General features: G+C 65.1%; 118 protein-coding genes and 2 tRNA genes (2 of these 120 cut by a window edge). 65 read left to right on the forward strand and 55 right to left on the reverse strand.

The genetic code is table 11. The features are described 5' to 3' along the window. On the forward strand, window positions 1–418 hold the 3' portion of the coding sequence (locus tag AC1RWL_RS15595) for an NAD(P)H-dependent oxidoreductase (RefSeq protein ID WP_439614819.1). 173 nt of this gene lie to the left of the window's left edge; the window shows 418 of its 591 coding nt (coding positions 174–591); its start codon lies beyond the left edge, outside the window; the stop codon is at window positions 416–418. On the opposite strand, the gene AC1RWL_RS15600 is transcribed toward AC1RWL_RS15595, so the two are convergent. After that, on the reverse strand, window positions 419–901 hold the full coding sequence (locus AC1RWL_RS15600) for a MarR family winged helix-turn-helix transcriptional regulator (protein WP_439614818.1): 483 nt from the start codon (window positions 899–901) through the stop codon (window positions 419–421). A gap of 71 nt (window positions 902–972) precedes the next feature. Between AC1RWL_RS15600 and AC1RWL_RS15605 the strand changes: the two genes are divergently transcribed. After that, window positions 973–1,893, forward strand: a complete 921-nt coding sequence (locus AC1RWL_RS15605; RefSeq protein WP_493095223.1) for an EamA family transporter — start codon at window positions 973–975, stop codon at window positions 1,891–1,893. Here the strand turns inward: AC1RWL_RS15605 and AC1RWL_RS15610 are convergent. The 6 genes from AC1RWL_RS15610 to AC1RWL_RS15635 all read right to left on the reverse strand — a co-directional run bounded on the left by AC1RWL_RS15610 (window position 1,844) and on the right by AC1RWL_RS15635 (window position 7,197). Further along, on the reverse strand, window positions 1,844–2,632 hold the full coding sequence (locus tag AC1RWL_RS15610; protein WP_439614817.1) for a pyrroline-5-carboxylate reductase family protein: 789 nt from the start codon (window positions 2,630–2,632) through the stop codon (window positions 1,844–1,846). The two genes, AC1RWL_RS15605 and AC1RWL_RS15610, sit on opposite strands and share 50 nt — an antisense overlap. After that, entirely contained in the window at window positions 2,629–3,882 is a 1,254-nt protein-coding gene (locus tag AC1RWL_RS15615; protein ID WP_493095224.1) for an aminopeptidase, read from the reverse strand. Before AC1RWL_RS15615 ends, AC1RWL_RS15610 begins: the two co-directional genes overlap by 4 nt. A gap of 70 nt (window positions 3,883–3,952) precedes the next feature. Continuing rightward, complete coding sequence (ybaK, locus tag AC1RWL_RS15620) at window positions 3,953–4,426, reverse strand: Cys-tRNA(Pro) deacylase (protein WP_439614815.1); 474 nt, start codon at window positions 4,424–4,426, stop codon at window positions 3,953–3,955. A 148-nt stretch (window positions 4,427–4,574) separates the two neighbouring features. Next, entirely contained in the window at window positions 4,575–5,780 is a 1,206-nt protein-coding gene (pcaF, locus tag AC1RWL_RS15625) for a 3-oxoadipyl-CoA thiolase (protein WP_493095225.1), read from the reverse strand. 23 nt (window positions 5,781–5,803) lie between these two features. Continuing rightward, window positions 5,804–6,493 (reverse strand): CoA transferase subunit B, encoded by a 690-nt coding sequence (locus AC1RWL_RS15630; RefSeq protein WP_493095226.1) that lies wholly within the window; start codon window positions 6,491–6,493, stop codon window positions 5,804–5,806. Further along, window positions 6,490–7,197: a 3-oxoacid CoA-transferase subunit A gene (locus AC1RWL_RS15635; protein WP_493095227.1), complete on the reverse strand. Its 708-nt coding sequence runs from the start codon at window positions 7,195–7,197 to the stop codon at window positions 6,490–6,492. Before AC1RWL_RS15635 ends, AC1RWL_RS15630 begins: the two co-directional genes overlap by 4 nt. Window positions 7,198–7,315: 118 nt before the next feature. Here AC1RWL_RS15635 and AC1RWL_RS15640 point away from each other — a divergent pair, with 118 nt between their 5' ends. Both AC1RWL_RS15640 and AC1RWL_RS15645 read left to right on the forward strand, forming a co-directional pair. Continuing rightward, window positions 7,316–8,071 carry an IclR family transcriptional regulator gene (locus AC1RWL_RS15640; RefSeq protein ID WP_493095228.1) on the forward strand — a complete coding sequence of 252 codons (756 nt, stop codon included), beginning with the start codon at window positions 7,316–7,318 and terminating at the stop codon, window positions 8,069–8,071. 60 nt (window positions 8,072–8,131) lie between these two features. After that, window positions 8,132–8,782: a sulfite oxidase-like oxidoreductase gene (locus AC1RWL_RS15645; RefSeq protein ID WP_493095229.1), complete on the forward strand. Its 651-nt coding sequence runs from the start codon at window positions 8,132–8,134 to the stop codon at window positions 8,780–8,782. Here the strand turns inward: AC1RWL_RS15645 and AC1RWL_RS15650 are convergent. Further along, window positions 8,767–9,645 carry a helix-turn-helix domain-containing protein gene (locus AC1RWL_RS15650; protein WP_493095230.1) on the reverse strand — a complete coding sequence of 293 codons (879 nt, stop codon included), beginning with the start codon at window positions 9,643–9,645 and terminating at the stop codon, window positions 8,767–8,769. The two genes, AC1RWL_RS15645 and AC1RWL_RS15650, sit on opposite strands and share 16 nt — an antisense overlap. 115 nt (window positions 9,646–9,760) lie before the next feature. Here AC1RWL_RS15650 and pobA point away from each other — a divergent pair, with 115 nt between their 5' ends. Then, on the forward strand, window positions 9,761–10,933 hold the full coding sequence (gene pobA / locus AC1RWL_RS15655) for a 4-hydroxybenzoate 3-monooxygenase (protein ID WP_493095231.1): 1,173 nt from the start codon (window positions 9,761–9,763) through the stop codon (window positions 10,931–10,933). Here pobA and AC1RWL_RS15660 read toward each other — a convergent pair. Next, window positions 10,927–11,793, reverse strand: a complete 867-nt coding sequence (locus AC1RWL_RS15660) for a phosphotransferase family protein (RefSeq protein ID WP_493095232.1) — start codon at window positions 11,791–11,793, stop codon at window positions 10,927–10,929. The two genes, pobA and AC1RWL_RS15660, sit on opposite strands and share 7 nt — an antisense overlap. Window positions 11,794–11,823: 30 nt before the next feature. Further along, complete coding sequence (gene pcaQ, locus AC1RWL_RS15665) at window positions 11,824–12,750, reverse strand: pca operon transcription factor PcaQ (RefSeq protein WP_493095318.1); 927 nt, start codon at window positions 12,748–12,750, stop codon at window positions 11,824–11,826. Between the two features lie 95 nt (window positions 12,751–12,845). On the opposite strand from pcaQ, the gene pcaD reads away from it, so the two are divergent. The 4 genes from pcaD to pcaG are packed head-to-tail and all read left to right on the forward strand — an operon-like array spanning window position 12,846 to window position 15,421. After that, window positions 12,846–13,658, forward strand: coding sequence for a 3-oxoadipate enol-lactonase (gene pcaD / locus AC1RWL_RS15670; RefSeq protein ID WP_493095233.1), 813 nt, complete (start codon window positions 12,846–12,848; stop codon window positions 13,656–13,658). After that, window positions 13,651–14,055 carry a 4-carboxymuconolactone decarboxylase gene (gene pcaC / locus AC1RWL_RS15675; RefSeq protein ID WP_435266817.1) on the forward strand — a complete coding sequence of 135 codons (405 nt, stop codon included), beginning with the start codon at window positions 13,651–13,653 and terminating at the stop codon, window positions 14,053–14,055. Before pcaD ends, pcaC begins: the two co-directional genes overlap by 8 nt. 2 nt (window positions 14,056–14,057) lie before the next feature. Next, entirely contained in the window at window positions 14,058–14,807 is a 750-nt protein-coding gene (pcaH, locus tag AC1RWL_RS15680; protein WP_493095234.1) for a protocatechuate 3,4-dioxygenase subunit beta, read from the forward strand. Beyond that, window positions 14,807–15,421, forward strand: a complete 615-nt coding sequence (pcaG, locus tag AC1RWL_RS15685) for a protocatechuate 3,4-dioxygenase subunit alpha (protein ID WP_493095235.1) — start codon at window positions 14,807–14,809, stop codon at window positions 15,419–15,421. Before pcaH ends, pcaG begins: the two co-directional genes overlap by 1 nt. 66 nt (window positions 15,422–15,487) lie before the next feature. Here the strand turns inward: pcaG and AC1RWL_RS15690 are convergent, their stop codons facing one another. The 9 genes from AC1RWL_RS15690 to AC1RWL_RS15730 all read right to left on the reverse strand — a co-directional run bounded on the left by AC1RWL_RS15690 (window position 15,488) and on the right by AC1RWL_RS15730 (window position 22,822). Continuing rightward, window positions 15,488–15,664 (reverse strand): hypothetical protein, encoded by a 177-nt coding sequence (locus tag AC1RWL_RS15690; protein WP_493095236.1) that lies wholly within the window; start codon window positions 15,662–15,664, stop codon window positions 15,488–15,490. Between the two features lie 106 nt (window positions 15,665–15,770). Next, window positions 15,771–16,487: an ABC transporter ATP-binding protein gene (locus AC1RWL_RS15695; protein ID WP_493095237.1), complete on the reverse strand. Its 717-nt coding sequence runs from the start codon at window positions 16,485–16,487 to the stop codon at window positions 15,771–15,773. Further along, window positions 16,468–17,232, reverse strand: a complete 765-nt coding sequence (locus AC1RWL_RS15700; protein ID WP_493095238.1) for an ABC transporter ATP-binding protein — start codon at window positions 17,230–17,232, stop codon at window positions 16,468–16,470. Before AC1RWL_RS15700 ends, AC1RWL_RS15695 begins: the two co-directional genes overlap by 20 nt. Next, window positions 17,229–18,230, reverse strand: coding sequence for a branched-chain amino acid ABC transporter permease (locus AC1RWL_RS15705; protein ID WP_493095239.1), 1,002 nt, complete (start codon window positions 18,228–18,230; stop codon window positions 17,229–17,231). Before AC1RWL_RS15705 ends, AC1RWL_RS15700 begins: the two co-directional genes overlap by 4 nt. After that, a complete protein-coding gene (locus AC1RWL_RS15710; protein WP_493095240.1) occupies window positions 18,230–19,093 on the reverse strand; it encodes a branched-chain amino acid ABC transporter permease in 864 nt (287 codons plus the stop codon). The genes AC1RWL_RS15705 and AC1RWL_RS15710 overlap by 1 nt, the downstream gene beginning before the upstream one ends. Window positions 19,094–19,283: 190 nt before the next feature. Then, window positions 19,284–20,456, reverse strand: a complete 1,173-nt coding sequence (locus AC1RWL_RS15715) for an ABC transporter substrate-binding protein (protein ID WP_493095241.1) — start codon at window positions 20,454–20,456, stop codon at window positions 19,284–19,286. A 140-nt stretch (window positions 20,457–20,596) separates the two neighbouring features. Next, complete coding sequence (locus AC1RWL_RS15720) at window positions 20,597–21,652, reverse strand: 3-carboxy-cis,cis-muconate cycloisomerase (protein WP_493095242.1); 1,056 nt, start codon at window positions 21,650–21,652, stop codon at window positions 20,597–20,599. 47 nt (window positions 21,653–21,699) lie between these two features. After that, window positions 21,700–22,227: a GNAT family N-acetyltransferase gene (locus AC1RWL_RS15725; protein WP_493095243.1), complete on the reverse strand. Its 528-nt coding sequence runs from the start codon at window positions 22,225–22,227 to the stop codon at window positions 21,700–21,702. A gap of 16 nt (window positions 22,228–22,243) precedes the next feature. Further along, complete coding sequence (locus AC1RWL_RS15730) at window positions 22,244–22,822, reverse strand: helix-turn-helix domain-containing protein (protein WP_493095244.1); 579 nt, start codon at window positions 22,820–22,822, stop codon at window positions 22,244–22,246. Window positions 22,823–22,963: 141 nt separating this feature from the next. On the opposite strand from AC1RWL_RS15730, the gene AC1RWL_RS15735 reads away from it, so the two are divergent. Next, the gene (locus AC1RWL_RS15735) at window positions 22,964–24,214 is read left to right on the forward strand and encodes an MFS transporter (protein WP_256118231.1); all 1,251 of its coding nucleotides are present in this window, start codon (window positions 22,964–22,966) and stop codon (window positions 24,212–24,214) included. Between the two features lie 61 nt (window positions 24,215–24,275). After that, the gene (gene lepA, locus AC1RWL_RS15740; protein WP_435266828.1) at window positions 24,276–26,108 is read left to right on the forward strand and encodes a translation elongation factor 4; all 1,833 of its coding nucleotides are present in this window, start codon (window positions 24,276–24,278) and stop codon (window positions 26,106–26,108) included. 34 nt (window positions 26,109–26,142) lie between these two features. Here lepA and AC1RWL_RS15745 read toward each other — a convergent pair whose 3' ends face one another. The 3 genes from AC1RWL_RS15745 to AC1RWL_RS15755 all read right to left on the reverse strand — a co-directional run bounded on the left by AC1RWL_RS15745 (window position 26,143) and on the right by AC1RWL_RS15755 (window position 28,250). Beyond that, complete coding sequence (locus tag AC1RWL_RS15745; protein WP_493095245.1) at window positions 26,143–26,361, reverse strand: hypothetical protein; 219 nt, start codon at window positions 26,359–26,361, stop codon at window positions 26,143–26,145. A 105-nt stretch (window positions 26,362–26,466) separates the two neighbouring features. After that, window positions 26,467–27,213: a F0F1 ATP synthase subunit A gene (locus AC1RWL_RS15750; RefSeq protein WP_493095246.1), complete on the reverse strand. Its 747-nt coding sequence runs from the start codon at window positions 27,211–27,213 to the stop codon at window positions 26,467–26,469. A 314-nt stretch (window positions 27,214–27,527) separates the two neighbouring features. Continuing rightward, on the reverse strand, window positions 27,528–28,250 hold the full coding sequence (locus AC1RWL_RS15755) for a pyridoxamine 5'-phosphate oxidase family protein (protein ID WP_493095247.1): 723 nt from the start codon (window positions 28,248–28,250) through the stop codon (window positions 27,528–27,530). 118 nt (window positions 28,251–28,368) lie between these two features. Between AC1RWL_RS15755 and pdxR the strand changes: the two genes are divergently transcribed. Then, the gene (gene pdxR, locus AC1RWL_RS15760; protein ID WP_493158397.1) at window positions 28,369–29,721 is read left to right on the forward strand and encodes a MocR-like pyridoxine biosynthesis transcription factor PdxR; all 1,353 of its coding nucleotides are present in this window, start codon (window positions 28,369–28,371) and stop codon (window positions 29,719–29,721) included. Here pdxR and AC1RWL_RS15765 read toward each other — a convergent pair. From AC1RWL_RS15765 to AC1RWL_RS15780, 4 genes are all read right to left on the reverse strand, one after another. Beyond that, window positions 29,718–30,443 carry a type 1 glutamine amidotransferase gene (locus AC1RWL_RS15765; RefSeq protein ID WP_493095249.1) on the reverse strand — a complete coding sequence of 242 codons (726 nt, stop codon included), beginning with the start codon at window positions 30,441–30,443 and terminating at the stop codon, window positions 29,718–29,720. The genes pdxR and AC1RWL_RS15765 overlap by 4 nt on opposite strands. A 128-nt stretch (window positions 30,444–30,571) precedes the next feature. After that, complete coding sequence (locus AC1RWL_RS15770) at window positions 30,572–30,748, reverse strand: hypothetical protein (RefSeq protein ID WP_319322159.1); 177 nt, start codon at window positions 30,746–30,748, stop codon at window positions 30,572–30,574. A gap of 98 nt (window positions 30,749–30,846) precedes the next feature. Further along, window positions 30,847–31,275, reverse strand: coding sequence for an RbsD/FucU family protein (locus AC1RWL_RS15775; RefSeq protein ID WP_435266836.1), 429 nt, complete (start codon window positions 31,273–31,275; stop codon window positions 30,847–30,849). Next, window positions 31,276–32,505, reverse strand: a complete 1,230-nt coding sequence (locus AC1RWL_RS15780) for an ROK family transcriptional regulator (RefSeq protein WP_256118239.1) — start codon at window positions 32,503–32,505, stop codon at window positions 31,276–31,278. 276 nt (window positions 32,506–32,781) lie between these two features. Between AC1RWL_RS15780 and AC1RWL_RS15785 the strand changes: the two genes are divergently transcribed. The 5 genes from AC1RWL_RS15785 (at window position 32,782) to pyrC (ending at window position 37,666) form a co-directional block, all read left to right on the forward strand. Then, window positions 32,782–33,807, forward strand: coding sequence for a sugar ABC transporter substrate-binding protein (locus tag AC1RWL_RS15785; RefSeq protein ID WP_439614787.1), 1,026 nt, complete (start codon window positions 32,782–32,784; stop codon window positions 33,805–33,807). Window positions 33,808–34,072: 265 nt separating this feature from the next. Beyond that, complete coding sequence (locus AC1RWL_RS15790) at window positions 34,073–35,173, forward strand: ABC transporter permease (protein ID WP_256118241.1); 1,101 nt, start codon at window positions 34,073–34,075, stop codon at window positions 35,171–35,173. Next, the gene (locus AC1RWL_RS15795; RefSeq protein WP_435266839.1) at window positions 35,173–35,946 is read left to right on the forward strand and encodes an ATP-binding cassette domain-containing protein; all 774 of its coding nucleotides are present in this window, start codon (window positions 35,173–35,175) and stop codon (window positions 35,944–35,946) included. The genes AC1RWL_RS15790 and AC1RWL_RS15795 overlap by 1 nt, the downstream gene beginning before the upstream one ends. After that, window positions 35,943–36,566: a nucleoside triphosphate hydrolase gene (locus tag AC1RWL_RS15800; protein WP_493095250.1), complete on the forward strand. Its 624-nt coding sequence runs from the start codon at window positions 35,943–35,945 to the stop codon at window positions 36,564–36,566. The genes AC1RWL_RS15795 and AC1RWL_RS15800 overlap by 4 nt, the downstream gene beginning before the upstream one ends. Window positions 36,567–36,625: 59 nt before the next feature. Further along, entirely contained in the window at window positions 36,626–37,666 is a 1,041-nt protein-coding gene (pyrC, locus tag AC1RWL_RS15805) for a dihydroorotase (protein ID WP_493095251.1), read from the forward strand. Between the two features lie 57 nt (window positions 37,667–37,723). On the opposite strand, the gene AC1RWL_RS15810 is transcribed toward pyrC, so the two are convergent. Then, on the reverse strand, window positions 37,724–38,485 hold the full coding sequence (locus AC1RWL_RS15810; protein WP_435266842.1) for a Crp/Fnr family transcriptional regulator: 762 nt from the start codon (window positions 38,483–38,485) through the stop codon (window positions 37,724–37,726). A gap of 189 nt (window positions 38,486–38,674) precedes the next feature. On the opposite strand from AC1RWL_RS15810, the gene AC1RWL_RS15815 reads away from it, so the two are divergent. Continuing rightward, window positions 38,675–39,073, forward strand: coding sequence for a response regulator (locus AC1RWL_RS15815; RefSeq protein ID WP_493095252.1), 399 nt, complete (start codon window positions 38,675–38,677; stop codon window positions 39,071–39,073). Here the strand turns inward: AC1RWL_RS15815 and AC1RWL_RS15820 are convergent. Next, complete coding sequence (locus tag AC1RWL_RS15820) at window positions 39,064–39,513, reverse strand: DoxX family protein (RefSeq protein ID WP_493095253.1); 450 nt, start codon at window positions 39,511–39,513, stop codon at window positions 39,064–39,066. The two genes, AC1RWL_RS15815 and AC1RWL_RS15820, sit on opposite strands and share 10 nt — an antisense overlap. A 170-nt stretch (window positions 39,514–39,683) precedes the next feature. Here AC1RWL_RS15820 and AC1RWL_RS15825 point away from each other — a divergent pair, with 170 nt between their 5' ends. Beyond that, window positions 39,684–39,986 carry an Rdx family protein gene (locus AC1RWL_RS15825; protein ID WP_256118247.1) on the forward strand — a complete coding sequence of 101 codons (303 nt, stop codon included), beginning with the start codon at window positions 39,684–39,686 and terminating at the stop codon, window positions 39,984–39,986. A gap of 59 nt (window positions 39,987–40,045) precedes the next feature. Here the strand turns inward: AC1RWL_RS15825 and AC1RWL_RS15830 are convergent, their stop codons facing one another. Continuing rightward, the gene (locus AC1RWL_RS15830; protein WP_439625850.1) at window positions 40,046–40,420 is read right to left on the reverse strand and encodes a BA14K family protein; all 375 of its coding nucleotides are present in this window, start codon (window positions 40,418–40,420) and stop codon (window positions 40,046–40,048) included. Between the two features lie 134 nt (window positions 40,421–40,554). Here AC1RWL_RS15830 and AC1RWL_RS15835 point away from each other — a divergent pair, with 134 nt between their 5' ends. From AC1RWL_RS15835 to AC1RWL_RS15845, 3 genes are all read left to right on the forward strand, one after another. Then, window positions 40,555–41,988: a phosphohexomutase domain-containing protein gene (locus tag AC1RWL_RS15835; protein WP_493095254.1), complete on the forward strand. Its 1,434-nt coding sequence runs from the start codon at window positions 40,555–40,557 to the stop codon at window positions 41,986–41,988. A 79-nt stretch (window positions 41,989–42,067) separates the two neighbouring features. After that, a tRNA-Leu gene (locus AC1RWL_RS15840) sits at window positions 42,068–42,154 on the forward strand. A 176-nt stretch (window positions 42,155–42,330) separates the two neighbouring features. Beyond that, window positions 42,331–43,482, forward strand: coding sequence for an HPP family protein (locus AC1RWL_RS15845; protein ID WP_493095319.1), 1,152 nt, complete (start codon window positions 42,331–42,333; stop codon window positions 43,480–43,482). Between the two features lie 44 nt (window positions 43,483–43,526). Here AC1RWL_RS15845 and AC1RWL_RS15850 read toward each other — a convergent pair whose 3' ends face one another. Both AC1RWL_RS15850 and rnk read right to left on the reverse strand, forming a co-directional pair. Further along, a complete protein-coding gene (locus AC1RWL_RS15850; protein ID WP_493158399.1) occupies window positions 43,527–44,039 on the reverse strand; it encodes a GreA/GreB family elongation factor in 513 nt (170 codons plus the stop codon). A 166-nt stretch (window positions 44,040–44,205) separates the two neighbouring features. Further along, the gene (rnk, locus tag AC1RWL_RS15855; protein WP_493095256.1) at window positions 44,206–44,625 is read right to left on the reverse strand and encodes a nucleoside diphosphate kinase regulator; all 420 of its coding nucleotides are present in this window, start codon (window positions 44,623–44,625) and stop codon (window positions 44,206–44,208) included. A gap of 340 nt (window positions 44,626–44,965) precedes the next feature. On the opposite strand from rnk, the gene AC1RWL_RS15860 reads away from it, so the two are divergent. Then, the gene (locus AC1RWL_RS15860; protein WP_493095257.1) at window positions 44,966–45,325 is read left to right on the forward strand and encodes a DUF488 domain-containing protein; all 360 of its coding nucleotides are present in this window, start codon (window positions 44,966–44,968) and stop codon (window positions 45,323–45,325) included. A gap of 49 nt (window positions 45,326–45,374) precedes the next feature. Next, a complete protein-coding gene (locus AC1RWL_RS15865; RefSeq protein WP_493095258.1) occupies window positions 45,375–46,064 on the forward strand; it encodes a 5-formyltetrahydrofolate cyclo-ligase in 690 nt (229 codons plus the stop codon). On the opposite strand, the gene AC1RWL_RS15870 is transcribed toward AC1RWL_RS15865, so the two are convergent. From AC1RWL_RS15870 to AC1RWL_RS15880, 3 genes are all read right to left on the reverse strand, one after another. Further along, entirely contained in the window at window positions 46,028–47,305 is a 1,278-nt protein-coding gene (locus tag AC1RWL_RS15870; RefSeq protein WP_493095259.1) for a CynX/NimT family MFS transporter, read from the reverse strand. The genes AC1RWL_RS15865 and AC1RWL_RS15870 overlap by 37 nt on opposite strands. Further along, window positions 47,302–47,979, reverse strand: coding sequence for a FadR/GntR family transcriptional regulator (locus AC1RWL_RS15875; protein WP_493095260.1), 678 nt, complete (start codon window positions 47,977–47,979; stop codon window positions 47,302–47,304). Before AC1RWL_RS15875 ends, AC1RWL_RS15870 begins: the two co-directional genes overlap by 4 nt. A gap of 105 nt (window positions 47,980–48,084) precedes the next feature. Further along, on the reverse strand, window positions 48,085–49,116 hold the full coding sequence (locus AC1RWL_RS15880; protein ID WP_493095261.1) for a trans-3-hydroxy-L-proline dehydratase: 1,032 nt from the start codon (window positions 49,114–49,116) through the stop codon (window positions 48,085–48,087). Between the two features lie 184 nt (window positions 49,117–49,300). On the opposite strand from AC1RWL_RS15880, the gene AC1RWL_RS15885 reads away from it, so the two are divergent. The 3 genes from AC1RWL_RS15885 to AC1RWL_RS15895 all read left to right on the forward strand — a co-directional run bounded on the left by AC1RWL_RS15885 (window position 49,301) and on the right by AC1RWL_RS15895 (window position 51,845). Continuing rightward, window positions 49,301–49,999 (forward strand): GntR family transcriptional regulator, encoded by a 699-nt coding sequence (locus AC1RWL_RS15885; RefSeq protein ID WP_493095262.1) that lies wholly within the window; start codon window positions 49,301–49,303, stop codon window positions 49,997–49,999. Between the two features lie 119 nt (window positions 50,000–50,118). Continuing rightward, entirely contained in the window at window positions 50,119–51,084 is a 966-nt protein-coding gene (locus AC1RWL_RS15890; protein ID WP_256118258.1) for a dihydrodipicolinate synthase family protein, read from the forward strand. A gap of 128 nt (window positions 51,085–51,212) precedes the next feature. Further along, on the forward strand, window positions 51,213–51,845 hold the full coding sequence (locus tag AC1RWL_RS15895) for a LysE family translocator (protein ID WP_493095263.1): 633 nt from the start codon (window positions 51,213–51,215) through the stop codon (window positions 51,843–51,845). Window positions 51,846–51,881: 36 nt separating this feature from the next. On the opposite strand, the gene AC1RWL_RS15900 is transcribed toward AC1RWL_RS15895, so the two are convergent. After that, window positions 51,882–52,919 (reverse strand): Ldh family oxidoreductase, encoded by a 1,038-nt coding sequence (locus tag AC1RWL_RS15900; RefSeq protein WP_493095264.1) that lies wholly within the window; start codon window positions 52,917–52,919, stop codon window positions 51,882–51,884. A gap of 146 nt (window positions 52,920–53,065) precedes the next feature. Here AC1RWL_RS15900 and AC1RWL_RS15905 point away from each other — a divergent pair, with 146 nt between their 5' ends. The 7 genes from AC1RWL_RS15905 to lhpI all read left to right on the forward strand — a co-directional run bounded on the left by AC1RWL_RS15905 (window position 53,066) and on the right by lhpI (window position 60,645). Beyond that, complete coding sequence (locus tag AC1RWL_RS15905) at window positions 53,066–54,583, forward strand: aldehyde dehydrogenase (NADP(+)) (RefSeq protein ID WP_493095265.1); 1,518 nt, start codon at window positions 53,066–53,068, stop codon at window positions 54,581–54,583. 166 nt (window positions 54,584–54,749) lie between these two features. Next, window positions 54,750–55,559, forward strand: coding sequence for an ABC transporter substrate-binding protein (locus tag AC1RWL_RS15910; protein ID WP_439614767.1), 810 nt, complete (start codon window positions 54,750–54,752; stop codon window positions 55,557–55,559). Window positions 55,560–55,628: 69 nt separating this feature from the next. Continuing rightward, a complete protein-coding gene (locus AC1RWL_RS15915; protein ID WP_493095266.1) occupies window positions 55,629–56,294 on the forward strand; it encodes an amino acid ABC transporter permease in 666 nt (221 codons plus the stop codon). An 11-nt stretch (window positions 56,295–56,305) separates the two neighbouring features. Continuing rightward, on the forward strand, window positions 56,306–56,959 hold the full coding sequence (locus tag AC1RWL_RS15920) for an amino acid ABC transporter permease (protein WP_493095267.1): 654 nt from the start codon (window positions 56,306–56,308) through the stop codon (window positions 56,957–56,959). Beyond that, a complete protein-coding gene (locus AC1RWL_RS15925) occupies window positions 56,952–57,674 on the forward strand; it encodes an amino acid ABC transporter ATP-binding protein (protein WP_493095268.1) in 723 nt (240 codons plus the stop codon). The genes AC1RWL_RS15920 and AC1RWL_RS15925 overlap by 8 nt, the downstream gene beginning before the upstream one ends. 7 nt (window positions 57,675–57,681) lie before the next feature. Next, window positions 57,682–58,929: an NAD(P)/FAD-dependent oxidoreductase gene (locus AC1RWL_RS15930; protein WP_493095269.1), complete on the forward strand. Its 1,248-nt coding sequence runs from the start codon at window positions 57,682–57,684 to the stop codon at window positions 58,927–58,929. A gap of 18 nt (window positions 58,930–58,947) precedes the next feature. Next, on the forward strand, window positions 58,948–60,645 hold the full coding sequence (gene lhpI, locus AC1RWL_RS15935; RefSeq protein ID WP_493095270.1) for a cis-3-hydroxy-L-proline dehydratase: 1,698 nt from the start codon (window positions 58,948–58,950) through the stop codon (window positions 60,643–60,645). 40 nt (window positions 60,646–60,685) lie between these two features. Here lhpI and AC1RWL_RS15940 read toward each other — a convergent pair whose 3' ends face one another. Both AC1RWL_RS15940 and AC1RWL_RS15945 read right to left on the reverse strand, forming a co-directional pair. Further along, complete coding sequence (locus tag AC1RWL_RS15940) at window positions 60,686–61,276, reverse strand: class I SAM-dependent methyltransferase (RefSeq protein ID WP_493095272.1); 591 nt, start codon at window positions 61,274–61,276, stop codon at window positions 60,686–60,688. An 84-nt stretch (window positions 61,277–61,360) separates the two neighbouring features. Continuing rightward, window positions 61,361–61,450: transfer RNA gene (locus AC1RWL_RS15945), tRNA-Ser, on the reverse strand. Between the two features lie 238 nt (window positions 61,451–61,688). On the opposite strand from AC1RWL_RS15945, the gene AC1RWL_RS15950 reads away from it, so the two are divergent. The 3 genes from AC1RWL_RS15950 (at window position 61,689) to AC1RWL_RS15960 (ending at window position 63,927) form a co-directional block, all read left to right on the forward strand. Further along, a complete protein-coding gene (locus tag AC1RWL_RS15950; RefSeq protein WP_439626008.1) occupies window positions 61,689–62,009 on the forward strand; it encodes a hypothetical protein in 321 nt (106 codons plus the stop codon). Window positions 62,010–62,053: 44 nt separating this feature from the next. Further along, window positions 62,054–62,704 carry a peptide-methionine (S)-S-oxide reductase MsrA gene (msrA, locus tag AC1RWL_RS15955; protein ID WP_493095273.1) on the forward strand — a complete coding sequence of 217 codons (651 nt, stop codon included), beginning with the start codon at window positions 62,054–62,056 and terminating at the stop codon, window positions 62,702–62,704. Between the two features lie 230 nt (window positions 62,705–62,934). Then, window positions 62,935–63,927: a BMP family lipoprotein gene (locus tag AC1RWL_RS15960; RefSeq protein WP_493095274.1), complete on the forward strand. Its 993-nt coding sequence runs from the start codon at window positions 62,935–62,937 to the stop codon at window positions 63,925–63,927. A gap of 60 nt (window positions 63,928–63,987) precedes the next feature. On the opposite strand, the gene AC1RWL_RS15965 is transcribed toward AC1RWL_RS15960, so the two are convergent. After that, window positions 63,988–64,209 carry a SlyX family protein gene (locus AC1RWL_RS15965; RefSeq protein WP_435266862.1) on the reverse strand — a complete coding sequence of 74 codons (222 nt, stop codon included), beginning with the start codon at window positions 64,207–64,209 and terminating at the stop codon, window positions 63,988–63,990. A 154-nt stretch (window positions 64,210–64,363) separates the two neighbouring features. Between AC1RWL_RS15965 and AC1RWL_RS15970 the strand changes: the two genes are divergently transcribed. From AC1RWL_RS15970 to deoA, 7 genes are read left to right on the forward strand one after another with little or no spacing between them, the layout of a single operon-like run. Further along, the gene (locus AC1RWL_RS15970; protein WP_493095275.1) at window positions 64,364–65,899 is read left to right on the forward strand and encodes an ABC transporter ATP-binding protein; all 1,536 of its coding nucleotides are present in this window, start codon (window positions 64,364–64,366) and stop codon (window positions 65,897–65,899) included. Further along, window positions 65,896–67,029, forward strand: a complete 1,134-nt coding sequence (locus tag AC1RWL_RS15975) for an ABC transporter permease (protein ID WP_435266864.1) — start codon at window positions 65,896–65,898, stop codon at window positions 67,027–67,029. The genes AC1RWL_RS15970 and AC1RWL_RS15975 overlap by 4 nt, the downstream gene beginning before the upstream one ends. A gap of 5 nt (window positions 67,030–67,034) precedes the next feature. After that, window positions 67,035–68,006: an ABC transporter permease gene (locus AC1RWL_RS15980; protein WP_256118299.1), complete on the forward strand. Its 972-nt coding sequence runs from the start codon at window positions 67,035–67,037 to the stop codon at window positions 68,004–68,006. Between the two features lie 3 nt (window positions 68,007–68,009). Then, entirely contained in the window at window positions 68,010–68,402 is a 393-nt protein-coding gene (locus tag AC1RWL_RS15985) for a cytidine deaminase (RefSeq protein ID WP_439614759.1), read from the forward strand. Then, window positions 68,399–69,211: a purine-nucleoside phosphorylase gene (locus tag AC1RWL_RS15990; protein WP_493095276.1), complete on the forward strand. Its 813-nt coding sequence runs from the start codon at window positions 68,399–68,401 to the stop codon at window positions 69,209–69,211. The genes AC1RWL_RS15985 and AC1RWL_RS15990 overlap by 4 nt, the downstream gene beginning before the upstream one ends. Beyond that, the gene (deoC, locus tag AC1RWL_RS15995) at window positions 69,204–69,977 is read left to right on the forward strand and encodes a deoxyribose-phosphate aldolase (RefSeq protein ID WP_493095277.1); all 774 of its coding nucleotides are present in this window, start codon (window positions 69,204–69,206) and stop codon (window positions 69,975–69,977) included. The genes AC1RWL_RS15990 and deoC overlap by 8 nt, the downstream gene beginning before the upstream one ends. A gap of 2 nt (window positions 69,978–69,979) precedes the next feature. After that, window positions 69,980–71,293, forward strand: coding sequence for a thymidine phosphorylase (deoA, locus tag AC1RWL_RS16000; protein WP_493095278.1), 1,314 nt, complete (start codon window positions 69,980–69,982; stop codon window positions 71,291–71,293). Here deoA and AC1RWL_RS16005 read toward each other — a convergent pair. From AC1RWL_RS16005 to AC1RWL_RS16035, 7 genes are all read right to left on the reverse strand, one after another. Beyond that, window positions 71,283–71,819, reverse strand: a complete 537-nt coding sequence (locus AC1RWL_RS16005; protein ID WP_493095279.1) for a TIGR02281 family clan AA aspartic protease — start codon at window positions 71,817–71,819, stop codon at window positions 71,283–71,285. The two genes, deoA and AC1RWL_RS16005, sit on opposite strands and share 11 nt — an antisense overlap. Before the next feature lie 260 nt (window positions 71,820–72,079). Beyond that, complete coding sequence (gene upp / locus AC1RWL_RS16010; protein ID WP_256118305.1) at window positions 72,080–72,709, reverse strand: uracil phosphoribosyltransferase; 630 nt, start codon at window positions 72,707–72,709, stop codon at window positions 72,080–72,082. A 105-nt stretch (window positions 72,710–72,814) separates the two neighbouring features. After that, the gene (locus AC1RWL_RS16015; RefSeq protein ID WP_493095320.1) at window positions 72,815–73,771 is read right to left on the reverse strand and encodes an adenosine deaminase; all 957 of its coding nucleotides are present in this window, start codon (window positions 73,769–73,771) and stop codon (window positions 72,815–72,817) included. 8 nt (window positions 73,772–73,779) lie between these two features. Continuing rightward, a complete protein-coding gene (locus AC1RWL_RS16020) occupies window positions 73,780–75,009 on the reverse strand; it encodes a phosphopentomutase (protein WP_493095280.1) in 1,230 nt (409 codons plus the stop codon). Window positions 75,010–75,144: 135 nt separating this feature from the next. Continuing rightward, the gene (locus tag AC1RWL_RS16025) at window positions 75,145–75,762 is read right to left on the reverse strand and encodes a TadE/TadG family type IV pilus assembly protein (protein WP_493095281.1); all 618 of its coding nucleotides are present in this window, start codon (window positions 75,760–75,762) and stop codon (window positions 75,145–75,147) included. Continuing rightward, complete coding sequence (locus AC1RWL_RS16030) at window positions 75,759–76,355, reverse strand: TadE/TadG family type IV pilus assembly protein (protein WP_493095282.1); 597 nt, start codon at window positions 76,353–76,355, stop codon at window positions 75,759–75,761. Before AC1RWL_RS16030 ends, AC1RWL_RS16025 begins: the two co-directional genes overlap by 4 nt. 123 nt (window positions 76,356–76,478) lie before the next feature. Beyond that, the gene (locus tag AC1RWL_RS16035; protein ID WP_439626030.1) at window positions 76,479–76,892 is read right to left on the reverse strand and encodes a pilus assembly protein N-terminal domain-containing protein; all 414 of its coding nucleotides are present in this window, start codon (window positions 76,890–76,892) and stop codon (window positions 76,479–76,481) included. A 322-nt stretch (window positions 76,893–77,214) separates the two neighbouring features. Between AC1RWL_RS16035 and AC1RWL_RS16040 the strand changes: the two genes are divergently transcribed. The 9 genes from AC1RWL_RS16040 to AC1RWL_RS16080 all read left to right on the forward strand — a co-directional run bounded on the left by AC1RWL_RS16040 (window position 77,215) and on the right by AC1RWL_RS16080 (window position 86,179). Then, complete coding sequence (locus AC1RWL_RS16040; protein ID WP_439626032.1) at window positions 77,215–77,394, forward strand: Flp family type IVb pilin; 180 nt, start codon at window positions 77,215–77,217, stop codon at window positions 77,392–77,394. Between the two features lie 115 nt (window positions 77,395–77,509). Beyond that, window positions 77,510–78,022 carry an A24 family peptidase gene (locus AC1RWL_RS16045; RefSeq protein ID WP_493095283.1) on the forward strand — a complete coding sequence of 171 codons (513 nt, stop codon included), beginning with the start codon at window positions 77,510–77,512 and terminating at the stop codon, window positions 78,020–78,022. A 182-nt stretch (window positions 78,023–78,204) separates the two neighbouring features. After that, window positions 78,205–79,011, forward strand: a complete 807-nt coding sequence (gene cpaB / locus AC1RWL_RS16050) for a Flp pilus assembly protein CpaB (protein ID WP_493095284.1) — start codon at window positions 78,205–78,207, stop codon at window positions 79,009–79,011. Continuing rightward, window positions 78,983–80,572, forward strand: coding sequence for a type II and III secretion system protein family protein (locus tag AC1RWL_RS16055; protein ID WP_439626038.1), 1,590 nt, complete (start codon window positions 78,983–78,985; stop codon window positions 80,570–80,572). The genes cpaB and AC1RWL_RS16055 overlap by 29 nt, the downstream gene beginning before the upstream one ends. A gap of 59 nt (window positions 80,573–80,631) precedes the next feature. Beyond that, window positions 80,632–81,291 carry a CpaD family pilus assembly protein gene (locus AC1RWL_RS16060; protein WP_493095285.1) on the forward strand — a complete coding sequence of 220 codons (660 nt, stop codon included), beginning with the start codon at window positions 80,632–80,634 and terminating at the stop codon, window positions 81,289–81,291. Window positions 81,292–81,360: 69 nt separating this feature from the next. Then, window positions 81,361–82,644 carry a CpaE/TadZ family protein gene (locus AC1RWL_RS16065; RefSeq protein ID WP_439626188.1) on the forward strand — a complete coding sequence of 428 codons (1,284 nt, stop codon included), beginning with the start codon at window positions 81,361–81,363 and terminating at the stop codon, window positions 82,642–82,644. Window positions 82,645–82,691: 47 nt separating this feature from the next. Further along, window positions 82,692–84,167: a TadA family conjugal transfer-associated ATPase gene (locus AC1RWL_RS16070; protein WP_435266874.1), complete on the forward strand. Its 1,476-nt coding sequence runs from the start codon at window positions 82,692–82,694 to the stop codon at window positions 84,165–84,167. Between the two features lie 9 nt (window positions 84,168–84,176). Continuing rightward, window positions 84,177–85,187 (forward strand): type II secretion system F family protein, encoded by a 1,011-nt coding sequence (locus AC1RWL_RS16075; protein ID WP_439626042.1) that lies wholly within the window; start codon window positions 84,177–84,179, stop codon window positions 85,185–85,187. A gap of 11 nt (window positions 85,188–85,198) precedes the next feature. Next, the gene (locus tag AC1RWL_RS16080) at window positions 85,199–86,179 is read left to right on the forward strand and encodes a type II secretion system F family protein (protein ID WP_439626044.1); all 981 of its coding nucleotides are present in this window, start codon (window positions 85,199–85,201) and stop codon (window positions 86,177–86,179) included. Window positions 86,180–86,259: 80 nt separating this feature from the next. Here AC1RWL_RS16080 and AC1RWL_RS16085 read toward each other — a convergent pair whose 3' ends face one another. After that, window positions 86,260–87,075: a tetratricopeptide repeat protein gene (locus tag AC1RWL_RS16085; protein WP_493095286.1), complete on the reverse strand. Its 816-nt coding sequence runs from the start codon at window positions 87,073–87,075 to the stop codon at window positions 86,260–86,262. A 137-nt stretch (window positions 87,076–87,212) separates the two neighbouring features. Between AC1RWL_RS16085 and AC1RWL_RS16090 the strand changes: the two genes are divergently transcribed. The 3 genes from AC1RWL_RS16090 (at window position 87,213) to AC1RWL_RS16100 (ending at window position 89,884) form a co-directional block, all read left to right on the forward strand. Beyond that, window positions 87,213–88,604: a leucyl aminopeptidase family protein gene (locus AC1RWL_RS16090; protein ID WP_492648572.1), complete on the forward strand. Its 1,392-nt coding sequence runs from the start codon at window positions 87,213–87,215 to the stop codon at window positions 88,602–88,604. A gap of 67 nt (window positions 88,605–88,671) precedes the next feature. Continuing rightward, on the forward strand, window positions 88,672–89,022 hold the full coding sequence (locus AC1RWL_RS16095; protein WP_319322882.1) for a MarR family transcriptional regulator: 351 nt from the start codon (window positions 88,672–88,674) through the stop codon (window positions 89,020–89,022). A 7-nt stretch (window positions 89,023–89,029) separates the two neighbouring features. Next, on the forward strand, window positions 89,030–89,884 hold the full coding sequence (locus AC1RWL_RS16100) for a C40 family peptidase (RefSeq protein ID WP_493095287.1): 855 nt from the start codon (window positions 89,030–89,032) through the stop codon (window positions 89,882–89,884). A 4-nt stretch (window positions 89,885–89,888) separates the two neighbouring features. Here the strand turns inward: AC1RWL_RS16100 and AC1RWL_RS16105 are convergent, their stop codons facing one another. The 5 genes from AC1RWL_RS16105 to AC1RWL_RS16125 form a co-directional block, all read right to left on the reverse strand. Further along, a complete protein-coding gene (locus AC1RWL_RS16105) occupies window positions 89,889–90,842 on the reverse strand; it encodes a 2-hydroxyacid dehydrogenase (protein ID WP_493095288.1) in 954 nt (317 codons plus the stop codon). A 17-nt stretch (window positions 90,843–90,859) separates the two neighbouring features. Then, window positions 90,860–92,494, reverse strand: coding sequence for an ABC transporter ATP-binding protein (locus AC1RWL_RS16110; protein ID WP_256118322.1), 1,635 nt, complete (start codon window positions 92,492–92,494; stop codon window positions 90,860–90,862). Continuing rightward, window positions 92,491–93,630, reverse strand: coding sequence for an ABC transporter permease (locus AC1RWL_RS16115; protein ID WP_493095289.1), 1,140 nt, complete (start codon window positions 93,628–93,630; stop codon window positions 92,491–92,493). Before AC1RWL_RS16115 ends, AC1RWL_RS16110 begins: the two co-directional genes overlap by 4 nt. Continuing rightward, window positions 93,630–94,706, reverse strand: a complete 1,077-nt coding sequence (locus tag AC1RWL_RS16120) for a microcin C ABC transporter permease YejB (RefSeq protein WP_256118324.1) — start codon at window positions 94,704–94,706, stop codon at window positions 93,630–93,632. Before AC1RWL_RS16120 ends, AC1RWL_RS16115 begins: the two co-directional genes overlap by 1 nt. Before the next feature lie 153 nt (window positions 94,707–94,859). Then, window positions 94,860–96,710, reverse strand: a complete 1,851-nt coding sequence (locus AC1RWL_RS16125) for an extracellular solute-binding protein (RefSeq protein WP_493095290.1) — start codon at window positions 96,708–96,710, stop codon at window positions 94,860–94,862. A gap of 181 nt (window positions 96,711–96,891) precedes the next feature. Here AC1RWL_RS16125 and mepA point away from each other — a divergent pair, with 181 nt between their 5' ends. From mepA to AC1RWL_RS16155, 6 genes are all read left to right on the forward strand, one after another. After that, window positions 96,892–97,959, forward strand: a complete 1,068-nt coding sequence (mepA, locus tag AC1RWL_RS16130) for a penicillin-insensitive murein endopeptidase (RefSeq protein ID WP_493095291.1) — start codon at window positions 96,892–96,894, stop codon at window positions 97,957–97,959. 83 nt (window positions 97,960–98,042) lie between these two features. Continuing rightward, window positions 98,043–98,423, forward strand: a complete 381-nt coding sequence (locus tag AC1RWL_RS16135; protein WP_435266884.1) for a methylglyoxal synthase — start codon at window positions 98,043–98,045, stop codon at window positions 98,421–98,423. A gap of 66 nt (window positions 98,424–98,489) precedes the next feature. Then, window positions 98,490–99,515, forward strand: coding sequence for a glucokinase (locus AC1RWL_RS16140; protein ID WP_493095292.1), 1,026 nt, complete (start codon window positions 98,490–98,492; stop codon window positions 99,513–99,515). A gap of 118 nt (window positions 99,516–99,633) precedes the next feature. Next, window positions 99,634–101,427, forward strand: coding sequence for an ABC transporter ATP-binding protein (locus AC1RWL_RS16145; RefSeq protein WP_435266886.1), 1,794 nt, complete (start codon window positions 99,634–99,636; stop codon window positions 101,425–101,427). A gap of 20 nt (window positions 101,428–101,447) precedes the next feature. After that, window positions 101,448–102,266, forward strand: coding sequence for a 4-hydroxy-tetrahydrodipicolinate reductase (gene dapB, locus AC1RWL_RS16150; protein ID WP_493095293.1), 819 nt, complete (start codon window positions 101,448–101,450; stop codon window positions 102,264–102,266). 25 nt (window positions 102,267–102,291) lie between these two features. Then, window positions 102,292–102,927 carry a 2,3-bisphosphoglycerate-dependent phosphoglycerate mutase gene (locus tag AC1RWL_RS16155; RefSeq protein WP_256118330.1) on the forward strand — a complete coding sequence of 212 codons (636 nt, stop codon included), beginning with the start codon at window positions 102,292–102,294 and terminating at the stop codon, window positions 102,925–102,927. Between the two features lie 171 nt (window positions 102,928–103,098). Here AC1RWL_RS16155 and AC1RWL_RS16160 read toward each other — a convergent pair whose 3' ends face one another. Both AC1RWL_RS16160 and AC1RWL_RS16165 read right to left on the reverse strand, forming a co-directional pair. Next, the gene (locus AC1RWL_RS16160; protein WP_493095294.1) at window positions 103,099–103,971 is read right to left on the reverse strand and encodes a methylated-DNA--[protein]-cysteine S-methyltransferase; all 873 of its coding nucleotides are present in this window, start codon (window positions 103,969–103,971) and stop codon (window positions 103,099–103,101) included. Between the two features lie 69 nt (window positions 103,972–104,040). Beyond that, window positions 104,041–104,541, reverse strand: coding sequence for a DUF2244 domain-containing protein (locus AC1RWL_RS16165; RefSeq protein WP_439626066.1), 501 nt, complete (start codon window positions 104,539–104,541; stop codon window positions 104,041–104,043). Here AC1RWL_RS16165 and nth point away from each other — a divergent pair. After that, window positions 104,540–105,328, forward strand: a complete 789-nt coding sequence (gene nth / locus AC1RWL_RS16170; RefSeq protein ID WP_493095295.1) for an endonuclease III — start codon at window positions 104,540–104,542, stop codon at window positions 105,326–105,328. The genes AC1RWL_RS16165 and nth overlap by 2 nt on opposite strands. Here nth and AC1RWL_RS16175 read toward each other — a convergent pair. Beyond that, entirely contained in the window at window positions 105,318–105,893 is a 576-nt protein-coding gene (locus tag AC1RWL_RS16175) for a TetR/AcrR family transcriptional regulator (protein ID WP_493095296.1), read from the reverse strand. The genes nth and AC1RWL_RS16175 overlap by 11 nt on opposite strands. Before the next feature lie 84 nt (window positions 105,894–105,977). On the opposite strand from AC1RWL_RS16175, the gene AC1RWL_RS16180 reads away from it, so the two are divergent. Further along, a complete protein-coding gene (locus AC1RWL_RS16180) occupies window positions 105,978–106,403 on the forward strand; it encodes a VOC family protein (protein ID WP_435266892.1) in 426 nt (141 codons plus the stop codon). Here AC1RWL_RS16180 and AC1RWL_RS16185 read toward each other — a convergent pair. Further along, window positions 106,386–107,111, reverse strand: coding sequence for a sulfate transporter family protein (locus tag AC1RWL_RS16185; RefSeq protein WP_493095297.1), 726 nt, complete (start codon window positions 107,109–107,111; stop codon window positions 106,386–106,388). The two genes, AC1RWL_RS16180 and AC1RWL_RS16185, sit on opposite strands and share 18 nt — an antisense overlap. A gap of 155 nt (window positions 107,112–107,266) precedes the next feature. Between AC1RWL_RS16185 and AC1RWL_RS16190 the strand changes: the two genes are divergently transcribed. Then, window positions 107,267–107,564: the 5' end (the start) of a HAMP domain-containing methyl-accepting chemotaxis protein gene (locus AC1RWL_RS16190; RefSeq protein ID WP_493095298.1), read on the forward strand. It continues 1,724 nt past the right edge of the window; only the first 298 of its 2,022 coding nucleotides appear in the window; its start codon is at window positions 107,267–107,269; its stop codon lies off the right edge, out of view.

A 107,564-nucleotide genomic window follows, 5' to 3' on the forward strand; every position in this document is an offset into this window, starting at 1 on the left:
GCCGGGTTACGACCCTTCGGAGGCGGAACCCTTCGTTTCGCGGCTGAAGGCGGCGGACGGGCTCGTGCTGGTCTTTCCGCAGTGGTGGTTCAATTTCCCGGCCATCCTGAAGGGCTTTTTCGACCGGGTGTTTGCCCCCGGCGTGGCCTATGAAAACGATCCGGCGGGCGGGCGCATCCAGCCGCGCCTCGACAATATCCACCTGTTCTGGGCCTTCACCACGACCGGTTCGCCTTGGTGGATCGTGCATCTCTACATGGGCAACCCGGTGAAACGGCTGCTGAAGCGCGCCATCGCCGCCTTCTGCGCCAAGGGCCTCGATTTCAAGCTGGTCAATCTCTACGACATCGATCGCAGTAGCGAGGCCAAGCGCAAGGCGCATATCGCGCGGGTCGAAAAGCTGGTCGACCACATCTGACTATTCGAATTCGGCGAGGAATTTCCGCAGCAAGCCATCCAGCGCCGCGCGTTCCCCGTCATCCAGGCCTTCCAGCAGCCGATGCTGGTTCTCTACATGGGCGGTCACCGTCGCATCCACCACGGAAAAACCCTTCGGCGTCAGCGCGATGATCACGCCGCGCCGGTCCTCCGGATTGTGCGAGCGTTCGATGAGCCCGGCTTTTTCCAGCTGATCCAGGCGATTTGTCATCGTGCCGGAGGTCACCATGGTGGCCGCCAGCAGGTCGCCCGGCGAGAGCCGGTAGGGCGGCCCGGACCGGCGGAGCGTCGCCAGCACGTCGAAACTCGCGGCGTTGAGCCCGTTTTCGGCAAGCGTCTTGTCGATCTCCCGGGCAAGATGGGTGCGCAGCCGCGCGATGCGGCCGAGCAGGCCCATCGGGCCGACATCGAGGTCCGGCCGTTCTCGGGTCCACTGGGCTAAAATTCTGTCGACGTGATCCATGGGCGGAATTAAAGGCGAATTTAACTTGACGTCAAGATAATCTCATTTATCTTGACGTCAAGATTCTTTATATGGAGATAATCATGTCTCGCAGCACCGATATCCTCCTCACCGCCGCCGCACCCGCCATCTGGGGCAGTACCTATATCGTCACCACCGAGCTGCTACCGGCCGGCTATCCGCTGACCCTCGCCATGCTGCGCGCGCTGCCGGCGGGCCTTCTCCTGCTCGCCGTCGTGCGGCAATTGCCGCAGGGCATCTGGTGGGGGCGGACGTTCCTGCTCGGCGCGCTGAACTTTTCGTTCTTCTGGGCAATGCTTTTCGTTTCGGCCTATCGCCTGCCGGGCGGCGTCGCCGCCACGGTCGGCGCCATCCAGCCGCTGATCGTGCTCGGCCTGTCACGCGCCGTAATGGGCACGGCGATCCGGCCGCTTTCGGTCGTCGCGGGTCTCGCCGGCATTGGCGGCGTGGCGCTGCTCGTGCTGACGCCGGCCGCCCATCTCGACCCGATCGGCATCGCCGCGGGCCTTGCCGGCGCCGTGTCCATGGCCTTCGGCACCGTGCTGTCGCGCCATTGGCAGCCGCCGGTGCCGCCGCTCACCTTCACCGCGTGGCAGCTGACGGCGGGCGGCTTGCTGCTCGTGCCCGTCGCGCTGTTCTTCGAGCCGGCGCTGCCGGTTCCGACAGCGGAAAACCTCGTCGGCTTCCTTTATCTCGGCGTCATCGGCGCAGCGCTCACCTATATCGTCTGGTTCCGCGGCCTCGCCCGGCTCGACCCGGCAACCATCTCGCCGCTCGGTTTCCTGAGCCCGCTCGTCGCCGTCGTGCTCGGCTGGGCGCTGCTCAGGCAGGATCTCAGCCTCCTGCAGATCGCCGGCATGGTCGTGGTGCTGGGAAGTGTGTGGCTCAGCCAGTGGGCGCAGGCGCAGGGTGCCGTGCGGATCAGTCCGCGCCCTGCATCGCCCGCCGCCGTGCGGCCGTCAGCCCCATGAAGACGGCGTGCGCCAGGTCGGCGTCGATCATCGCGGAAAGGCCGGCCGCCGTCGTGCCGCGATATTCCATGAAGAGTTCGACGATATCGGCCGGCGTATCGCTGATGCTCGCCATCTGCGTGGCGGCGCCGAGGAAAAGCTGGCGCACGGCAAGATCGGCCGTCTCGGGATCGATGCCCGCCTCGATCGCATGGCGGATCATTGCATCCGCCACCAGCGCCGGGAAGGCGGCGCCCGAGCCGGTGAGCGCGGTGAAATAATCGAGCTCGTGTTCGTTTGTGATAAAATGCGCGCGGCCCGAGGCGGAGAAGAAGCTTTGCGCGAATTCCGCCTCGGACTTGCGCACGTCATCCGTCGCAAACCACGGCGTGAAGGACTGCCGCTGCTCGGCGCAGGCATTCGGCATGGCGCGCACGATGCGCCTTGCACCAAACCGGTCGGTGATCTCGTCCACCGAGACGCTCGCCATGACGGAAATCACGAAACGGCCGCGAAGATCGAGGTCGATATCGTCGAGATCCGAAGGGCGGACGGAGAACACGATGACGTCGGACGCATCCACCAGAATGGAATTGTCCGTCGTCATATGCACGCCCGGCCAGGCTTCGAAGCCGGAAATATTGCCGGAGCGCGAGGACAGCACGAGATCGGCCGGCTTGACGATGCGGTCGGCAAGCACGGGCCGAAGCAGAGCCCCGGCCAGCCATCCGCCACCGCCGATCACGCCGATATGGGTCATGCCCACTCGCCGCGTCGCATGACGGGCATGCGGCTGCCGTCGGCACGGATGCCGTCGATATCCACCTTGTCGGAGCCGATCATCCAGTCGATGTGGATGAGGCTTTCATTGCCGCCCTGCGCGCGGATCTGCTCGGGCGAAAGGCTCGCGCCGTCGAGGAAGCACTTCGAATAGCACTGGCCGAGCGCGATATGGCAGGAGGCGTTTTCGTCGAACAGCGTGTTGTAGAACAGGATGCCGCTCGCCGAAATCGGCGAGGAATGCGGCACCAGCGCCACTTCGCCGAGCCGGCGCGCGCCCTCGTCGGTGTCCAGCACCTTGTTCAGCACCGCCTCGCCCTTCGAGGCCTTCGCCTCGACGATGCGGCCGCCCTCGAAGCGCACCTGGATATCGTCGATCAGCGTGCCCTGGTGGGAAAGCGGCTTGGTGGAGGAGACATGGCCCTCGACGCGCAGCGCATGCGGCGTGGTAAAAACCTCTTCCGTCGGGATGTTCGGGTTGCAGGTGATGCCGTTCTTCGCCGTCGCGGCACCGCCGTGCCATTCATGGCCATCGGCGAGGCCCACCGTCAGGTCCGTGCCCGGCCCCGTGAAATGCAGCGCGGAAAAGCGCTCGCCGTTGAGCCAGGCCGAGCGGCTGGCGAGATTGGCGTTGTGCGCCCGCCAGGCGCCGACCGGATCGGCGACATCGACGCGCGACGCTGCGAAGATGGCGTTGGCGAGCTTTTCGACCGCCACGTCCTCCGGGTCGTTCGGGAAGACCTGCTTGGCCCAGGAGGGGTTCGGATAGGAGACGATATTCCAGTTGATGTCGAAATTGGCGATCTTCTCCAGCGCCGGTTTGTAGGCGGTGGAGTTCGCCTTGTTGGCGCGGGCGACCTTGGCCGGGTCCTCGCCGGACAGAAGCATCGGGTTGTCGCCGGAAATCGCAAGGCGCGCCGCGCCATTGGCATAGGCCTTGGCCATGCCCTCGTAGAGCCAGTCGGTCGCGCGGTCGAAGCTCTCGTCCGGCGCATGATGATAGCGGGCGAGCGTCGTCTCTTCGTCGGAATAGAAGGTGCTGACGAGACCCGCGCCGGCCATATAGGCGTGTTTGGTGATGAGGCGGGCGAGCGGCAGGGCGGCGACCGGCGCCGTTACCACGAGATCCTGCCCCTTCTGGAGCTGAAGGCCGACGCGCACCGCGACTTCGGCGAGCTTGTCGAGCTTTTGCGGATCGATGGCAGGGGCGGAATTTTCGGGATAGGTCATGGCATGCCTGTCTGTTCTCAAAATGGATAGAGGAAACTTAGTGTGCTTGTCGCCGGAAGAGAAGGCGCAATCAGGCAATGACCGGCGCCGAAATCGCCTTCAGCGCCGCAAGCGCATCGCGCGGCGCCAGCCGCACCTGCAAACCGCGCTGCCCGCCGTTGATATAGACGGCCTCATGCACGAGTGCGGCTTCCTCGATTGCCGTCGGCACCTGCTTCTTCTGGCCGAAGGGACTGATGCCGCCGACCACGAAACCGGTGAGCCGCTCGGCATCCGCCGGCTTCATCATGTTCGCCGACTTGCCCTTGAAGGCGGCGGCCAGCTTCTTCATGCTGACCTCGCAATCTGACGGCACGATGACACAGACCGGCTTGCCATCCACCTCGGCCATCAGCGTCTTCAGCACGCGTGAAGGGTCCTCCCCCAGCGCCTCGGCGGCCTGGATGCCGACGCGGTCGGTAGTCGGGTCGTAGTCGTAGGTATGGACGGTGAAGGAAGTGCCGGACTTGGCGAGCGCCTGGGTGGCGCGGGTGGTTTTGGACATGGCGGGCCGTCATCGAAGCGGATTGGGTGGTCCGCATGGGTGCCGGAGCGGCGGGGCCGTGTCAATTGTCGTCGGCGAAGCAGCCCCTCATCCGGCTGCCGCAACCTTCTCCCCGCTAGCGGGGAGAAGGTTAGAATGAGGGGCTACCTCAAGCCCGCTCCAGCACCACCGCGATGCCCTGGCCGACGCCGATGCACATGGTGGAGAGCGAGCGCGTCTTGCCGGTCAGTTGCAGTTCCAGCGCCGCCGTGCCGGTGATGCGGGCGCCGGACATGCCGAGCGGGTGGCCGAGCGAGATGGCGCCGCCGTTCGGGTTGACGTGATCCGCATCATCGGCGATGCCGAGTTCGCGAAGCGTCGCCAGGCCCTGCGAGGCAAAGGCTTCGTTGAGTTCGACGACGTCGAAATCGGATGGTTTCAGGCCGAGGCGGGCGCAGAGACGCTGCGTCGCATAGACCGGGCCGATGCCCATGATGCGCGGCGGAACACCCGCCATGGCACCGCCGAGAATGCGGGCGATCGGGGTCAGGCCGTATTTCCTGACCGCCGCCTCCGACGCGATGATCAGCGCTGCCGCACCATCGTTGACGCCGGAGGCATTGCCCGCCGTCACCGTGCCGCCTTCCTTCTTGAAGGGTGTGCCGAGCTTGGCAAGCGCTTCCATCGTGGTCGCGCGCGGATGTTCGTCCTTCTCGACGACCACCGGATCGCCCTTGCGCTGCGGGATGGTGACGGGGGTGATTTCCTTCGCCAGCCGCCCGTTCGCCTGCGCTTCGGCGGCCTTCGCCTGCGAGCGCACGGCGAAGGCGTCCTGGTCCTCGCGCGACACCTTGAAATCCTCGGCGACGTTCTCACCGGTCTCCGGCATGGAATCGACGCCGTATTGCTTCTTCATCAGCGGATTGACGAAGCGCCAGCCGATGGTCGTGTCGTAAATTTCCGCATTGCGCGAGAACGCCGTCTCGGCCTTGGGCATGACGAAGGGCGCGCGGCTCATGCTTTCGACACCGCCAGCGACGATCAGTTCCGCCTCGCCCGCCTTGATGGCGCGGGCGGCGGCGATGACGGCATCCATGCCGGAGCCGCAGAGCCGGTTGATCGTCGTGCCCGACACCGAAACGGGCAGGCCGGCGAGCAGCGAGGACATGCGGGCGACGTTGCGATTGTCCTCGCCTGCCTGGTTGGCGCAGCCGAAGATGACGTCGTCGACCGCTTCCCAGTCGATGCCGGTATTCTTCGCCATCAGCGCCTTCAGCGGGATGGCGCCGAGATCGTCGGCGCGTACCGACGAGAGCGAGCCGCCGAAGCGGCCGATGGGCGTGCGGATATAGTCGCAGATATAGGCTTCGCTCATGGTCTTTCCTCAGATTTCCGGCCTCAGATTTCCGGCACGACGAGATCGGCTACGGGGCCTTCGACATGGAGTTTCGCGCCCGTCATAGCCTGCAACTCTTCGATCGTCATGCCCGCCAGCTTTTCGCGCAAAACGAAGCGGCCGCCGGTCACGTCGATCACGGCGTGGCTCGTATAGATGCGGGTGATGCAGCCGACGCCGGTGAGCGGGAAGGTGCATTTTTCGACGAGCTTCGGCTCGCCGTTCTTGGTAACATGCTCGGTGATGACGACGACCGATTTGGCGCCGTGCACCAGGTCCATCGCGCCGCCGACGGCCGGCACGCCCTTGGAGCCGACGCGCCAGTTGGCAAGGTCGCCGTTCTCCGCCACCTGGTAGGCGCCGAGGATCGCGACGTCGAGATGGCCGCCGCGCACCATGGCAAAACTGTCGGCATGGTGGAAGAAGGCGGAGCCGGGCTTCAGCGTGACGGCCTTCTTGCCGGCATTGATGAGGTCCCAGTCCTCCTCACCGGCCGGCGGCGCTTCACCGAAGTCCAAGAGGCCGTTTTCCGTATGAAAAATCGCCTCGCGGCCCGCCGGCTGATAGCGCGCCACCATTTCGGGAAAGCCGATGCCAAGGTTCACATAGGCGCCGTCGGCAATGTCCTGCGCCGCGCGCCAGGCGATCTGGGCGTTGGAAAGCTTGATGTCTTCGCGTGTATCGACAGTCATGCGTAGGCCACTCCTGCGCGGATGAGATCTTCTTCCTGCCGGGCATCCGTCACTTCCACGACGCCATCGACGAAGATGCCGGGGGTGACGACGTGTTCCGGCTCGATGCCGCCCGGCTTCACCAGTTGCCTGACCTGCACGAAGGTCTTTGCCGCCGCCATGCACATCAGCGGGCCGAAATTGCGGGCCGCCTTGTTGTAGGTGAGGTTGCCATGCGTATCGCCGACATGCGCCTTCACCAGCGCAAAATCCGCCTTGAGCCAGCGTTCCTGCACATACATGCGGCCATCGAATTCGGCGGTCGGCTTGCCCTTGGCGAGCTCGGTTCCGTAGCTCGTCGGCGTGTAGAAAGCGGGGATGCCGGCGCCGCCGGCGCGGATGCGCTCGGCGAGCGTGCCCTGCGGCACCAGCTCCAGCTCGATCTTGCCGGCCAGATAGCGATCGGTGAAGGCGCGGGGGTCGGTCGAGCGCGGGAAGGAGCAGATCATCTTGCGCACCAGCCCGGCATCGATCATCGCGGCGATGCCGATGCGGCCGTTGCCGGCATTGTTGTTGATGACGGTCAGGTCCTTGGCGCCCTTGTCGATGAGCGCGTGGATCAGCTCGATCGGCGCACCCGAGCCGCCGAAGCCGCCGATCATCACCGTGGCGCCATCGCCGATGCCGGCCACCGCCTCCGCCAGACTTTTGATGGTCTTGTCCATGCAAAATCTCCCGTTGTTGCAGCAGAGGTAAATCCGAAGGGGAAAAGCGGCAAGGCATTTTGTGCGTTATTTGACTTTTGTTCAATAATCGCACAAACTATAGAAAAGCGAGGTCACAATGCGCGAAACGGATTTCATCGGCGGGTTTGCCAAGGGGCTTCGGGTCATCGAGGCCTTCGGCGAGACAAAACCGCGGCTCACCATCACCGATGTCGCGAAGGAAACCGGCCTCGACCGGGCGACGGCAAGGCGTTGCCTGCTGACGCTCGCCGAACTCGGCTATGCCGCCTATGACGGAAAGTTCTTCGAGCTCACGCCAAAGATCCTGCGGCTCGGCCATGCCTATCTTTCCGCGACGCCGCTGCCGCGACTCGTACAGCCCTATCTCGACCAGCTCTCCGAAAAGGTCGGGCAGAGCGCATCGGCCTCGGTGCTCGATGGCACGGAGATCGTCTATGTGGCGCGCGCGGCGCAAAAACGCGTCATGTCGATCAACCTGATGCCGGGCTCGCGGCTGCCAGCCTATTGCGCCTCGATGGGCCGCGTACTGCTCGCGGCCCTGCCCGAGGCGGAGGCGCGGGCGATCGTGGAGGCCTCCGACCGGCCGGCGAACACGCCGTTCACAAAGACCGACCCGGACGACCTGATGGCGGAATTTTCCCGCGTGCGCCGGCAAGGCTATGCCGTCATCGACCAGGAGCTGGAAATCGGCCTCTGCTCCATCGCCGTTCCGCTGGAAAATGCCCGCGGCCGGGTCGTCGCGGCGCTCAATATCGGCGCGCCGGCAGCACTTGCGACCGCCGACGAGATGGTCGAGCGCTACCTGCCCGCGATGCGCGAGGTGCAGGCGGCGTTGCGGCAGGTGCTTGCCTGAGCCGGACTTGACAGAGGTCAGGGGCCGACCCCACCTGTTGCAGTGCAGCAGGAGACCGCCATGCGCGACGACGACAGCAAGCTCACCCGCACCAAACGCAAATGGGCGGACGAGGGGAAATTCCTGACCGGCCGCATCGCACGGCCCGAGACCGACCGCCTGCCGCCCGGCCAACATCTGGTGAAAGACTGGCCGGTACTCGATCTCGGCCAGCAGCCGGTGATCCGCCCGGAAAGCTGGCGGCTGGACGTGAAGGGCGGGGCGGAAAACCCGACATCCTTCGGCTGGATGGATTTTCTGGCGTTGCCGCAGAGCCAGAAACTTTCGGACATCCACTGCGTGACGACGTGGTCGCGCTACGACAACCGCTGGGAAGGCGTTTCCACCTGCGACCTGCTCGACCTCGTCATGCCGCGGCCGGAGGCGGATTTCGTGCTGCTGACGAGCTATGACGGCTATACGACCAACCTCCCGCTTGCCGATTTCGCGGCGGAAGACGCCATCCTCGCCACCCATTGGGAAGGCAAGCCGATTTCCACCAAACATGGCGGGCCGATGCGCCTCGTCGTGCCGCATCTCTATTTCTGGAAGAGCGCCAAGTGGCTGACGCGCATCGATTTCCTGCCCGGCGACCAGGCCGGCTTTTGGGAGCGCAACGGCTATCACATGCGCGGCGACCCATGGCGCGAGGAGCGTTATTCCGACGACTGAGCGGCGAGCCGCGCCCGTTCGTGCAGCCGCCAGGCACGCGGCGTCTCCCCGGTCTCACGCAGAAAGTAGCGCGAGAAATAGGCGGGGTCGGCAAAGCCAAGGCGCACGCCAATTTCCTGCGCCGGCATTTCGGTGAAGACCAGTTCGCGCTTCGCCTCGTCGATCATCTTGCGCCCGATATAGGCATGCGCCGAAAGGCCCGTCGCCGCCTTGACGATGCGGTTGAGGTGCGTCGGCGAAATACCGAGCTTTTCTGCGTAGAAACCGGCGGGTCTTTGCGCGCGAAAATGCTGCTGGATCAGGCCGTTCAGGTGCTCCATGCGCCGCGCCACAGCGCCCTCCGGCGCATCGTCACGGCCTGAAAGCCGCGCCGTCAGCGTCAGCACCGAGACAAGATAGGCCTCCATCAGGTCCGTGCGGCCGTTGCGCCGGGCCGCCCATTCGGCGGCGAGCCGTTCCAGCGTCGCGATGACGAAGGCGCCGTCCGGATCACCGGCATCGAGCGGCATCACACGCGGCTCTGCCGCGAAACGCCCTACCTCGCCGGCAAGGCGCAGATGCGAGGCGAGCATGGTGAAGACGTGGCCGTCCACATCGCGCGAGAAGCGGAAGCCGTGGTCGATGCCGGGCGGCACTGTGACGACGGCGGGCGGCGTCAGCGTCACCTTCCCGGTGCCGAACAACGCATCGCCCGATCCGGCGGAAATGTACAGGATCTGGAAAAAGCTGTCGTGCCGATGTAGGCCGATCTCATAGCGGTGCAGGCTGCTGCGCGACGGGATCGTTTCGCAGTGCAGCCAGAAGTCCGGCGCATTGTCGGTGCGTTCGCCGTAGAGATCATAGGTCGGGACGTGTCTGGTCATGCCGGCACCGTCGGTTCGCGATGTTCGATTTGTACAAGTTCGGGACCGATCCGTCCATTGCCAGCACCCACCCTCCTCCCTGACAATTTGCGCAATGCCAGGTCGGGAGGATGTCATGCGTGTTCAGGTCGCCATTATCGGCTCGGGTCCATCGGGCCTGCTGCTCGGGCAGCTGCTCGGCAATGCCGGCATCGAGACCGTCATCCTCGACCGCTCCAGCAAGGCGCATATCCTGAGCCGCGTGCGCGCCGGCGTGCTGGAGGAGGGCACGGTCGGGCTGATGGAAAAGGCGGGCGTCGGCGCCCGCATGCGGGCCGAGGGTCTGCCGCATGACGGGTTTTCGCTGGCGTTCGACGGCCGCGACCATCGCATCGACCTTTTCGATCTCACCGGCGGCAAGCGCGTGATGGTCTATGGCCAGACGGAGCTGACGCGCGACTTGATCGAACAGCGCGAAGCCGATAGCCGGCTTACGATCTACGAGGCGGCGAATGTCACGCCGCACGATTTCGATGATGCCGCACCCTATGTGACCTATGAGAAGGATGGCCTCACCCATAGTATCGACTGCGATTTCATCGCCGGCTGCGACGGGTTCCATGGCACGAGCCGCAAGGCGGTGCCGGAGACGGCGATCCGCACCTTCGAAAAGGTCTATCCGTTCGGCTGGCTCGGCATTCTTGCCGAAGTGCCGCCCGTCAGCGACGAACTGATCTACGCCAACCATCCCCGCGGCTTCGCGCTCTGTTCCATGCGCTCCGAGACCCGCAGCCGCTACTATATCCAGGCGGCGCTGGACGAGAAGATCGAGGCCTGGTCGGACACCCGCTTCTGGGACGAACTGCGCCGCCGGCTTCCCGCTCATCATGCGGAGGCGATGGTCACCGGTCCGAGCTTCGAGAAATCGATCGCGCCCTTGCGCTCCTTCGTCGCCGAACCGATGCGTTTCGGCCGCCTGTTCCTCGTCGGCGATGCCGCGCATATCGTGCCGCCCACCGGCGCCAAGGGGCTGAACCTTGCGGCAAGCGACGTGCACTACCTGTTTTCCGGCCTGATGGAGCACTATCAGGACCGCTCCAACGCCGGCATCGACGCCTATTCGGGGCGCGCGCTCGCCCGGGTCTGGAAGGCCGTTCGTTTCTCCTGGTGGATGACGACCATGCTGCACCGCTTTCCCGAAACCGGCGATTTCGACCAGAAAATCCAGGAAGCCGAGCTCGATTATCTCACGCATTCGCGCGCGGCGGAGACGGTGCTGGCGGAAAACTACGTCGGTCTGCCCTACTGACGCGCGGCCCAGGCGGTGACCGAGGCGATCATCGTCGCGTGATGTTCCGGCGCATCCGCAAGGGCTGCCAGTTCCCATAGGCGGTGCACGCCGGTGAGGAGATGGATGCGGGCGCGGTCGAGCGTGCGGCCGGTCAGGCGCTCATAGCCGTCGACGATGCGCGCGGTCAGGTCCGGGCTGATGAAATTCGAATAGATGAAATCCTGGTGCAGCGGGCCGAAGCCGGAATCGGCGAAGTCGTAAAGGCCGTTCAGCCGTCCCGCCGCGTGGTCGAATGCCATGTTCCAGCCGTGACCGTCGAAGAAGCCGTAGGTTTCGCCATGGGGGTCCGGCGGCAGGGTGCGCCAGCCGGCTATCGTTTTCTCGGCGAAGCCGTGCAGCGCCTCCGGCAGAAGCGGCAGGGCACCGGCGACGATTGCGTTCGCATCGAGCCAGCGCTCGACAGGCCGCGCACCGGCCGCCGCCATCACGTCGCGATCGAGGGAATGGAGCTCGGCATAGAAGCGGGCGAGCGTCTCGGCGAGTTGCTGCTGCGCGGAGTCCGGCAGTGCCTCATATTGCGCCGTCTCCAGATGCTCGCCGGGAATGATCGCGTGCTCGGAGAAGAGCGGTTCACCCTCATGCAGGCACAGATCCGGAACTCGCATCGTCACATGCGGGCGCACGGCGGTGAGGATCGAGGCCTCGCGGCGCAGCGCCTGCTCCGCTTCCGCACCTTGCGGGAATTTGAAGACCAGGCGCTCGTCCACCGCGACCGCGCGCGAATGCCAGCCGCCCGGCAGCAGCCGGAAGGAGGCCGTCGCGAGATCGGGATGACGCGCGACGATTGCCGCGCGAAACGGGTCGAGTTCGTATGTCATGGGCACTCCTAGCGGAGGCGCGACGGCGCCTCAACCCGCCGGCGACACCGTTCCCGCCACCTCGCGGACCGTCTGCATGAGGATGGCGAGCGGCAGGGAGGGCACGGCGTCGGTGCGCATGGTGAGGCCGACGGGGCCTTTCGTGCCGCTGGTATCGATCGGCAGGGCCGCAAGCGCGCCTTCCGCGATATCCGCCGCAACGACGCCTTCCGAAATGATCCAGATCGCATCGCTCTCCCGCACGAAGGCGCGGCCGAAGGCGTCGGAGACGGTTTCGATCTGGTTCGCCAAGCCGGCAATGCCATGGGTGATCAAAAAACTTTCGACGAAGGGGCGGATGATCGAGGCGCGTGTCGGCATCAGCACGGGATAGGCATCGAGCCCGGCAAAGACCGCGCTGCTCGCGGCAAGCAGCGGATGGCCGGCGCGCACGCAGAACACCACCTGTTCGGAATAGAGATGCTCGAAGGAAAAACCCGCCATCTTCTCCGGCGCTGCGAGCCGCCCGACGACAAGGTCGAGATCGCCGACGCGCAGCTGTTCGAGCAGCACGGCATTCTCCCCCGTGACGATCTTGATGCGCGCGCCGGTGCCTTCCTCCAGGAAAAGCCGCATTGCTTTCGGCATGATGCGCGTCGAGACGGTCGGCAGCGCGCCGATGCGGATCGGCGGGGCATCGCCGGAAAGCGCCTGCGAGACGGAATCGAAGCCCTGGCGCAGCGCCGTCAGCGCCGCGCCAGCATGCTTCAAAAAGACCTCGCCGTAGCGGGTGATCTTGATGCCGCGGCCGTCGCGCTCGAAGACGGCGACGCCCAGAACCTCCTCCAGCTCGCGGATCGTCTTGGTCACGGCGGGCTGGCTGACATGCAGGAGCTGGGCCGCCTTCATAACGCTCTTCTGGCGCGCCACCTCGACAAAGGTTTGCAGATGGCGGAACTTGATACGGCTATCGACCACTGTTTTCATAACCCCCAAGTTAACGAAACGGCGTGAAATATCATTTTACCTAACCAGATCAAGGGATCAATCTGGAAAGATCGGAGGAGAGAGCCTTGCAATTCGCGACCGTCAACGATGTCATCCTGCACCATCAGCTGATCGGCGGCCCCGCCGGACGGCCGGTCATCGTCTTTGCCAATTCGCTCGGCACCGATTTCCGCATCTGGCGCGACGTCGTGGTGCGGCTTGCGGGCGACTTCCCCATCATCACCTATGACAAGCGCGGCCATGGCCTCTCCGACCTCGGCCAGGTGCCCTATTCGATCGACGACCATGTGCTCGATCTCGCTGCTCTTCTCGACCGGCTTGCCGTAAAGGACGCGATCATCTGCGGCCTTTCCGTCGGCGGTATGATCGCGCAGGGCTTGCAGGCGAAGCGGCCGGATCTCGTCAAGGCGCTGATCCTCTGCGACACGGCGCACAAGATCGGCACCGCGGACATGTGGAACGCCCGCATCGAAAGCGTCGAGACGAAGGGCATCGAGAGCCTTGCCGACTCGATCATGGAGCGCTGGTTCACGCCCGCCTTCCGCCGCCCGGAGAACGCCGCCTATCACGGCTACCGCACCATGCTCACCCGCCAGTCGGCCGTTGGCTACGCTGCCACCTGCGCTTCAGTGCGCGATGCCGATCTTACCGAGACCACCAAGCGCATCTCTGTCCCAACACTCTGTGTCGTCGGCGACCAGGATGGCTCGACGCCGCCGGATCTCGTGCTGTCCATGGCAAAGCTCATCCCCGGCGCCCGCTACGAAGTCATCAAGGATGCCGGGCACATTCCCTGCGTCGAGCAGCCGGAAATGCTCACCGAGATGATCCGCGCCTTCATCGCCACCCTACCTGCCGGAGACGAGCCAAATGGCTGATGCCCACACCTTTTCCGATCGCTACCGCCAGGGCATGGTGACCCGCCGCGCGGTGCTCGGCGACCATCACGTCGACCGCGCCTCGTCTGCGGCAACCGCCTTCGACCAGCCTTTCCAGGAGCTGATCACCGAAGGCGCCTGGGGCACGGTCTGGTCGCGGCCGGGCTGGTCGAAGCGTGAGCGCTCCATGGTGACGATCGCGCTGCTCGCGGCGCTGGGCCATGACGAGGAGGTGGCGATGCATGTGCGGGCGACCGTGAACACCGGGGCGAGCCGCGAGGATATTGCCGAGGCGCTGCTGCATGTGGCGATCTATGCCGGCGTGCCGGCGGCGAACCGGGCGATCAAGATCGCCAAGCATGTCTTCGAGGAACTGGACGCGGAAAAGGCGGCCTGACAATGACGGACCTTTCCAACAGAAAGCCCGAAACGGGCGCCTTCTTCTCCCGCGATCGCCAATGGCATCCGCCGGGGCTGACGCCGGGCTACAAGACCTCCGTGCTGCGCTCACCCCAAAAGGCGCTGCTGTCGCTCGACGGCACGGTCTCGGAAATCACCGGCCCGGTCTTCGGGCACTCGATCCTCGGCGAGCTCGACAACGACCTGATCCACAATTTCGCCAAAGCCGGCGAAAGCGCCATCGGCGAGCGCATCATCGTGCATGGCCGCGTGCTCGACGAGCGTGGGCGACCGGTGCCGGGCGCGCTGCTCGAATTCTGGCAGGCGAATGCCGGCGGGCGCTATCGTCACAAGAAGGAAAGCTATCTCGCGCCGCTCGATCCGAATTTCGGCGGCTGCGGGCGCACCATCACCGATGAAGACGGCCATTATGCCTTCCGCACCATCAAGCCCGGCCCCTATCCGTGGCCGAACGGTGTCAACGACTGGCGCCCGGCGCATATCCATTTCTCCGTCTTCGGCCATGGTTTCGCGCAGCGGCTGATCACGCAGATGTATTTCGAGGGCGACCCGATGATCTGGAAGTGTCCCATCGTGCAGACCATTCCGGACAAGGCGGCGATCGAGCAGCTGGTCGCAGCGCTCGACTGGGGCAACACGATCCCGATGGATGCGCGCGCCTACAAGTTCGACATCGTGCTGCGCGGCCGCCGCTCGACGCTCTTCGAAAACCGGATGGAGGGCAACTGATGGTGCAGTCCCTCGGCACGCTCAAGGAAAGCGCTTCCCAGACGGCGGGGCCTTATGTGCATATCGGCCTGACGCCCAATTTCGCCGGCATCGGCGGCGTCTACGAGAGTGATCTCGGCACCACGATGGTGAACGACAAGACGCTCGGGCGGCGCATCACCATTACCGGCCGCGTCTTCGACGGCACCGGCATACCGCTGCGCGACGCGCTGATCGAGATCTGGCAGGCGGATGCCGCCGGCCTCTACAACAGCCCCTCGGAACTGCGCGGCAGCGCCGACGCCAATTTTTCCGGCTGGGGACGCTGCGCGACCCATGGCGAGACCGGCGAATACCGCTTCGAGACGATCAAGCCCGGCCGCGTGCCCTTCAGGGACGGCCGCCCGATGGCGCCGCATATCTCGCTCTGGATCGTCGCCCGCGGCATCAATCTCGGCCTCAACACGCGCCTGTATTTCGGCGATGAAGAAGCGGCCAATGCCGAGGACCCAGTCCTTGCCCGCATCGAACACCGCGTGCGCGTGCCGACGCTCATTGCCGCCGCCGACGGCGACAGCTACCGGTTCGACATCCATCTGCAAGGCGAGAAGGAAACGGTGTTCTTCGATATCTGACCTCGACGGCAAAAGACCCGGATGCAGGGGAACATCCGGGCCTTCGAGGAGGTCAGTGGGGGGCACTTACTTGCAGATCTTGATCTTCTTGACGATCAGGTTGCCGTAGTAGTCGTAGGAATGGATCTTCTTGACGAAGCAATGCGGCTTGTAGCCGTAGCTGTAGTAGCCGGCCTGTGACGGGGCGGCGAAGGAAACGACGGCGACGAGGGCGATGGTGGCGGAAACGATGATCTTGCGCATGGGGGTCTCTCCTGATCTCTGAGGGATGAGCCTCTCTCATCCAGTGATCAGACTTTCCCACATCGCCTGCTCGTCCGCTGTTCCGCGCGGAACAGGCGCCTGCGGCTCAGTGCAGGCCGCCGACGCCGAGCAGGGTTTCGACCGTGTGCTGGTCTGCGGCGAGGGCCGCCGGCGTGCCGCTCCAGGCGATGCGGCCGCGTTCGAGGATGATGACCGCGTCGGCGAAATCGAGCGCGCTCTGGATGCGCTGTTCGACCAGCAGGATGGTCATCTCGCCCGAAGCCGCGAGCGTGCCGAAGGCCGCCATCAGCTCCTCACAGATGACGGGGGCGAGGCCTTCCAGCGGCTCGTCGAGTAGCAGTACGGAGGGCTGGCCGAGGATGGTGCGCGCGGTCGTCAGCATCTGCTGTTCGCCGCCGGAAAGCTGCGAGCCGAGGTTTTTGCGCCGCTCCTTGAGCCGCGGGAACATGGCATAGGCCTCCTCGATCGCCGAACGCGGCCGTGCCTTCAGGCCGACGAAAAGGTTTTCCTCGACCGTCAGCGTCGGGAAGACGTCGCGCGATTGCGGCACGTAGCCGAGGCCTTTCAAGGCGCGCGATGCGCTGTCGATACCCTCGATCGCCTGGCCGTCGAGACGAATCTCGCCGCCATAACGTTTCGTCTGGCCGGCGAGCGTGGCGAAGAGAGTGGATTTGCCCATGCCGTTGCGGCCGAGCACGGCGAGTTTTCCGCCGGCGCCGGCGGAAAACGAAATGTCCTCCAGCACGCGCGTCGGGCCGTAGCCGGCGGAAAGGCCGGCGATTTCAAGCGACGCTGCGGGCATCGGCATAACTCCCGAGATAGGCCTGACGGACGCGGGCATCCTTCGTCACCGCATCCGGCGATCCGTCGAAGATGATCTCGCCTGCCGCCAGCACGATGACGCGCTTGGCGAAGCGGAAGACGAGGTCCATGTCGTGTTCGATCATGAGCACGGCGAGGTCGGCCGGCAGGTCGGCGATCGCCTGTTCGATGCGCGCCGTATCGCTCTGCGGCACGCCGGCGGCGGGCTCGTCGAGCAGTAACACCTTGGGCTTCAGCGCCAGCGCCAAGGCGAGTTCCAGCAGGCGCTGCTGGCCATAGGCGATCTCGCTGACGCGATAGCTGGCAAGGTGGGCGATGCCGAGCTTGGCAAGCAGGGCGTGGGCCTCGTCCGTGACGTCCGGCATGGCGCGGTGGCTGGCAAACATTTTTCCCGAACGGCCTTCGCGCTGGAGGATGGCCAGCGACACATGCTCCTCCGGCGTCATCTCGGAAAAGAGGCGCGTGACCTGGAAGGAGCGCACGAGGCCTCGGCGCACCCGCTGCGTCGGCCCGAGACGCGTGACGTCCTCGCCGCCAAGCGTCACGGTGCCGGAATTCGGCAGGATATTGCCGGTGACGAGATTGACGAAGGTCGTCTTGCCGGCGCCGTTCGGGCCGATCAGCGCGACCCGGTCGCCCGGCGCCATCGAAAGCGAGACGTCGTTGGTGACGGCGAGGCCGCCGAACATCTTCTTGAGGTTTCGGACGTCGAAGATCGCGCTCATCGGCCCTTCCTCCCGCGGCGTTCGAAATAGGCGGCGACGGAGCCGTAAAGACCCTTCGGCGCGAAGAGCACGACGGCGATCAGCAGCGCGCCGACGATGGTGAGCCAGTGGAACGGGTTTGCCGCGGAGACGACGTCCTCGAACCACATGAAGGTGATCGTGCCGATCAGCGCGCCGTAGAGCGAGCCGGTGCCGCCGAGCACGAGCATGACGAGGGCCTCGGCCGAGAGCGTGAAGGACAGGCTGTCGAGGCCGACGACCTGCGTGGAGATGGCATTGAGCGCGCCGCCGGCACCGGCGACGGCGCCGGAAATGGCGTACATTTTGATCAGCGTGCCGTGCACCGAGGCGCCCATGGCGCGAACGCGCACCGGGTCCTGCCGGATGCCGCGGCAGAGCATGCCGAAGGGCGAGCGCACGATCTGGCGCAGGATGACGAAGGCGGCGATGAGTAGCACGATGCCGAAGACATAGGCCGTGCGGCCCCAGAGATCGAATTGCCACAGGCCGAAGACAGCATCCGGCATGATGCCGGCAAGGCCATCGCTGCCGCCGGTCCAGCCGGAGGCCTTGTTGGCGGCCTCATGCGCGAGGTGGATGATGGCGATGGAGAGCACGAGCTGCGGAAGGCCATGCGCCCGGAGCACGACGACGCCGGAGATGAGCCCCGCAAGCGCGCCGGCGACGATGCCGACGGCGAGCATGGCGACCGGGTCGGTGATGCCGAAATGCGCGGCTGCGATGCCCGCGCCATAGGCGCCAGCGCCGAAGAGCGCGGCATGGCCGAGGGTCGCGACGCCGCAATAGCCCGTGACGAGATCGAGCGAGAGGACCAGCAGGGCGATCGCGGTGATGCGGGTCAGCAGCGCCAGATTGTTCGGGAAGAGGAAATAGCCGAGGAGGGCGAAGGCGGCGATGACGAGAACGCCGATCGCATCGCGCGTCAGCCGGGCGCGGCGGTCGCCGGTTGTGGAGAGCGAGGTCGTCAGCAGCGCCATCACTTCGCCCTCCCCGCAAGGCCGCGCGGAAAGATCCAGACGATGGCGATGACCGCGAGATAGAAGAAGAATTCGCCGAATTCCGGCATCAGGTAACGCCCCGTCGTGTCGATGGCGCCGAGCAGCAGGCAGGCGGCGAGCGCGCCGGGAATGGAGCCCGCACCGCCGACCGAGACGACGACGAGGAAGGTCACCATGTAGCGCAGCGCATAATAGGGCTCGATCGGCAGCAGTTCCGCGCCGACCACGCCGCCGAAGGCGGCCAGGCCGACGGCGACGGCGAAGCTGACGGCATAGACGACCTGCGTCTTGACGCCCAGCGCCGCGGCCATCGCCGCATTGTCGACAGCGGCGCGCAGTTTCACGCCGAAGGCCGTACGCTCGATGAAGTACCAGAGGCCAAGTGCCACCGCGAGGCCGCAGGCGATGACGAAGAGGCGGTGCGCCGAGACGGTGCGGAAGCCGAGGCTGACGGACTGGCGGAGCGTCTCCGGCGTCGGGATGGTTTTCAGCGTCGGGCCGAAGACATAGTTGGCGATCCCGATGATGCAGAAGGTTATGCCGATGGTCATCAGCACCTGCGTCAACTCCGGCTGGCCATAGATGCGGCGGTAGAGCAATCGCTCGATGGGGATGGCGATGAGGATGGTACCGACAACGGCGATGAGGACGGCGAAGGCATAAGCGAGGCCGAGGTCGCGCGCGGCATAGGAAGCGATGTAGCCGCCGATCATCGCGAAGGCGCCATGCGCCAGGTTGACGACGCGCATCAGGCCCATGGTGACCGAAAGCCCGATGGAGATGACGAAGAGCACCATGCCATAGGCAAGGGCATCGACACCGATGCTGAAGACCGTTTGCATGTTTCCGTCCTGGTGTTGCGTACAAGGCTCCGTGGTGCCGGCCCCTCATCCGGCCTGCCGGCCACCTTCTCCCCGCAAGCGGGGCGAAGGGATATGCCGCTCAGTCTCCCCAAGCCACTACCGTCTCGCAGGGCACGTCCCCTCTCCCCGCTTGCGGGGAGAGGGTTAGGGTGAGGGGCAAACCCCCAGGCTACTTCGCAGCCGCCAACCCGGGGTCGCCCTGCTTTTCAAACGTCTGAATTTCCTTGTTATAGTAGGTCCCATCCTCCGTCTTGGCCACTTCGCGCAGATAGATGTTCTGCGTGATGTGCCGGCTTTCCGGATCGATCGTCACCGGCCCGCGCGGGCTTTCCCAGGAGAGGCCCTTCACGGCCTCGACGGCCTTGGCCGCGTCCTGCTCGCCGCCGGTCGCCTCGATCATCTTGTAGATGACGTGCATGCCGTCATAGGCGCCGACCGCGGGGAAGGAGAGTTCGGCGGGGTTGCCGATCGCCTTTGCGGCGGCTTCGACGAACTTATTGTTTTCCGCAGAATCGTGCGAGACGGCGTAGTGGAAGGTCGTCTGCAGGCCGAGAGCCGCCTCGCCCAGCGCCGGCAAGTCGGATTCCTGCGTCAGGTCGCCGGGCGCGAAGAATTTGATACCGGCATCCTTGAGGCCGTTTTCGTTGAAGGCCTTGACGAAACCGAGCGTCGTCGGGCCGGAGGGCAGGAAGGCGAAGACGCCCTCGGCGCCCGAATCCTTGATGCGCTGCATGATCGGCGAAAAGTCGTTGGTCTGGAGCGGCATGCGGATCGCCTCGACGACCGCGCCACCCGCCTTCTCGAACCCGGCCTTGAAGGCGGCTTCGGCGTCGACGCCCGGACCGTAATCGCTGACGACCGAGATGACCTTCTTCGTGCCGCCATCGAAGGCGACCTTGGCGATCGGCGTGGAGGTCTGCCAGGTGGTGAACGAGGTGCGCACCACGAAGGGGCTCTTGGTGACGATGGCCGAGGTCGCGGCGTTCATCACCACCATCGGCACGTTCGCCTGTTCGAGCAGCGGCGTGGCGGCCATGGCATCCGGGGTGAAATAGAAGCCGGCTAAATATTGCACGCCTTCCTTGACGACGAGTTCCTGCGACAGCGCCTTGGACTGGGCCGGATCGGCGGTCGGGATATCGCGATAGATGATCTCGATCGTATCATCGCCGACCGTGCTGCCGTTCAACGCCATATAGGCGTCGATGCCGGCTTTGAAATTCTTGCCCTGGAGCGCGAAGGGGCCGGAAAACGGCCCGACGACGCCGACCTTGATCGTATCGGCCTGGGCGACGCCGCCCATGAGTGCCGCCGCCAGTGCGGCGATCGCAAATTTCTTCATGTTTTCCTCCCTGAGGGGCAGGCCTCCCAGCCGTTGCCCGGTCCAGTCGCAAAAGAGCATTTTGCCAGCTTGCCAGATGAAACGGTGATGTAAAATGAAAATATCCGTCAAATTCATAACTTATAAATTATGAATTTGACCTATACCGCACCCAGCCGCTTGACGGAGGCGATGAGATCGCCGGCCAAGCGAAGGGATACGCCCGTGGCAGCGACCATCTGCGGCAGGATCAGCCATTCGAGCGTCCAGGCCGCCCCCGAGCGCTCCTGCTCGTGCACTGCGGCCTGGGCGAGCCCGCCGAGCTGGGCGGCATTGAAGCGGGCGAGCGTGACGAGCACTTCGGCGCCGACCGGGTTCTGCTTGTGGGGCATGGCGGAGGACCCGCCGCCGCCGGCAAGCGCAATCTCGTCGCCGCGATCGGCCATCAGCGCCATGTCCTGGCCGAGCTTGCCGAGGCTGCCGGTCATGGCCGCGAGGAAGCCGGCGAGATCGCCGATCCGGTCGCGCTGGCTGTGCCATTGGAGGGCATCGGCGAGGCCGAGTTCGCGGGCGAGCGCCGCGCGCACCGCCGGCCCCTTGGCGCCCAGCTTTTCCAGTGTGCCGGCCGCGCCGCCGAACTGCACCGCAAGGCCGTCCTTGGCGAAGTCTTCCAGCCGGCCGGCATGGCGCGCGAGCGGTGACCGCCACGATTCGATGCGGTCCGTGACCGTAATTTCGATTGCCGCCTGCATGCGGGTGCGGCCCATCAGCGGCCGGTCGCCAAACGCGGCGGCGAGGCCATCAAGGCTGGCGGCGAGTGCCTCCAGCCGGCTTTCGAGGATCGGCAGCACGCGCGCGAGCCGCAGCATCAGCCCGCTGTCGATGACGTCCTGGCTGGTAGCGCCGACATGGACGTGTTTGCCGTGCGGCTCGCCGACGGCGGCGCGCAACTGGCGCACCAGATCCGGAATGACGACGCCGTCGCGGGCGGTTGCCGTCCGCAGGCTCGCAATGTCGGGGGAGAAGCGGTGCGCAGTGTCCGAAATCGCCAGGGCGGCGTCCTGCGGGATCACGCCTTCTGCCGCCTCCGCCTTTGCGAGCGCCACCTCGAAGGCGAGCATGGCTTCCAGTTCGGCAGCAGCCGAAAACAGCGCGGCGATCTCGCCGTCACCCAGGAGACCGGAAAGATAAGGGTGGTCGAAGGGAGAAAAGGTCATGGGTCCCGTGTCCATAAAAGAGGTGGAACGGGGTTTGGCACTGAAGCCTACGCGCCCTCCCCGATCCGCTTGTAGAAAAACGTCGTCGCACAATAGCGGCCATCGGGGTAGAGCGCATAGTCCGGAATGACGCCGGCGCGTTTCCAGCCGAGCTTCTCGTAGAGGGTTTCGGCGGGGCTGCCGGTGGCAGTGTCGAGCACGAGCACGGTCTTGCCACGCCGAGCGGCTTCGGTTTCAGCGGCTGCCATGAGGGCGCGGGCGAGGCCGCGGCCGCGCTCGCTCTCCATTACCAGCAGTTTCTTCAGATCCGCCCGGTGCGGCTGGTTCGGCATCTGGCGAATGCCGACCTGCACGGTGCCGACGATACGGCCGGCCCGCTCGGCGGCAAAAAGCAGGGTCGCATCCTCGCCGACCGCGGCCGCGACACCCTCCCAGAAGGGCAGCGCATCGGCCGGCCCATAGGGTGCCATGAAGCCGACGGAGGCGCCGCCGGTGACGCAATCCGACAGCACTTCGGCAAGTTCGCTCAGCCGGGCGCGGGTTTCCTCATGATCGAGCAGCCTTATGTCGCTCATCGTTTCCTCGACTATCTCAGTTGCGGCCGCGGTCCAGCACCACGGCATAATGGGCCGGCTCGGTGCCGGGATTTTCGAAGACATGGCCCTCGGTGATGCTCATGTAGAGGCAATCGCCGGGGGCGAGGTCGTGTACCGTTCCGGCGATCGTCATGCGGAGCGTGCCGGAAAACAGCCAGACATGCTGCGTCATGCCCGCCTTCGCCGTCTCCGGCGGATAGGCGATGCGGGCACCCGCAGGAAATTCCACGTCGATCACCTCGACGCGCGACGCGGTGTTCGGCGGCGAGACGGCGCGGCGCTGGTAACCCGTCTCCGGATCGCGCCAGACGGTCTGTTTCTCGCGCCGCGACAGCGGTTCGCCGTCGCCCTGCGAAAAGGCGAAGAAGGCGGAGAGCGTCAGGTCCAGCGCGGCGCAGAGCCGTGACAGCAGCTGTGCCGTCGGGCTCGCCTCGCCGCGCTCGATGCGCGAGATCATCGCCCGGCTGACGCCCGAGGCACTGGCGAGGTCGTCCAGCGTCTGGTTGCGCGCGGTGCGCAGCAGCCGCAGCCGCTCGCCGATGGCGCTTTCCAAGGGGTCGGTGTCGTTTTCCATTATTATGGAATAATTATCTCTTATAATGGAGTCAACCGGCATGACCCGATCTGAAAATAAATTCCGGCCATGCCGCTCCGGCGACAATGCGACACCGGGCGGGCGGATAAGGTGGCGCGGCAGAATCGGGAGGACGGACGGATGACAGGTGAGACGCAACGGGCATCGTCGCTCTTCTCCATCACCGCCATCGTCGTTTCGATGACCTTCGTGGCGATCGGCAACGGCATCATGCTCGCCTATGTGCCCTATGTGCTGTCGCGCGCCGTCGCACCCTCCTGGGCGCCGGGTGCCGCTGTCACGGCCATTGCCTTCGGCGGGCTCGTCGGCTGCGTCATCGCCGGCCCGGTCATCCGGCGCGTCGGCCATGCCCGCGCCTTTTCCTGCTCGCTCGCCCTCGTCATCATCGCCGCCTTCCTCGTGGCGCTCGGGGTCAACCCGCTCCTCTGGGTGCTCGCGCGCTGCATCTATGGCATGGCGGGCAATTCCAACTTCATCATCACGCAGAGCTGGCTGAACCATGCGGCCGACAACCGCTGGCGCGGCAAGGCCATGTCGTTCTTCTACATGGCCTATGTACTGGGCCTTGGCGTCGGCGCATGGCTGTTCGGGCAGATGCCGGCGGATGGCAACCTCGCGCCGCTCGTCACCATCTTCGTCACCACCATCGCGCTGCTGCCGATCGGCCTGACGCGCCTGCCGACGCCGCCGGCACCCGCCCGCGTCAGCGTCGATTTCGCCATGACGTGGCGCAATTCGCCGGTGGCGCTGATCGGCGTTCTTGCCGCCGGCGGGCTTTCCATGGTCGTGCAGGGCTTTACGCCGATCTATGCCGCCACCAACAATGTCGGCCAGACGGACGTGGCGCTCCTGATGTTCGTCATGCAGTTCGGCCTGATCTTCGTGCAATATCCGCTCGGCACGCTGTCCGACCGCATCGACCGGCGCATCGTGCTGATCTTCACCTGCCTTTTGATCGCCGGCACGGCGGTCGTGGCGCTTTTCGTCTCCTTCCAGGCGTTCTTCATCCTGATGCTGGTCTTCGCGCTGTGGGCCGGTGCGGTCGAAAGCGTCTATTCGATCGCCAATGCGCATGCCAACGACCGCACGGATCCGGAGGATTTCGTGCCGCTCGCCTCGACCCTGCTCGTCGCCTGGTCGGCGTCTGCGACGCTGGTTCCGCTGGCGGTCACGGCGCTCACCCCCATCTACGGGCCCAAGACCTTCATCTATGCCGCGATGGCCGTGGCGCTGCTCTACGCCGCCTTCGTCGCCCATCGCCTGCGTCGTCGCGAGACCGTGCCGGTGGCGGCGCGGGAAAGCTTCGAAATCAGAAGTGCGCAGGTGCCGAATGCCGGCGCGCTCGTCGAGGGCGAAAACGCCCGGGAATAGCGGACATTCCGGCCATACAACGGTTCATTTACCGCTTTGCGGGAATCTCGGCCGCTGCTATATGGCGCGCATGAGCACCAATTCTTCGACGCCCCTCGACCATATCCGCAATTTCTCGATCGTGGCCCATATCGACCACGGCAAATCGACGCTCGCCGACCGTCTGATCCAGACGACCGGCGGCCTTGCCGCGCGCGAAATGTCGGAACAGGTTCTCGATAACATGGATATCGAGAAGGAACGCGGCATCACCATCAAGGCGCAGACGGTGCGCCTGCACTATGTCGCCAACAATGGCGAGACCTACGTCCTCAACCTCATCGACACGCCCGGCCATGTCGACTTCGCCTATGAAGTGTCGCGCTCGCTGTCGGCCTGCGAAGGTTCGCTTCTCGTGGTGGATGCCTCGCAGGGCGTCGAGGCGCAGACGCTCGCCAATGTCTACCAGGCGATCGACAACAACCATGAGATCGTCACCGTCCTCAACAAGATCGACCTGCCGGCCGCCGAGCCCGACCGCATCCGCGAGCAGATCGAGGAAGTCATCGGCATTGACGCATCGCAGGCCGTGCTGATTTCGGCCAAGACCGGCCTTGGCATTCCCGATGTACTGGAAGCCATCGTCCACCAGCTGCCCGCGCCGAAGAGCGAGGGCGGCGAGACCGCGCCGCTGAAGGCGCTCTTGGTCGATAGCTGGTACGACACCTATCTCGGCGTTATCGTGCTCGTGCGCATTCTCGATGGCGTGCTGAAAAAGGGCCAGACCATCCGCATGATGGGCACGGACGCGAAGTACCAAGTGGAACGCGTCGGCGTCATCACGCCGAAGATGGTCACCGTCGAGGCGCTCGGCCCCGGCGAGATCGGCTTCATCACCGCCTCCATCAAGGAAGTGGCCGATACCCGCGTCGGCGACACGATCACCGAGGACAAGCGCCCGACCGCCCACATGCTGCCGGGCTTCAAGCCGGCGCAGCCGGTGGTGTTCTGCGGCCTGTTCCCGGTCGATGCCGCCGATTTCGAGGACCTGCGCGCCGCCATGGGGAAGCTCCGTCTCAACGATGCGTCCTTCTCCTTCGAAATGGAATCCTCGGCCGCGCTCGGCTTCGGTTTCCGCTGCGGCTTCCTCGGGCTGCTGCATCTCGAAATCGTTCAGGAACGCCTCGAGCGCGAATTCGACCTCGACCTGATCGCGACCGCACCGTCGGTCGTCTACAAGCTGTTCATGACGGATGGCAGCGAGCGTGAGCTGCACAACCCGGCCGACATGCCGGATGTCGTGAAAATCTCGGAAATCCACGAGCCGTGGATCCGCGCCACCATCCTGACGCCGGACGATTATCTCGGCGGCATCCTGAAGCTGTGCCAGGATCGCCGCGGCATCCAGGTGGAACTCACCTACGTCGGCACCCGCGCGATGCTGACCTACGACCTGCCGCTCAACGAAGTTGTCTTCGATTTCTACGACCGGCTGAAGTCGATTTCCAAGGGCTATGCCTCGTTCGACTACGCCATCACCAACCATCAGGAAGGCCATCTGGTGAAGATGTCGATCCTGGTGAACGGCGAGCCGGTGGATGCGCTGTCGATGATGGTGCACCGCATGGCCGCCGAAAAGCGCGGCCGCGACATGTGCGAGAAGCTCAAGGAGCTGATCCCGAAGCACATGTTCAAGATCCCGATCCAGGCCGCCATCGGCGGCAACGTGATTGCCCGCGAGACCATCTCGGCGCTTCGCAAGGACGTGACCGCCAAGTGCTATGGCGGCGACGCCACCCGCAAGCGCAAGCTGCTCGACAAGCAGAAGGCGGGCAAGAAGCGCATGCGCCAGTTCGGCAAGGTGGAAATCCCGCAGGAAGCGTTCATCGCGGCGCTCAAGATGGGCGACGAATAACAAAGGGAGGCTCTGGCCTCCCTTTTTCTTTGCGCTAGTCCCGCTTGATGGTCGCGAGGACTTCCCAGAGGTCCGCGCCCGTCTCGAAGACGGCGGCGTTGGCGCGGAAGCCGATTTCGGCTGAGACCAGATCGAGCATATCCATTGCCGGATCGCCGGTGCCGCTCGCGATGTTGCGGGCGGCCGTGCCGACCCGCGCGGTTTCCGTCGCCATGCCCTGGCGGGCCGTGTTCATGATGCCGGTGATCTGCATTGCGGAGGCCTCGTTGATGCAATGCCTTTTTACGGCGTGGGCCTTTCCATCGCGTGAACGGGAAAATCCCGACCCTGTGCCGTTTCGGCACGGGCCGGATCTGTCTTAGTGGCCGGGATGCAGCGCGTCGTTCAGGTACATGCAGGTGAGCATGGTGAAGACGTAGGCCTGGATGATCGCCATCAGCAGTTCCAGCGCCGTCAGCGCCACGGTCATGGCGAGCGGCAGCACTGCGCCCAGCATGCCGAGCGTGCCGAGGCCGCCCATAGAGACGACGAAGCCTGCGAAGACTTTCAGCGTGATATGGCCGGCCAGCATGACGGCGAAGAGGCGCACGGAATGGCTGACGGGGCGGGAGAGATAGGAAATCACTTCGATCGGCACGATGATCGGCGTCAGGATCAGCGGCACGCCCTCCGGCACGAACAGTTTCAGGAACCCGGCACCGTGCCTGAACAAGCCGTAGAGGGTGACCGTGGCAAAGACCAGCATGGCGAGTGCGAAGGTGACGATGAGGTGGCTCGTCACCGTGAAGGCATAGGGGAACATGCCGACGAGGTTGGCGACGAGGATGAACAGGAAGAGCGAGAAGACCAGCGGGAAGAAGCGCATGCCCCGCTCGCCCGCATTAGCCCGAAGCGTCGCCGCGACGAATTCGTAGAGCATCTCGGCGCTCGCCTGTAAGCGACCGGGCACCAGCCCGCGCCGGCGCGTGGCCAAGAGCAGGAAGGCGCTCGCCACCGCCACAGTCAGCACCATGTAGGCGGCGGAATTGGTGAAGCTCAGGTCGAGCCCGCCGATCTGGAAGGGCACAAGCGGCTTGATCTCGAATTGCTCAATGGGTCCGGCCATCGGATTTCCTTGGAAAGGCAGCAGGACGCAAGGAAAATGCGCGCGCCGTGATCGCGGCGCGGCGATGTACGGCACGCGACAGGCGTGCGGCTGATTTTGGAACGGTAGGGAGTGAAGGGTTCACGCGGGGCCATCCTATCTCGACTGCGAGATAAGGGGCCGTCCCCGGAACGAACAAGGCTCTGGTCGTCCAGCGCGCGGGTTCTCTAGCGGTTGCGCGCGCCGGTGGCAAGCCATCCTGCCACCGGCCGCGATCACGCCTGCGTCATCTCAGCTGGAACGATGTCGGTCCCGCCGTCGTATTTAGTAGCCGGCTAAGCCTCTTCGTAGGCGTCCTGGCCGGCGAGGAGCGACGTATCAAGCCGCCCGCCCGGCGGGAAAAGGCCGAGCATTTCTGGCGGTTCGACGCCTTCTACCAGCCGGGGACAGGTTTCGACGGCACCGAGCACGGTCGTCACGGGGATGACGCCGGCCCAGATCGGCAGGGCAAAATCCACCTCGTCGTCTCCCACGCCCTTGGCGCGCACTTTTGCGGCGGCCTCGTCGATCGGCATGGCGATGATCGTCGTCGCCTTGGCCTCCTGCGGCGTGATGGGCCGCAGCAGGGCGCTGCGGCCGGGATAGAAACGGTCGACGACGTCGCGCATCGCCTCGATCTTTTCGTCAGAATCCTCGACGAGGCGCGCGGTGCCGAAACACATGGCGGAGCGGTAGTTGGCCGAATGGTTGAAGCCGGAGCGCGCCAGCACCAGCCCGTCGAGATGGGCGACGGTGAGGCAGGCGGGCGTGCCGGCCTTGAGGTGGCGCAGCATGCGGCTGGCCGACGAGCCGTGCCAGTAGAGCGTATCGCCCTTGCGCCAGAACAGCGTCGGCGTCGCATAGGGCTGGCCGTCGATGACATAGGCGACGTTGCAGAGCATGGCCGCATCGAGGATGGCGTGCACCGCCTGCCGGTCGTAGCTGCCGCGTTCATGCATGCGCTTGACGCGGTTGCGGGGGGTGATGGGATAGGCGGCGGTTTCGGTGTCTGCACGCATGCGGTCTTGCCTTTCAAACAGGGTGCCGCCATGGTGCGCCATGCCATTGGATCGAAAAAGCACCAATCCTGATCAAAAAATCAGGACCAATCTGCCGGACTGGTCATCGCTTATTCCCGTGCTGCCGGCGGCGGGCAAACGCACGCCGGCGCTTTACAGGGAACTGCGCCGGCTGATCGAGGCGGGGACCATTCCGGCGGGCAGCAAGCTGCCGCCGTCGCGTGACCTTGCGGGACGGCTGAAGATCGCACGCGGCAGCGTGGTCGCGGCCTTCGAAACGCTGATCGCCGAAGGTTATGCCGTGGCGCGCACGGGCGCCGGCACCTTCGTCGCCGACCGGGTGCCCGTCGTGAAATCCGCTCTGCCGGTGGAGACGGAAAACATCGAGGCGAAAATGCCGCTGCCCGGCACGCTTGGCGTGGCGATGGCCGATGCGCGCACGCTCAACCTGTTTCGCACGCTGCTGGCGCGCCATCTCGCCCGCCCCGGCCCGGAACATTTCTATTATGGCGATCCGCGCGGCGGGGCGGCGCTGCGCCAGGCGGTCGCCGCCTATCTGCGGCAGGCACGCGGCGTGCGCTGCGAGGCGCAGTCGATCGTCATCACGACCGGCACGCAGCAGGGCATCGACCTCGTCATCCGCAGCGCGCTTCGGCCGGGCGACCGGGTGATGGTCGAGGACCCCTGTTATCCGAGCGCGCGGGCCGCCTTTGCCGGCGCGGGCCTCGACCTTTCCGGCCTCGCGGTGGATGCCGAGGGCGCCGACATATCGCTCGCGACGGCGGGGGCGCGGGCGGTCTATGTGACGCCGTCGCACCAGTTCCCGCTCGGCGTGACCATGAGCATGCGCCGCCGGCTCGCCCTGATCGACTGGGCGCGCGAGACCGGCGGCTGGATCATCGAGGACGACTATGACAGCGAGTTCCGCTTTGCCGGCCCGCCGCTCGCCGCCATGCAGGGCATGGACGACAGCGGCCGCGTCATCTATCTCGGCACCTTCTCCAAGGTGCTGTTTCCGGGGCTGCGTCTCGGCTATGCCGTCATCCCGGACCCGCTGCTCGAAGAGGTCATGGCGCTGCGCAGCCGCACCGACCGCAGCCCGCCGACGCTTGCCGAAGCGGCGCTGACCGATCTCCTGCGCGAGGGCCATTTCGCCGCCCATCTGCGCCGCGCCCGACGGCACGCGCAGGCGGCGCGCGATGCGCTGGTCGCGGGGCTTTCGGCGGCGAAAAACCTCTCGGTCGGCGTGCCCGACCAGGGCCTGCACCTGGTCGCCGGCCTGCCCGATTCGCTTGCCGATACGGCGGCGGTGGAGATTGCGCGCAAGGCCGGGCTCGGTGTGCGGGCGCTGTCGTCCATGGCGGTCACCAACCCGCCGCGGCAGGGTCTGGTCATCGGCTTTTCCGGCTTTGCGCCGGAGGTGCTGCATGCCGCGGCGACGCGCTTCGCCGCGGCAATCTCAGGCAACTAGGCGACGCGGCGGGACTCGGCGGCGGCGATGGTGGCGACCCAGGCGCGGGCGATGGCAAGGCCGGTGGCATCGGCGCTGGGGCCGTTTTCGGCGGCGAGCGTCTCGCGCTGTTCGAGCCAGCCGGGCGCAAGCGTCGGAATGAGGGCGCCGAACGTGCTCACCCATTCATCGACGACGGTGCGGCTGGCTTCGAAATGAAACTGCGTGCCGTAGACGGCGCGGCCGATGCGAAAGGCCTGGTTTTCCGCGGCGCCGTTGGTGGCGAGCCGCATGGCGCCTTCCGGCAGCGCAAAGGTGTCGCTGTGCCACTGGAAGATCGGGAAGTCGGCATTAGCGGCCGAGAGAACCGGATCGCCGGCACCGTCCTTCGTCAGCGCGACCGTGCACCAGCCGAATTCCGGCGCCGTGCCGATGAGGTTTTCCGCGCCATAGGCGCGCGCCAGGAGCTGGCTGCCGAGACAGACGCCGAGCACCGATTTCTCCGCATCGCCGAAGCGGCGCATCAGCCCGGCCAGCGCCGGCAGATAGGCGTGGCGTTCGTCGTCGCGGGCGTTCTGCGGGCCGCCCATCACGACGATGGCGTCATGGTTCGTCTCGTCGGCGGGGATGGCGTCCCCGGCATGCGGCCGGCAGATCTCGATCTCGGCGCCCGCCTCTTCCAGCGCGACACCGATCTGACCGAGAAGGGTCACCTTGTCGTTTTCCACCACCAGCACCCGCATGTGAAACTCCTGCTTTTCGATAGGACGCGACACAATCACGCCCTTTCGCTTCGTTCAAGGGTTTCGAACAGAAAGAACCCGGCTCTTTCGAGCCGGGCAAGGCGGGGAGGATCGACGGAAGGAAGAAATCAACGGCAAACCTTGATCTTCTTGATGATAACATTGCCGTAGTAGTCGTAGGACTTCACCTTCTTGATGAAGCAATAGGGTTCATAGCCGTAGCTGTAGTAGCCGGCCTGCGAGGGAGCGGCGAAGGAAACGGCTGCAACGAGGGCAACGGTGGCGGAAACGATGAACTTGCGCATGGGGTCTCTCCTGATCTCTGTGAGGGATGAGCCTCTCTCATCCAGTGATCAGACTTTCCCACATCGCCCCGCCGCCCGCTGTTCCGGATGGAACAGGGTCAGGGATAGATGACGCCCTTGCGCAGGATCACATTTGCATAGAGCCGCGGTTCGCTCGTCTGCACCAGCGTATGGGCGGCGCGCACTCGGTTGTAGAAATCGGCGCCGACCAGCGGCACGACGGTGCGTGTCGGCTCGCGGCGGGCGCAGCAATCGATGATCTCGTGGTGCACGGGCTGAAGCGTGTCGCGCTCCTGGCGGAAGGTGGAGCGGAAGATCGCCTCGTCGACGAAATCGTCGATCGGCAGCACCGAGAGCACGGCGTTGAGCACGGGTAGAAGCGGCACGCCGTCGAGGCGGATGAGGCGACGGGCATGTTCGACGCCCGGATAATTGCCGTCGACGATGGCGATCTCGTCGCCATGGCCCATGGCGCGCAGCGTCGACAGCAGCTCCGGGCTCAGGATGGGGTCGATACCTTTCAGCATTCAGGCAAGCTCCTTGAAGAGGACGTTCTGGTCGGGAAGATAGCGGGAGAACAGCGGCAGGCTGGCACCGCCGATCGAGCGGGCGTGGCTGCCGACGGCGCCTTCGAGGATTTCGGGCAGGGTGACGCCTTGCAGGTCGAGGCGGGCGACGGCGGCGCGTGTTGCGGCAACCACGCGTTCACGCACCCAGGCCGGGAAGCCGCCGTCGATGATAACGGCGGAAAAGTCGATGACGGAGGCCGACGCGACAACTGCTTGAGCGAGTGCTGCCGCCATGTCGTCGATCCAGATTTCGAGCGGCGCGCCGAATTCGATCCAGTCGTCGGGCGAATACCAGAGCGGCTTCGGATCGATGCCGTGCTCGCGCAGAAGATTCTCCAGCCGGTAGATCGAGGCGATCTTCAGGAGCTGCACGGTCTCGCCGTCGCGGCCCTGCACGGGCAGCGGGCCGATGGCGCCGGCCGTGCCGGTGCGACCGGTGAAGAGCGCGGAATTCAGCACCACGCCGCCGCCGATGAAGGAGCCGATGAACAGATAGAGGAAATCCGGATATTGCGGGCCGAGGCCGAAGACGAGCTCGGCGGCGCAGGCACTGGTGGCGTCGTTCTGCAAGACGACCGGATAGGGCACGCGCCGGGCGATCTCCGCCTCCAGGTCGACGCCGCGCCATTGGTCCATGTCGGCCTGGGGCGCGCCCACCTCGCTTGCCCAGCTCCACAGCTCGAAGGGGGCGGCGACGCCGAAACCGGCGATGCGGGCGCGCTCCTGCGGGGTGATCGCGGCTTCCAGCTCGGCAAGCCCCTCTTGCACGAAGGCGAGCAGCGGGCCGGGCATGGGATAGGCGAAGGTACGGCGGACCTGCCGGCGGATGCCGCCAACGAAATCCATCATGACGAGATCGGCGCTGCGGCGGCCGATCTTCAGGCCGAAGGAATAGACGGCATCGGGATTGAGCCGCATGGGCACGGAGGGCTGGCCGACCTTGCCGCGCATCGGCGCGCCGCGCATCAGCAGGCCTTCGGCCTCCAGCGCGCGCATGATGACCGTCACGGTCTGGGCAGAAAGGCCGCTGCGCCGCGCGATCTCGGCCTTCGAGAGGCTGCCGTGCCGGCGCACCAGCGACATGACCAGGCGCTCGTTATAGGCCCGCACGCGCACCTGATTGGCGCCCCCGCTCGGGTCGAGGATTTCGGCCGGCGCGGCGGGTGCCGTCGCGGCATTCTTTCTCATCGTCTCCTCCCGTGCCGGTCGCGGCGTCCTGCGCCTCTCCCGTCCTCTTATCGGCTGCCGTTCCGCTCTTCCACCGGAAACGACACGCCCTTGTTTTGCTGGAGCATGACACATTGGATTAATAATTCAATTCGATTTATTTATTGACAGCGATTTCTTTTGGTGCTCTTTTCACGGTCGGAAGCGAGGTCTGCCGGCGGAGGAGCTGCTGGCCACCCTGCGACCGGATGGCCCCAGGAGAGGGGCGCATCCCGTTCTGTCCTTGGGAGGATTACCATGAAGAAAACCATCATTTCCGCCGCTCTCGGCGCGCTCGCGCTCGGCGTCGCCTTCTCCTCGCCGGCTCTCGCCGCCGACACCACCGCCTGCCTGATCACCAAGACCGACACCAACCCCTTCTTCGTCAAGATGAAGGAAGGCGCCGAAGCCAAGGCCAAGGAAATCGGCGTGACGCTGAAGGCCTATGCCGGCAAGATCGACGGCGATTCGGAAAGCCAGGTCGCGGCAATCGAGACCTGCATCGCGGACGGCGCGAAGGGCATCCTGATCGCCGCGTCCGACACCAAGGGCATCGTTCCCTCCGTGCAGAAGGCGCGTGACGCCGGCCTGCTGGTCATCGCGCTCGACACACCGCTGGAGCCAGTCGACAGCGCCGACATGACCTTTGCCACCGACAACCTGCTCGCTGGCGAACTGATCGGCAAGTGGGCTGCCGCCACCCTCGGCGACGCCGCCAAGGACGCCAAGATCGCCTTCCTCAACCTGACGCCCTCACAGCCTTCGGTCGACGTGCTGCGCAACCAGGGCTTCATGAAGGGTTTTGGCATCGACGTTAAGGACATCGGCAAGATCGGCGACGAGGACGATGCCCGCATCGTCGGCCATGACGTGACCAACGGCAACGAGGAAGGCGGCCGCACCGCCATGGAAAACCTTCTCCAGAAGGATCCGTCCATCAATGTCGTGCACACCATCAACGAACCGGCAGCAGCCGGCGCCTATGAAGCGCTGAAGGCCGTCGGCAAGGAAGGCGACGTGCTGATCGTATCGGTCGACGGCGGTTGCCCGGGCGTGCAGAACGTCGCGGACGGCGTTATCGGCGCGACCTCGCAGCAGTACCCGCTGATGATGGCGGCGCTCGGCATCGAGGCGATCAAGAAGTTCGCCGACACCGGCGAGAAGCCGAAGGCCACCGAAGGCAAGGACTTCTTCGACACGGGCGTGACGCTCGTGACCGACAAGCCGGCAGCCGGCGTCGAATCCATCGACACCAAGGCCGGCAAGGACAAGTGCTGGGGCTGATGCTCCACCACGCCGGCCCGGGCTGACCGGGCCGGCATTCCGCTACGGACGGATGGGGTCCGCGTGAAACGCACCCTGCTTTGACATTCGCACAAGACATGGGCACCCTTCTTCGGCAGGCGACGGCGACAGCCGGGACCGCTTGGGGAGGAGACCGCCCAAAAATGGCGGCAGGTGCGCGAAAAGCGCCCGATCGGTGCGTCCGTACACCATTTCATCCGGCAAAGCCGCGACGGTCGGCACCCGGAAGGGGAGGAACTGGATCATGACTGAGACAACGACGGCCTCGCAGGGTTCGCAACCCTCGCAGCCATCGCAGGAATTCGAGAAGGTGCTGTCCGGCAGCGCGACGCAGGTCGCATCCTTCGACACGCACGACAAGACGCCCATCCAGAAATTCCAGCATTTCCTGCATTCGAGCCCGGCGGCCGTGCCGCTCATCGTGCTCGTTCTGTCGGTGGCCATCTTCGGCGTCATTCTCGGCGGAAAGTTCTTCTCCGCCTTCACGCTGACGCTGATCCTCCAGCAGGTGGCGATCGTCGGCATCGTCGGCGCCGCGCAGACGCTGGTCATCCTGACGGCCGGCATCGACCTTTCGGTCGGCGCCATCATGGTGCTGTCCTCGGTCGTGATGGGCCAGTTCACCTTCCGCTACGGCCTGCCGCCGACGGTCGCCGTCCTCTGCGGGCTCGCCTGCGGCGCGCTCTGCGGCTACATCAACGGCCTGCTCGTCGCCCGCATGAAGCTGCCGCCCTTCATCGTCACGCTCGGCATGTGGCAGATCATCCTCGCCTCGAACTTCCTCTATTCGGCCAACGAGACGATCCGCTCGCAGGACATTTCCTCGCAGGCGCCGCTCCTCCAGTTCTTCGGCAACAACCTCAAGCTCGGCAGCGCGGTCTTCACCTATGGCGTCATCGCCATGGTGCTGCTCGTGGCGCTGCTCTGGTACGTGCTCAACCACACCGCCTGGGGCCGCCACGTCTATGCGGTCGGCGACGACCCGGATGCGGCGGAACTCGCCGGCGTCAACGTCAAGCGCATGCTGGTCTCGATCTACACGCTCTCCGGTCTCATCTGCGCGCTCGCCGGCTGGGCGCTCATCGGCCGCATCGGTTCGGTCTCGCCGACGGCCGGCCAGTTCGCCAATATCGAATCGATCACGGCCGTGGTGATCGGTGGCATCTCGCTCTTCGGCGGGCGCGGCTCCATCCTCGGCATGATCTTCGGGGCGCTGATCGTCGGCGTCTTCTCGCTCGGCCTTCGCCTCATCGGCACGGACCCGCAATGGACCTATCTCCTGATCGGCGTCCTCATCATCTCGGCAGTCGCAATCGACCAGTGGATCAGAAAGGTAGCAGGCTGATGGAACCCATTCTCACCGCGCGCGGTCTCGTCAAGCGCTACGGCCGCGTCACCGCCCTCGACCATGCCGACTTCGACCTCTATCCCGGCGAAATCCTCGCCGTGATCGGCGACAACGGGGCCGGCAAGTCCTCGATGATCAAGGCGATCTCCGGCGCCATCACGCCGGACGAGGGCGAAATCCGCCTGCAGGGCCAGGTGATCAACTTCCGCTCGCCGATCGAGGCGCGCAAGGCCGGCATCGAGACCGTCTACCAGAACCTCGCACTGTCGCCGGCATTGTCGATCGCCGACAACATGTTCCTCGGCCGCGAATTGCGCAAACCGGGCGTCATGGGCCAGTGGTTCCGCAAGCTCGACCGCTCGGCGATGGAGAAGTTCGCCCGCGACAAGCTTTCGGAACTCGGGCTGATGACGATCCAGAACATCAACCAGGCGGTGGAGACGCTGTCGGGCGGCCAGCGCCAGGGTGTGGCGGTGGCGCGCGCCGCCGCCTTCGGCTCGAAGGTCATCATTCTCGATGAACCGACGGCCGCACTTGGCGTCAAGGAGAGCCGGCGCGTGCTGGAACTCATCCTCGACGTGCGCCGGCGTGGCATTCCGATCGTGCTGATCTCGCACAACATGCCGCATGTCTTCGAGGTCGCGGACCGCATCCACATCCACCGGCTCGGCCGGCGGCTGACGGTCATCAACCCCAAGGACTACACCATGTCCGACGCCGTCGCCTTCATGACCGGCGCCAAGCTGCCGGCGGAGGCGATTGCCGCATGATCTCGCCCGCCACCATCGTGGATGCACTCCAGCGGCGCGCGGGGGACGCGCGCCGCTTCCTCGTCGGCCTCGCCGGCCCGCCGGCCGCTGGAAAATCGACGCTCGCCGAGGCCTTGCGCGACGGCCTTGTCGCCCGCGGCGAGAGCGCCGAAATCCTGCCGATGGACGGGTTTCACATGGACAACGGCATTCTCGCCGAGCGCGGCCTGCTGCCGCGCAAGGGCGCCCCGGAATCCTTCGACGGCCGCGGCTTCATCGATATCGTCACCGCGCTGAAACGGGCCGAGGGCGAAGTGCTGGTGCCGGTTTTCGACCGATCGCGCGAGATCGCCATCAATGCCGCCCGCGCCATCCCGCGCGAAACCCGCTTCATCCTCGCCGAGGGCAATTACCTGCTCTTCAAGGACGCGCCCTGGGACGGGCTCGACGGCAAGTTCGACTTTACCATCTTCGTCGGCCCGCCCTACCCCGTGCTGGAGGAACGGCTGCGCCGGCGCTGGATGGGCTATGCGCTGCCGGAGGACCAGATCGGCTGGAAGCTCTACGGCAACGACCTGCCGAACGGGAAGCGCATCCTGGAGAACTCTCGCCCCGCCGATCTCACCATCGACACCTTCTGAGGCGATTGTCGTTGCCGCCCGCGGATGCTATCGCAGCCGCAACACGCGGGAGATGACCGATGACCACTGAACTGACCATCCGCCGGCCGGACGACTGGCACCTGCACCTGCGCGACGGCGTCATGCTGGAAGGCGTGATCGGCGACACGAGCCGCCATTTCGCCCGCGCGATCATCATGCCGAACCTGGTGCCGCCGGTCGTCACCACTGCGGATGCAACCGCCTATCGCGACCGCATCCTCGCCGCCCTTCCCGAGGGCGACCGGTTCGAGCCGCTGATGACGCTCTATCTCACCGAGCACACCGACCCCGACGACGTGGAAGCCGGCTACGAAAGCGGCCTGATCCGCGCCGTAAAACTCTATCCGGCTGGCGCGACCACCAATTCGCATGGCGGCGTGCGGGATATGGACAAGGCCATGCCGGTGCTGGAACGCATGGCGAAGATCGGCCTGACGCTCTGCGTGCACGGCGAGGTCACGACGCCGGAGGTCGATATCTTCGACCGCGAGGCCGTGTTCATCGAGACGGTGCTGGACCCGCTGCGCAACCGCCTGCCGGAATTGCGCGTGACGATGGAGCACGTCACGACGAAAAACGGCGTCGACTATATCAAGGCCGAGAAGGCGAACCTCGCCGGCTCGATCACCACGCATCACCTGATCATCAACCGCAACGCCATCCTGGTCGGCGGCATCCGCCCGCATTATTACTGCCTGCCCGTCGCCAAGCGCGAGGAGCACCGGCTGGCGCTGCGCGCAGCCGCGACCTCCGGCGACAAGCGCTTCTTCCTCGGCACCGATTCGGCGCCGCATGTCGATCCGTTGAAGGAATGCGCCTGCGGCTGCGCCGGCATCTACACCTCGATCAACACGATGAGCTGCCTCGCCCATGTGTTCGAACAGGACGGCGCACTCGACACGCTGGAAGCCTTCGCCTCGCTGAACGGCCCGGCTTGGTACGGCCTGCCGGTCAACGAAGAGACGATCCGCCTGGTGAAACGGGCCGAACCTGTCGCCTTCCCGGCGAAGATCGAGACGGGGGCGGGGCCGGTGACGGTGTTCGACCCGATGTTCCCGCTGCACTGGGACGTGGCCTGAGCAATTCCAGCAAAAGTGTGAAGCAGTTTTGCGTCCGGAATTGCGCCTATAAAAGCGCTAGATAAAGGGGCGCGCACCTTCTTTCAGCCCTTCCCAGCCGGCGAGAGCCTGAAGGCCGTCCCCATCGAGGATTTCGCAGCCCTTGTCCTGCCAGCGCATCAGCTTGCGGTCGGAGAGCTTGCGCAGCGTCTTGTTGGTATGAACGAGCGACAGGCCGAGCGTGTCGGCGACATGCTGCTGGGTGATCGGAATGACACGCCGGCCGCCATTGACGCCAGCCGAATGCGCCCGCTGGTGGATGAAGGACAGGAGATAGGCCGTACGCTCCAGCGCCGTGCGCCGGCCGACGCTGAGCAGGTGCTCGTCGAGGATGCGCTCCTCATGCGCGGCGATCCAGGTCAGGTCGTAGCCGAGCGACGCATGACGCTCGAACAGGCGCTCCAGCTTGGAGCGTTCAAAGACACAGAGCGTGACCGGCGTCAGCGCCTCGACGGAATGATCCATCTCCCCCATCAGGCTGCCTTGCAGGCCAAGCAGGTCGCCGGGCAGCACATAGTTCATGATCTGCCGGCGGCCATCCGGTAAAAGCTTGTAGCGAAACGCCCAGCCGGACAGCACCGTAAAAAGGTGCGCGCTGTGCATGCCCTCGACGAGGATGGTGGCGCCGCGCTCGCTCGACAATTCGCCGCTTTTGAACTGCGAGACGAAGTCGAGTTCCTTGGCGGAAAAATCGCGGAAGCCCGACAGGTCTCGCAAGGGACACTGATGGCAGGGCGTGCGCCATTTCGAGGGATGGTTGCCCGCCGTGCTGCTCGCCATATTGTCTTGCCCCTTCCGTTCACAGCCCTGAGCGCCGGGCTGGCTTGCTGAACGTGAAGGATGCGCACTTGTTCCGCGCGACCAAACACTATGTCTTTTTTAAATGACAGTACACCGTCCTCAGCCCACATTCCGCCTCCAAAACCGCCGGTGATTCCGGCTGTTCGCATGGATGAGGAGTGCGGCGCCATGGAACCATCTCTTCCGCACATCTTGATCGCCGAACGCGAATTCCTGATTGCGCTCGACGCGGAATATCTGATCAAGGCGGCGCTCGATTGCCGCATTTCACTGCTGCGGCCTGAGCAGCTCGACCAGTGGGATGCGGCGGCGCTGGCGGATATCGACCTGTGCCTGCTCGACGTGCCGCTCGATGCGACGCGGATCACGGCGCGCATCGAACGCCTGATCGAGGCGCGCGTGCCGCTGCTGTTCACCACCGTGGGCGAGATCCACCGCGAGGGCGTCGCGGGCTTCGAGGTCATTCCCGTCGCCCGCAAGCCCTATGACGGCGAGACACTGGTCGCGCTCGTCAAGGCGCGGCTGCGTGAAAAGCCACAGCCGCGCGAAGAGACGGATCAGAACTGACGGCCGAGCTTGGCGTCGACCGAGTGGCTGTTTGCGCCGTGGATGACGAAATAGAACATGATCAGCGCCCAGAGGATGGACTTTTCCGCGCCCATCAGGCCTTCGGCCTGCACGATGCCGTGGAAATAGACGGTGACGGCCAGCACGATCATCGCCGCGAAGGCGGCGGGGCGCGTGAAGAGGCCAATGGCGATCAGGATGCCGCCGAAGAATTCGGTGGCGGACAAGAGCGGCGACCAGAAGGCACCGGGGTAGAAGCCAAGGCTTTCGACCATGCCGCTTGCGCCGAAGGGGTTCAGGATCTTGCCGTAGCCATGCGTGACGAGAAGCAGGCCGGCCGCCACGCGCAGGATCGTTTCCGCGCTTTCGCCAAGCGCCGAATAGATGCTGCCGAGCGAGGGAATGATGAGGCGCGGGCGGGAGGTGGAAAAGTCCGTCATGGGATGTCCTGTCTGTATGTTGCAGTGCAACACCTCTCCGACAGGACCGTGGCTGCGACAAGATGTCCGGCGGTAAAACCTGATAAATTGAGTTGACATTGTTGTGAACGGATCGCGTGCTAAGCGGCCCGCCCTGCTATATGTTTTTCTCATATCGACAGGAGGTGACCATGACCGGGGAAAAGCCGCGCGTTTCCATTCTCTACTGTACCCAGTGCAACTGGCTGCTTCGCGCCGGCTGGATGGCGCAGGAGCTTTTGTCGACCTTTTCCGGTTCGCTCGGCGAGGTGGCGCTCATTCCCGGAACCGGCGGCAATTTCGAGATCCGCGTCGGCGATGCGCTCGTCTGGGAGCGCAAGCGCGACGGCGGTTTTCCGGGGCCGAAGGAGCTGAAGCAGCGCGTGCGTGACGTCATCGAACCCGACCGCGATCTCGGCCATACCGACCGTGTGGCCGACAGCACGCCCGGCTGAAACGCAAACGGCGGGCAAGAAGCCCGCCGTTCGTTCGATGAACCGAGGTCGCCTGTCGCTTACCGATAAGGCGAATAGCACAGGCGATAGACGCCGCCGCCGGCATGGTAGCGGTTGGTATAGGGGTCGTAGGTGCGATAGCGGTTCGAGCACCATTCCGTATGCGCCCCGCGTCCGCCGTAATAGCGCGGCCGCTCGTAGCGCGGACGATAGTAGCGTCGCTCGTAACCGCCGTAATACGGCCGGTAGTGGCGACGATTGTAACGACGTTCGCAGCCGTAGCCGTAGCAGAACTGCACCTGCGCCTGCGTGACGTCGCTTTTCGTCTCAACCTTCGGTACGGCAAGAGGAACGGCCTGAGCCGCCCCCATGGGCGCGATCGCGGAGGCAATCCCCATCGCGCAACCGAAAACGAGATTTCGAATCTTCAACATGTTGATCCTCACTGTTCCTGGCGGGATACTTCCCTGTCACGTCCCTGCTTTGCATTACGTTCACGCATTTTGTTTTATTCATGGTCGCGCCGCGCCGTAAGAAGACCGGCCCGCAAGAGACACGAGGTGACCGCATGAGCCTGAAATTCGGAACCAGCGGCCTGCGCGGCCTGTCGGTCGATCTCGAAGGGCCTGCCACCGCGCTCTATGCCACCGCCTTTGCCCGCCACCTGCTGGCCGCTGGCCTCGCGCGGGAGGGTGACGAGATCCTCATCGGTCGCGATTTTCGCGCCTCCAGCCCGGGGATTTCGGCAATCGCCATCGCGGCCCTTCGCAAGGCCGGTTTTCGCCCGCGCGACTGCGGCGCGCTGCCGACGCCAGCGCTCGCCCTCACTGGTCTTGCCCGAAAAGCCGCCTGCCTGATGGTGACGGGTTCGCACATCCCCGCCGACCGAAACGGCATCAAATTCTACCGGCCGGACGGCGAGATCGACAAGGCGGACGAAGCCGCCATCACCGCCGCCGCCGAGGCGATCCGCGCGGAAAACACGGTTTTCGACGCCGTTCAGGAGGCCGCGGACGACCTGCACGCCGAGGCCACGGCGCTCTACGACGCACGCAACCGCGCGCTGCTGCCGGAAGGCAGCCTCGCCGGCCTCCGGGTCGGCGTCTACCAGCATTCGACGGTGGCGCGCGACCTCTTCGCCGCGGTGCTCATCCACTACGGCGCCGATGTCGTGGCGCTGGGCCGGTCGGAGACCTTCATCCCGGTCGATACGGAGGCGGTTTCCGCCGAGACCGTGGCACTTATGCAAGGCTGGGCCGTGCAGCACGGCCTGCACGCCATCATCTCGGCCGACGGCGACGGCGACCGGCCGCTCGTCACCGACGAGACCGGCACGCCGATCCGCGGCGATCTCGTCGGCCTCGTCGCCAGCCGCTTCCTCGGCGCGACCACTGTGGCCACGCCGGTCACCTCGAATTCCGGCATCGAGGCGGCCGTCGCCGGCAAGGTGCTGCGCACCAGGGTCGGCTCGCCCTTCGTCATCGCCACGATGAACGAGGCGGTCGCCGGCGGAGAAACCGCCGTCGTCGGCTTCGAGGCGAATGGCGGCACGCTGACCGCCACCCCCTTCACCGTGAACGGCCACGCACTCGCCCCCCTTCCGACCCGCGACAGCCTGATGCCGGTGCTCGCGGTGCTCTCGGTCGCCGCTGCGGAAGACCGGCCCCTCTCGCAGATCGCCGCCGGCTTCGCGCTGCCCGCGGCCGCCAGCGACCGGCTGGAGCACTTTCCCGTCGAAACCAGCGCCGCCCTGATGGCGGAGCTGCGATCGAGCGCCGGCGCGCTGTCCGCCTTCCTCGCCCCCATCGGCGTGCCGATGAAGACAAGCGATATCGACGGGCTGCGCGTGACGCTGGACGATGCCAGCGTCATCCACTTCCGCCCCTCCGGCAATGCGCCGGAAATGCGCTGCTATGTGGAGGCCAGGGATGAGGCCGCCGCTGCCCGGTTGCTCGCGGCCGGGCTGGCGCGCATTCGCGAATGGGCACTCGGCCGCGAATGACGGTTTTCGCCAAGCTGTTGCAAAAACTTCAAAAAGCCTGTTGACACAAGAGTGCGGGCCTTCTACATGGCTCTCCGTCGCCCAGATGGCGGAATTGGTAGACGCGCCAGCTTCAGGTGCTGGTACTCGAAAGGGTGTGGAGGTTCGAGTCCTCTTCTGGGCACCAAATTCCCAATCCGGATTTTTCCGGATGTTGCAAAAAGCCCGGCCTTGCCGGGCTTTTTTGTTTCCTGCGATTTGCCGCTCTCGCCCTCCTCCAGGGCGAAGCAAAATCTCCCTTGCGTCCTCGGCGTGATCGGCACATAAGCCTAGAAAATAGTCATCTGCCTTTTCAAGATCAGGATCATCGTGGCCCCTCCCCAGCACGATGCCCAGAAACCGGGCATTCTGTCCAAGTTCCGGCTCTTCTTTCCCATTCTCGCCGGCGCCACGCTCAAGGAACGCCTGATCGGCTGCCTCGGCGCCCTGATCGGCATCTGCCTGACCGGCCTCGTCTGCGGCCTCTTCATGGGCCAGGGGCCGCATCTTCCGCTGATCGTCGCGCCCATCGGCGCCTCCGCCGTGCTGCTCTTCGCGGTGCCTGCAAGCCCGCTTGCCCAGCCGTGGTCGATCGTCGGCGGCAACACGATCTCCGCCTTTGTCGGTGTCACCGTCACCATGCTCGTGACCGACCCGACCATCGCCATCGGCCTTGCCGTGGCGCTCGCCATCCTGGTCATGTCGCTGACCCGCTGCCTGCATCCGCCGGGCGGGGCCGCGGCCCTGACGGCCGTCATTGGGGGTGCTGCCGTCACGCGCGCCGGCTTCTGGTTCCCGCTCGTGCCGATCGCGATCAACTCGCTGATCCTCGTGGCGCTTGGCATGATGTTCCACCGGCTGGCGGGGCGACAGTACCCGCACCGCCAGGCGATCGCCCCCGTCAACACGCACAAGACCGCCGATCCGCCAGCCGCCTTGCGCGTTGGGTTCAACAGCGAGGACATCGACACCGCCATTGCCAACCTGAACGAGACGCTCGACATCAGCCGGGCCGACCTCGACACGCTGCTCCGGCAGGTCGAACTGCAAGCGCTGCTGCGCCAGCGCGGCGAACTCACCGCGGCCGACATCATGTCGCGCGACGTGGTGACGGTCGCCGCCGACGCGACCACGGAAGAGGCGCGCGCCCTGCTGCTCGACCACGACATCCGCACCCTGCCCGTGCTCGATGGCGACCGGCGCCTGCTCGGCACCGTGGGCCTGCGCGAACTCGCCGCCATGGCGCCTGCGGCCCATCTTCCCATCTCCGAGGCTGCGACCGCGAGTGCTTCCGACCCGGCGATCGGCCTGTTGCCGCGCCTGACGGACGGCAGCATCCACGCCGTCGTCATCGTCGATAACGAGCGCCGTGTCGCAGGCATCATCTCCCAGACCGACCTTCTGGCCACGCTCGCCAAAAGCCTCTCCCAGACCGGTCCGAACGGCCTGATGGGCGGCCACGGGCAGGGCATCTGACAAAAGCCCCGCGTGGCGTGATCTGACGGGCCATTTGTCCGCCTTCAGGCAGCAGACGGCCCCGGACCTCTTCCGGGGCCGTTTTCGTTGGCCGCCCTGAAGGCGCGCTCGACGAGGTCGCCGGCGATCAGCTTGAAAGGGTGCTTGGGCGCCAAGGGCGCAGCGTCCACGCCAACCGGCTGGAAGAGCACCTTCTCCAGCACGATCCAGTCGCGGCGTCCCTCCGGCCGGTCGAAGGCCATCGACTGGCCCTCGCGCAGGCCGAGAAGCGCGAGGCCGTAGAAGGTGGTGATCGGCAGGAAGGCGCTGCCCGGCGCATAGGTGCCGGGAAGGCATAGGCTGCGCGTGTCCGTAAGCCCGCTGGCGCAGCGGAACGACACGCGCGCATCGATCATCGCCAGATCGACGGGTGCGCGCACCTCCAGGGGCAACCGGGCGGCCGTCACCTTGCGCTTCAGGAGTGCCAGCCATTCCGGCGTGAGCGACGGCCATTCCCGAAGCATCCTGTCCAATACATATCCGTCTCTCGCCGTGAGCATCGCGGGATCCTGTCCCATCGCCATTCTCCATCCTGCCCGCACTTTGGGCGGGGCATCCAAAATCCATGGTGGAGAAGCCCCCCTGGCCGCGGGTGCGGCGCAGGGGGTCACGATCCTGCGACGAGGCAACCTCCGATGCGCCCAACGTCAGAGAAGGAGAGGAATTTCATGGTCGGCAAAACCCTCAGGAGGCGCGCGCTTCGTCCGCCGCATGAACGGCGATGACGCTGAGGCGTCGCACCCGGCCGTCACGCGCCGCCCACTGGATCGACTGGCCGGCGGAAAGACCGAGAAGGGCGGCGCCGACCGGCGTCAGCACGGAGATGCGCTGGCGGGAAATATCGGCATCCTTCGGGAACACCAGTTCGGCACTCTGCGGCGCCTCCTCGTCGATCTGGAATTCCGCGACGGAGCCCATGCGCATCACGCCGGGCGCCAAACGCGCGTCGTCGATGATCTTCGCGCGGTCGAGTTCGGCGGCGAGCTGCTCTGCGGCATGGGGATCGCGCTCCGCCAGCATGTCGGCGAGGTTCGACAGGCGGGCGTGTTCGGAACGGGCAATGGTGATGGCAGGCAGGCGCCTGTCCTTGGTCTTGGCGATCATAAAAACCTCACGACACGGTTTCGCGGCGCCCAGCAGGCGCGCGTAAAGGGAAAACGGGGAAATGTGTCGCGCTCTTCTGGCGCGGTTGTCGTCACGCGACGAAACCGCTATCGCCCCACGGCCGGGGCGCGACGCGTCCAAGCCGAGGGGCTAGTGTCCTGCGAGCGGAAACAACCGCTTCAGAAACCGGGCTATGGAGTGCGTCATCGTCATGGGGCCATGATGGCGTGAGCCCGCCGGCAAAGTCAAGCCGCCGCGGCCGAACGCCGCCCCCGCGGCCCGGCTTGAAGCACGGGCCGCTTTCTGCTCTCCAATAGGGGACATGACAGGAGGCAGGCCGATGCCCGTGCAGATCAAGCGCATCTACGACGCGCCCGACCCGACGGATGGCGCGCGCATCCTCGTCGACCGCCTTTGGCCGCGCGGCCTGTCGAAGGAGAAGGCCGCGTTCGACGACTGGCTGAAGGATGTCGCACCGACGTCCGAGCTGCGCAAATGGTTCGACCACAGGCCGGAGCGCTGGGCGGAATTCCAGCAGCTTTATCGCGCGGAGATGCGGGAAAACCCGGTGGTGGACCTTTTGCGCACGCGTAGCGCGGCGGGCATGGTCACGCTGCTCTATGGCTCGCGCAACCGGGAATTCAATCATGCGGCGGTGCTGGCCGAGGTGCTGCGCGAGGCGAATTCGTTTGCCAGATAAGGAGACGAGGGGCATTCTGACGGCAAGCCACCCGACGGAGGCCGACTTCATGGATGACGACGACGTTCCCGCCACCTTCGCCTCGCCGGCCTGCTTCATGCACGAGGTCGATCCGGCCTATCTGGGCCTGCCCGACCGGCAGACCTGGACCGATGTCAATCGCTGGCGCAAACACGAACGCGAGCGGCTGATCGCGGCGCGGCGCGCGGTGCCTGCGGAGTCGCGGGCCTCCCAAGGCGAGGCGATCGCCGCCGGCGTGCTGGCGGAAATCGGTGATGTCAGCGGCCGCATCCTCAGCGCTTACTGGCCTTTTCGCGGCGAGCCGGACCTTCGGCCGCTGCTTGACGAAGTGGTGAGGCGCGGCGGCAGGACGGCGCTGCCGGTGGTCATCGAGAAGGGGCGGCCGCTGGAATTCCACCTCTGGCAATCGGGCGAGGCGCTGTCGCGCGGCGTCTGGAACATTCCCATCCCGGCGGAAGCGCGCCCCTGCCTGCCGGATATCGTGCTCGCGCCAGTCGTCGGCTACGATGCCGCCTGCTACCGGCTCGGTTATGGCGGCGGTTTCTTCGATCGCACGCTGGCGGCCATGCCGGCACGGCCGCGGGTCATCGGTGTCGGCTACAGCGCCGCGCGGCTGGCGACGATCTATCCGCAGCCGCACGACATTGCGATGGACATCATCGTGACCGAGGCGGGCACCGTTCAGCCCGCGGTTTCCACCGTGTGCGCATTTACATAAAGCGCCCTCCCGGCAAACCAGCCGTTCACCGCGGCGCCGAGGCCGAGCGCCACGAAAAGCACCGCGCTCCAGGCAAAACTGCCGGTCCAGCCGCGAATGAGGCCGACGACGAGCGGCCCGATGGCGGCGAGCAGGTAGCCGATGCATTGCGCCATGCCGGAAAGATGCGCCGCGACATGCGGATCGCGGGTGCGCAGCACGATGACGGTCATCGCCACCGCGATCAGCCCGCCCTGCCCGATGCCCTGCAGCACCGCCCAGAACCAAACCGTCCACAGCGGCGCGAAGAGCAGCCCGAGAAGGGCGACGACGGCGATGCCGCAGAGCGCGACATTGATCAGCCGCTGATCCTTGCCGCGCACCGCCAGGTGTGGCGCGACGAGGCAGGCGCCGGCCTGCACCATCACCGACATGGAGACGATGGCGCCGGCCGTCACGCCATCGAGCCCGCGTTCGCGCAGGATCGGCACCAGCCAGCCGAAGACGCAATAGGCGAGTGCCGATTGCAGGCCCATGAAAAGCGTGACCTGCCAGGCAACCCGGTCGCGCCACAGGCCTTCGACGTGGAAGCCGGCGCGCTTGGCCTGCATGCGCGTGGACAGCACCTGCGGCAACCAGAGCAGGCCGACGATGACGGCCGGCACCGCCCAGACCGCCAGCGCGCCATCGAGCGAGCCGCCAAGCGCATGCTCGATCGGCAGCGTCAGGCCGGCGGCACCCGCGGCACCGGCGCAGAGCGCCATCGTGTAGCAACCCGTCATCAGCGCCGCCTTGTCCGGAAAATCGCGTTTGACGAGGCCGGGCAGCAGGACATTGCCGACCGCGATGCAGGCGCCGGCAAGCGCCGTGCCGACGAACAGCAACGGCAGGGAGGACAAACCACGCAGCGCCGTACCGAGCGCCAGCAGGAAGACCACGACGAGCAGCGTGCGCTCCGTGCCGATGCGCTGGGCAAGCCGCGGCGCCAGCGGCGAAAACAGGCCGAGGCAGACGACAGGCAGCGTCGTCAGCAGGCTGGCGCCAGTGGCGGAGAGGTCGAGATGGTCCCGGATTTCCGGCAGCAGCGCCGAGGCGCTGGAGAAGACGGGCCGCAGGTTGAAGGCGATGAGCACGAGGCTGGCGCCGAGCAGGAAGCGGGCAACCGGCGTCGGCGGCCGGTGCGGTGCGGGCGCCGGCACGCTGTCGGCTTCGGCGTCGATCAGGTCGATGGCGCCGGGATCGTTCGGGTCGGGATTTCTCATGACATCAGCAACCGGTCGAGGGCGGAAAGCACGGGCGCCATGAAGCGGCGCACCGCCGCATCCGCCGCATCCGGATCGCCGCCTTCGATGGCGTCGACGATCGCGGCATGGGCCGCCATGTCCGGCTCCGGCAGGTCCTCGCCGAGCGTCGCTTCGATGGTCTCCGTGATCAGCGCCGAGAAGAAATCGAACATGCCGACCAGCACACTGTTACCCGATGCGGCGATCACCGCCTGGTGGAAGGCGAGATCGCGGGCGATGAAGGCCGTCTTGTCACCGCCCTCGTAATTGCCGCGCTCGGCGAGCAGGGCGCGAAGCCCGGCGATCGCTGCCGGCGTCTGGCGCAGCGCCGCAAGCCGCGCGGCCTGCGCATCGAGCGCCAGGCGCGCCTCGAACTGGTCGCGCAGGCCGGCGCGGCGCGCCATGGTGAGCGGGCGGCTCGTATCGGCGGTGGAGAGTACATAGGTGCCGGAGCCCTGCCGCGTCTCCAGATAGCCCTGCGAGACGAGAACGCGCACGGCCTCGCGCACCGTGCCGCGGCTCACCGACAGCATGGCCGACAGTGCTGCCTCGTTCGGCAGCTTTTCGCCGATCGCCCAGCGCTGGCGAAGGATTTCCGTGCGGATCGCCTCGACGGCGGTATCGGCAAGGTTGGTTTTGCTGAGAGAGCGCATAAAATCACCAAGTCATCATATGACTTGGTGATTATCGCGATTTCTGAAAAAGATCAAAGCAATTCCGGCGGCACATGCTTTCGCCGTGCCGCCGGGAGAGAAGGGTTACTGCTTGCGCGGCCAGGTATCGGCCAAGCGGTAGCCCGCCGGCCACGGATCGTCCGGATCGAGCATGACCTGGCTGGTGCCGGTGATCCAGGCGCGGCCGGAGATTTCCGGCACGATGGCGGGGCGCCCGCCGACCGTCGTTTCGCCGACGATGCGGCAATCGAAGCGCGAATCGAGGATCGAATAGCCGGAGAAGGACTGGCCGACCTTGATCTGGCCGCGGGCATGCAGCACCGCCATGCGCGCCGAGCAGCCCGTGCCGGTCGGCGAGCGGTCGAGTTTTGCCGGCTGGATGACGACGGTGTTGCGGCCGTGCAGCGCGCCGTCGCGCTCCTCGACCGGCAGCGTGAGCTGGCAGAAGGAGATGTGATTCCATTCCGGATTTTCCGGATGGGTGAAGCCGAGCTGTTCGTTGGCGGCCTTGGTGATGCGGATGCCGGTTTCGGCGAGTTCGCGGGCCTCGTCCGGCGTGATCGCAAAACCGAGCGCGCGGGCGTCGGCGAACACAAAACTGTCGCCGCCATAGGCCGTGTCAACGGTGAGCGTGCCGAGGCCTTCGACCTCCAGCTTGGCATCCAGCCTGTCGGCGAAGGAGGGCACGTTGGTGACGGTGATGCGCTCGGCCTTGCCGTTGCGGCAGGTGGCGACGACGTTGACCAGCCCGCCCGGCGCCTCAAGGATCATATGGGTTTCCGGCTCGACCATCGGCACGATGCCGCTGTCGAGCAGCACGGTGGAGACGCAGATCGAGTTCGAGCCGGACATCGGCGGCGTGTCCTCCGGCTCCATGATGATGAAGCCCATGGTGGCGCGCGGGTCCTTCGGCGGCACCAGCAGGTTGATGTGGCGGAAGACGCCGCCGCGCGGTTCATTCAGCACGAAATTGCGCAACGTCTTGTCCTCGGCGATGAAGTTGCGCTGCTCCCAGAGCGTGGCGCCGGGCGGCGGCGCGACGCCGCCGACGATGACATCGCCCACCTCGCCCTCGGCGTGGCAGGAGACGATATGGATGACCTTGCTGCTGCGCATGGCACTTTCTCCGATTTTCGAACGTTTTCACCCTGCGAGCCGACTTGCGGCCCGAACCTCGGCGACAAAGCGCCGAACTATTCCTTCTGACGGCTTGACGGCGCTTTCGCCAAAGGGCTCCCTTAAAACGATTGATAGAGCCGACAGAGAATTGTATTTCTTATGTCGACAAGAGGATTTTTCGATGAGTGATACCGATTCCCTGCCCGAACGCAAGCGAGGCTCCGGCGTAAAGATGGTCTACGACCTTCTGCGCGACGAGATCCTCGACCTGAAGATCACGCCCGGCAGCCCGGTCGACGAGGTGCAGCTTGCCGAGCGGTTCAAGATGTCGCGCACGCCGATCCGCGAGGCGCTGGTGCGGCTTGCCGGCGAAGGATTGATCGAGACCCTGCCGAACCGTTCCACCATGGTGTCGAACATCGACTTCCTCAACCTCAACACGCTCTTCGACGCTCTGGTGCTGATGTACCGGGTGACGACGCGGCTGGCAGCGCAGAGCCACCGGCCGGAGGACCTGCCGATCATTCGCGGTTTTCACGAGGATTATGCGGCGGCGGTCAAGGCGCGCGACACGCTGGCGATGATCGCCACCAACGTCGCCTTCCATGCCGCGATCGCCGAGGCGGGCCGCAACCCCTATTTCACCGGATTGTTTCGCCGGCTTCTCGACGAGGCGCGGCGGATCTTGCGGCTCTACTACCAGTCCTATGAGGAGCAGTTTCCACAGCGCTTCGTCGATGAACATGCGGAGATCATCGCCGCGATCGAGGCGCGTGACGTCGAGGCGGCCGACCGGCTGGGCAAGGCCCATGCCGAGCAGATCGTGGCGCAGGTGCAGAAGCTGTTCAGCCGCAACGACAGGCTCGACATTGCCTTGTGACGCAACTGTATTTTTCTTGTCGACAAATAAAATACAAGATGCTATAACCCCTATCATGAAACGGGGGAGGCCTTGCGCCGGCCCGCCAGACCGACCGAACAGCCCGAGAGGAGACCGACATGAAGGCCAAGATTTTTTCCGGCGTGATCCCCGCCCTGATGACGCCCTGCAAGGATGACCGCAGCCCGGACTTCGACGCGCTGGTGCGCAAGGGTAAGGAACTCATCGAAAAGGGCATGTCCGCCGTCGTCTATTGCGGCTCGATGGGTGACTGGCCGCTGCTCACGGACGCGCAGCGCATGGAAGGCGTCGAGCGCCTGGTGAAGGCCGGCATTCCGGTCATCGTCGGCACCGGCGCGGTCAACACCGCCTCCGCCGTGGCGCATGCCGCGCATGCCCAGAAGGTCGGCGCGCATGGCCTGATGGTCATTCCGCGCGTGCTGTCGCGCGGCACCGTCGTCGCCGCCCAGAAGAACCACTTCAAGGCGATCCTGTCGGCCGCTCCCGACCTGCCGGCCGTCATCTACAACAGCCCCTATTACGGCTTCGCCACCCGCGCCGACCTGTTCTTCGCGCTGCGCCAGGACCACAAGAACCTCGTCGGCTTCAAGGAATTCGGCGGCGCTGCCGACATGCGTTATGCGGCGGAAAACATCACCAGCCGCGATGACGACGTCTCGCTGATGATCGGCGTCGATACCTGCGTGTTCCACGGCTTCGTCAATTGCGGCGCCGTCGGCGCGATCACCGGCATCGGCTGCGTGCTGCCGAAGGAAGTGCTCCATATGTGCAACCTCGCACAGGCCGCCGCCAAGGGCGACGCGGATGCCCGCAGCCGCGCGCTGGAACTGGAATCGGCACTCGGCGTGCTCTCCTCCTTCGACGAAGGGCCGGACCTCGTGCTCTACTTCAAGCATATGATGGTGCTGAAGGGCGACGCGGAATACACGCTGCACTTCAATGAGGACGATGCGCTCTCCGACAGCCAGCGCGGCTATGTCGAAACCCAGCTGAAGCTGTTCGACACCTGGTATGCCGAATGGAGCAAGCTGCCGGGCGCCGTCCAGACCTACAAGGCCGCCTGATCCAGGCTGTTCCTTCTTTGAACATGCTCACCGCCCGCAGCCGACGCTGCGGGCGGTGTTCGTTTGGGATTGCCGCAGCGAACCTCTTCTGCGACGGTCACGGCCGAACCGAACGAGAGGAAACCGAAATGCCTTCCCTGGACGTGCTGCTTGCCTTTGCCGTCACCACGGCGATCTTTGCCTTCATTCCTGGCCCCGCGATGCTCTATGCCGCCGCCCGGACGATGGCGGGCGGGCGCAAGGCCGGGCTGATGGCGGTGTTCGGCATTCATCTCGGCGCCTACGCCCATATTATTGCTGCCGCGGCCGGGCTTTCCGCGTTGTTTCATGCGGTTCCCGTCGCCTATACCGGCGTCAAGCTTGCGGGTGCGGCCTATCTGATCTGGCTCGGTATTTCGCTATTCCGCTCGAAGGACGTACAAGAGGAAAGTGGGTCGGAAACCGTTCCGAAAAACGCGCGGCGGGCCTTCGTCCAAAGCGTCACGGTCGAGATCCTCAATCCGAAGACGGCGATCTTCTTCCTCGCCTTCCTGCCGCAGTTCGTCGACAGCACCGCGGGGCTGCCGATCTGGGCGCAGCTCACCATTCTCGGGACGGTGGTCAACCTGATCTTCACCTTCGCCGACGTGGTCAGCGTGCTGCTGGCGGATGTGATCCTCGCGCGGCTGAAGCGGTCGAGCGGGGTGCAGGCGCTGGTACGCAAGGCGGGCGGGACCGTGCTCATCGGTCTCGGCGCCCATCTCGCCCTGCAAAAGGGCTGAGAACCGCGGCAGCGACGACGCCGCGGTCCAAGGCCATCATGACACGGCGTCGAGGCCCTTTTCCTGAAGGCGATCCAGCTGCTCGATCTCGGCGGCCGTCAACGTGACGCCGTCCGCCTCGGATTTTTTGCGGGCGACGAAGCGGCGCTGCGAGGGCAGGCGCGCGCCCTGCCCGACGATCGCCTCGAACAGCACTTCGGCACGGGCGAAGGGATCGCCGGGCCGGCCGGCGGAGAAAGCTTCCGGCGACATGGCGATAATCAGCTCGCCATGGGCGGGTGCGAGCGTCGTCGTGCCGAGCTGGGCGAGCGCTTCGGGGCTTGTGAGGTCGCCGATCATGACGCCGGCGAGAAGCTCGATCATCGTGCTGATGGCAGACCCCTTGTGGCCGCCGAAGGGCAGCATGGCACCGGCAAGGGCCGCTTCCGGGTCCGTCGTCGGGTTGCCTTCGGCGTCGATCGCCCAGCCTTCCGGCAATTTTTTGCCGGCACGGCGATGCAGCTCGATCTCGCCGCGGGCGGCGACCGAGGTGGCGAAGTCGAAGACGTAGGGCGACTGGTTCGGGCGCGGCCAGCCGAAGGCGAAGGGATTGGTGCCGAACAGCGGCTTGTTGCCGCCGGTCGGCGCCACGGTCGCGTAGCTCGGGCACATGACGAGCCCGGCCAGGCCTTCGTTGGTCACGGCTTCGACTTCCGGCCAAAGCGCGGAGAAGTGCGTGCAGTCGTTGATGACGAGGGAGGCGAGGCCGAGCTTGCGGGCACGCTCGGCAAGCGCCGGCACGCCAAGCTCGAAGGCCGGGTTGGCAAAGCCGCCATTCGCATTGACCTTCACGATGGCCGTGCCCTCGTTCAACTCCAGCTCCGGCACCGCCTGCGGATTGACCTTGCCTGCCTTCACCGTGCGCAGCGCGCCCTCGATGCGATAGATGCCGTGCGATTTGCAGGCATCGCGCTCGCCGGCGACGATCACCCGGGCGAGCGCGCCGGCCTGCACGTCGTTCAATCCGGCCTTGCGGAAGATCGCTTCGACGCGCGTGTAGAGGTCGGCAATCGTCAAGGTGGAGGTTTGCGTCATCGTTCGTCTCTCAAGGCTGATGCCGGCTGCGGCAGTTGGTGATTGAGTATTTGCATACATAGAGTATACAAGATTTCGACAAGTGCAATTCGCCCACCCGAAGTCTCGTGAGGGCGAATCCCTATTCCGCGAGAAAGGTACGTCAAATGGCTTTCACTCCCAACGGTAAACACCTCGTCGCCGGCGAATGGCTGGATGGCGACGGCACCTTCACGTCCTCGCCTGCCCATGGGCCGGCGCACAGCTTCGCGACCGGCACCGTGGCGCTGGTCGATCGTGCCGCGCAAGCGGCCGAAGAAGCCTTCCTCAGCTACGGTTATGCGTCGCGCGCGACACGCGCCGGTTTTCTTCGCGCCATTGCCGACGAGATCGAGGCGCGCGCCGAAGCGATCACCGAGATCGGCAGTCAGGAAACCGGCCTGCCGGAAGCCCGCCTGCAGGGTGAACGCGGCCGCACGACCGGCCAGCTCCGCCTCTTCGCCGACCACATCGAGAAGGGCGACTATCTCGACCGCCGCTTCGACGCAGCCCTTCCCAACCGCGAGCCGATGCCGCGCACCGAAATCCGCCTGATCCAGCGGCCGATCGGTTCGGTCGCCGTGTTCGGCGCCTCGAACTTCCCGCTCGCCTTCTCGACCGCCGGCGGTGATACCGCCGCAGCGCTTGCCGCCGGTTGCCCCGTCGTGGTGAAGGGTCACTCCGCCCATCCGGGCACCGGCGAGATCGTCGCCGAGGCAATCGAGGCCGCGATCCGCAAGACCGGCGTGCATCCGGGGGTCTTCTCGCTCATCCAGGGCGGCAATCGCCAGGTCGGCGAGGCTGTGGTGCAGCATCCGCTGATCAAGGCCGTCGGCTTCACCGGGTCGCTCGCCGGCGGTCGCGCATTGTTCAACCTCTGCGCCGCGCGTCCCGAGCCGATCCCGTTCTTCGGCGAACTCGGCTCGGTCAACCCGATGTTCCTGCTGCCGGAAGCGCTGAAGGCACGGGCCGAAGGGCTCGGCCAGGGCTGGGCGGGCTCGCTCACCATGGGTGCGGGCCAGTTCTGCACCAATCCGGGCATCGCCATCGTGACGGATAGCCCCGACGCCGACCGTTTCACCGCCGCCGCCGTGGAAGCGCTCGGCAACGTCGGCCCGCAGACCATGCTGACCGACGGCATCGCCAAGGCCTATCACGACGGCCAGGCGCGTTTCGAAAGCCGCAACACGGTGAAGCCGCTGTTTTCGAGCGAGTCCACCGGCCGCACCGCGCTGCCGAACCTCTTCGAGATCTCCGGCGACCAGTTCCTCGCCGACCACGCACTTTCGGAAGAAGTCTTTGGCCCGCTCGGCCTCGTCGTGCGCGTCGGCTCGCTCGACGAGATGGAAGCGCTGGCCCGCACGTTCGAGGGCCAGCTGACGGCGACCATCCACATGGATGCGGGCGACCTCGACGCCGCCAAGCGCCTGCGCCCGGTCCTGGAGCGCAAGGCCGGCCGCGTGCTGGTCAACGGCTTCCCGACCGGCGTGGAAGTGGTGGATTCCATGGTGCATGGCGGCCCCTACCCGGCCTCGACGAATTTCGGCGCGACGAGCGTCGGCACGATGTCGATCCGCCGTTTCCTGCGCCCTGTCTCCTATCAGAACATGCCGGAAGGCCTGTTGCCGGAAGATTTCCTCAACTGATTCAGCGCTTTGGCCGGGCTGTCCGAAAGGGCGACCCGGCCTGCATATTTTCTGCGTCCCCGGTATATACTTTTTGTATATTAGTTGTATTTTAAGGCCGGTTACCGTTTTGGCGAAGGAGGAACCTGCGCCGACGGAATCGACTGACCAATCCAGGGAGAGAGTAATGAAGAAGACCTCGGTCCTCGCCTTCGGCCTCGTGGCCGCCACCGCTCTGACCAGCCCGGCCCAGGCCGACAAGCTGGACGACATCATCGCGTCCGGCACGCTGCGCTGCGCCGTCGTGCTCGACTTCCCGCCGATGGGCGCGCGCGACGAGAGCAACAACCCGATCGGTTTCGACGTCGATTATTGCAACGACCTCGCCAAGGCGCTCGGCGTCACCGCCGAGATTGTCGAAACGCCCTTCCCGGAGCGCATCCCGGCCCTGATGTCCGGCCGCGTCGATGTCGGCGTCGCCTCGACCTCCGATACGCTGGAGCGTGCCAAGACCGTCGGCATGACGATCCCCTACTTCGCCTTCGAAATGGCCGTCACCGCCAATGACAAGTCGGGCGTCAAGTCTTTTGAGGACATGAAGGGCAAGACGGTCGGCGCCACTGCCGGCACCTTCGAGGCCATCGCGCTGGAAAACTCGGTCAAGGCATGGGGCGCCGGCGAGTTCCGCCCGTACCAGACACAGGCCGACGTGTTCCTGGCGCTGAGCCAGGGCCAGATCGACGCCACGGTCTCCACCTCGACGGTCGCCCAGGCCAATGTCAAGACCGGCAAGTTCCCCGGCATCTCCGTCGTCGGCAAGGCGCCCTATGACATCGACTATGTCGCGCTCTTCACCAACCGCGAAGAATACGGCCTGATCAACTACCTGAACCTCTTCATCAACCAGCAGGTTCGCACCGGCCGCTACAAGGAACTCTACGAGAAGTGGGTCGGCGGTGACGTGCCGGACCTCTCGGTCGGCGGCGTCTACCGCTAAGAGAGCCGTTTCCAAGGCGGCGCGGGTTCTTCTCCCGCGCCGTTCCTCATTTCCAAAAGGTGAGACGGCATGTTCAACTACACCTTCCACTGGAATCAGGCGCTGAAGGCACTGCCGCAGCTCCTCGACGGGGCGCTGGTCACGCTGCAGATCGCGCTTCTCTCCATGGTCATCGGCCTTGCCGTTGCCATGGCGCTGACGCTGTTCCGGCTCTCCGGCAACCGCATCCTCTCCGGCTTCACCGCGGCCTGGGTCGAGATCGCGCGCAACACGCCCGCCCTCTTCCAGATCTACATGGCGCATTTCGGCCTCGGCAGCTTCGGCATCCACCTCAGCCCCTACACGGCGCTGCTCGTCGGCATCGCCTTCAACAATGCCGGCTATCTCGCGGAGAATTTTCGCGGCGCGCTGAAGGCGATCCCCGAGACACAGACCCGTGCCGGCCGTTCGCTCGGCATGACGCCGCTCATGGCCTTCCGCTACATCGTCATGCCGCAGATGCTGCGCATCGCCTTCCTGCCGGCCACCAACCAGGCGGTCTGGGCGATCCTGATGACCTCGCTCGGCGTTACCGTCGGCATGAACACGGATCTTGCAGGCGTCACGCAGGCGCTGAACGCGGTCTCCTTCCGGACCTTCGAATTCTTCGCGCTCGCGGCGGTCATCTACTACCTGATCGCCAAGGCCGTGACGCTGGCAGCGCGCATCGCCGCCACGCGCATGTTCCGCTACTGAGAGGGTAAACCATGTTCGATACCGCTCTCACGCTGGCCGATCTCGGCTTCCTCGCCAAGGGCGCGGCCATGACGCTCGCCGTCACCGCCGTCTCCGTGCTGGCCGGCACCGTGCTCGGCGTCATCTTCGGCGTCGTCCGCAACCAGGCCGGCCCCTACTGGTCGATGCCGCTCACCTTCCTGCTCGATGTCTTCCGCTCCGTGCCGCTGCTCATCCAGCTCGTGCTCGGCAATGCGGCGCAATCGATCATGAAGCTCGGCTGGGCGCCCTTCACCACCTCCTGCGTGGTGCTGTCGCTCTACACCGCCGCCTATTGCACCGAGATCGTGCGCGGCGGCATCTCCTCCGTGCCGCTGACCACACGCCGCGCGGCCCGCTCGCTCGGCATGACCTGGTGGCAGGACATGCGCTACATCGTGGCGCCGCTCGCCACCCGCGTCTCGCTGCCCTCCTGGATCGGGCTCACGCTCGGCGTCATGAAGGATTCGGCGCTCGTGCTCTGGCTCGGCCTGATCGAGCTGCTCCGCGCCTCGCAGATCCTCGTCACGCGCCTGCAGGAACCGCTGTTCATCCTGCTCATCTGCGGCGCCATCTACTTCATCATCAGCTTCCCCATAGCCCGGCTTGGCGGCTATCTCGAAAAACGGTGGTCCCCCAATGATTGAGATCGAAAACGTCCGCAAATCCTTTGGCTCGCTGGAAGTGCTGAAGGGGATCAACCTCACCGTCCGGAAGGGCGAGGTGCTGACCATCATCGGCGGCTCGGGCTCCGGCAAGTCGACGCTGCTCACCTGCATCAACGGGCTGGAGACCATCGATGCCGGCCGCATCGTGGTGGATGGCACCGACGTGCATGCCAAGGCGACGGACCTCAACAAGCTGCGCCGCAAGCTCGGCATCGTCTTCCAGCAGTTCAACGCCTTCCCGCACCTCACGGTGCTGGAAAACGTCATGCTCGCGCCCCGCAAGGTGCTCGGCCAGTCGAAGGCCGAGGCGGAGGCGATGGCCGTCAAGCAGCTCACCCATGTCGGCCTCGGCGACAAGCTGAAGGTCTATCCGAACCGCATGTCCGGCGGCCAGCAGCAGCGCATGGCGATTGCCCGCGCACTCGCCATGTCGCCGGCCTACATGCTGTTCGACGAAGTGACCTCGGCGCTCGATCCGCAGCTCGTCGGCGAAGTGCTCGATACGCTTCGCATGCTCGCCTCCGAGGGCATGACGATGATCTGCGTCACGCATGAAATGAAGTTCGCCCGCGAAGTCTCCGACCGCGTCGCCTTCTTCCACAAGGGCGTGATGGCCGAGATCGCACCGCCGGAAACGCTTTTTGGCGCGCCAAAAGATCCCGAGCTGCAAAACTTCCTCTCCGCCACCCATTGAGGCCATGATGAAGACTGAAACCATGCCCGATGTCGTGGTGATCGGCGCCGGCGTCGTCGGGCTTTCGGCGGCCATCGCCGTGCAGGCGCGTGGCCTCTCCGTCACCGTGCTGGAACGCGAGGCGCCGGCCGCCGGCGCTTCCGCCGGCAATGCGGGCGCCTTCGCCTTCACCGACATCCTGCCGCTCGCCTCGCCCGGTATTTTGAAGAAGGCGCCGAAATGGCTGCTCGACCCGCTCGGGCCGCTCAGCATCCCGCCGTCCTATGCCGTGCAGATCGCGCCGTGGATGTTCCGCTTTTGGCGCGCCTGCGCGGCCAGCCGCGTCGCCCATTCCACCGCTGCGCAAACCGCGCTGATGGACCTCTCCAGGACGGAACTGGAGCCTCTCCTCAGCGAGACTGGCACGGCCGCAATGCTGCGCAAGGAGGGCAACCTCCAGGTCTATGAAAGCCAGGCTGAACTGAACGCCTCGCTGCCCGGCTGGAAAGTGCGCGAAAAACACGGCATCGAATTCCACCACATGGACGCGAGCGCCATGGCGGCGGTCCAGCCCGGCCTCGCCCCGCGCTTCACGCACGGCACGTTCACGCCCGGCTGGTATTCGATCGCCGATCCGAAACTCTATACGCTGGCGCTCGCCGATCATTTCCAAGCCAAAGGCGGCGTCATCGAACGGACGGAGGTTCTTGGCCTGCGCCCCGTTGACGACGGCGTCGAGATCACCACCAGGAGCGGCATGCGGCGCGCGAAAAAGGTGGTGCTCGCCGCCGGCGCCTTTTCCCATCAGGTCGCGCGCAGCCTGGGCGAGACCATCCCGCTCGAAACCGAGCGCGGCTACAACACGACGCTGCCGCTCGACGCCTTCGACCTGCGCACCCAGGTCACCTTCGGCGGCCATGGCTTCGTCGTGACCCGGCTTTCGACCGGCATCCGCGTCGGCGGCGCGGTGGAGCTCGGTGGGCTGAAGCTGCCGCCGAACTTTCGCCGGTCGGAAGCCATGCTGGAAAAGGCCCGCGCCTTCCTGCCCGGCCTCAGGCCGGAAGGCGGCGTGCAATGGATGGGTTTCCGTCCCTCGCTACCCGACAGCCTGCCGGCGATCGGCCGCGCCCGCGCCACGCCAAATGTCGTCTACGCCTTCGGCCACGGCCATCTGGGCCTCACCCAGTCCGCCGGCACCGCGCGGCTCGTCGCGGACCTGTTGACAGATCGCCCGACGACGATCGACATCACATCCTTCTCGCCGCAACGCTTCTAGCCGCACAGGACCCGCCCCATGGCCGAGCTTTTCGCCCGCAGCATTCTTCCCGGCATCGCCGCCGGCCCGGTCATCGCGGCGGGGGAGGCGCTGAGCTTCTGGGGCGGCGTCGATCCCGCCACCGGCAAGGTCATCGACGTGCATCACCCGCTGCACGGCGTCACGATCACCGGCGGCATCCTCATGATGCCGTCGAGCCGCGGCTCCTGCACCGGCTCCGGCGTGCTGCTCGATCTCGCGCTGACGGGCCGTGCGCCGGCCGCCCTGGTTTTCAGCGAGGCCGAGGATGTGCTGACGCTCGGCGCACTGATCGCAGCCGAAATGTTCGGCAAATCGCTGCCCGTGCTGCGCGTCTCGCGCGATGCCTTCGCCGCCCTCTGTCGCGAAAAAACCGCCCGGGTCAGCGAGACGGCGATCGAGACCGACGCCTTGACGATCCCGGTCACGCCACCGGCGACCGCTACGCTCGATCTCACCGAAGACGACCGCGCCATGCTGGATGGTCGCGACGGCATTGCCGTGCAGCTCGCCATGCGCATCACGACGGCCATGGCCGCGCAGCAGGGGGCGCAAAAGCTCGTCGACGTCGTGCAGGGCCATATCGACGGCTGCATCTATGCCAGCCCCGCCAACCTGACATTTGCCGAAAAGATGGCCGAGATGGGCGCCAAGGTGCGCATCCCCACCACGATGAACGCCATCTCCGTCGATCGCGCCAACTGGCAGGCCCAGGGCGTGCCGGCGGATTTCGGCGATCCCGCCGCCCGCCTCGCCGACGCCTATGTGCGCATGGGCTGTCGCCCGACATTCACCTGTTCGCCCTACCTGCTCGACAGCGCGCCCAAAACCGGCGAGGCCATCGCCTGGGCCGAATCCAACGCCGTGATCTTCGCCAACACCGTGCTTGGCGCCCGCACGGCGAAACATCCGGATTTCCTTGACCTCTGCATCGCGCTGACCGGCCGCGCGCCCCTCTCCGGCGTCTATCTCGACGAACACCGCAAGGCCACTCGCATCATCGATGTCGACCTGCCGCCAAATATCGACGACGCCTTCTGGCCGCTCGTCGGCTATCTCGCCGGCCGCGCCGCGCCCGACCGCATCCCCCTGCTGCGCGGCCTCGCCGCTGCAAAACCGACGCAGGACGACCTGAAGGCGCTCTGCGCCGCCTTCGGCACCACCTCCGCCGCCCCTATGCTCCACATCGAGGGCGTCACGCCCGAAGCGAAAGACGCAGCCGCCGCCGATGCCGACCACACCACCATTACACGCGCCGACATGATCGACGTCTGGACGATGTTCAACGACGGCCCGGCCGAAGTCGAACTCGTCGCCATCGGCAGCCCGCACGCCTCGCTTTCCGAATGCCGCGCCCTGGCGGATGCGCTGGGAGACCGCAAGCGGCACAAGGACGTCACCGTCATCGTCACCGCCGGTCGCGACATCATGGCCGAAGCCGGCGATATCCTTACCCGACTAAGGGAGTGCGGCGTCCAGGTCATTCCTGACCTCTGCTGGTGCTCGATCTCCGAACCGGTCTTCCCGCCGAAGACCCGCACCCTCATCACCAATTCCGGCAAATACGCCCATTACGGCCCCGGCCTCTCCGGCCGCACCGTCCGCTTCGGCAACCTCGCCGACTGCATCGAAGCCGCAATTACCGGCCAAGTTCCGCCACGCGTGCCGGCCTGGCTTTTTGAGTATAATGGAGCTTGACTGTCAGCAGTCTAGATAACTCCTGAGACAATCCGTTTCGTTATCCTTTGATGCCCAAGAGTGCGCGCTGCTCCTGGTTTGGCATCTTCTTGAAGGCGCGCACGGCTAGTTCCCGATTCCGGCCGGTCGTAAATACATGATACGGAAAGTTCGCCCGGGTAAGGGCCGCAGCAAGTGACTTGCGCGTGAAGCCGGTCTTGTGGGCATAAAAATCAACACCGGAGTCTTCAATCTCCCGACCGAAACCATAGATCACATCACGAACCAGAATGGGACCCCTTCCGGACGTATAGAGGACATCATCGATATCCAATTTGCGCTCGATGACTTCATTGAATAGGCCCCCCATATCCGGAACCCGGATCTCAGCGAAGCCATCATCCTTCAAGACGTGATGGAAGCCACCCAGCACACGTTTTACGTCGTGCGCAAAGTAATGCTCCAAGTTATGAGAGCAGTAAATCGCATCGAATTGCCCCGCCTCCAGCGTCGCTAAGTCCCTTGCATCGAGGCAAATTTCGGGCTCGCCCTTCGGATCGATGTCTAGAAGCAAATGCTCCCAGCCCTCGTAAACAGGCGGGACCGGCGTCAATTTTGAACCGCCACCGACATTCAAGAAACGACGCTGCATAGAAACCTCCGTTATTTGAGGCACCCTCTATCAGGTCGTTTGCAACTTCTCAATAAAGCTAAATAGAAGGGAAAAGCCAAAAAATGGCGGACAGAGCGGGATTCGAACCCGCGATAGAGTCTCCCCTATACACACTTTCCAGGCGTGCGCCTTCAACCACTCGGCCACCTGTCCATCCGCTCGCAGCCGTCGGTCAATCCGGCGCGGACCGCTTTCCTGTTTCCATTCCGGCGAGACGGCGCGATATATACCGAGGTTTCACGCGGGATCAACCGCTTTCTGACAGATTCTTGAAGGTTCTTTCACGCACAGGTGCGAAGGATTGCAGAAGGTTGGCCGTCTTCCTATTTATAGGCAGGAATGAAGCGGAGCGAAATCGAGGCTCCCGCAGGCGGCACCAGGAGGGTGCGCGATGATACGATTCGTCTTGAGGGCCATCAGTCTTGTTGCCCTGGTCATCGCCGTCATGGCGGGGACGATCGACGCGATCCAGTCGGTTTCGGCCTCCGAGCCGGTGCTGACGCCCCTAGCGGTTGCCTGGAGCACGGCAAGCCCGGATACGATCGCGCTCGTCGCCGACGGCATCATGCGCAATCTCCACCCCTATGCATGGGATCCGGCGGCGATGTGGGTGCTCTCCCAGCCGGCCTTTGCCGTGCTGCTCGCCGTCTCGCTGTTCTTCTGGGTGATCGCCTACAAGCGCCCATCCCCCGCAGGCCGCTTCACCGCCTGACACCAACCCGCCGCCTTCCGCGCGGCCCGGCCAGGAGGCCAGATATGTTCCTGATCGACATGTTCAACAAGAAGACCACCATGCCCGCGCCCGACGCAGCCCTGCCCGGCCGCGACCAGCCCATCCCGACATCCGCCATCCATTTCGTCAACGGGCGCCCGCTGCAAGGCCCCTATCCCGAGGGTTTCAAGACCGTGCTGCTCGGCATGGGCTGCTTCTGGGGTGCCGAACGCGCGCTTTGGAAGATCCCGGGCGTATGGGTGACGGCGGTCGGCTATTCCGGCGGTTTCACGCCCAACCCGACCTATCACGAGACGACGACGGGGCTGACCGGCCATACCGAAGTCGTGCTCGTCGTCTACGACCCGGCCACGGTCTCGCTGGAAACGCTGCTGAAGACCTTCTTCGAGGCGCACGACCCGACCCAGGGCATGCGCCAGGGCAACGATATCGGCACGACCTACCGCTCGGCGATCTATCTCGACGACGAGGCGGACCTTGCCACGGCGCGCCACGCCCGCGACGTCTACCAGGCGGCGCTGACGGCCGCCGGGCGCACGGACCGCATCACCACGGAGATCGCCAAGGCGGGGCCGCTCTACTTCGCCGAGGACGTGCACCAGCAATATCTCGCCAAGAACCCGGGCGGCTATTGCAGCATGCGCGGCACGGGCGTCGCCTGCGCCATCGGCTGATTTCCCAGATTTTTCATCGGGCTACCAGCCGCCGGGAATGGGGTTTTCCACCTTCATTCCCGGCGGCTCATATTTTTTACCAACTGAAAAATTTCTGGTGAATTTTTCCCGGAGCCGTGCAAGGATGCCGCCAGCCTGACCCAAGGGAAAGGGTCGGTGGCTCCGTCGCGCGCCTTTTCGGGCGGTGCGCGGAAGGTCCCTATAAAACCAATAGCGAACAGGGCTGCACAATGAAAAAAACCCTTCTCACCCTTCTTGCCACCGCCGCCATGTCGGCCGGCGCCTTTGCCGCGGACATCAAGCCGGCGATCATCTACGACCTCGGCGGCAAGTTCGACAAGTCGTTCAACGAAGCAGCCTATAATGGCGCGGAAAAGTTCAAGGCCGAGACCGGCATCGAATACCGCGACTTCGAAATCGCCAATGACGCGCAGCGCGAGCAGGCGCTCCGCCGCTTCGCCAGCGACGGCAACAACCCGATCGTGATGGCCGGCTTCTCCTGGGCTGCCCAGCTCGAGAAGGTCGCAGCCGAATATCCGGACACCAAGTTCGCCATCATCGACATGGTCGTCGACAAGCCGAACGTCCGCTCGGTCGTCTTCAAGGAAGAAGAGGGCTCGTGGCTCGCCGGCATCATGGCGGGCATGGCATCCAAGTCGAAGACCGTCAGCTTCGTCGGCGGTATGGATATTCCGCTGATCCACAAATTCGCCTGCGGCTATATCGGAGGCGCCAAGTCGCTCGGCGCGGACTACAACGTCCTCGAAGCGTATACGGGCACGACGCCGGATGCCTGGAACGACCCAGTCAAGGGCGGTGAAATCGCCAAGTCGCAGTTCGACCAGGGGTCTGACGTCGTCTACCATGCGGCAGGCGGCACGGGCGTCGGCGTTCTCCAGGCTGCGGCCGACGCCGGCAAGCTCGGCCTCGGCGTCGATTCCAACCAGAACGCCCTTCACCCCGGCAAGGTTCTGACCTCGATGCTCAAACGCGTCGATGTCGCTGTCTACGACGCCTTCATCTCGGCCAAGGACGATACGTTCAAGCCCGGCATCAACGTGCTCGGCCTCAAGGAGAACGGCGTGGATGTCGCCATGGACGACAACAACGCCGCACTCGTCACCCCGGAAATGAAAGCTGCAGTCGACAAGGCGCGCGCCGATATCATCGCCGGTACGGTGAAGGTGCACGACTACATGTCGGATGAAACCTGCCCCTACTAAGCGGCATTGACGGCCCGTTTGCGTGAAAGCAGACGGGCCGATTCCGTTTTCCCTTACGCCTTAATAGTGCGGCGGGCGGGTAATGGCCGGGGCTTCCAAGGACCCCTCTTCCAGCGTGAGGAAACGTTCCGTCAACCGGTCGAGCTTCGAGCGGACCTGTTCGATGACGCGCCATTGCTCGGCGAGCTGGTCCGACATTTCCTCGATCGTCTTTGCCTGGTGGGCGATGTGCTCCTCCAGGCGGGCGATGCGGTCGTCTTCGGGAAGATCGGGCGTGGTCATGTCTAGTCCTCATCGCTCGCTGCCGGCGGCCCGAGCTATAGCGAGCGCCGCATCAACCCGCAATCAGGCTGGACAAGCACGGCGGAAGCAACAAGACTAAGACCGATCGGCCGGGAGGCCTGTCGGCCCTAAATCCCCGTAAGAGTGGATCGTCATGAGCGAATTGGCAATCGAACTGAAGGGCATCGACAAGAGCTTCGGCCTCGTCCACGCCAACCGGAACATCAACCTGAAGGTCCGCAAAGGCACCATTCACGGTATCATCGGCGAAAACGGCGCCGGCAAATCCACCCTCATGTCGATCCTCTACGGCTTCTACCAGGCCGACCACGGCGACATCGTGATCGACGGCAAGACGGTCAATATCCGCGATCCGAACGCCGCCATCGCCGCCGGCATCGGCATGGTGCACCAGCACTTCATGCTGGTCGAGAATTTCACCGTGCTGGAAAACATCATGCTCGGCGCGGAAGAGAGCCAGATCCTCAATGCCGGCATCACCAAGGCGCGCGCCGAGCTGAAGCGGCTCGAAGAGGAATATGCGCTGGAGGTCGATCCGGACGCTGTGATCGAGGAACTGCCGGTCGGCATCCAGCAGCGCGTGGAAATCCTGAAGGCGCTCTACCGCCGGGCCGATATCCTCATTCTCGACGAGCCGACGGGCGTGCTGACGCCGCCCGAAGCCGACCACCTGTTCCGCATCCTCGGCCAGTTGAAGGACGAGGGCAAAACGGTCCTGCTCATCACCCACAAGCTGCGCGAGATCATGGCGATCACCGACGAGGTCTCCGTCATGCGCCGCGGCGAGATGGTGGCGACGCGCACGACGAAGGACACCTCCGTCGAGGAACTGGCGGAGCTTATGGTCGGCCGTCGCGTGCTGCTGCGCGTCGAAAAGGGCGAGGCGAAGCCGGCGGACGTCAAATTCTCCGTCAAGAACCTGACGGTGCGCGACAGCCGCGGCGTGACCATGGTCGACGACGTCTCCTTCGATATCCGCGCCGGCGAGATCGTCGGCATTGCAGGCGTTGCCGGCAACGGCCAATCGGAACTGCTGGAGGCGATCTCCGGCATCCGCCGCGCCAAATCCGGCACGGTGCTGCTCAACGGCAGCCCGATCGACGTCACCGGCAATGCCGACCCGGCAGAGCTGCGCAAGCGCGGCCTGGCGCATGTGCCGGAGGATCGCCACCATGTCGGCCTCGTCCTGAAATTCGAGGAAAGCGAAAACGCCATCCTCGGCTATCACGACGACCCGAAATACCGCAAAGGCCTGCTGCTCGATGTGGACGCGATCCGCGCCGATGCCGAGGAGAAGATCGCTGCCTATGACATCCGCCCACCGAACCCGCGGCTGAAGACCGCCAATTTCTCCGGCGGCAACCAGCAGAAGATCGTGCTGGCGCGCGAGATGGAGCGCAATCCCGACGTGCTGATCATCGGTCAGCCGACCCGCGGCGTCGATGTCGGCGCCATCGAATTCATTCACAAGCGCATCATTGAGATGCGCGACCAGGGCAAGGCCGTGCTGCTCGTCTCGGTCGAGCTGGACGAGATCCGCGCGCTTTCCGACCGTATCCTGGTGATGTTCGCCGGCCGCGTCGTCGGCGAGCGCCTGCCGGATGCCACGGAAGGAGAGCTCGGCCTGTTGATGGCTGGTGTGGAAGGCCGGAAGGAGGCCGCGGAATGAGTGTTCCTTACGCGAAACTGCCGGCCTGGGCCGAATATGGCCTGATCCCGCTCGTCAACCTCGCCGTCGCCTTCCTGATTTCCGGCCTCGTCGTGCTCATCGTCGGCGAAAGCCCGCTGGAAGCCGCCTATCACATGATCAACGGCGCCTTCGGCCGCGGCGAATATATCGGCTTCACGCTCTATTACACGACCACCTTCATCTTCACCGGCCTTGCCGTCGCGGTCGCCTTCCATTGCGGCCTGTTCAACATCGGCGGCGAAGGCCAGGCCTATATCGGCGGCATCGGCGTGGCGCTTGCCTGCCTCTCCTTCGACCGCGTGCTGCCCTGGTATCTCCTCTTCCCGATCGCCATTCTCGGCGCCGCGCTGTTCGGCGCGCTCTGGGCGATGATCCCCGGCTGGCTGCAGGCCAAGCGCGGCAGCCATATCGTCATCACGACGATCATGTTCAACTTCATCGCCGCTAGCCTGATGAACTACCTGCTCAATCGGGTGTTCAAGCCGCTCGGCTCCATGTCGCTCGAAACCCGCACCTTCGAGGCGGGCGGCCAGTTGCCGAAACTCGACTGGCTGATGTCTATCTTCGGCCTTTCCGTCGGTTCGGCGCCGTTCAACATTTCCTTCCTGCTGGCACTGGTTGCCGCCTTCGGCGTCTGGGTGCTGATCTGGCGAACAAGGCTCGGCTACGAGATGCGCACGATGGGCCACAGCCCCGCGGCCGCGCGTTACGCCGGCATCAAGGAAGCCAGGATCATCGTCATCGCCATGATGATCTCCGGCGGGCTTGCCGGCATGATGGCGCTGAACCCGATCATGGGCGAGCAGTTCCGCATGCAGCTCGATTTCGTGCAGGGTGCCGGCTTCGTCGGCATCGCGGTGGCGCTGATGGGGCGCTCGCATCCCGCGGGCATCATTCCGGCCGCACTGCTCTTCGGCATGCTCTACCAGGGCGGGGCGGAAATCTCCTTCGAGATGCCCTCCATCTCGCGCGACATGATCGTCATCATCCAGGGTCTCGTCATCCTGTTTGCCGGCGCGCTGGAGCACATGTTCCGACCGGCCATCACGCGGGTCGTGCTTGCGCTTTCGCCGAAAACCCGCGACGTCGCCGCCACCAAGGGAGCCTGAGCGCCATGGAATTCTTCCAGACCTTCATCGAGCTCGCCCAGTCGACGGTGCGCGTCTCGACGCCGCTGATCCTCGCCGCCCTTGCCGGCCTCTTCACCGAACGCGCCGGCGTCTTCGACATCGGGCTTGAGGGCAAGATGCTCGGCGCCGCCTTCGCCGCCGGCACCGTCGCCTATCTCACGCAATCGGTGACCATGGGCCTGCTCGCCGCCGTGCTCGTCTCCGTGCTGCTCTCGCTGGTGCATGGCTATGCCTCGATCACCCAGCGCGGCAGCCAGATCGTCTCCGGCGTCGCGATCAACTTCGTCGTCGCTGGCTCCACCGTCATCCTCGGCGAGGCCTGGTTCCGCCAGGGCGGGCGCACCCCGGCGCTCACCGAAGACGGCCGCTTCGGCCGGATCACGCTACCCTTCGCCGATGCCGTGCGCGAAGTGCCGATCCTCGGCCCGCTTTATTCCGGCCTGCTCTCCGGCCATTCCCCGCTGACCTACCTCGCCTTCCTGATGGTGCCGGCGAGCTGGTGGATTCTCTACCGCACGCGCTTCGGCCTGCGCCTGCGTGCCGTCGGCGAGAACCCCGGCGCGGTCGATACCGCAGGCATTTCGGTGATCTGGCTGCGCTACCGCGCCGTCATCTGCTGCGGCATCCTCTGCGGCATTGCCGGCGCATACCTGTCGCTCTCGGCCAATGCCGGCTTCACCAAGGGCATGACGGCGGGCAAGGGCTATATCGCGCTCGCTGCGCTGATCTTCGCCAAGTGGCGGCCGAAGAACATCCTCTTCGCCTGCCTGCTCTTCGGCTTCCTCGATGCCTTCGCCATCCGCTACCAGGGTTATGCCTTCCCGCTGATCGGCAAGGTGCCGGTACAGTTCATGCAGGCGCTGCCCTATATCCTGACCGTGATCCTGCTTGCAGGTTTCATCGGCAAGGCCATTCCGCCGAAGGCCGGCGGCGTGCCCTACGTCAAGGAGCGATAAAACATGTCCCACGACCTCTTCGAGGCGGCGCGCGCGGCGATGGCCTTCGCGCATGCGCCCTATTCCAAATTCCCCGTCGGCGCGGCCATCCGCGCCGAGGACGGCAAGATCTATGCCGGCGCCAATATCGAGAACCTCTCGTTTCCCCAGGGCTGGTGCGCCGAGCCGACCGCGATCAGCCACATGATCATGGCCGGCAACAAGAAGATCGTCGAGATGGCCGTCATTGCGGAAAAGCTGCCGCTCTGCCCGCCTTGCGGCGGCTGCCGCCAGAAGATCGCGGAATTCGCGACGGCGAAAACGCCGATCTATCTCTGCGACGAGACCGGCGTGAAGAAGACCATGACCATGGAAGAGCTTCTGCCGCATGGTTTTGCCACGGACGTGATCGGATGAGCCCGCACACGACAGAACTGCTGCGCGCCCGCCTCGGCGGCGTGCTGCCGCGTTATGGCATCGTGCTCGGCTCAGGGCTCGGCTCACTGGTGGAGGCGGTGGCAAACCCGCTGCACATTCCCTATTCGGACCTGCCGAGTTTTCCGGTCAGCTCCGTCTCGGGCCATGCCGGCGAGATGGTCATCGGCTATCTCGGCGAGGTGCCGGTCATCATGCTGTCCGGCCGCGTGCACTATTATGAACGCGGCGATGCCAATGCCATGCGCACGCCCATCGAAGTGCTGAAGGGTTTGGGCGTCACCTCGCTGATCCTCACCAATTCGGCGGGCTCGCTGCGTGAGGACATGCCGCCCGGCTCGGTGATGCGGATTTCGGACCACATCAATTTTTCGGGCGCGAACCCGCTGATCGGCATCGAGAGCGACGACCGTTTCGTCGGCATGACCAATGCCTATGATGCCGGGCTTGCCGCCCGCATGGAAGCGGCGGCGCAGAAACTCGGCATCCCGCTGTCGAGCGGCGTCTACATGTGGTTCTCCGGCCCGAATTTCGAAACGCCGGCAGAAATCCGCATGGCGCGGGTTTTCGGCGCCGACGCCGTCGGCATGTCGACCGTGCCGGAAGTGCTGATCGCGCGCCATCTCGGCCTCGATGTCGCCGCCGCTTCGGTCATCACCAATTTCGGCGCCGGCATGACGGGCGGCGAGCTCAGCCATCACGAAACCAAGGACATGGCCCCGATCGGCGGAAAGCGGCTTGCCGCTATCCTTGCGGAAATGATCGCGGGCGGAGGCAATGAAAATGCATGAGGACGACACCAAGGCGATCGCGCAAAAGGCGCTCTCCCTGCTCGACCTGACGGACCTCAACGACGACAGCAATGCGGCGGCCATCGAGAAGCTCTGCGCCCAGGCGCAGACACCCTTCGGCAACACGGCCGCCATCTGCATCTGGCCGCGCTTCGTCGCGCAGGCGCGGGGCATTCTCGGCAAAGGCCATGCGGTGAAGATCGCGACCGTGGTCAACTTCCCCGCCGGAGACCTGACGGTTGCCGAGGTGATTGCCGAGACGAAGCAGGCGATTGCCGACGGCGCCGACGAGATCGATCTCGTCATCCCCTACCGCGACTTCATCATCGGCGACGAAGCGGCAGTAGTGGAGATGGTGGAGGCCGTAAAGGCGGTCTGCACGCCGCCGATCGTTCTCAAGACAATCCTGGAGACCGGCGCGCTGAAAGACCCGGCGCTGATCCGCGAGGCCTCCGATCTTGCGATTGCCGCAGGCGCGGATTTCATCAAGACCTCGACCGGAAAGTTTGCCGTCAACGCCACCCTGCAAGCTGCCGAGATCATGCTGAATGCCATCAAGGCCAGTGGCAAGCCGGTCGGTTTCAAGCCGGCGGGCGGGGTTCGCACCGTCGCCGATGCCGGCGACTATCTGGTACTTGCCGCCGCGATCCTCGGCGAAGGGTGGGCGACGCCCAAGACCTTCCGCTTCGGAGCGTCCGGCCTGCTCGGCGATATCCTGGCCACGCTCGGCGGCCAGCCCGCGCCGGCCGCGCCCGCGAGCTACTGAAGATGCTCCCGCAGGAGACGATCCGCCGAAAGCGCAACGGCGAGCCCCTCGCCCCGGAAGACATCGCCCGCTTCATGGCCGGCGTGACGGATGGCAGCGTCTCCGAGGGGCAGGTGGCGGCCTTCGCCATGGCGATCTGGTTCAACGGCATGGCGCGCGAGGAGACCGTGGCGCTGACGCTCGCCATGCGCGATTCGGGCGACGTGCTGGACTGGTCGGACATCGACCGACCGATCGCCGACAAACATTCGACCGGCGGTGTCGGCGACAATGTCTCGCTGATGCTGGCCCCGATCGCGGCCGCCTGCGGGCTCGCCGTGCCGATGATTTCCGGCCGCGGCCTCGGCCATACCGGCGGAACGCTCGACAAGCTGGAATCGATCCCCGGCTATACGATCATGCCCTCCGCGGACCTCTTCCGCCGTACGGTGAAGGACGTCGGTTGCGCGATCATCGGCCAGACCGCCGACCTTGCCCCCGCCGACAAACGCATCTACGCCATCCGCGACGTCACGGCGACGGTCGATTCCGTGCCGCTGATCACCGCCTCCATTCTCTCGAAAAAGCTTGCGGCTGGCCTGCAATCGCTGGTGCTCGACGTGAAGGTCGGCAACGGCGCCTTCATGGCGGATGCGGCCGAGGCCGAAACGCTCGCCCGCTCGCTGGTCGCGGTGGCGAACGGCGCGGGCGTCAAGACCTCTGCCCTCATCACCGACATGAACCAGCCGCTGGCGGACGCCGCCGGCAACGCCGTCGAGATCGCCAATTGCATCGCCTTCCAGAAAGGCGAGAAGGCCGGCACGCGGCTGGAACGCAACGTGCTCGCTTTCGCCGCGGAAATGCTGGTGCTTTCCGGGGTGGAACGGGACTTGGCCGCGGCGGAAAGCAAAGCGGCCAAGGCGCTCGCCAGCGGCGCGGCCGCAGAGATTTTCGGGCGCATGGTGCATGCGCTCGGCGGCCCCGCCGACCTGCTGGAAAAGCCCGAGACTTACCTTTCGGCGGCCCCGGTCATCCGCTCAGTCACAGCATCGGAAGCCGGCTATCTGGTTTCCTGCGATACGCGCGGCGTGGGAATGGCGGTCATCGAGCTTGGTGGCGGTCGCAGCCGGCCAAACGACACGATCGACCACCGCGTCGGCTTCGACCGGCTGTTGCCGCTCGGTACGAGGGTGGAAAAGGGCGACGAGATCGGCCGTGTGCACGCCGTAAACGACACGGATGCCGCGCGCGGCGCCGAGCGGCTTGCCGGGCTTTACCGGATCGCGCCACAGGCGCCTGCGGCGTCTCCCGATATCCTGACGCGCATCAGCGCGTAAGATGCAGCCTGCCGTCTTCGACGCGGTAGGAGGAGAGGCCCTTCAGGAAGCTCATGCCGATCAGCGTGCCGGAGAGCGCCTTGTCCTCCAGCACCATGGCGCCAATGTTTTCCATGCGCACCGGGCCGATCTCGATCCGGTCGAGGCGGATATAGGCGGCGCGCGCCTTGCCGTTGGCGGTGTCGACGGCATAGCGGAAATCGAGGTCGGCCCTGTCGATGCCGATGCGCTGGGCCGTCGAGACGTTGATGGCGACCATGCTGGCGCCGGTATCGACCATGCCCTCTTCCTTGCGGCCGTTGAGGGCGAAGAGGCCGGTGAAATGGCCGTTCGGGTCCGCATCGATCACCGCGCTGCGATTGCCGGTATAACGCGCCGCGCCCTGCCCCGTCTGCACGGCCGCCGTCTCGACCTTTGCGGCGGGTTTGTCGCCGGTCGATTCGAGATAGCGGGTCGCGACGTCGGGCACGAAGGCCGCGGTGACAATCACGGCACCGGTGACAAAGGCGAGGCTGCGGACGGACATGGACGGGTCTCCGGAAGATCTGTCCCGAAATAACACGCATCCGGCTAACGGACGGCAAAAGGGGCGCCCGACGGCGCCCCTCTCCACGATCTTCGTTCGGCTTGGTAAACGGCAGGTTAAAAGCTTTTACACCGCCCTCGCCACCCCTCAAGTCACCCTCGGGCTTGACCCGAGGGTCCACGCGGCGGGCGTACCATGGATGGTCGGGTCAAGCCCGACCATGACGGAGGAGAGGGCAGAGGCTCTGTCCGGTTAACGGCTCACTTCGTGCCGTACATGCGGTCGCCCGCGTCGCCCAGGCCCGGCACGATATAACCCTTCTCGTTGAGTTGGCGGTCGATGGAAGCGGTGTAGACCGGCACGTCCGGATGGTGCGCGCGAAAACTCTTGATGCCTTCGGGGGCGGCCAGCAGGCAGAGGAAGCGGATGTTCGTTGCGCCGCGGCTCTTCAGCGTGTCGATGGCGGCGATGGCCGAATTGCCGGTCGCCAGCATCGGATCGACCACGATGACGAGGCGTTCGTCGATGCTGTCGGGTGCCTTGAAGAAATATTCGACCGCTTCCAGCGTCTCATGGTCGCGGTAGACGCCGATGTGGGAGACGCGGGCCGAGGGTACCAGCTCCAGCATGCCTTCCAGCAGGCCGTTGCCGGCGCGCAGGATGGAGGCGAAGACCAGCTTCTTGCCTTCCAGCACCGGCGCGTCGATCACCTCCAGCGGTGTCTCGATGCGCTGGGTGGTCAGTTCCAGGTCGCGCGTGACTTCGTAGCAGAGCAGCGTGGAGATCTCGCGCAGCAGGCGGCGGAAGCTGCCGGTCGAGGTTTCCTTCTTGCGCATGATGGTCAGCTTGTGCTGCACGAGCGGGTGATCGATGACTGTAACGCCGTCCATGGCCAACCTTCCCAAATTGAGTAAACGCCTCTTTTTCCACGGAACGGCGGAGGGCCGCAAGAGAAGACAGCCGGCCGCGGGCAACATCCCCAGCCGGAACACGCCTCAAAGCTTTGCCAACAGCCCATGCCGCGTCGGCTCGTCCACAAAGGCCGCCTCGATGGCAGTGCGCGTCATGCCGAGGATTTCCGCCTCGCTGAAGCCCATGATCGTCGCGGCAACCTCGTATTCGCGGGCGAGCGAGGTGTGGAAGAACGGCGGATCGTCGGAATTGAGCGTGACGCGAACGCCGGCCTCATGAAGTGCCCGCAGTGGGTGGCTCTCGAAATCCGGAAAGACGTTCAGCGCGACATTCGAGCCGGGGCAGACTTCCAGCACGACGCCCTCGTCCGCCAACCGCTTGACCAGATCCGCATCCTCGATGGCGCGCACGCCGTGGCTGATGCGCGCGGGGCGAATGTGATCGAGCGCGTCGCGCACGCTGAAGGCGCCGGAGAGTTCGCCGGCATGGATGGTGATGCCGAGGCCGGCGTCGCGAGCGATATCGAAGGCGCGGGTGAAATCGGCGACGCGGTGCATGCGCTCCTCGCCGGCGAGATTGAAGCCGGTGATCAACGGATGCGGCCGGCGCGCGGCATATTCCGCCGCCTTCACCACCCGTTCCGGCCCGAAATGGCGGATACCGACGATCAGGAGACGCGTTTCGATGCCGGTCTTCGCCTTGGCGCGCTCGGCGCCCTCGGCAAGGCCGCGTACATAGGCGTCCGCACCGATGCCGACAGCGTCGCCCTGGTCGGGCGAGACGATCAGCTCGCTGTAGATGGCGCCTGCTTCGGCGATCTCGGTGAGGTAGGTTTCGGCGAGAAGCGCATAATCCTCCTCGTCACGAAACAGGTTGGCGGTCGCATCATAACTCTGCACGAAGCTGGTGAAATCCTGCCAGGCATATTCGCCATTGCGGATGAAGGCGGAGGTGTCGACGCCGTAGCGTTCGGCCTGGGCAAGCGCCAGGGCCGGCGGGGTGGCGCCTTCGATATGGCAGTGCAGCTCCGCCTTGGGCATGGGTATCGTCACAAAAAGCTCCTTCCGTGCGGACCCGGCGCAATGCCGAGGTGACGGGCAATACTCTCGCCGATATCGGCGAAGGTCGTGCGGGTTTCAAGCAGGCGCGAGCGGATACCCGGGCCAAAACTCATGATCGGCACGCGCTCGCGCGTGTGGTCCGTGCCGCGCCAGGTGGGGTCGCAGCCGTGGTCGGCGGTGAGGATGACGATATCGCCGGGCTTCAGCTTGCGATCCACTTCCGGCAGGCGCCGATCGAAGGCTTCCAGCGCCGCCGCATAACCGGCGACGTCGCGACGGTGGCCATAGAGCATGTCGAAATCGACGAAATTGGTGAAGACGAGGTCGCCGTCCTCCGCCTCGTCCATCACGCCGAGCGTGGCATCGAGCAACGCCATGTTGCCGTTCGCCTTGGTGAGCTTGCCGATGCCCTGGTGGGCGAAGATATCGCCGATCTTGCCGACGGCGCGCACGGTGCGGCCGGCCTCGCTGAGCCGGTCAAGCAGGGTCGGCTCCGGCGGCAGCACGGAATAGTCGCGGCGGTTGCCGGTGCGCTCGAAGGTCTCCGGCGTCTCGCCGACGAAGGGCCGAGCGATGACCCGGCCGATACGCCCGCCCGGCCGCTCGTCGAGGATTTTTCGCACGGCCTCGCAGAAAGCCAGCAGACGGTCGAGGCCGAAATAGCGCTCGTGGGCTGCGACCTGGAAGACGGAATCCGAAGACGTGTAGCAGATCGGCCGGCCGGTGCTGGCGTGCTCCCAGCCGTGGCGGGCGATGATATCCGTGCCCGAGGCGTGGCAGTTGCCGAGAATGCCCGGCACATCGCCTGCCGCACAGATCGCTTTCACGAGCTCGGGCTCGAAGGCATCGCCTTCGGCCGGAAAGTAGCCCCAGTCGAAGGTGACGGGCGTGCCGGCGATCTCCCAATGGCCCGACGGCGTGTCCTTGCCGTTCGAGACCTCGCTTGCCGCGCCATGGAGGCCGAAGACGCGCGGCGGCACGTCCATGCCGGGCGGGAAGCGGCCGGTTGCGGCACGGGCGGCATGCAGGAGGCCGAGCGCCGACATGTTGGGAAGTTTCAGCGGCCCCTGCCGCAGCCCGGGCCGGTCTGCGACGCCCGCCGCGCAGAATTCGGCGATATGGCCGAGCGTATCGGCGCCGAGATCGCCAAAGGCCGCCGCATCCGGGCCGCCGCCGATACCGAAGGAATCGAGAACGAAGAGGAAGGCTCGCGCCATGGAATCACCTGTCGTCTGTCCGTGTCCGCCTTCTGAAGAGCGGATCAACCGCCTTCTAAAGAGCGGATGAACTGACTGACATGACACGGGCGTCATGAAGGGTTCAAGCGAAATCGGCAGGGCAGGCCGCCACGCTCAGCAGTCGGCGCAAGCGATCGCAGAGCCCTGGCGCAGGCCGAAATAACTCGTCTTGCTGAGCGTTATCTCGTTGAGATGCGAGGAGAGGTTGGGTGCCACGAGGAGGATCTTGTGCGGCACGGCCAGTTCCGTGCGCACGAAGAACAGGCTCTTGGCGCCCTCGATGCTGCTCGGCAGGACCACGGCGGTTCCCTTGACATAGGGTTTCCCCTTGTTCTGGTCCCGCGACCAGGCAACCGTCGCCTTGCCATCCGCATCGATGGCGACGCCGGTGATCTTCAGCGTATATCCTTCGGCCTGCGGGAAGGGGGCGATGACGCTTTTCGTGACGTCCTTCATCGTGTCCAGGACCGCAGCGTTGGTCGAACCGTTCTGCGTCAGCAGATCGGAAACGGTGCTGGCCGCACGGCTGACCTTGCGCGAGAAGGTGAAGCCGATGGTGATTTCGAAGGCGCTGATATAGGCCATCATCAGCAAGGGGGCGACGATCGCGAATTCGATGGCACCGACGCCGCGCCGATCCTCGATGAAACGACGCAGCCTGAGGAGAACGCCGCTCTTCGTGCCCTGCCGGTCTTGCCCGGCATATCTTGCTCCAGGGACGCCGCGTATCATGGAAAGTCCTCGTTCTGGACAACGGCTGTCGCGACCATGAGGTAGTTCTGGCGGGAGCCGTCGGACGCGCGGACGTTGGAGACATAGGGGCGGACAACATCCGTCACGATGTCCCAGCGATAATAGGCGCGTATGATGTTGATCGACCGCTTGCCGCCGGGCGCGAACGCGAAGGCGGAGGCGTCGAGATCGGTGCCGATCATCGGAATGGCTTGCGGAATGTCCGCGTAGGTCGCGAAACTCCGCACGTCGAGATAGAGCTTGTCCGGCTTTGCGAGCTCTTCCCGCGAGCAGGGCATGAGGATGGCGATTTCGTCGCAGAACGCCTTGCGGAAGGTTGCTTCCGCGTCCTTCGTCGTCAAGCGGATATCACCCATCCTGATCTTGCGTGCCATCGTGTCGGTGGCATTGGCCAGCATCTGCTCGGCCGAAAAGGCGACGAAGGTCTCGAGCGAGGCGAAGACGATCATGAAAAAGGGCAGGCTGAGAAGGGCGAATTCCATTGCCGTCGCACCGTCGCGACGGGCGAAGAGGCGGCCGAGCAGGCCCTTCATCGGCCTCCGGCGGGTAGGTGCATCATGATCGAGCGACATCGCGATCCGTTCCCAGATAGTGGACACGGCGAGAGTAGGCGACAGACCGTTTATATTTCGTGTGCGGGGAGCCGAAGAATTGAACGGTTTCCCGCATTCGGACGCCCGAAGCGGGACGCGCCGTCAGCCGCCCGAATTGGTTCTGGCGACATGCTCTTCGCAATTCGGCGTGCAGGAGAGCACCGAGCGGTCGGTCTGGCGGAAGACGCGCACTGTATTGCCTTCGTCGATCGAGACGAGGATGCGCTCGTCGACGATGGCATTGCCATCCGCATCGAGCAGCACGAGGTTGGTCGTTCCGAAGTTGCGGCCGGTGAGCACGATCGTCTGCGCATCCGCCACCGTGGCGTCGGCGACGTCGGCGTTACCGATGATCACCTTGCTGACGGGCCGGTCGAGCTTGAGCACGCGGGCATGATCCATGTAAACGCGCATCAACGGCTCTTCGGCAAGCGCGGGCGCGGCCGTCGACACGATAACAATGGCGGCTGTCGCAAGCTTTGCGGCTGCTACGGCGAAGGTCCAGTCGCGTCCCATAAACAATCATCCCGGTAAGAAATCAGGGACAGCATCGCGCTGAATGGTGAACGAAGGTTTAAACCGGTCGCTAGGCTTGTCGATTTATGCGTTTGCCCCGTGAAACGCCCCATGCCTGCAAGCGGCGGAACGGACTAGGGAATCCGCGCGCGTAAGGGAATTAACCGATTTCTAACCCTACATCCTGCAAGCCCGCGCTAACCTCCTGTTAACCCATTTCTTTAAGCCGATGGAAATGGCCGGCCTGTAGGTTGCAAGCATCCGAACAACGGAAACAGTTGGCGGACGTGCTGAACCAACATCGTGGAGCTAGGAGAATACCATGACCAAGATTTTCGCTCGCCTTATGAAGGACGAATCGGGCGCTACCGCCATCGAATACGGCCTTATCGCCGCTCTGATTTCCGTTGCACTCATCACCGGCGCCACCGCGCTCGGCGACTCGCTGAACAACACGTTCACCGCGCTGGGTGGCAAGCTGGAAAACGCCGTCGGCGAATAATCGATACGAGCAAGTGCTCCTATCTGGAAAGCCGCCCTCACCGGCGGCTTTCTGTTTTCAGACGTTATCCTTTCCGAAACGGATCAGGCGCATCATTCGCCAAAAGGAGAGCAGCGTGACCCAGGCCATCATCTTCGTTGTCTTTCCGCTTTGCCTGGCGGTTGCGGCCTGTTCCGATTTCCTGACGATGCTGATTCCAAACAGGGTTTCGGCGATCCTGCTTGTCTCCTTCGTCATCGTCGCGCCGCTTGCAGGCCTCGGCATGACGGATATCGCCATGCATTTAGCCGCCGGCCTCATCGTCTTTTCCGTCTGCTTCGCGCTCTTCGCCCTCAATGTCATGGGCGGCGGCGATGCCAAGCTCCTGACGGCAAGCGCCGTCTGGTTCGGGCTGAACTTCTCGCTTGTCGAATTCCTGATCTACGTTTCCTTCTTCGGCGGCCTGCTGACCCTCCTGATCCTGTCGCTGCGCTCGAAAACGAGCCTGATCCTGGCCGCCGGCCTGCCGGTTCCCGACCATCTCCTGAAGGCGAAGAAGGTGCCCTACGGCATCGCGATCGGGATTGGCGCCTTTGCCGCCTATCCGACCTCCCCTTTGATGCTTGCAGCCCTCGGCAGCGCCGGCTGATAGTAACCTTCCTACAAGGAACACGCGCCACCCCGGGTTGAAACGCCCGGGGCAAAGCCGCGCCGGCGAAAGGCAGCGTCAATCGCTCGTTAACCATAGCCGTAAGGCGACTATTAACCATAATTACACCATTGCCGGTCAATGTGGGCGGATAGAACTGTCCGCAGCCCCAGGGAAACCACATGAGACCGGCGCGAATCATCATTCTGGCAGTGGCCGTCGTTTCGGCGGGCGTCGCAGGCCTTCTGGCGTTGCGGCTCGCCGGCGGCGGTGGCCCCGCCCTGCCCGAGGCCGTCGTCGAGCGCGAGCCGACGATCAATGTGCTTGTGGCCAAGGAAAGCCTGCCGGTCGGCGCGCGTCTCAACCCGGAAACACTCGCCTGGACGGCCTGGCCGGAAGGCTCGGTGGTCGAAGGCTTCATCACCGACCAGAACCGGCCCGATGCGATGGAGACCCTCAACGGCGCGGTCGTGCGCCTGCCGGTCTTCAATGGCGAGCCGATCCGCCAGGAGAAGATCGCCGATTCGAGCAATCGCATCATGTCGTCGCTGCTTCCCTCCGGTAAGCGCGCCGTCGCGACGGAAATCTCGGTGGCGACGGGTGCCGGCGGCTTCATCCTGCCGAACGACCGTGTCGACGTGATCATGGTGCGCAAGAGCGCCGAGGGCTTGTACATTACCGAGACCGTGCTGGCGAACGTGCGCGTGCTCGCCATCGACCAGCAGATCCAGGAAAACGAGGACGGCTCGAAGGCCGCCGTCGGCACCACCGCCACGCTCGAACTCACCCCCGACCAGACCAAGGTGATCGCCGTCGCCCAGCAGATGGCCGAGCGCCTGTCGCTGGCGCTGCGCAGCGTGGCGGATGCCCAGGAGCCTGATACGGGCGCGGCCGACTACCTGCTCAGCGGCGGCGACGGCATGCCGATCATCCAGGTGATCAAGACCGGTGAAATCGTCAATGGCGGTTCGTCCGCAACACAGAAGTGACCAGGAGCTGACCGTGTTTGGAATCGCAAGGACTTTTCGGGCTTCTGTCGCCGGCGGGCTGAGCGTCTGCCTGGCGCTTTCCGGCCTGCCGGGCGTCGTTCTCGAGGGCGCGGCCGTCGCGACCGCCGAAGCGGCAACCGCGTCGGTCATCCGCATCAATGACAGCGGCCCGGGCGCCCGCAAGGCGGTCAAGCTCGGCCTCAACAAGGCGATTGTCGTCGACCTGCCGACCGACGCGCACGACATCCTCGTCGCCGATCCGGTCAAGGCGGATGCCGTCACCCGCACGTCGCGGCGCATCTATCTCTTCGGCAAGGAAGTCGGCCAGACCAACATCTTCATCTTCGGGCCGGGCGGCGAGGAGATTGTCAGCATCGATCTGACCGTCGAACGCGACATCGACGGCCTGCAGGCGAACCTGCGCCGCTTCATCCCCGACTCCGACATCGAAGTCGAGATCATCTCGGACAACATCGTGCTGAACGGCACGGTGCGCACGCCGCAGGACGCCGCCCAGGCGACGCGTCTTGCGGAAATCTTCCTCAGAGGCGGCGAGGCCACGACCCGCACGGTCGTCTCCCAGGGCAATAACGGCGATTCGGCGATCTTCGGCGAATCCCGCCAGCGCTCGCAGGTCGTCAACATGCTGAAGATCGATGGCGAGGACCAGGTCACGCTGAAGATCACCGTGGCCGAAGTCAGCCGCCAGGTCCTCAAGCAGCTCGGCTTCAACGGTTCCATCGGCGGATCGAACGGCGGTATCTCGTTCCGCAATCCGACCAATCTCGGCGGCGCGGCCGACTGGGTCTCCAATGGCTTCGCCAGCGGCAGTATCGGTGGCCTGTCGCTTGCCAGCAGCATGAGCGCCATGGAACAGGCCGGCGTCATGCGCACGCTCGCCGAACCGAGCCTCACGGCCATTTCCGGCGAAGAAGCAAGATTCTATGTCGGCGGCGAATTCCGCCTGCCGACCGAACAATCGATCTCCGAAGGTGAAGAGGGCAAAGGCCCGACGATCGGCCGCACGATCACGGAAGTCGAATACGGCATCCGGCTGAACTTCCGCCCCGTCGTGCTGTCCCCCGGCCGCATCAGCCTCAGGATCCAGACCGAGGTGTCGGAACCGACCTTCGAAGGGTCCGCGACATCCCTCGCCAACAACAGCATTCCCGGCCTGACCGTGCTCGGCATCCGCCGCCGCGAGGCCTCCACCAGCGTCGAACTGCCGTCGGGCGGTTCCATCGTCATCGCCGGCCTCGTCAAGGACGATATCCGCCAGGCGGTTTCGGGTCTGCCGGGCCTCTCGAAGATCCCGATCTTCGGCACGCTGTTCCGCTCCAAGGATTTCGTGCGCAACGAGACGGAAATGGTCATCATCGCGACGCCCTATCTCGTGCGGCCTGTCGCGCGCACCGCACTCCAGCGTCCGGATGACAATTTCAACGCGACCAACGACGCGGCAAGCTTCTTCCTCGGCAAGGTGAACAAGATCTACGGCCGCAAGGAAGAGGCGATGCCCTCGGGCAATTACCACGGCTCCATCGGCTTCATCTACAAGTGACGGGACGGAAGATGCGCGACAACAATAGCCAGATCCGACTTCCCGCAAGGAACCGCACCATGCACAAGCCCCTGCCGATGCGCGCTGCGCTCGCAGCGACCCTCATTCTCTCGGCCGCGGCCCTTTCGAGCTGCGGTGCGCGCCAGGACCGGTCCACGACGGGGTCGATCCCGGACGATTACCGCACGCGCCATCCGATCGTGCTGTCCGAGAGCGCGCAGACCATGGACATTCCGATCGCCACCGGCGACCGGGCGCTGACGCTTGCCATGCGCGACAACATCCGCGGTTTCGCCGCCGACCATGCCGCCAAGTCGCGCAGTGCCGTGCAGATCATGCTGCCGGCCGGATCGGCCAATGCCGCGACGGCCGATCACCTGCGCAAGGACATCCGCGCAACCCTCGTCGGGGCGGGGCTGAAACGCGACCAGCTGATCGAGACGCGTTACGACGCAAGCGGCTACGGCTCGTCCGCGCCGATCCGCCTCGCCTTCTTCGCCATCACGGCCAAGGCAGGCCCATGCGGTGAATGGCCGGAGGATCTCGTCGTCAACACGATGGAAAACCGCAACTACCAGAATTTCGGCTGTGCCTCGCAAGCCAACCTTGCTGCCCAGATCGCGAACCCGATGGATCTCCTCCAGCCGCGCGGCATGACCCCGATCGACGCCGAGCAGCGCTACGTGGTCATCCAGGACTATCGTGGCGTGGAAGAGTGACGGTGCAACGGCCACTGACAAGAGACAACCATTCATCCGGTCAACCGGACACCAGGAACGGGCATGACGATGAACCCAGCAGATTACACCATTGAGCACGCCGCAGGCGCCGAGGCAGAAGAGACGGTCCGGCCCTCCGAACTCGAGGCCGTGCGCTCGCTGCCGCGCATCTCGGTGCACGCCTTCTGCGAAAGCGAGGCGATGCTGCGCACCATGGAGCGTTGCGCCCAGGACCGGCGCCTCTCCAAGGTGAGCCTGCGCGTCTCCAGCGCCAGCATCGCGGCCGCCGCCAACATGTTCGCCTCCGCGCCGACGCCGAACCTGCTGATCCTCGAAACATCGACCGAGCCGCGCGGCATCATGGACGAGCTTGCGCCGCTCGCCGAGGTCTGCGACCCGAGCACCAAGGTCATCATCGTCGGCAATTACAACGACATCCCGCTCTATCGCGACCTCATCCGCAACGGCATTTCCGAATATATGGTCGGCCCCGTCGGCATGGCCGATATCCTCAACGCCATGTCGGCGATCTTCGTCGATCCCGATTCCGAGCCGCTCGGCCGCACGATCGCCTTCATCGGCGCCAAGGGCGGCTCCGGCTCCTCGACGATCGCCCACAATTGCGCCTTCGACATTTCCAGCCTGTTCCAGACGGAAGTCATCCTCGCCGACCTCGACCTGCCCTACGGCACCGCCAATATCGACTTCGACCAGGATCCGCCGCAGGGCATTTCCGAGGCGATCTACGCGCCGGACCGGCTCGACGAGGTGTTCCTCGACCGCCTGCTGACCAAGTGCTCGGAGCGCCTGTCGCTGCTCGCGGCCCCCTCCATGCTCGACCGCGCCTACGATCTCGAACGCGGCTCCTTCCAGCCGATCATCGAAGTGTTGCAGCGCAGCGCCCCGGTGACCATCCTCGACGTGCCGCATGCCTGGTCGGAATGGACCCGTGCGCTGCTGTCGGAGGTCGACGAGCTGATCATCACCGCCGTGCCGGACCTTGCGAACCTGCGCAACGCGAAGAACATGCTCGACGCATTGAAGAAGCTCAGGCCGAACGACAAGCCGCCCCACCTGATCCTCAACCAGGTCGGCCTGCCGAAGCGCCCGGAAATCGCCCCGGCCGATTTTTGCGAGCCGCTCGGCATGCAGCCGATCGCGATCATCCCCTTCGACGCGCAGCTCTTCGGCACGGCCTCCAACAGCGGCCGCATGATCGCCGAGATGGATCGCAAATCGCCGACGGCGGAAACCTTCTCGCAGATCGCCCATATCGTGACGGGACGCGCGACGATCAAGAAACCCAAGAAGGCCGGCCTCGGCAAGATGCTCGGCCTGCTCGGCCGCAAGTAAGCCAAGGTAGGCCCTAAGGGGCGGCACAACAGACTGGATGAAGTGGCATGTTCGGCAGACGCGGCAATGAAGGCACAGGCAAGAGCGGCACGGCGGCCCAGACGACCCATGCCGTCCCGGCTTCCGCCACGACCATGACGGCGGAGCGTCCTGTCACGGCCGCTCCCCAGCCCGTCTTCGAACCGGCCCCGCCGCCGGTCATGGCGCCCGCGCAGGCCGCAACGGGACGCCGCCGCACGCCGCGCACGGAAGATTATTACGACACGAAGAGCCAGGTCTTCTCCGCGCTCATCGACACGATCGACCTGTCGCAGCTCGCCAAGCTCGATACCGAGAGCGCGCGCGAGGAAATCCGCGATATCGTCAACGACATCATCACGATCAAGAACTTCGCGATGTCGATTTCCGAGCAGGAAGAACTGCTCGACGACATCTGCAACGACGTGCTCGGCTATGGCCCGCTGGAGCCGCTGCTCGCACGCGACGACATCGCCGACATCATGGTGAACGGTGCGGGCAAGACCTATATCGAAGTGGGCGGCAAGGTGCAGGAATCGGAGATCCGCTTCCGTGACAATGCCCAGCTTCTGTCGATCTGCCAGCGCATCGTCAGCCAGGTCGGCCGCCGCGTCGACGAATCGAGCCCGATCTGCGACGCGCGCCTGCCGGACGGCTCGCGCGTCAACGTCATCGCCCCGCCGCTCGCCATCGACGGCACCGCGCTCACCATTCGTAAGTTCAAGAAGGACAAGCTGACGCTCGACCAGCTGGTCAAGTTCGGCTCGATCACGCCCGAAGGCGCAGCTCTTCTCCAGATCATCGGCCGGGTGCGCTGCAACCTCGTCATCTCCGGCGGCACGGGCTCGGGCAAGACGACGCTGCTCAACTGCCTGACGAACTATATCGACCGGGACGAGCGCGTCATCACCTGCGAAGACTCGGCCGAACTCCAGCTGCAGCAGCCGCATGTCGTGCGCCTCGAAACGCGCCCGCCGAACATCGAAGGCGAAGGCGAGATCACCATGCGCGATCTCATCAAGAACTGCCTGCGTATGCGGCCCGAACGCATCATCGTCGGCGAAGTGCGCGGACCGGAGGTGTTCGACCTTTTGCAGGCGATGAACACCGGCCACGACGGCTCGATGGGCACGATCCACGCCAACACGCCGCGCGAATGCCTCAGCCGTATGGAATCGATGATCGCCATGGGCGGCTACACGCTGCCCGCCAAGACGGTACGCGAAATCATCGCCGGCTCGATCGACGTCATCATCCAGGCCTCGCGCCTGCGCGACGGCTCGCGCCGCATCACCCACATCACCGAGGTGGTGGGCATGGAAGGCGACGTCATCGTCACGCAGGACCTGATGCGATTCGAAATGCAGGGCGAGGATGCCAACGGCCGCATCATCGGCAAACATACGGGCACCGGCATCGGCAAGCCGCATTTCTGGGACCGCGCCCGCTACTTCAACGAAGACAAGCGCCTGGCGGCAACGCTCGACGCGATGGAAAAGCCGTAAGGGGCGCCGATGTTCGGACTGGATATCACCATCGTGGCGATCTTCGCGCTGGCGGCGCTCTCCACCGCCGGCCTCGCCTATGGCCTGCTCTTCTCGCGCATCGAAACCGAGCGGAAGACGGAAAGCCGCGTGCGCCGGGTACAGGCGGCCGAGACCGACCAGTCCCGGGCCAAGGCCTCGCGCGACCGCTTGCAGGAACTCTCGAAGCGCCGCAAGTCGGTGCAGGATTCGCTGAAGGACCTTGAAAAGAAACAGCAGGAACAGACCAAGCGTGTCGCGGCCACGCTGAAGGCCAAGCTGGGCCAGGCCGGGCTTTCGATCACCGTTTCGCAATTCTACATCATGAGCGCCGTCTTCGGCCTCTTCGTTTTCGTGGTCGTGCTCCTCGCCGGCTCCGGCCTGCTCGTCAGCCTCGGTGCCGCCTTCATAGCCGGCGCCGGCCTGCCGCGCTGGGTCGTCGGCTTCCTCGTCAAGCGGCGGCTGAACAAGTTCCTCGAGGAGTTCCCGAACTCGCTCGACGTGATGACGCGCTCGATCAAATCCGGCCTGCCGCTGACCGATGCGCTGCGCCTGATCGCCTCCGAGGGCCAGGAGCCGGTGCGCACGGAATTCCGCCGGCTCGTCGAGGCCCAGCAGGTCGGCCTCAACGTGCCGGAAGCCTGCGCGCGCATGTTCACCAACATCCCGCTGCAGGAAGTGAACTTCTTCGCCATCGTCATCGCGATCCAGAGCCAGGCCGGCGGCAACCTCTCCGAAGCGCTCGGCAACCTGTCGCGCGTCCTGCGCGAGCGGCGCAAGATGAAGGCCAAGGTCAATGCGCTGTCGATGGAAGCCAAGGCATCGGCCGCCATCATCGGCGCCCTGCCCTTCATCGTCGCCTTCCTCGTCTACCTGACCTCGCCCGACTACATCATGATCCTGTTCCAGGATTCGCGCGGCCACCTGATCATGGGCATTTCCGGCGTGTGGATGTCGATCGGCATCTTCGTAATGCGCAACATGATCAACTTCGACATCTAGGAGCCAGGGTCATGTCCATCGTCGACACTCTTACCGATCCGGCCATCCTGCTGCCGGCCTTCGTGATGATCGCGGTGCTGGCGACCTTCTATACGCTCGCCGTGCCCTATCTCGACCGCGGCGACCTCGACAAGCGCATGAAATCGGTGGCGCTGGAGCGCGAGCAGATGCGGGCGCGCGAACGTGCCCGCCTGAACGCGGACACCGCGCAGAACAAGGCGTCGCTGCGCGCCCAGCACAATACCTCCGTGCGCAACGTGGTCGACCGGCTGAACCTTCGCGAGGCGCTGGTCGACGCCAACACGATGAACCGGCTGCGCCAGGCCGGCTACCGCTCGCAGAACGCGCTCAACATCTTCCTCTTCGCCCGGTTCGTGCTGCCGTTCGTCTTCGGCGCGCTCGGCGCTTTCTACATCTTCTACCTCGGTTATCTCGGCGAAAAACCGCTGCCGATGCGCATTCTGGCAACGATCGTCATCGCCTATATCGGCTTCTACATGCCGAATATCTTCATCTCCAACAAGGTGACGAAACGGCAGAAATCGATCCGCCGCGCCTGGCCGGATGCGCTCGACCTCATGCTGATCTGCGTCGAATCCGGCATTTCCATCGAAGTCGCCTTCAAGCGCGTGGCCGACGAAATCGCCATGGCCTCGCCGGAACTGGCCGAGGAACTGGTGCTGACCACGGCGGAACTCTCCTTCCTCCAGGAACGCCGCGCGGCCTATGAAAACCTCGGCATCCGCGTCGGCCTCGACACCGTGAAATCGGTGACGCAGGCGCTCATCCAGGCCGAGCGCTACGGCACGCCGCTGGCCCAGGCGCTGCGCGTTCTCGCCCAGGAATGCCGCGACCAGCGCATGAACGAGGCGGAAAAGAAGGCCGCCGCCCTGCCGCCGAAGCTGACCGTGCCGATGATCCTGTTCTTCCTGCCGGTGCTGATCGCCGTCATCCTCGGCCCCGCCGGCATCCAGGTCGCCGACCGCTTCTAAGCACAAACCCGACACGATAAAAAACGCCCCGATCGAAAAGTTCGGCCGGGGCGGAGTCGTCCTTGGGAGGGAGGCTCTGGTTAGTTGGTATTGCCGCTGTCGTCGGAGGCAAGTTTCTTCCAGGCGTTCTGCTGGGTCAGCATGGAGCGGAGATAGGCGACGTTTGCCTCGGCCTGCTCGGAGGTCAGCTCGCGCCGCGCAATGTTTTCCGCCTCCTGGAAGCGGCCCTGGAGGCCGACGGCGAGGGCCAGGTTCTGGCGCACGCTGCTGTCGGCGCCGGGCTGCGAGGCCGCGGAGTGCAGATAGGTCTCGGCGGTCTTCAGGTCCTTTGCCAGGAGGTAGGACATGCCGAGATTAGACAGCACCGAGGGCTCGTTCGGATTGAGATCGAGCGCCTCGCGATAACGCTGGCGGGCGTCGCCCGCGCGGCCGAGCTGGTCGAGGATCGCGCCTTCCGCCGATTTCAGTTTCCAGTCCGGCCGGTCCGGTGTCTGGGCACGCATGATGGTGTTCAGCGCCTGCTCGAGCTGGCCGGCCGCGGCCTGCGCCTTGCCATACGCGGCGAGCACCTCGCGGTCGTTGGGATTGCTGATGGCGACCTGCTGCATGACGGCGAGCGCCTGGTCGTTGCGCCCGTTCATGCGCAGCACATTGGCATAGTTCATGCCGACGGTGCGGTCCTTCGGGTTCTTCTCATAGGCCCGGCCGAAGCTGTCGGCGGCGCCGCGCAGTTCCGTCGTGTTCATCTCGGACACCGGCTTCGACATTTTCGGAATGGAGCCGGTGGTGAGGTTGCTCTTGCCGGCGCAGCCGGCCACCGCGACGGCGATGGTCAGAAGTGCTGCACCCTTGAGGAGCCCCGAATAGAAGGATGAACGCGTGAGGCAAGCGGCCATGATAAAGTCCCCGAAGCGATTTCCGCATGTCGCGGCGGTTAAGGAATCACGCCGCAATCTTCGCTCCAGCAATAATCTGTTAACCCTAACAGAGTGTTAATTGGCCGATTCTCTCGGCTCTCTTCAAAGGTTTCGCCATGGCCCCCTTCCAGTTCATCGACCGGCCCTCTCCCTTCAACACGAAGAACGGAAAGACCCTGCCGATCTTTGCGATCACCCCGGCCCATATCGAGACCGGAACGATCGACCCGATCGCGCTCGACTGGGCGAAGAAGGCCGGCTTCAAGGCGGAATCCGGCGCGCTCCTGATGGTGCCGACCGCCGACGGCCATCTCGGCGGCGCCCTGTTCGGCCTCGGCCGCAACCCTTCCGACGCGCCGTTCCTGACGGGCAAGCTCGCCCGCGCGCTTCCCGCCGGCGACTGGCATATCGAGACCGCGCCGCTGACGGCCAATCGCCTGGCGCTCGGCTACGGCCTCGGCAGCTACCGCTTCGAGCGCTACAAGGCCTCCGCCTCGGAAGCGCCGACGCTGCTCATCCCGAGCGACGCCGACGCCACCGACATCAAGCGCCAGCTCGCCGGTGTCTTCCTCGCCCGCGACCTCATCAACACCCCCACCAACGACATGGGGCCGGACGCGATGGAGGACGTCTTCCGGGCGCTCGGCGCGCATTACAAGGCGAAGGTCTCGGTCATCACGGGCGAGGACCTGCTGAAGGAGAACTTCCCGCTCATCCACACCGTCGGCCGCGCCTCCGCGCAGGCGCCGCGTCTCTTGGAACTGCGCTGGGGCAAGAAGGGCCACAAGCGCGTGACGCTGGTCGGCAAGGGCGTGTGCTTCGATACCGGCGGCCTCGACATCAAGCCCGCCTCCTCCATGCTGCTGATGAAGAAGGATATGGGCGGCGCGGCCAATGTCATGGGCCTCGCGCTGATGATCATGGACGCCAAGCTGAAGGTGGACCTGCGCGTGCTGCTGCCGGTCGTCGAAAACTCGATCTCGGCCAATGCCTTCCGCCCCGGTGACATCTACAGGAGCCGCAAGGGCCTGACCGTGCAGATCGACAATACCGACGCCGAAGGCCGCCTCATCCTTGCCGACGCGCTTGCCTATGCGGACGAGGAGGAGGCCGATCTCGTCATCGACATGGCGACGCTGACGGGAGCTGCCCGCGTGGCGCTGGGCCCGGACCTGCCGCCCTTCTTCACCGACGACGGCGACCTTGCCCACGACCTCACCGAGGCGAGCCTGACGGTCGACGATCCGATGTGGCGCATGCCGCTCTACATGGGCTACGACAAGGACGTTTCCGCCCGCATCGCCGACCTCACCAATGCCCCTTCGGGCGGCATGGCGGGCTCGATCACCGCGGCGTTGTTCCTGAAACGCTTCGTCACCCGCAACAAGCGCTGGGCGCATTTCGACATCTACGGCTGGGCGCAGGCCGAGCGGCCGCATTCGCCGGTCGGCGGCGAGGCGCAGGCGATCCGCGCGCTCTACCACCATTTGCGCAAAGCGACCGCCTGAGAGGGAGCTTTCCTTCGGGGGAACGATACGGTAGCGTAACGAAAATCCGCTCGCATCCGGAGGAGCCGTGCCGGTAGATCTGACCCCAACGCAGGCGCTCGGCCTCTGGCACGAGGTGACGCTGCAGCAGGTGCATCAGGACGGGCGCGACCTGACGCTGCGCCAGCTCGCGATCCTGCTGGAGATCTACCTCGTGCCACCGCCGCATACGGTGCGGGGACTGGCGGCCAAACTCGGCGTGACCAAGCCGGTGATCACCCGCGCGCTCGACACGATGGGCGAGCTCGGCCTCGTCACCCGCATGCGCGACGACCGCGACCGCCGCAACGTCGTCATCAAGCGCACCGTCGACGGTGCGCTCTATCTCGAACGCCTGGGTGACCTGATCATCGCCCGGGGCCGTGCACAAACCCTGTGAGACGACCATGACCACCCTTCCCGACCGCCGCCTCAATGCCTACCGCCCCGACCTCGCCGAGGAGGCGCTGCGCGGCATCGTCGCGGCGGAGCGTTACGTGGCGGGCACGCCGGCGCGGATCGCCGATCCGGTCGCCGCACTCCGGCCCCGGCCGGACCTCGCCGCCGGCATCGATACGCAACTGCTGTTCGGCGAGGACGTTCGCGTGCTCGACCGGGCGGATGGCTGGGCCTGGGTGAAGTCGGATTTCGACGGTTATGTTGGCTATCTGCCGGAAACGGCGCTTGCCGAGGATGAACAGGTCGCGACCCATATCGTCGCCGTGCCGCGCAGCTTCGCCTATTCCGGCCCCGACCTGAAGACGCCTGCAGCCTTTGCGCTGTCGATCGGAAGCCGGCTAACGGTTGTCGGCGAAAGCGAGACGCGCGGCACGCGCTACCTGACGCTGGCGGGCGGTCAGTCCGTCGTGGCCGGCCATTGCCTGGTCCTCGGCGAGAAGGCGGGGGACGACTACGTCTCCGTTGCCGCCCGTTTCCTTGAAACGCCCTATCTCTGGGGCGGCCGTTCCAGCTTCGGCCTCGACTGCTCTGCCCTCGTGCAGCTCGCGATGATGATGACCGGCCGCACGGCGCCGCGCGATTCCGATATGCAGGCTGCCGGCCTCGGCACGCCGATCGAGCGCGCGGGCCTTACGCGCGGCGACCTGGTCTTCTGGAAAGGCCATGTGGCGATCATGGAAGACGACAAGACCATCCTGCACGCCAACGGCCACACGATGACCGTGGCGCGCGAGGGGCTGGACGCGGCAATCGAGCGCATCGGCTGGCTCTACCAGCAGCCGACGGGCTATCGCCGGCCCTGAAGCTTCAGTACCCCGCGCTACGATCGACGAGATGCTCCAGCGGCTTGCCGCTTTCGAGCCGTTCGATCTGCCCGGCCACATGGCGAAAGAGCGCGGCGACGTCCGATGCCGCCGCGGCATGCGGCGTGATGACCACCTTGTCCATCGCCCAGAGCGGGCTTTCGAGCGGCAGCGGCTCGGTCTCGAACACATCGAGCGAGGCGCCGCGCAGCGTGCCGTCATTGATGCTGGCGACGATATCGGCCTCCACCTGGCTGCCGCCGCGGCCGGCATTGATGAAGACCGGCGCGCCGAGCGGCCCCTTGCGGCTGAGGCGGGTGAAGAGGCCGGTGTTGAAGATGCCCTTGGTGTCCGGCGTCAGCGGCAGCAGGCCGACGAGAATATCGGTCTTGGCGAGGAAGGCATTGAGACCGCTCGCATCGAAGGTCTCGAAACCATCCACCTGCTTGCGGCTGCGCGACCAGCCGATGACGTTGAAGCCGAGCGTCTTCAGCTTCGCCGCCGCATCCTGCCCGAGCACGCCAAACCCCATGATGCCGACGGTCAGTTCCTTGGCTTCCGGCTGCACGAGTTCGCGCCAGACGCGCTTCTGCCGCTGCGCCTCATAGGCCTGGTGCTGGCGCAGATGCAGCAGGCACTGCAAGACCACCCACTCGCTCATGCGCGTCGTCAACGTATCGTCGACGAAGCGCACCAGCGGCACGTCCGGCAGGCCGGGCAGCGTCAGCACATGGTCCACGCCAGCGCCGCCGGAGAACACGACCTTGAGGTCCTTCGCGCGCGAAAAGAGATCGGCACCCGGCCTCCAGACCACGGCATAATCGATGCCGGAGAGGTCGCGCTTGCGGCTGCCGGGGTGCAGCAGGTTGATGACCTCCCGGTCGGCAAAGGCGCCCTTGAGCGCGGCCGCAACCTGCTCCTGGTCGAATTTCAGATCGATGATGACCGGGCTTTTCATGGCATTTCTCTTTATGCTTATTGGCGGATGCTGTCGGCGCGGATGGCTTCCAGATCGAAGGCGGCGGCCATCAGTGCCTTGGTATAGGCCTCGCTCGGCCGTTCGATGATATCCTTCGCCGGGCCCTTTTCCACCACGCGCCCGGCCCGCATGACGATGATGTCGTTGGCGAGCGCACGCACGACCTTCAGGTCGTGGCTGATGAAGAGATAGGCGAGATTGTGCTTCACCTGGAGGTCGCGCAGGAGTTCCACCACCTGCGCCTGCACGCTCATGTCGAGCGCGGAGGTCGGCTCGTCGAGCATGACGAATTCCGGCTTCAGCACCATGGCGCGCGCAATCGCGATGCGCTGGCGCTGGCCGCCGGAGAATTCGTGCGGATAACGCCAGCGGGTCGTCGGGTCGAGGCCGGTCTCTTCCAGCGCGGAAGCGACGCGGTGGTCGCGCTCGGCCTCGGAAAGCGACGGCTCGTGGATCTTCAGGCCTTCCGCAACGATATCGGAAACCGACATGCGCGGCGACAGCGAGCCGAAAGGATCCTGGAAGACGATCTGCATGCGGCGGCGCAGCGGCCGCATCTCGCCGAAGGAATGGCCGGCGATGTCCTGCCCGACGAAGGCGATGCGGCCCTGGGAGGAGATCAGCCGCGTCAGCGCGAGCCCCAGCGTTGTCTTGCCCGAGCCGGATTCGCCGACCACGCCGAGCGTGTGGCCGGCGCGCAGTTTCAGGTCGATGCCATCCACCGCCTTCACATGATCGACGACGCGGCGGAGAAAACCGGCCTTGATGGGGAACCAGACCTTGACGTCCTCGGCTTCCATGACGATCGGCTGGGCATCGTCCGCCGGCCGCGGCTGGCCCTTGGGCTCGGAGGCGAGCAGGTGGCGCGTATAGGCATGCTGCGGGTTGGAGAAGATTTCTTCCACCGGCCCGGTCTCGACGATCTTGCCCTTGGTCATCACGCAGACCCGGTCGGCGAATTTGCGCACGATGCCGAGGTCGTGGGTGATGAAGAGCATGGACATGCCGTGCTCTTCCTTGAGGTTTTTCAGGAGCGCCAGGATCTGCGCCTGCACTGTGACGTCGAGCGCGGTCGTCGGCTCGTCGGCGATGAGCAGTTCCGGCCGGTTGGCGAGCGCCATGGCGATCATCACACGCTGGCGCTGGCCGCCGGACAGCTCATGCGGATAGGCGGCGAGCCGCTTTTCCGGCTCGCGGATGCCGACCTGGTTCAGGAGTTCGAGGATTTTCGTGCGCGCGGCCGCGCCCTCGATGCCTTGGTGCAGTTCCAGGATCTCGCCGATCTGCCGCTCGATCGAATGCAGCGGATTGAGCGACGTCATCGGCTCCTGGAAGATCATCGTGATGTCGTTGCCGCGCACGTCGCGCAGCGTGGCATCCGACGCCTTCAACAGGTCCTTGCCGCCGAAGAAGATTTCACCGGATGGGTGGCTGGCGGCGGGATAGGGCAACAGCCGCAGGATCGAATTCGCGGTCACCGACTTGCCGGAGCCGGATTCGCCGACCAGCGCTACGACCTCGCCGCGCTTGATGTCGAACGAGACGCGGTCGACGGCAAGCGACGTGTTGCCGCCCTGGTGGAAGGCGACCGAGAGATCGCGGACGGACAGGATGGTTTCGGGAGCGCTCACCGGAAGGTCTTCCTCGGATCGAAGGCATCGCGCGTCGCTTCACCGACGAAGATCAGGAGCGACAGCATGATGGACATGACGGCGAAAGCGGTGAAGCCAAGCCAGGGTGCCTGGAGATTGTTCTTGCCCTGCGCGATCAGCTCGCCCAGCGACGGCGCGCCCGGCGGCATGCCGAGGCCCAGGAAGTCGAGCGAGGTGAGCGTGGTGATCGACCCGGAGAGGATGAAGGGCAGGAAGGTGAGGGTCGCGACCATCGCGTTCGGCAGCAGGTGCCGGTACATGATCGTCGCATTGCCCACACCAAGCGCACGCGCGGCGCGCACATATTCGAAATTGCGGGCGCGCAGGAATTCCGCACGCACGACGCCGACGAAGCCGGTCCAGGAAAACAGCAGCATGATGGCGAGCAAGATCCAGAAGCCGGGCGGCAGGATCGAGGCGATGATCAGCAGGATGTAGAGCACGGGCATCGACGACCAGATCTCGATGACGCGCTGCATCAGAAGGTCGGTCCAGCCGCCGAAATAGCCCTGGATGGCACCGGCCGTGACCCCGACGATGGCCGACGCGATGGTCAGCGCCAGGCCGAACAGCACCGAGATGCGGAAGCCGTAAATGACGCGGGCGAGCACGTCGCGCGCCTGGTCGTCGGTGCCGAGCCAGTTGAGGTTGTTCCAGTTGCAGTTCGGGTCTTCCGCACCGCCCGGATAACCGGCGCAACGCTCCGCCTCCGACATCAGCCAGAACGGCTTGGTCGGCGCGGAATGCGGGATGTTGGAATTCGTCGTGTTGTAGGAATAGCGGATCGGCGGCCAGATCATCCAGCCATTGGCGTTGATCTCCTCCGCGATGAAGTCCGAGCGGTAGTCGGTCTCGGCGAGGAAGCCGCCGAATTTCTCCTCCGGATAGTCGATGACGACGGGGAAGAGGATCTCGCCCTTGTAGGACGCGATGACCGGCCGGTCGTTGGCGATGCCCTCGGCAAGCAGGCTCAGGACGAAGATGACGAGGAAAATCCACAGCGACCAGTAGCCACGGCGGTTCGCCTTGAAATTCTCCCAGCGGCGCAGGTTGGTCGGGTTGAGCAGGCCCTTGCGCGGCGGGGCGATCGGTTTTGTGTCGACGACGGCGCTCATCAGACGTCCCTCCGCTCGAAATCGATGCGCGGGTCGACCCAGGTATAGATGAGGTCGGAGATGAGGCTGACGACGAGGCCCATCAGCGAGAAGATGAAGAGCGTGGCAAAAACGATCGGATAGTCGCGCCGCACGATGGAATCGTAGCCGAGGCGGCCGAGACCATCGAGCGAGAAGATATATTCGATGAGCAGCGAGCCGGTGAAGAAGGCCGAGATGAAGGCACCGGGAAAGCCCGCGATGATGATCAGCATGGCATTGCGGAAGACGTGGCCGTAGAGCACCTGGCGCTCGTTGAGGCCCTTGGCGCGGGCGGTGGTGACATATTGTTTCTTGATCTCGTCGATGAACGAGTTTTTCGTCAGCAGCGTCGTCGTGGCGAAGGCCGACAGCAGCAGCGTGATCAGCGGCAGCGTCATGTGCCAGAGATAATCGAGCGGCTTCTGCCACCAGGCGAGCGTGTCGAAATTATCGGACACGATGCCGCGCAGCGGGAACCAGTCGAGGAACGAGCCACCGGCGAAGAGCACGATCAGCAGGATGCCGAAGAGGAAGCTCGGCACCGCATAACCGATGATAATGATGCCGGAGGTCCAGACGTCGAAGGCCGAGCCGTCCTTTATCGCCTTGTGGATGCCGAGCGGAATGGAGATGGCGTAGGAGAAGATGAGGATCCAGACCCCGAGCGACACCGAGACCGGCATCTTCTGGGCGATGAGGTCGATCACGGAGGTGTTGCGGAAGAAGCTCTCGCCGAAATCGAAGCGCAGGTAGTCCCACATCATCGTGAAGAAGCGTTCGAGCGGCGGCTTGTCGAAGCCGAACTGCTTTTCGAGCTTTGCGATGAATTCCGGATCTAGGCCGCGCGCGCCGCGATAGGCGCTGTCCTGCGAAAGCTCCTGCGACATCTCGGTACCGCCGGAAAGGCGATCGCCGGAACTCTGGTTGGTGAGGTCCGAGATCACCTGCTCCACCGGGCCGCCCGGCGCGAACTGCACGATGGCGAAGGAGATCGCCATGATGCCGAAGATCGTCGGGATCATCAGCAGGATTCGGCGAAGGATATAGGCGCCCATCAGCGATTACCCGCCACAGCCTGTTGCCGGTCTTCTTGTTTTGGCGCAGTCCCGTCGGTCAAGCCCAACCCTTCCGTTCTGCCGCCGCTCGCCGCGGCGGTGATTCGTCGTCGCTATATGGAGCCGAGGACGCCGCATGGCGCAAGCCCCGGCTCATTTCGCAGCATTTTTCGACCACCAGACATCCGGAAAGCCCAGGCCGTAATAGGGCAGTTCCGCAGGGCGCACGAGGTGGTTCCAGTAGGCGATGCGCTGGGCCTTGGAATAGAACAGCGGCACGACATAGTGATGCGCCAGAAGCACCCGGTCGAGCGCGCGCGTGGTCGCAATCAGTTCGTCCCGGGTCGGCGCGAAGATGATCCTGCGGATCAGGTCGTCGATCGCCGGATCGGAAATGCCCGCATAGTTCTTCGAGCCCTGCTGGTCGACGGAGGCGGAGCCCCAATAGTCGCTCTGCTCGTTGCCGGGCACCAGCGTCTGCGCCCAGATGCCGTAGATCATGTCATAGTCGAAGCTTCTGACGCGATTGGTATATTGTGACGCATCGACGGTTCGCATGCGGGCGTCGATGCCGATCTTTTTGAGGCTCGCCACGAAGGGACCGACCGTGCGCTCGAAGGACGGACTGGACAGAAGAATCTCGAAAGCGAAGGGTTCGCCGGTCTTGGCGTTGACCAGCTTGTTGCTCTTCAGCTCATACCCGGCCTCCCTGAAGAGCCCGATCGCCTTGCGCAGGTTGTCGCGGACCTTCTGCGGATCGCCGTTCACGGGGTTCGTGTAGGGCGTGGTGAAGACGGCGGCGGGAACCTTGTCCTTCAGCTCCTCCAGGATCTCTTTCTCACGGCCTTCCGGCAGGCCCGTGGAGGCAAGCTCGGTGTTCCAGAAATAGCTGTCGACACGCTGGTAGGCGTTATAGGCGAGAGTCTTGTTCAGGTCCTCGAAATCGAAGGCGTAGTTCATCGCCTCCCGCACCTTCTGGTCCTTGAATTTTTCACGCCTGAGGTTCGGCACGAAGGCCTGCATGATGCCCACGGCGCGCAGCGGGTTCTCGATCTCCTCGCGCACCACGCGGCCATCCTTCACGGCCGGAAAATCGTATCGGGTGGCCCAACTGCTGGCGCTGCCATCGCGGAAGAAGTCGACATTGCCGCCGCGGAAGGCTTCGAACTCGACGCTCCTGTCGCCGAAGAACGTGTAGGTGATCGTGCCGAAATTGTTCTGGCCGACATTCACATTGACGTTCTTGCCCCAATAGTCGTCGCGCAATTCGAAGCGGATCGAGCCGCCGGCCTGGAAAGAGGCGATCTTGTAGGGGCCCGAGCCCATCACCGGTTCCAGCGTGGTGTTCGCGATATCGCGCTTGTTGCCCTTCGCGTCCTGGCCCTCCCACCAATGCTTCGGCACGATGGGGAACTGGCCGAGAATGTTCGGCAGTTCGCGATTGTTCTTCTCGTCGAAGCGGAAGGTCACGTCGCGCTCGCCGGTCTTTTCGGCCGAGATCACATGGCGATAGTAGTTCGAGAGAAGGGGATTGTGCTCTTTCGATTTTTCAAAGGAGAAGATGACGTCTTCCGCCGTCACCGGCTGGCCGTCCGCCCATTTCGCTTCGGGACGCAGCCGGAATGTCGCGGAGGAATAATCGTCGGGATAGGAGACGCCCTCGGCGAGCAGACCGTAGGAGGCGGTGATCTCGTCCTCGGCGGATTTCAAGAGCGTATCGAAGACGAGCGACGTGACGGCGGTCGCCGCCTCGCCCTTGGAAAGGATCGGGTTGAACGTGTCGAAGGTGCCGGTTTCCGACATCTTCAGCTCGCCGCCCTTCGGCGCGTCCGCATTGACATAGTCGAAGCGCTCGAAGCCGTTCGGGCGCTTCAGCTCGCCGATCGTCGAAATGCCGGTGCGCCAGACCGGATCCTTCGTTTCCTGCGCCTTCGTGCCGGTCGCGACCGCCAGCGATAAAGCCAGCGCCGTGCTGAACACCATTTTCCCGAAGGCTGAATGCATGCCAATTCCCTTTCAGTCGTTTTGCCGGAGCTTGCACGAGAGAATAGGCAAAATCCGGGCAAATGACAGGCCCGCCATCAAAGCGGCGGTTTTTGCCGCCCCAATCCCGGCCAGTGATTCACTTCCGCGAAAGGATGATCCTTTAACCTTTCGCAACGATTGCGATTTTTGAGACCGGATTATGCCCGTGCATTCCTTGATTTCCCGACTGACGACCTGCCTGATCGCCGCCGGGCTTGCGCTGAGCGCGCTGGCCGGGCCGCTTGCCGCCGAAGAACGGCCGGCGAAGGAACTGTTCGGCGCCAAGCGCCTGCCGGCGAAGATGGCGGTGAGCCCCTACGGTTCCTATGCCAAGGGCTGCATTGCCGGCGCGGTGGCGATCCCGACGGACGGCCCGGCCTGGCAGGCGATGCGCCTGTCGCGCAACCGCCGCTGGGGCCATCCGCAGATGATCGCGCTCATCGAGCAGTTTTCCGCCGACGCCCAGAAGCTCGGCTGGCCGGGCCTATTGCTCGGCGACATTTCGCAGCCGCGCGGCGGGCCGATGCTGTCGGGCCATGCCTCGCACCAGGTCGGCCTCGATGCCGATATCTGGTTCACGCCGATGCCCGACCACAGGCTTTCCGCCGCCGAGCGCGACGCGCTGCCCTTCACCTCCATGCTCGACAAGAGCAAGTTCCTGACGGTCGATTCGCGCCGCTGGACCTCCACCCATGCGAAACTCGTCATGAAGGCTGCGAGCTACCCGCAGGTCGAGCGCGTCTTCGTCAATCCGGCGATCAAGAAGAAGCTCTGCGAGACCTGGCAGGGCGACCGCTCGCTGCTCGGCAAGGTGCGGCCGATCTACGGCCATGACGAGCACTTCCACATCCGCATCAAGTGCCCGGAAGGTGCCGCCGGCTGCAAGCCGCAGGCCCGCGTGCCGGCCGGCGACGGCTGCGATGCATCGCTTGCCTGGTGGTTCACCAAGGAGCCCTGGGCGAAGCCGAAACCGAAGAAGGACGCCAAGCCCGTCAAACCCTGGTACGTCAAGATGTCGGACCTGCCGAAGGCCTGCCGCACGGTGCTCGCCGGTCCTTCACCGGAATCCGAACAGGAAGTGACCTACCAGGGCAATGGCGGCACCTCGACGGCGCTCGCCTTCTCCGGTGCAGGCGAAAGCGCCGGCCGTTCGATCGAATCGGTCATCGCCGCCGACACGGCGCTTCCGGCCATCGTGCCCATCCCGATCCCGCGGCCGTTCCAGTAAGCGATCCCACGGTGGGGCTTTTCAAGGCTCCGCCGCTTTTGTATAAGGCGTTCAAATCGATTTAAAACCGCCAGGGAACGCCCATGTCGCGCCAGAAATGCATTGCGCTCATCGCGCATGACGAAAAGAAGGACGACATGGCGGCCTTTGCGCGGCAGAACGAAGCCGTGCTGTCCAAGGCGAAGATCGTCGCCACCGGCACGACGGGCGGCAAGGTGCTGGAGGCCTGCCCCGGCCTCGACGTGACGCGGCTGAAGAGCGGTCCACTCGGCGGCGACCAGCAGATCGGCGCCCTGATCGCCACCGGCGAGGTCGATCTCCTCATCTTCTTCGTCGATCCGCTCACCCCCATGCCGCATGACGTGGACGTCAAGGCGCTGATGCGACTTGCCATCGTCTACGACATTCCGATGGCGCTGAACCGCGCGACGGCCGAAAACCTGCTCGACTTCGCGACCGATTGACGGCAGCCTCTGCCCCCGATAGGCAAAATGCGGGACCATCCACGCGAAAGAGAACGGGACAGCTTGATGGCAAGGCCGAGCGACAACGACACCAACCTCCCCTTCCCCATCCTGGTCGGCGATATCGGCGGCACCAATGCGCGTTTTGCGCTGCTGCTCGATGCCTTTGCCGAGCCGAAACAGTTTCCGTTCGTGCGGACCGCCGATTTCGCCAATATCGACGACGCGCTCCAGCAGTGCATTCTCGATAAAAGCTCCGTCCAGCCGCGCTCGGCGATCCTGGCGCTCGCCGGGCCGATCGAAGGCGACGAGGTGCCGCTGACCAACTGCCCCTGGGTGGTGCGCCCGCGCGACATGATCGCCAATCTCGGCTTCGAGGACGTGCTGCTCGTCAACGATTTCGAGGCGCAGGCCCTTGCCATCGCCTCGCTGACCGACGGCGAGCGGGAAAAGATCGGCCCCGGCGTCGAGCGCGCCGCTGCGTCTCGCGCCGTGCTCGGCCCCGGCACCGGGCTCGGCGTCGCCGGCCTCGTGCATGCGCGCCACACCTGGTTTCCGGTTCCCGGCGAAGGCGGCCATGTGGATGTAGGCCCGCGCAGCGAGCGTGACTACCAGATCTGGCCCTTCCTGGAGCCGATCGAAGGCCGCATTTCCGCCGAGCAGCTGCTCTGCGGCCGCGGTATCATGAACATCTACCACTCGGTCTGTGCCGCCGACGGCATCGATGCGCCGCTGGAAACGCCGGCCGACGTGACGGCGAAGGCGCTGGCGCACGAGGACCGCGCGGCGGTCGAGACCGTCTCGCTGTTTTCGACCTATCTCGGCCGGGTCGCTGGCGATATGGCGATGATCTTCATGGCCAAGGGCGGCGTGTTCCTTGCCGGCGGCATCTCGCAAAAGATCCTGCCGGCGCTGCGCGGTCCGGAATTCCGCGCGGCCTTCGAGGACAAGGCGCCGCACAGCGAGCTGTTGAGGACGATGCCGACCTATGTGGTCACCCATCCGGTCGCGGCCCTTGCCGGCCTTGCCGCCTTCGCGCGCATGCCCGACCGTTTTGGTGTTGCAACCGAGGGACGCCACTGGAAAAGGTGAGGCCACGCCTGGCGCTTCGGCGCGGCGCGGACTCGCCAAAGGCAGGCCGACACCCTATAGAGCGGCCAGTGCAGCGCTTCCTCCCGGCGCCGCAGGACCGTGCAGGAAAGTCAGTGTATTGGCCGATAAGAGTCGCACCCAGCGCCAACCCATAAGCTCCGACACCGTCACCACCGTGCTCAAGCGCATCATCGCCGAGAATGGCCGCGAGCACGTCCGGGGCTATGTCATCGCCATCGCCTGCCTTGCGGTCGTCGCCGGGACCACGGGGTTTACCGCCTGGATCATGGAATCGGTCGTCAACGAGGCTTTCGCCAACAAGCGCGCCGACCTCGTCGCCCTCATCTGCGGCTCGATCTTCATCGCCTTCGTGCTGCGCGGCTTTGCCACCTATTACCAGGCCGTCATCCTGTCGAAGATCGGCAACAACATCGTTGCGCGCTACCAGCGCCGGCTGTTTTCGCACTTGATGGCGCTCAGCGTCGGCTATTTCAACGAATCGCGCTCGGCCTATCTCGCCGCCCAGATCAGCCAGAACGTCACCGGCATCCGCGACGTGCTCAACATGACGGTGACGTCGGTGGCGCGCGACTTCCTGACGCTCGTCGCCCTCATCGGCGTGATGATTTCGAAGGACTGGGTGCTGACGCTGATCGTCTTCGTCGTCGCACCGCCGCTGCTTCTCGGCCTGCGCTACGTCTCCAAGCGCCTGCGCAGCGCCACGCGCGAATCCGTCGAGCTGAACAGCCACGTTCTCGGCGCCATGCAGGAGACGGTGCAGGGCATCGCCATCGTCAAGGCCTTCACCATGGAGGCGCAGCTCAAGACCAAGGTCGAGGGCATCATCGACCGCGCCGAAAGCCGCTCCAACCGCATCGCGCGGCTGACCGAGCGCACCGCGCCGATGACCGAAACCTTCGCGGGCTTCGCCATTTCAGGCGTGCTCGCCTATGCCGCCTATCGCTCGATCTATGGCGGCGTGCTGCCGGGCGCCTTCTTCTCCTTCGTCACCGCGCTGCTGATGGCCTACGATCCGGCCAAGCGCCTCGCCCGCCTGCAGGTCTCGCTGGAGCGCGCGGTCGTCAATGCGCGCATGATCTACGAGATCCTCGACCTGAAACCGCGCCAGGCCGACCTGGCGGATGCCAGGCCGCTCGTCGTTTCCGATGCGACCATCAGCTTCAACGGCGTGCATTTCGGTTATTCGGAGACCGAGACGATCCTGAAGGGCGTCAGCTTCACCGCCGAGGGCGGCAGGACGACGGCGCTCGTCGGCCCGTCCGGCGCCGGCAAATCGACCGTCATCAACCTCATCCCGCGCTTCTACGACCCGGCCGAGGGCGAAATCCTGATCGACGGGCAGGACATCGCCCATGTCACCAAGCAGTCGCTCCGCAACGCGATCGCCTATGTCTCGCAGCAGCCCTATCTCTTCGAGGGCACGATCCGCGACAATATCCGCTATGGCCGGCCCGACGCGACGGACGGCGAGATCGAGGAGGCCGCGCGCCATGCCTATGCGCATGACTTCATCCTCGCCCAGCCGCTCGGCTACGATACGCCCGTCGGCGAAAACGGCGTGACGCTTTCGGGCGGCCAGCGCCAGCGGCTGTCGATCGCGCGTGCGCTGGTGCGCAACGCGCCGATCCTGCTGCTCGACGAGGCGACCTCGGCCCTTGATACCGAGTCGGAACAGGCCGTGCAGAAGGCGCTGGACGAGGCGATGAGCGGGCGCACCGTCGTCGTCATCGCGCATCGGCTGTCGACCATCGTGCGCGCCGACAAGATCATCGTGATGCAGGACGGCAAGGTTGCCGAGGAAGGCACGCACGAGGCGCTTGCAGGCCGGGAAAACGGCCTTTACGCTCGCCTCAACAGCCTTCAGGCGCCTGCCGGCAGCACGGGCAAGTAGAGAATGGACGGGAACGGAATATGAGCGGCAACGCAATGAAGCTGGTGGTCGTGGGTGCGGCGGGCCGCATGGGCCAGACGCTGATCCGGACGATCCACGCCATCGAGGGCGCGGAGGTCTTTGCCGCGGTCGAGCGCGAGGGCTCGCCTTTCGTCGGCCGTGACGCGGGCGAGATCGCCGGCCTCGGCCCGATCGGCGTTCCGATCACCGACAAGCCGCTGGAAGCCTTCGTCGCGGCGGAAGGCGTGCTCGATTTCACAGCACCGGCCGCAACGATCGAATTCGCCGGCCTCGCCGCGCAGGCGCGCATCGTGCATGTCGTCGGCACGACCGGCTGCCAGCCGGCCGACGACGAGAAGATCAAGGCGGCGGCGCGCCATGCCCGCATCGTGAAATCCGGCAATATGAGCCTCGGCGTCAACTTGCTCGGCGTGCTGACGGAAACGGCCGCGCGCGCACTCGGCGCCAGCGACTGGGACATCGAGGTGCTGGAAATGCACCATAAGCACAAGGTCGATGCGCCCTCCGGCACCGCGTTGCTGCTTGGCAATGCCGCCGCCAAGGGCCGCGGCATTCAGCTTGCGGACAATTCCGTGCGCGTGCGCGACGGCCATACCGGCCCGCGGCCCGCCGGCACGATCGGCTTTGCGACGTTGCGCGGCGGCTCGGTCATCGGCGAACATTCGGTGATGCTGGCCGGCGAAGGCGAGCTGGTGACGCTGTCGCACAGCGCCACCGACCGCTCGATCTTCGCCCGCGGCGCGGTCAAGGCGGCACTCTGGGCGCGCGACAAGAAGCCCGGCCTCTATTCCATGCTCGACGTGCTCGGGCTCAACTGACAGAACCTCTCGGGAGACAGATGATATGAGCGGAACCCTCGTCCTCGTTCGCCACGGCCAAAGCGAATGGAACCTGAAAAACCTCTTCACCGGCTGGCGTGACCCGGACCTGACGGAACTCGGCATCGAGGAAGCCAAGACCGGCGGCAAGGCGATCGCCGAGACCGGCATCAAGTTCGACATCGCCTTCACCTCCGACCTCTCGCGCGCCCAGAAGACGCTGACGCTGATCCTCGACGAGATCGGCCAGCAGGGTCTTGAGACAATCCGCGACCAGGCGCTGAACGAGCGCGACTACGGCGACCTCTCCGGCCTCAACAAGGACGACGCCCGCGCCAAGTGGGGCGAGGAGCAGGTCCATATCTGGCGCCGCTCCTACGACATCCCCCCGCCGGGCGGCGAAAGCCTGCGCGACACCGGCGCCCGCGTCTGGCCCTACTACCTCACGGAGATCCTGCCCCGCGTGCTGCGCGGCGAAAAGGTCCTCGTCGCCGCCCACGGCAACTCGCTGCGTTCGCTGGTCATGGTGCTCGACAAACTGACGAAGGAAGAGATCTTGAAGCTCAACCTCGCGACCGGCGTGCCGATGGTCTACACGCTGAACGCGGATTCGACGGTGAAGTCGAAGGACGTGCTCGGGGATATGTCCGGCGCGCATTGAGTGCTTCGCCCTCGGCGACAGCCCGCTGCCCTCTCCTCCGTCATGGTCGGGCCTGACCCGACCATCCACGCCGCGGATGCAGGTGGATCCTCGGGTCAAGCCCGAGGATGACGGAAGGGGACGTTGTACTTCCAGAAACAGGAGGCCGGCTATCGCCGGCCTTTTTTGTTCTCAAGCCTTGCCCGATTCCCACCCCAGCATCGCGCGCTTGCGCGTCAGGCCCCAGTGGTAGCCCGTCAGCGCGCCGCTCTTGCCGAGCGCCCGGTGGCAGGGCACCACGAAGGAGATGGGGTTGCGGCCGACGGCGGCGCCGACGGCGCGGGATGCGGTCGGCTGGCCGAGTTTTTCGGCGATCGACGAATAGGTGACGGCGCAGCCCATGGGGATGCGCAGGAGCGCCTCCCAGACGCGGACCTGGAAATCCGAGCCGATCAGGACGACGCGCAGCGGCTCCTTGGGGTCCCAGCGCTTCGGGTCGAAGATGCGCTCCGCATAGGGCGTCGTCGCCGCGCTGTCCTCGACATAGTGGGCGTTCGGCCAGCGCGACGACATGTCGTCGAAGGCATCCATGCCGCCCGGCTCGTCGGTGAAGGCGAGGCCGGCAAGGCCGCGGTCGGTGATCATGACGAGGGCCTGGCCGAAGGGCGAGGGATGCAGGCCGTAGCGGATGGTCAGGCCGGCGCCGCGCGCCTTCCATTCGCCGGGCGACATGGCCTCGTGCGTGACGAAAAGATCGTGCAGGCGGCTCGGGCCGGAGAGGCCCACCTCGAAACTCGTCTCCAGCAGCGGCAGCGCTTCCTGGCGCAGCAGGCGCTTGGCGTGGTCGAGCGTCACGGCCTGCAAAAACGCCTTCGGCGAGAGGCCGGCCCAGCGGGTAAAGGTCTTCTGCAACTGCGTCGGCGACTGGCCAAGTTGGCCGGCAATATCCTCCAGCCCCGGCTGCGCACGATAATCCTCGGTGATCAGCTCGATGACCCGGCGCACGGTGGTGTAGTCATCGCCCTCGGGGGTGATATCGGATTGCAAAGTCGCGGCAATATTCATCAGTCTTCTCCTGTGCCGCCAGAAAAGCACGCCCTTGGCGTGCCCGCCACCCGATTCCTGCAGAGACCCTTAGTAGCCTCGCTTTACGCGGGCCAAAGCCCCGGAAAAGGCGGTGGCGAAGCGCTCGCGGTCATCGGGTGGCAGGAAGGTGCCGACGTCGGTCTCGCGGCCATTGCCGCGCACATGCATGGCCGTGATGCCGATCTTCGCCTTGCGCGAGACGAGGAAGCGCGCCCAGAACGGGTTGAAGACATGTTCGGTCTCGCGGCCCGACGGGCTGATCTTGCGGATCGAGATGTTGGTGCGCGACAGCGAGACGACCTCGCGGGCCTTCGCCGCCCGGTTGTTCAGCCAGAAAGCGCCGAACAGCACCAGGAAATCCAGGCCGAAGAACAGCACAACCGGCCAGGCGCCCGAGATCAGGAAGACGACCATATGGGCGAGGCACATGGCGCCCGCGATGATGAAAAAGATCCGGTGCCCATTGCGCCCGAGCGAGCGGTAGGGGTGGAGCTCCGCGGAGAAGACCGGGCGCTCGTTCATCGTCATGTCGGCGTTGCCTTGCGTCATGACGCATGACTATAGAAGCATCATGGAAAACGGAAAGATCAAAAAGACAGCGAGCATCGCTCCGCAACGTCGCAAGGCGGCGCCGCGGCCGAAGAGCCTGTATTCGCACGATGAACTGAGCGAAATCTTCCGCCGCTTCTCCATCCAGCGGCCGGAGCCGAAAGGGGAGCTGGAGCACGTCAACCCCTTCACGCTCGTCGTCGCCGTCGCCCTTTCTGCGCAGGCGACGGATGCCGGCGTCAACAAGGCGACGCGGGCGCTCTTCAAGGTGGCCGACACGCCGGAAAAGATGCTTGAGCTCGGCGAGGAGAAGGTGCGCGACTACATCCGCACCATCGGGCTCTACCGCAACAAGGCGAAGAACGTCATCGCGCTCAGCCAGATGCTGGTGGAGCGCTTCGGCAGCGAGGTGCCGCGCACGCGCGAAGAGTTGATCCTGCTGCCGGGCGTCGGGCGCAAGACGGCGAATGTCGTGCTTTCCATGGCCTTCGGGCAGGCGACGATGGCGGTCGACACGCATATCTTTCGCATCGCCAACCGGCTGCTGCTGGCGCCCGGCAAAACGCCGGACGAGGTGGAGGACCGGCTGATCCGCATCATCCCGGACGAATATCTCTACCACGCCCACCATTGGCTGATCCTGCACGGGCGGTACTGTTGCAAGGCGCGCAAGCCGGAATGCGAGCGCTGCGTCATCGCCGATCTCTGCAAGTCGCCGGAAAAGACCTGCGACGTGCCGGCGCCCTTGGTGGAACTGCCGCCGCAGCTTTTCGGCCCTACGCCCTGACGAGCCCATCGATGAGATCGGCGATCGCGCTTTCATAGGTCTTGCGGTCCGCGCCGGTCTCGATGGCAATCGCCGCGCGGTCGAAGGCGGCGGAGAGCATTTCCGTCAGCGCCTTGAGTGTTGCGGCATTCGCGCCCGCGCCGAGGAAATCCGCAAGCCCGACCCTCAGCGTGCCCTCGGCATTCTCCCTGTCGATCGCCACGACGCTTTCGAGGCCCAGCACGGCCGGCGCCTCCAAGAGGAGAAGCCGCGTGCGGCCGGGTGCCGCCATCGCATCGAAATAGGCGGAGGCGCCGAGGAGGAGGGCCTGGCGGGGCGATGCACCCTCCAGCGCGACACCTTCGATATGCGCGGCCACCGCCTCGCCTTCCCGCTCCAGCACGGCGCGGAAAAGCGCCTTTTTGTCCTCGAAATGGTGGTAGAGGGCGCCGCGCGTCACGCCGGCCTCCGCCACGATGTCGGGCGTCGCCGTTTCCGCATAGCCCTTTTCCACGAAAAGCCGCCGGGCCGCCTCGATCAGAGCGAGGCGCGTGGCCTCCGTGCGTTCCTTGTTGCTGCGTGCCATTTTTCGCCTTTACATACAAACTGTCTGTATGTTAATTGATAGAAACATGCAGACTGTATGTTTATTTTCACGAAAGGGAAAGAGATGAAAACGACCAGCTATTATCCGGTCATCATGACCGACGACGTGGCCGGCACCGCGGCCTTCTATGAAAAGCATTTCCGCTTCGAGGCCCTGTTCGACAGCGGCTGGTACATCCATCTCCAGTCCCGCGAGGACGAGAAGGTGACGCTTGCCGTGCTCGACGGCAGCCACACGACGATCCCCGCCGCCGGCCGCGGCAAGGTCTCCGGCCTGCTCCTGAACTTCGAGGTGGAGGATGTCGACGCGGTCTATGACGCGCTGCGCGCCGCCGACCTTCCCATCCTGCTCGACATCCGCGACGAGGATTTCGGCCAGCGCCATTTCATCACCGCCGATCCGAACGGCGTGCTGATCGACGTGATCAAGCCGATCCCGCCAAAGGGCGAGTATGTCGCGCTCTACGACGCGTCAGTTCTGCCGCAGTGAGAAGCCGGGGTCCTTGCGGCTCAACGCCTTGTGGAGATGCACCATGAGGCCGGCGGCAAAGAGCGGCGTCAACAGGTTGACGATGGGGATGGCCAGGAAGGCCGCGACGAGCAGGCCAGCAAGCAGCACCGTGGAGGCGTGTTTGGCCCGAAACAGCCGCGCCTCCGCGGGCGTGCGGTAGCGCATCGCCGCGAACTCGAAGAATTCCCGGCCGAGCAGGTAGCCGTTGACCAGGAAGAAGGCGACGAGATTGACGCCCGGGATGAACAGCAGGAACAGCGCGACCAGGTTGCCGAGGATGACGATGCCCAGAAACTTGATCGAGCCCGAGATCGCCTGGCCGAGCGGCAGCGCCGTCCCCGGCGGTTCCGCCGGATAGTCGCGCTTCTCGATGACCTCGGCGACATCGTCGAGGAAGAAGCCGGCGATGATGGCCGTGACGGGCGCCAGCAGCAGCGCGAGACCCAGCGCCAGGCCGAGGCTCGCGATGATGCCGAAGACGAAGGTGAGCCAGCCCGCCCATTCCGGCAGGTCCGGCATGACCGCGCCCTGCAGCCACGGCCAGGCAAAGGCGACGAAGCTTTCCCGCAGGCCGAACCAGATGACGACGAGGGCAAGGACGGTGAGCCCGATGACCTTCCAGAACACGCCGCGCGTCTCCGGGGCGAAGAGGTTGGCAAGCGAGAGCCGGGCGGCGTGAAGGATCATCGAAAAACTCCTGTTCGTCTCGCATGTAGGGTGTGGAAAAGCGGGCGGCAAGGCAGGAGATCAGGGCCGCCCATTAAGCCCACGTTAAACGACCGCTCCTAGACTTTCGCCCACACGCACGCAGCCGTGCGTCTCAAGAAAACCAGGGAACCGTCATGCGCAACGTCCGGATCAGCAGGCTCCTGCCCGCCCTCTTCGTCCTCATGGTCGTGCTGGGCGCGCTGCAAGGCGCCGTCGCCTTCCGCTCGCTCTCGACGATGACCGGCCATATCGAGCGCATCGGCACGGACCGCATGCCGCAGATGAGCAGCATCCTGCAATTGAGCCATGCCTTCTCGGAGCTCAACGCCACCTATTCCGAGCACCTCCTGTCGATGGACCCGGACGAGATCGTCCGCATCGAGGCGCGCATCAAGGAGCGGGCGGACGCGTTTTCCGGCATGGTCGACAGCT

The sequence above is a fragment of the Shinella sp. GW821-FHT10F02 genome (genome assembly GCF_058809275.1).

What these genes read in the sequence shown, in the direction of transcription:
- AC1RWL_RS15600 (WP_439614818.1), bottom strand. Translation starts at nt 901, where the DNA reads ATGGATCACGTCGACAGAATTTTAGCCCAGTGGACCCGAGAACGGCCG.
- AC1RWL_RS15605 (WP_493095223.1), top strand. Translation starts at nt 973, where the DNA reads ATGGAGATAATCATGTCTCGCAGCACCGATATCCTCCTCACCGCCGCC.
- AC1RWL_RS15610 (WP_439614817.1), bottom strand. Translation starts at nt 2,632, where the DNA reads ATGACCCATATCGGCGTGATCGGCGGTGGCGGATGGCTGGCCGGGGCT.
- AC1RWL_RS15615 (WP_493095224.1), bottom strand. Translation starts at nt 3,882, where the DNA reads ATGACCTATCCCGAAAATTCCGCCCCTGCCATCGATCCGCAAAAGCTC.
- ybaK (WP_439614815.1), bottom strand. Translation starts at nt 4,426, where the DNA reads ATGTCCAAAACCACCCGCGCCACCCAGGCGCTCGCCAAGTCCGGCACT.
- pcaF (WP_493095225.1), bottom strand. Translation starts at nt 5,780, where the DNA reads ATGAGCGAAGCCTATATCTGCGACTATATCCGCACGCCCATCGGCCGC.
- AC1RWL_RS15630 (WP_493095226.1), bottom strand. Translation starts at nt 6,493, where the DNA reads ATGACTGTCGATACACGCGAAGACATCAAGCTTTCCAACGCCCAGATC.
- AC1RWL_RS15635 (WP_493095227.1), bottom strand. Translation starts at nt 7,197, where the DNA reads ATGGACAAGACCATCAAAAGTCTGGCGGAGGCGGTGGCCGGCATCGGC.
- AC1RWL_RS15640 (WP_493095228.1), top strand. Translation starts at nt 7,316, where the DNA reads ATGCGCGAAACGGATTTCATCGGCGGGTTTGCCAAGGGGCTTCGGGTC.
- AC1RWL_RS15645 (WP_493095229.1), top strand. Translation starts at nt 8,132, where the DNA reads ATGCGCGACGACGACAGCAAGCTCACCCGCACCAAACGCAAATGGGCG.
- AC1RWL_RS15650 (WP_493095230.1), bottom strand. Translation starts at nt 9,645, where the DNA reads ATGACCAGACACGTCCCGACCTATGATCTCTACGGCGAACGCACCGAC.
- pobA (WP_493095231.1), top strand. Translation starts at nt 9,761, where the DNA reads ATGCGTGTTCAGGTCGCCATTATCGGCTCGGGTCCATCGGGCCTGCTG.
- AC1RWL_RS15660 (WP_493095232.1), bottom strand. Translation starts at nt 11,793, where the DNA reads ATGACATACGAACTCGACCCGTTTCGCGCGGCAATCGTCGCGCGTCAT.
- pcaC (WP_435266817.1), top strand. Translation starts at nt 13,651, where the DNA reads ATGGCTGATGCCCACACCTTTTCCGATCGCTACCGCCAGGGCATGGTG.
- pcaH (WP_493095234.1), top strand. Translation starts at nt 14,058, where the DNA reads ATGACGGACCTTTCCAACAGAAAGCCCGAAACGGGCGCCTTCTTCTCC.
- pcaG (WP_493095235.1), top strand. Translation starts at nt 14,807, where the DNA reads ATGGTGCAGTCCCTCGGCACGCTCAAGGAAAGCGCTTCCCAGACGGCG.
- AC1RWL_RS15690 (WP_493095236.1), bottom strand. Translation starts at nt 15,664, where the DNA reads ATGCGCAAGATCATCGTTTCCGCCACCATCGCCCTCGTCGCCGTCGTT.
- AC1RWL_RS15695 (WP_493095237.1), bottom strand. Translation starts at nt 16,487, where the DNA reads ATGCCCGCAGCGTCGCTTGAAATCGCCGGCCTTTCCGCCGGCTACGGC.
- AC1RWL_RS15700 (WP_493095238.1), bottom strand. Translation starts at nt 17,232, where the DNA reads ATGAGCGCGATCTTCGACGTCCGAAACCTCAAGAAGATGTTCGGCGGC.
- AC1RWL_RS15705 (WP_493095239.1), bottom strand. Translation starts at nt 18,230, where the DNA reads ATGGCGCTGCTGACGACCTCGCTCTCCACAACCGGCGACCGCCGCGCC.
- AC1RWL_RS15710 (WP_493095240.1), bottom strand. Translation starts at nt 19,093, where the DNA reads ATGCAAACGGTCTTCAGCATCGGTGTCGATGCCCTTGCCTATGGCATG.
- AC1RWL_RS15715 (WP_493095241.1), bottom strand. Translation starts at nt 20,456, where the DNA reads ATGAAGAAATTTGCGATCGCCGCACTGGCGGCGGCACTCATGGGCGGC.
- AC1RWL_RS15720 (WP_493095242.1), bottom strand. Translation starts at nt 21,652, where the DNA reads ATGACCTTTTCTCCCTTCGACCACCCTTATCTTTCCGGTCTCCTGGGT.
- AC1RWL_RS15725 (WP_493095243.1), bottom strand. Translation starts at nt 22,227, where the DNA reads ATGAGCGACATAAGGCTGCTCGATCATGAGGAAACCCGCGCCCGGCTG.
- AC1RWL_RS15730 (WP_493095244.1), bottom strand. Translation starts at nt 22,822, where the DNA reads ATGGAAAACGACACCGACCCCTTGGAAAGCGCCATCGGCGAGCGGCTG.
- AC1RWL_RS15735 (WP_256118231.1), top strand. Translation starts at nt 22,964, where the DNA reads ATGACAGGTGAGACGCAACGGGCATCGTCGCTCTTCTCCATCACCGCC.
- lepA (WP_435266828.1), top strand. Translation starts at nt 24,276, where the DNA reads ATGGCGCGCATGAGCACCAATTCTTCGACGCCCCTCGACCATATCCGC.
- AC1RWL_RS15745 (WP_493095245.1), bottom strand. Translation starts at nt 26,361, where the DNA reads ATGCAGATCACCGGCATCATGAACACGGCCCGCCAGGGCATGGCGACG.
- AC1RWL_RS15750 (WP_493095246.1), bottom strand. Translation starts at nt 27,213, where the DNA reads ATGGCCGGACCCATTGAGCAATTCGAGATCAAGCCGCTTGTGCCCTTC.
- AC1RWL_RS15755 (WP_493095247.1), bottom strand. Translation starts at nt 28,250, where the DNA reads ATGCGTGCAGACACCGAAACCGCCGCCTATCCCATCACCCCCCGCAAC.
- AC1RWL_RS15765 (WP_493095249.1), bottom strand. Translation starts at nt 30,443, where the DNA reads ATGCGGGTGCTGGTGGTGGAAAACGACAAGGTGACCCTTCTCGGTCAG.
- AC1RWL_RS15770 (WP_319322159.1), bottom strand. Translation starts at nt 30,748, where the DNA reads ATGCGCAAGTTCATCGTTTCCGCCACCGTTGCCCTCGTTGCAGCCGTT.
- AC1RWL_RS15775 (WP_435266836.1), bottom strand. Translation starts at nt 31,275, where the DNA reads ATGCTGAAAGGTATCGACCCCATCCTGAGCCCGGAGCTGCTGTCGACG.
- AC1RWL_RS15780 (WP_256118239.1), bottom strand. Translation starts at nt 32,505, where the DNA reads ATGAGAAAGAATGCCGCGACGGCACCCGCCGCGCCGGCCGAAATCCTC.
- AC1RWL_RS15785 (WP_439614787.1), top strand. Translation starts at nt 32,782, where the DNA reads ATGAAGAAAACCATCATTTCCGCCGCTCTCGGCGCGCTCGCGCTCGGC.
- AC1RWL_RS15790 (WP_256118241.1), top strand. Translation starts at nt 34,073, where the DNA reads ATGACTGAGACAACGACGGCCTCGCAGGGTTCGCAACCCTCGCAGCCA.
- AC1RWL_RS15795 (WP_435266839.1), top strand. Translation starts at nt 35,173, where the DNA reads ATGGAACCCATTCTCACCGCGCGCGGTCTCGTCAAGCGCTACGGCCGC.
- AC1RWL_RS15800 (WP_493095250.1), top strand. Translation starts at nt 35,943, where the DNA reads ATGATCTCGCCCGCCACCATCGTGGATGCACTCCAGCGGCGCGCGGGG.
- pyrC (WP_493095251.1), top strand. Translation starts at nt 36,626, where the DNA reads ATGACCACTGAACTGACCATCCGCCGGCCGGACGACTGGCACCTGCAC.
- AC1RWL_RS15810 (WP_435266842.1), bottom strand. Translation starts at nt 38,485, where the DNA reads ATGGCGAGCAGCACGGCGGGCAACCATCCCTCGAAATGGCGCACGCCC.
- AC1RWL_RS15815 (WP_493095252.1), top strand. Translation starts at nt 38,675, where the DNA reads ATGGAACCATCTCTTCCGCACATCTTGATCGCCGAACGCGAATTCCTG.
- AC1RWL_RS15820 (WP_493095253.1), bottom strand. Translation starts at nt 39,513, where the DNA reads ATGACGGACTTTTCCACCTCCCGCCCGCGCCTCATCATTCCCTCGCTC.
- AC1RWL_RS15825 (WP_256118247.1), top strand. Translation starts at nt 39,684, where the DNA reads ATGACCGGGGAAAAGCCGCGCGTTTCCATTCTCTACTGTACCCAGTGC.
- AC1RWL_RS15830 (WP_439625850.1), bottom strand. Translation starts at nt 40,420, where the DNA reads ATGTTGAAGATTCGAAATCTCGTTTTCGGTTGCGCGATGGGGATTGCC.
- AC1RWL_RS15835 (WP_493095254.1), top strand. Translation starts at nt 40,555, where the DNA reads ATGAGCCTGAAATTCGGAACCAGCGGCCTGCGCGGCCTGTCGGTCGAT.
- AC1RWL_RS15850 (WP_493158399.1), bottom strand. Translation starts at nt 44,039, where the DNA reads ATGGGACAGGATCCCGCGATGCTCACGGCGAGAGACGGATATGTATTG.
- rnk (WP_493095256.1), bottom strand. Translation starts at nt 44,625, where the DNA reads ATGATCGCCAAGACCAAGGACAGGCGCCTGCCTGCCATCACCATTGCC.
- AC1RWL_RS15860 (WP_493095257.1), top strand. Translation starts at nt 44,966, where the DNA reads ATGCCCGTGCAGATCAAGCGCATCTACGACGCGCCCGACCCGACGGAT.
- AC1RWL_RS15865 (WP_493095258.1), top strand. Translation starts at nt 45,375, where the DNA reads ATGGATGACGACGACGTTCCCGCCACCTTCGCCTCGCCGGCCTGCTTC.
- AC1RWL_RS15870 (WP_493095259.1), bottom strand. Translation starts at nt 47,305, where the DNA reads ATGAGAAATCCCGACCCGAACGATCCCGGCGCCATCGACCTGATCGAC.
- AC1RWL_RS15875 (WP_493095260.1), bottom strand. Translation starts at nt 47,979, where the DNA reads ATGCGCTCTCTCAGCAAAACCAACCTTGCCGATACCGCCGTCGAGGCG.
- AC1RWL_RS15880 (WP_493095261.1), bottom strand. Translation starts at nt 49,116, where the DNA reads ATGCGCAGCAGCAAGGTCATCCATATCGTCTCCTGCCACGCCGAGGGC.
- AC1RWL_RS15885 (WP_493095262.1), top strand. Translation starts at nt 49,301, where the DNA reads ATGAGTGATACCGATTCCCTGCCCGAACGCAAGCGAGGCTCCGGCGTA.
- AC1RWL_RS15890 (WP_256118258.1), top strand. Translation starts at nt 50,119, where the DNA reads ATGAAGGCCAAGATTTTTTCCGGCGTGATCCCCGCCCTGATGACGCCC.
- AC1RWL_RS15895 (WP_493095263.1), top strand. Translation starts at nt 51,213, where the DNA reads ATGCCTTCCCTGGACGTGCTGCTTGCCTTTGCCGTCACCACGGCGATC.
- AC1RWL_RS15900 (WP_493095264.1), bottom strand. Translation starts at nt 52,919, where the DNA reads ATGACGCAAACCTCCACCTTGACGATTGCCGACCTCTACACGCGCGTC.
- AC1RWL_RS15905 (WP_493095265.1), top strand. Translation starts at nt 53,066, where the DNA reads ATGGCTTTCACTCCCAACGGTAAACACCTCGTCGCCGGCGAATGGCTG.
- AC1RWL_RS15910 (WP_439614767.1), top strand. Translation starts at nt 54,750, where the DNA reads ATGAAGAAGACCTCGGTCCTCGCCTTCGGCCTCGTGGCCGCCACCGCT.
- AC1RWL_RS15915 (WP_493095266.1), top strand. Translation starts at nt 55,629, where the DNA reads ATGTTCAACTACACCTTCCACTGGAATCAGGCGCTGAAGGCACTGCCG.
- AC1RWL_RS15920 (WP_493095267.1), top strand. Translation starts at nt 56,306, where the DNA reads ATGTTCGATACCGCTCTCACGCTGGCCGATCTCGGCTTCCTCGCCAAG.
- AC1RWL_RS15925 (WP_493095268.1), top strand. Translation starts at nt 56,952, where the DNA reads ATGATTGAGATCGAAAACGTCCGCAAATCCTTTGGCTCGCTGGAAGTG.
- AC1RWL_RS15930 (WP_493095269.1), top strand. Translation starts at nt 57,682, where the DNA reads ATGAAGACTGAAACCATGCCCGATGTCGTGGTGATCGGCGCCGGCGTC.
- lhpI (WP_493095270.1), top strand. Translation starts at nt 58,948, where the DNA reads ATGGCCGAGCTTTTCGCCCGCAGCATTCTTCCCGGCATCGCCGCCGGC.
- AC1RWL_RS15940 (WP_493095272.1), bottom strand. Translation starts at nt 61,276, where the DNA reads ATGCAGCGTCGTTTCTTGAATGTCGGTGGCGGTTCAAAATTGACGCCG.
- AC1RWL_RS15950 (WP_439626008.1), top strand. Translation starts at nt 61,689, where the DNA reads ATGATACGATTCGTCTTGAGGGCCATCAGTCTTGTTGCCCTGGTCATC.
- msrA (WP_493095273.1), top strand. Translation starts at nt 62,054, where the DNA reads ATGTTCCTGATCGACATGTTCAACAAGAAGACCACCATGCCCGCGCCC.
- AC1RWL_RS15960 (WP_493095274.1), top strand. Translation starts at nt 62,935, where the DNA reads ATGAAAAAAACCCTTCTCACCCTTCTTGCCACCGCCGCCATGTCGGCC.
- AC1RWL_RS15965 (WP_435266862.1), bottom strand. Translation starts at nt 64,209, where the DNA reads ATGACCACGCCCGATCTTCCCGAAGACGACCGCATCGCCCGCCTGGAG.
- AC1RWL_RS15970 (WP_493095275.1), top strand. Translation starts at nt 64,364, where the DNA reads ATGAGCGAATTGGCAATCGAACTGAAGGGCATCGACAAGAGCTTCGGC.
- AC1RWL_RS15975 (WP_435266864.1), top strand. Translation starts at nt 65,896, where the DNA reads ATGAGTGTTCCTTACGCGAAACTGCCGGCCTGGGCCGAATATGGCCTG.
- AC1RWL_RS15980 (WP_256118299.1), top strand. Translation starts at nt 67,035, where the DNA reads ATGGAATTCTTCCAGACCTTCATCGAGCTCGCCCAGTCGACGGTGCGC.
- AC1RWL_RS15985 (WP_439614759.1), top strand. Translation starts at nt 68,010, where the DNA reads ATGTCCCACGACCTCTTCGAGGCGGCGCGCGCGGCGATGGCCTTCGCG.
- AC1RWL_RS15990 (WP_493095276.1), top strand. Translation starts at nt 68,399, where the DNA reads ATGAGCCCGCACACGACAGAACTGCTGCGCGCCCGCCTCGGCGGCGTG.
- deoC (WP_493095277.1), top strand. Translation starts at nt 69,204, where the DNA reads ATGCATGAGGACGACACCAAGGCGATCGCGCAAAAGGCGCTCTCCCTG.
- deoA (WP_493095278.1), top strand. Translation starts at nt 69,980, where the DNA reads ATGCTCCCGCAGGAGACGATCCGCCGAAAGCGCAACGGCGAGCCCCTC.
- AC1RWL_RS16005 (WP_493095279.1), bottom strand. Translation starts at nt 71,819, where the DNA reads ATGTCCGTCCGCAGCCTCGCCTTTGTCACCGGTGCCGTGATTGTCACC.
- upp (WP_256118305.1), bottom strand. Translation starts at nt 72,709, where the DNA reads ATGGACGGCGTTACAGTCATCGATCACCCGCTCGTGCAGCACAAGCTG.
- AC1RWL_RS16015 (WP_493095320.1), bottom strand. Translation starts at nt 73,771, where the DNA reads ATGCCCAAGGCGGAGCTGCACTGCCATATCGAAGGCGCCACCCCGCCG.
- AC1RWL_RS16020 (WP_493095280.1), bottom strand. Translation starts at nt 75,009, where the DNA reads ATGGCGCGAGCCTTCCTCTTCGTTCTCGATTCCTTCGGTATCGGCGGC.
- AC1RWL_RS16025 (WP_493095281.1), bottom strand. Translation starts at nt 75,762, where the DNA reads ATGATACGCGGCGTCCCTGGAGCAAGATATGCCGGGCAAGACCGGCAG.
- AC1RWL_RS16030 (WP_493095282.1), bottom strand. Translation starts at nt 76,355, where the DNA reads ATGTCGCTCGATCATGATGCACCTACCCGCCGGAGGCCGATGAAGGGC.
- AC1RWL_RS16035 (WP_439626030.1), bottom strand. Translation starts at nt 76,892, where the DNA reads ATGGGACGCGACTGGACCTTCGCCGTAGCAGCCGCAAAGCTTGCGACA.
- AC1RWL_RS16040 (WP_439626032.1), top strand. Translation starts at nt 77,215, where the DNA reads ATGACCAAGATTTTCGCTCGCCTTATGAAGGACGAATCGGGCGCTACC.
- cpaB (WP_493095284.1), top strand. Translation starts at nt 78,205, where the DNA reads ATGAGACCGGCGCGAATCATCATTCTGGCAGTGGCCGTCGTTTCGGCG.
- AC1RWL_RS16055 (WP_439626038.1), top strand. Translation starts at nt 78,983, where the DNA reads ATGGCGGTTCGTCCGCAACACAGAAGTGACCAGGAGCTGACCGTGTTT.
- AC1RWL_RS16060 (WP_493095285.1), top strand. Translation starts at nt 80,632, where the DNA reads ATGCACAAGCCCCTGCCGATGCGCGCTGCGCTCGCAGCGACCCTCATT.
- AC1RWL_RS16065 (WP_439626188.1), top strand. Translation starts at nt 81,361, where the DNA reads ATGAACCCAGCAGATTACACCATTGAGCACGCCGCAGGCGCCGAGGCA.
- AC1RWL_RS16070 (WP_435266874.1), top strand. Translation starts at nt 82,692, where the DNA reads ATGTTCGGCAGACGCGGCAATGAAGGCACAGGCAAGAGCGGCACGGCG.
- AC1RWL_RS16075 (WP_439626042.1), top strand. Translation starts at nt 84,177, where the DNA reads ATGTTCGGACTGGATATCACCATCGTGGCGATCTTCGCGCTGGCGGCG.
- AC1RWL_RS16080 (WP_439626044.1), top strand. Translation starts at nt 85,199, where the DNA reads ATGTCCATCGTCGACACTCTTACCGATCCGGCCATCCTGCTGCCGGCC.
- AC1RWL_RS16085 (WP_493095286.1), bottom strand. Translation starts at nt 87,075, where the DNA reads ATGGCCGCTTGCCTCACGCGTTCATCCTTCTATTCGGGGCTCCTCAAG.
- AC1RWL_RS16090 (WP_492648572.1), top strand. Translation starts at nt 87,213, where the DNA reads ATGGCCCCCTTCCAGTTCATCGACCGGCCCTCTCCCTTCAACACGAAG.
- AC1RWL_RS16100 (WP_493095287.1), top strand. Translation starts at nt 89,030, where the DNA reads ATGACCACCCTTCCCGACCGCCGCCTCAATGCCTACCGCCCCGACCTC.
- AC1RWL_RS16105 (WP_493095288.1), bottom strand. Translation starts at nt 90,842, where the DNA reads ATGAAAAGCCCGGTCATCATCGATCTGAAATTCGACCAGGAGCAGGTT.
- AC1RWL_RS16115 (WP_493095289.1), bottom strand. Translation starts at nt 93,630, where the DNA reads ATGAGCGCCGTCGTCGACACAAAACCGATCGCCCCGCCGCGCAAGGGC.
- AC1RWL_RS16120 (WP_256118324.1), bottom strand. Translation starts at nt 94,706, where the DNA reads ATGGGCGCCTATATCCTTCGCCGAATCCTGCTGATGATCCCGACGATC.
- AC1RWL_RS16125 (WP_493095290.1), bottom strand. Translation starts at nt 96,710, where the DNA reads ATGCATTCAGCCTTCGGGAAAATGGTGTTCAGCACGGCGCTGGCTTTA.
- mepA (WP_493095291.1), top strand. Translation starts at nt 96,892, where the DNA reads ATGCCCGTGCATTCCTTGATTTCCCGACTGACGACCTGCCTGATCGCC.
- AC1RWL_RS16135 (WP_435266884.1), top strand. Translation starts at nt 98,043, where the DNA reads ATGTCGCGCCAGAAATGCATTGCGCTCATCGCGCATGACGAAAAGAAG.
- AC1RWL_RS16140 (WP_493095292.1), top strand. Translation starts at nt 98,490, where the DNA reads ATGGCAAGGCCGAGCGACAACGACACCAACCTCCCCTTCCCCATCCTG.
- dapB (WP_493095293.1), top strand. Translation starts at nt 101,448, where the DNA reads ATGAGCGGCAACGCAATGAAGCTGGTGGTCGTGGGTGCGGCGGGCCGC.
- AC1RWL_RS16155 (WP_256118330.1), top strand. Translation starts at nt 102,292, where the DNA reads ATGAGCGGAACCCTCGTCCTCGTTCGCCACGGCCAAAGCGAATGGAAC.
- AC1RWL_RS16160 (WP_493095294.1), bottom strand. Translation starts at nt 103,971, where the DNA reads ATGAATATTGCCGCGACTTTGCAATCCGATATCACCCCCGAGGGCGAT.
- nth (WP_493095295.1), top strand. Translation starts at nt 104,540, where the DNA reads ATGACGCATGACTATAGAAGCATCATGGAAAACGGAAAGATCAAAAAG.
- AC1RWL_RS16165 (WP_439626066.1), bottom strand. Translation starts at nt 104,541, where the DNA reads ATGACGCAAGGCAACGCCGACATGACGATGAACGAGCGCCCGGTCTTC.
- AC1RWL_RS16175 (WP_493095296.1), bottom strand. Translation starts at nt 105,893, where the DNA reads ATGGCACGCAGCAACAAGGAACGCACGGAGGCCACGCGCCTCGCTCTG.
- AC1RWL_RS16180 (WP_435266892.1), top strand. Translation starts at nt 105,978, where the DNA reads ATGAAAACGACCAGCTATTATCCGGTCATCATGACCGACGACGTGGCC.
- AC1RWL_RS16185 (WP_493095297.1), bottom strand. Translation starts at nt 107,111, where the DNA reads ATGATCCTTCACGCCGCCCGGCTCTCGCTTGCCAACCTCTTCGCCCCG.